The following is a 115,343-nucleotide window of genomic DNA, read 5'->3' as shown; positions in this document are numbered from 1 at the left end:
CGCACACCTGATGCATGGATTGAAGTGCTCGTTCATTTAACGCAATCGTTGCGGACTATTGGAACGTCAGAAAACCCTGGTGTATTTATCCACGAAACATCTTTAATCGATCAAAAAGCGATTCCACTTATTCCGTTTGAATGGGAATGGAAGCCACTATTCGAGCTGTACTATCGTTTACATGTACTGGATGCTGGCTGGACTTATGTTCAGACACATCTCGGCGGACAACCGTCTTCTTTTTTCTACGGAAAATGGTATGTACAAAATTGGATGACAGAGCAGCTTGGCAAATTGACTGATAGTGTAACGGCGATTGGTGCAAAGCCCAAACTTTTTGAGGCAGATGCTTTCCACGAACGCCTGAAGGAGCTTGTTCGTGCATTTACGCTTGGAAATAACGGACTATTCGCAGAGAGATTCCGTGTCTACCGTCTCTTTTGGCAGCATCTTTTTCCAAATCAAGCGGCAAGGAATGTTGAATTAGCGATTCTTCAACAGGATGAATCTGAGGAAGCTCAAATTTTGGTTGCTTTCTTCTATTTATTGCAGGGCAAGCATGACAAGCTAGAAGAGCTCGTCGGTCATGTATCAGTCGATAATATGGCTATTTGGTTGCCGCTTGCAGATCTTGCTGAAGGTGATGATGACCTTGAATCGCTTTCCATTATTATGACGGCCTTACTGCCCTTCATTGGCGACTATGTCAATCAAACCCTAACACTTGTCAATCGTCCCGCATTCGTTCGGAAAATTGATGGGTTATTTGAAGCAGCCGATTTTTCAGAGGAAGCGCGGGAAAGCCTGTTTGCGCATTATGGCGAATCCGGCATTGACGTCTTTGCAGATTTCCTTGTCGAGCGCGAACGTTTCGCTGAATGGGCAGCTCTTATGCATAGATATAGTGTTTCCTATGACGGCGCAGAGGCTGGCGGTTTAAAAATTGCCCTGTCAACAGATCCTGTAGCCGTTATGCCCCTACTTCATACGTATGCTATGAGCTTTATTAAAGAAAAAAACCGGCATAGTTATCGACGTGCCGTAAAACTATTTAAGAAGATGAAAGCTGGTTCTAAAAAGGGTGGAAAAACCGACTTTTGGAATCAATATATCGATACTGTGCGCGAAAAAAATCGTCGGCTTCGGGCATTGATGGAGGAAATGGAGAAAGGAAATCTGAACTTATGAATGAATCATTCACATTGAATCGCCTCTTTCGGATGGCGATTCGCCTAACAGATGATGGACTCTTTTCCATTTCGGCAAAAGATGACAAGCGATTTTCGGTAGATCCGGATCAATTGGTTTCTTATTTGTTTTTCAACAATGAACGTGCATTATTTGGACTGCTAACACAGACTGACGGTGGAGAAGTTTTGTTGCAGGCAGATCAGCTGCTACAAGCCTTTTCCACTTCACATCCCTATGCCACATTCCATGGACTTACTGCCGGGGATGATGCGCAGCTTACTACTATTCGTGAGGCTGCCGATGCCTGGCTTGATCCTGAATTATGGAATTATGCAGAAATAGACGGCACTAGCATTCGTTTTAATCATACGGCGGCCGGCTTATCGGAAGAGGCTGCGCTCATTATTAGCTATGCTGTACGTAGCAAGCTAGCCAATTCGGCCATCTCCCCCGATTTACTGCCTTCCTTACTGCCCCATTTACGGACGTATGGATGGCCCGGTGAATCTGTTTCAACAATTCCTGTTCACGTCGCTTTCCGCCTAACTGAACCAGCAGAAGATGCCGATACTGACTGGCTCCTGGAATCCGTTATCGTGAGTGAGCGCGGTACCCATTGGTTGCCTGCCGCCCGCAAAGCAAATGCGCCTGCACTGGAGGCGTTACCTGCTAAATGGAAGCCTTATGCCGATGAAATTATCAAAAAACAATCTGAGATGACATCCTTTCTCGGCTCTATTGCAATTGTATCGAATGACAGCTTTCTTTCGACACCGATGTCTGACATGGAAGTTCGGACGTTCATCAAGGAGGATCTTCCTCTCCTCCAATCATTCGGCTATCCCGTCATTTTACCCGCATGGTTGAAATCGGTAACAGAATCGAAGATGCAAGTTCGGACAAATGCAGGTATACAATCCTATAAATCAGCTACCGGTTTAGATGAAGTGTTAGCCTTCGATTGGAACTTTTCATTAGCTGGCACTGCTATAGACAATGATACTTTCCGAAGGCTTGTCGATGAAAATCGGGAATACATCCGGTCTGGCGACGAATGGTTCCACATTGATCCACTATGGTTGAGGAAGATCCGTGATTTAATGGATCGAGCGGATGCGGGAGAATGGACCGTCAAAGATTTACTATTTCAAGATGTCCCCGAAGAAATTGTTCCACTGGAAGAGGATGACGAAATCGATGATCCACTTTTCGCTTTTTCGATGCAGCAATCCCTTCGTGGCTACATGGATATGCTTTCTGAGAAAAAAGGACTGCCTTCTGCTGGTATCTCTGATAAGCTGCAAGCACAGCTCCGACCTTATCAGGAAGAAGGCTATGATTGGCTGATTTTCATGCGTGATAATCAATTTGGGGCTTGTCTCGCCGATGATATGGGGCTTGGAAAGACGATTCAGCTCATTACTTATTTACTCAATGTCCATGCAAGGGCAGAAACTACTACACCCTCGCTCATTGTTTGTCCGACCAGTGTTCTTGGGAATTGGCAAAAGGAAATTGAGCGCTTTGCGCCGTCATTGTCAGTTCATACACATTACGGACCGTCGCGCGCGAAGGACGAAGATTTTAAGGAGCTTATTGGTGAGCTAAAGCCAGATGTGATTTTGACAACCTATGGCACGGCTTCACAGGATGGCAAAATGCTGGCAGAAACTGAATTTGCGAGTATTACGCTAGATGAAGCACAAAATATTAAAAACATGCAGACGAAGCAATCCCGCGTCATTCGGAAGTTACGTGGCAAGCACCATATCGCTTTAACTGGTACGCCGATTGAAAACCGCTTATCAGAGCTTTGGGCTATTTTCGACTTTATCCATAGAGGATATTTTGGGAATTTCCGCAGATTTACGGATAACTTCATCATTCCCATCGAGCGTGATGATTCTGAGGTGGATAAACGGAAGCTACGTGCTAAAATTAGTCCGTTTTTATTACGTCGAACGAAGAGTGATCCCGATTTACAGCTTAATTTACCGAAAAAATTGGAGCAAAATGAGTATTGTCCGTTAACAACTGAGCAGGCCGCTTTATATGAAAGCTTCCTGGAAGAAACGAAATTCAAGTTGCAAACTTTAACGGGCTTTGAAAAAAAGGGACTTATTTTAAAAATGCTTAGTCGATTAAAGCAGCTTTGTAATCACCCGGCATTGTTCTTGAAGGAGCCACACGCGCCTGCTGAGCAAATGTTGAATCGCTCCGATAAGCTAGATCGAATTGTATCGATGGCAGCTGATATTGCAGGCAATAATGAGCAGTGCTTAATTTTCACACAATACATTGGCATGGGACAGCTCATCCGTCAATGCCTATCAGAGTTGCATGGTATTGATGTGCCGTTTTTAACGGGCAGTATGCCAAAAGGACAGCGTGACCGATTGGTCGAGGCTTTCCAGGAGGGTGAGTTCCCGATTTTCATTCTTTCATTGAAGGCGGGCGGTACTGGTCTGAATCTAACAGGTGCAAACCACGTGTTACATGCCGATCGCTGGTGGAACCCTGCTGTTGAAAATCAAGCGACGGACCGTGCTTATCGAATTGGTCAGACGAAGTTTGTGCATGTCCATAAATTCGTGACGATTGGAACGATTGAAGAAAAAATTGATAAAATGCTAGTGGAAAAGGCAGCGTTATCCGCTGATCTTATTCAGTCAAGTCAATGGCTAACGGAGTTATCCGATACAGAGCTAGATGATTTATTATCGTTTAAAAGCTAACAGAATCATTAGAAGACCTCGGGCGTATTCACAGCTTCGGGGTCTTTTTTCTATAGTCATACGCGCTCTGCAAGTGGGATTCTTTGTATGATCGCGATTCTTTTCTTGCGTTCTACTTCTTCAAAACGATTCAGTCGCTCATTTTGGTAGGCGACAATGCTAATGAGCTGGCCAATTTGTAATTCCATTCGTTTGACATCCTTTTCAAGTGTATGCATTTGTTAACTCCCTTCTGTCATGATTAGCCCGCGGGCAAAAGTGGTCTCTGCATGCGGGCCCATTAGCGATTATTTTAAATGGCTGTCCCAATCTGCCATTCATTTCAGTCATTATCTTTACCCATATAACCATGCAAGGACTCCCTGAATGGATCTTGCACGTTTTTTTGCATAGGCTATGGTGGGAGAAAGGACCCCAATCCTACCTGCTACCTAGCCTCCTTCTTCTCACATATCCATTTTTAATTGTTGCGGCTCCGGTTTACTTTCCGGCGAATCTCCTCCCGTCAGTCGATTTTTCCGGTTCATTATGTATCAGCGTTCCGGTCAAAAAATCGGTAATCCTTCTGTCTCACGATTTGGTAGGTTAAAATGCTCTTCCTCCTTCGTCCTCGCAACTGTTGATGCAGTTGCATGGCTTGTCACTTCAATTTCTCCATACAGATTGTCATTGCTGCGCCTTTTCGTTGCAATAAAACGAATATCCTCACCAATCACCTCTGTGACGTAGACTCGACTTTTGTCCTCACGTTCATAAGACCTCGATTGAATTCGACCACCGACGCCAATTAAAGATCCTTTGCCACAGTGTTTTGCTGTATTTTCTGCTCCTTTCCCCCACATTGTACAAAGGACAAAGTCAGTGTCGATTTCACCATTTTGATTTTTGAAGCTACGATTTACTGCAAGGACAAAGCTTGTTTGTACTCTTCCTTCAGACACTCTTCTTAGGATTAGATCTTTCGTAACACGCCCTACAAGTGCAACCTGATTCATTTAATTCACCTCCCTTGAGTTATTGGATTTATCTTACTTCTTTCTCCCGAGACGTGCAAAGTGCCATATTCGAGATTTGATCGCCTTTCATACCAATTTCGCATCATTTTCAGCACTTCAAAAAATTCCTTTTTATAGGAAAATACCTTACTTACTGTTTTTTCTACTCTTTTAATAGTCACTTCAAATTATAAGTTTGGCATGTTTCCATTTTTCATGTCGTTTTTTCCACTTATGGTATAATTAAAGGAAAATGATTGGGGCTGGTTTACGGTGAAATCGTTTAAAATGTTGTCTGTCGGCATTGTGAATGGTGATGGCGTACAGAACTTCCCGCTCATTGACGGTATTATTATCAATCAAGAAAACAGTCACCGTTTGTGGGTTCTAGAGATGTTCATCGATCAGGCATATCAATCGACTTTTGAAAAATGGATGGCGGATGAGGTGTTACTGGACGCAAAAGTGGTCATTTCTTATCCTGAGAATGATCCCGCCCCGTTCAGTGTTGCCGTTGAAGCTGTGAAGCAGATTGGTAGTAATATCTCTGTCTTGTTGAAGGGGCGGTTAAAACGGGCACGCTCGCAGTATGCGGAGCAGCTTTTGGAGGAATTGATTGCGGAAGGTTTGGCAGGCACTGACTTGCTCCGCCGTTTCGAGTCCGATATGCGCTCGCGTCCGCGGTTGAAGAGGGATATTGAGGAAGTAAATGAGTGAACAAAGGTGCAAACCGCCTATGTCCACGTCCCAAGTGTAAATAATTCACTTGGGGCTTTTTTTCGCCCTTCACATGGTTTCACTATAAAAAGGACATTCCTGTTTTTTTTGTGGAACTTGGCTACCCCGAAGAAACTCAGCTACCTTTTTCGAGAACTCGGTTAGCTTTTGGACAAACTGGACTACGAATTACGAAAACTCAGCTACTTCGGAGAAACTCGACTACCTTTTTCGAGAACTCGGTTAGCTTTTGGACAAACTGGACTACGAATTACGAAAACTCAGCTACTTCGGAGAAACTCAGCTACCTTTTTCGAGAACTCGGTTAGCTTTTGGACAAACTGGACTACGAATTACGAAAACTTAGCTACCTCGGGGAAACTCGACTACCTTTTTCGAGAACTCAGCTACCTTTTGGACAAACTGGACTACGAATTACGAAAACTCGGCTACCCCGGGGAAACTCAGCTACCTTTTTCGAGAACTCGGCTACCTTTTGGACAAACTGGACTACAAATTACGAAAACTCAGCTACCCCGGGGAAACTCGACTACCTTTTTCGAGAACTCGGTTACCTTTTGGACAAACTGGACTACAAATTACGAAAACTCAGCTACCTCGGGGAAACTCGACTACCTTTTTCGAGAACTCGGCTACCTTTTGGACAAACTGGACTACGAATTAGGAAAACTCGGCTACCTCGGGGAAACTCGACTACCTTTTTCGAGAACTCGGTTACCTTTTGGACAAACTGGACTACGAATTACGAAAACTCGGCTACCTCGGGGAAACTCGACTACCTCAAATGCCTTTGAATTTAAACGTGAAGGTTCCAACTTATTAACAGTACGAAAATTTTATGATTTTCTAGATAATGAATAAATTCTAGCGATAAGAATGCATTTTTGTTACACCATAATAAAAACCGCCTCAGCATTCGAGGCGGTTTTTATACGGCTTGCGGTTAGCGGTTGTTTCCATTCTTGTTGACTTTTTCGTCAATGATCACTTCATTGGGAACGTTCGTATTTTCGCCATTAATGATTTCATCAGTCGGATTCGTTGTGGTGCCATTGTCAATAACTCCATTACGAACACCGTTATTATCATTGATGACGCCGTTACGTACACCGTTCGTATCCCGATTGTTATCGAGACCATCCATATTCGGTCCCGTTTGCCCCTCGTTAACGTTAGGCGTCAGGTCCCTTGTACGGTCTTCCACGTTTTCCATTGGCGTTTCGTTGTTTTTGGGCACTGTCCCATTGTTTGCACAAGCGGTCAATACAAGTCCCGACATCAAAACGAGTGGTATCGCTTTTTTGAACATGAAATGATTTCCTCCTTTCCACAAGCCGTTTACCATACAAATCAGTATGATACTTGTAGCTTGACCCAAAAAGGAGGAACTATCCCCGTATCTTTTTTTACAAACCTAAATGATTCTTTAGCAATGTTTCAACGTAAACAGCTTCTGCCTTACAATGGTACTCATAATGCGTGTTTAGCTGCTCCTGCATTGCTTGAATAGCCGCAATCTGTTCTTGGGATGGTGGTTCACCAAGGAGACGCGCAATGATTTCATTGATACGCTGTGCAAGATCTTCATGAAAAGTTGGAGCATTTTTCATTTCATCTGGAATTTTCGTATACCATAGCGCTTTTGTCGTGATATATTCACGCCAATTGGCAATAAAATCATTAATGCTGAATTTTTCTTCAGACCATTCAATATCACTCATATATTGTTCGAAGGTCTGTGTAATCGACCTCGTAATACTGCTTTTTAAATTTGGAGAAAGATCTTTAAACATACTAGCTTGTACCCTCCTACTATAAAAGTACATTGTCATTTTTATAACGACCTGCACTGATATTGTAACTAATTTTCCATCTATTCGCAAATTTAGCCCTCTTTAGAAACGGCAGGACCTAATGCTAATGTGATTTCTGCTTCACAGGTAATTTCCCCGTCCACAGTTGCTGTTGCTTTCGCCTTAACGATTGTTCCCCGAAGTCTCGTGATTTCTACTTCAAGGCGCAATGTATCCCCTGGCGTTACTTGTCGTTTAAAGCGGCAATTGTCAATACCTGCAAAAAAACCGAGACGTCCTTTATTCTCTTCTTTTTGTAGCAGTGCAACTGCCCCTACTTGCGCCAGCGCTTCTACAATTAAAACGCCGGGCATCACTGGGTAACCAGGGAAATGTCCATTGAAAAACTCTTCGTTAATCGTTACATTTTTAATACCGACTGCACGTTTCCCTTCCTCGACCTCAAGTATTCGGTCTACCATGAGAAATGGGTAACGATGCGGCAAAATTGCTTGAATCTGCTCAGTTGTTAGCATAGTCATCCCCCTGATAGGTTATTTATGTAATTCATTATCAATCATGCCTTGGCGTCATTGCGTCCGGATTTTTTCGTGCGAGCTCGAAAAGTCTCCCTTAAAAAACCCGTGACATCCGCCGGAGGCTTTATCTGAGTTCAGCTGGAGTTTCGACTCCCACTGAACAGTAAAATTTTTTGCATTCATCCAGCCACTTATAGAAGTGCTGGTATTCTGCTGAATTCAGATAAAAGCGAAAGAGCCTTTACGACTCTTTTCCATTCAAAATATCCAGTATATGGGTCCATGTCTCTTTTTTGAGAACATCAGCGGGTTGGCCGTCCCCTATATAGCCGTAGCCAATAGTCGCACCCAATATAGCCACGCCTAGAAGTAGCAGCAAGACGAGTACGACACGTAGCCAAATTGGTAACAAGCGGATTTGCACCCAAAACTGATTTTTAGGTGTAGCTTGCTCACTTTCGCTGTTACGCTTACGCTGCCTTTGCTCATTGCGTAGTGGTTGTGTTCGGGTTGCCCGAGTCCGCGTCGGCGTCTCTAGCTCGTCTACCTTATTTCGTTTTTCATCTGTCATATTCAGTGCTCCCTACAGAAACTTCATCGTATACCGTTAATTAGCCCCATCATCTGATCTGCCAATGTCACCGTTCGTGCATTGAATTGATAAGAGCGTTGAACAGTAATAAGATCTGTCATTTCTTTCTCATAGTTTACATTGGACGCTTCAAGTTTCCCTGCTTCAATGCCTACTTGGTTTCGGGCTTCGCCTTGCAGATCAGTTAGCACTTGTTGCTCTGTAACACCTAGGTCAGCTAAATTTCCAGGCAAGCCAAAATTCGTAGCCGAAAGACGTTCCATCAAATTAGGGCGTTGCATGACTGTAATGCCCAGTTCAACCGTTTCCGCTGTACCATCAGCATGTGTCAATGTAAGCATTCCACTCGCGTTCATTGTAAAATTTGTGACATCATCTGTAAATGTAATTGGTAGACCTGCACTATTGGCAACAGGATAACCATCGGCGTTAACAAGCATACCTTGTCCATCTGCTATTGGGGAAATATAGAAATTCCCTTGTCGCGTATAAACTGTTTGTTCTCCGCCGTCTCCTGGCATAAGAATATTAAAGTATTGCTTCGGTTCCGTCAGCGCAAAATCGAGTTGACGTTCTGTCGACTGCAATGTACCCACTTTCCAGTTCATCTGTGCTTGTCCGAGAACTGCACCTGATCCATAGCGAATGCCCAGCGGTGATTGACGCGGTGCTGTGTCAGCTTTATCGTTATTGAATTGTTGATAGAGTAGCTCGTGAAATTTTGCATCGCTCGATTTATAGCCATGAGTAGCTGAATTCGACAGGTTATTCCCTATAATATCAAGCTGATGCTGTAATTGGTTTAACGTGTTTGTTGCTGTTGTCATTGTGCGTAGCATTTATGTCGACTCCCTTCAAAAAGCTTAACTTGAATCAGTAGAAGTCCGCCGCTTCTATATGGTGGCGGGATGAATGCCGGACTGCACTTCGATTCAGAAGGAGTTCAAAATCCCTTCTGATTCAAGTTATGCCTCCGGCGGATGTCACAGATTTTCAGGGGGAACTTTTCGAGCTCGCTCGAAAAAATCTGGACGCAATTACGCCAAGGCGTAATTGATTTAGTTTTTAGTTAACGCGACCGATTTCAGTGACTGCTTTTTCCATACTGCGATCATAGGCTTGCAGAATTTTTTGATTGGCTTCAAATGCACGGTAGGCTGTCATCATATCCGTCATCGTTTGTGCTGCATCCACGTTGGAGACTTCCAAATAGCCTTGTTGCATGGAATATGTCACACCCGCGACTGCATTGGCATTTTGAAGATTTTCGCCGCCTTCTGTCGCGAACATTCCGTTCCCTTGTTTGAGCAGTGTATCAGGGCGCTGTACGAATGCAATACCGAGTGTTGCCACGGCATTTTCTCCGTCCATAATCACGCCTTCCTGCGTGATTTGTATATCGTCATTTTGAAGGGCGATTCGTTGTCCGGTACTATCCAGTACGTAATGCCCCATTGCGTTCGTCAAAAAACCGCTTGGATCTAGTGTAAAGCTACCATTTTTCGTATAGTGCTCGCCGCCATTTGGATTTTCAAGACGAAAAAAGACAGCGCCTTGCGTTCCTGTTTCATCGTCAACGGGTAGAAGACCGTCAATGAGCGCCACGTCCGTCGTCAGTTCTGTTTCACGTAATTGACCTTGCGCAAACAATGGTAACGTCTCCTGCATATAAACACCTGTCGAAATCGCCCCAACTGGTGTCAAACCCTTCAACTGAATACCATCCTTCGTTGGAATACGTGCCGTATTAATGCTCGACATGTACATTTCCGGAAATGAACGAATAGATGATTGTTCTGCCTTAAAGCCTGGTGTATTCGCATTCGCTAAGTTATTCGCTAACATTTCAGTTCTACGCTGCTGTGCAATCATACCTGACCCAACTGTATAAAACCCACGGAACATGTGCCCGCCTCCTCATTTACTTTCGATTTTCTATTGTAACTCAGGGAACATTATTAATTAACGACCCGCAATTTTATCGATATTATCTAATAAGATGCCTGTCCCAATTGCAACACAATCGAGAGGATTATCTGAGATAAATACAGGTACTTTTAATTCCTCAGCGAGCAATTGGTCGATACCGTGTAGTAATGCTCCGCCACCTGTCAGAAACACACCGCGATCAATAATATCGGCAGACAGCTCTGGTGGTGTTTGTTCTAAAACTGTTTTAGCTGCTTGGACAATCATATAAATGGATTCTTTTAATGCTTCACCAATTTCATCAGAATGGACGGTAATGGTACGCGGAAGACCTGTCACCATATCACGTCCTCTAATATCCATCTGTTCTTTACGTGTGCCAATGAAAACTGTGCCCACGTCGAATTTAATATTCTCCGAAGTGCGTTCTCCGATGAGCAATTTATAATGTTTTTTAATATATTGTGTGATATCACTATCGAATGTATCCCCCGCTACATTGATGGACTGCGAAGTAACGATGTCTCCCATTGAAAGCACGGCTACATCCGTCGTTCCCCCACCGATATCAATTACCATATTACCGCTCGGCTGGAAAATATCCATTCCTGCACCGATTGCCGCAACTTTTGGTTCTTCTTCGAGATATATTTTTTTACCACCTGATTTTTCAGCTGCTTGACGAATCGCTTTCTGTTCAACACTTGTAACGTTAGTCGGGCAACAAATAAGAATTCGTGGCTTTGATAAGAATCCTTTTACATCTAGTTTATTGATAAAATGAGTTAACATCGCTTCTGTAATGTCAAAATCTGCAATCACGCCGTCTCTTAATGGACGAATTGCGATGATATTACCTGGCGTTCTGCCCACCATTTGTCTTGCTTCTTCTCCAACTGCTAGTACTTTGTTTGAGTTCTTATCGATGGCAACGACTGATGGCTCGTTAAGAACAATCCCTTTTCCTTTTACGTGAATCAAGACGTTGGCTGTACCGAGGTCGATCCCAATATCTTTTGCAAACATTATTTCCGTTTCCCCTTCCACCTGGATCATCGAATAATACCGTGTATGTATACTCTCCTAACTCAACATTTTACCATAGTTATCCGTTAATGAATATACTTTAGTACCACTTTCTTTCCAATCAATTACGCCTCGGCGTAATTGCGTCCAGATTTTGAATCGAGCTTGTGCCCGCAGGATGCGGGTATGCCACCGTTGCCGCAGGACGCGGCAGAACTTAGGTTGCCTTCCTTGGCTCCTTTCAAAATCTGTGACATCCGCCGGAGGCTTTATTTTCATTCAGCAAGATGCTGAATGAAAATAAATAAAGGGCGCCCCGCAATGTAGATTGCGAAACCGCCCTTCGTTCCTAACTACTTCCCACTTTCTTCATTTCTTTCATCCATTTAATCCTTGTCGCTTCGCCACCCCGTAAATGTCTGACAGACTTATGATAGGCAAGTATTTTGGCGACTTCTTCCGACAATGCCACATCGACATTTGGTAACCGTTCTGTCAAATCTTTGTGGACCGTGCTTTTCGAATAGCCCGTCGCTTTTGCCAGCGCCCGTACCGTTAGTCCTGTCTCCAGCAACATTTTTCCGAGGCGCACGCATCGCCTCCGTATTTGCTCGTGCACGCCCTCTTCCTTTCCTGTCAACTCCGAATCTTCCTTTATTCTATGCTGTTAAAGGCGAGGTTATGCGCAGAGGTGGAGGAGCGTGGGAGTGGAGTGTTGGAGCTGTGCAAGCATTACTGGAGAATCTCCAACCTGTCAAAAAAAAGCACCGGCTACTATTCACAATTCAACAAGCGTGAATTATGCAGTAACTGGCGCTGGTGGTTCAAATCAGAAAGCTAGGCGGGAACGTGGGTTAATGGCTACGCCATTTTCTTGTACTTCAAATTGCAAATGGATACCTGCTACTGTATTCCATTTATTCTCTGAAGTTGTGGCGAGTGACTGACCTTGGCTCACTTCATCACCTGGCTTGACCTGAATTGCTGTGACTGAACTGTAAATGGTCGTCAGTCCGTTTGCGTGGGATAGGATGATTGCGTCACCCATGAATGGGTCGTTCACAACTTCTTCTACTTTGCCGCTAAGTGCTGCGACCACTTCGAATGGCTTGCCTTGAATGGAAATCATTACGCCGGTATTGGTCACATATTCTTGGTCGAATACGAGCAGAGCGTTTTCACGTGTAGCAGCGTCCGCTTCTGGGTCGTAAAAATCTTGCACAATGACCACGTCATCATAGAGTTCTTCAGCAAATGGATACTTGAGCGTTTCACTTGCTGCGTTGGTCTCTACAATTGGCGAATCCTTTACGTCCTTACCTGCAACGTCTGCTAGCCCCGGGGAATCTTCCGTCATGAATGCATTATAACCCCAGATCATGCCGACGAAGACGATTGCGATACCGGAATAGACTATAGGCCAAAACCAACTTTTTGTCTTTGCACTTTTGTTCTTCTGAGAAGGGGCTTTCGGTTTTTCTTCTCGCATTGTCATCACCTCACTCGCTATTGTTTGCAAGTGAAGGAGTTTTTAAACATTTGGAATCAACTAATGTAAACTTTTTTATTTGAGCGCCACTGTAATAGTGTAAAAGAATGTCTTCCGCCTTCCACCCTTTCTGAGCATATGCCTCTGCCCCATACTGGCTCATTCCTACGCCATGCCCGTAACCTATTGTTGTCACATGCACAATTTGGTTCGTGACGTCGAAGGCGATATCGAAATCCGTCGATGCAAGTTCTAGTAAATCTCGCATTTCCCGTCCACTCATCTCGAAGTTGGAAGCGACAGCCTTTTGAACTCTGCCGGTTGGGTTTCTAACAAGCTGTAATGATTTAAAGCGCTCGGCACCCCATTTGCTCCCTATCTTATCGTCCCATTCAGTTAGCTCCATCTTCAGTTCTCTCTCCACTTTTGGCGCCACGTCCTCCTCCCCAGGACTTTCAACACTTCGTAAGTAGGGAATATCATTGCCACTGAAGTTTTCTGCGGTTTCAGTCTTGCCATTAGATGTAGAAAAAAACATGGCGGATATCATTTCTTCGCCATAGACAAGCGTATCTCCCGCTGTGTCTTCTACAGCTGCACGCACTTTTCGTTCGTTGTTCTTAAATTCTTTCTTCCAGCGTTCTTTACGCTGCACTTCATTGGAATAAACTTGGGCGGATACATCTGCCGCGATTGGTTTTTCACCGTAGTTTGTCGTGCGGAGTGCATAGGTCCGTGCTGCAATTGCCTGTGCCTTCAGTGCTTCCTGATGGAAAGTAACGGGCATTTCACCGGCAACTACTCCTACGACGTATTCTTCCAATGTAATGGACTTGTCCACACCCGCCACTGTGATCATAATCTGGCAAGTTTTCTCTTTGGTCTCTTCGACTTTGCTACTCATGTCCGGCGGTTGTTTCAACAAAACAGGGATAAAAAATAAGAGTATGATGAATAAGACGGTTAGTAGTTTGTCCATGATTAAGTATATGTGGGGGGACGGGTTTTATACATGGGATTTTTGGTGGTTTTTTCTTTCCTTAGTGTGTGGTTCGCATTTTTCTACGCTGCAGGGGAATAGCAAAAAGGCCGTAGCGAGTAGACTACAGCCTCTTTCATGTATTACATTCAATTTAAGCGAGTTGTGCTGTTTTTTCAGTTTGCATTTCCGGTGAAACACGGACAATATCCGCTCCGAGTGCTGCAAGTTTACCGTGGAAGTTGACGTAGCCGCGGTCCAGATGCGATAGCTCTGTGACACGTGTAACGCCTTCTGCTACAAGGCCGGCTAAAATAAGCGCTGCAGCTGCACGCAAATCTGTCGCCGCTACTTCTGCCCCTTGAAGTTCAGATGGACCCGTGAGAATAACGGATCTGCCTTCAATTTTAACGGCTCCATTCATACGTCGGAATTCTTCTACATGCATGAAACGATTTTCAAAAACAGTTTCAGTTAAAACACCTGTACCCGTTGCCGTCAGCATCAATGCCATCATTTGAGATTGCATATCCGTTGGGAAGCCAGGATGTGGCATTGTCTTCAAGTCAACAGACTTTAATGGCAGCTGTGCAGTGATACGTACACCTTCATCTAACTCTGTAATAACGACACCCATTTCACCTAATTTAGAGATTAGCGCAGCATTATGTTCAGGAACAGCGTTGTCAATAATGACGTCGCCACCTGTAATGGCTGCCGCCACCATGAATGTACCTGTTTCAATACGATCCGGTATAATATGATGCGTTGTGCCGTATAATTTCACTACACCTTCAATTCGGATTGTGTCCGTACCAGCCCCAACAACTTTTCCACCCATTTCATTGATAAAGTTCGCAAGGTCTACAATTTCAGGTTCCTTTGCCGCGTTTTCAATGATTGTTGTGCCTTTTGCCAAAGCGGCAGCTGTGATAATATTTTCGGTCGCCCCTACACTCGGAAAATCGAGATAAATTTTTGCGCCCTTCAAACCACCTTGAGCTCTCGCTTCAACATGTCCATGACCAAATGAAATTTCTGCTCCCATCGCTTCAAAGCCTTTTAAATGCTGATCGATTGGGCGTGAGCCGATTGCACAACCACCTGGAAGAGCAACTCTTGCGTAACCGTTACGCGCCAAAAGTGGTCCCATGACGAGAATCGATGCACGCATTTTGCGTACATATTCAAAATGTGCCTCATCAGACAGCGTGCCTGTTGAGTCGATGATCACTTCATCTTTTTCTGGGAAATGCTCCACTTTTGCATTTAAACTTTTGAGTACTTCATTAATCGTTCCAACGTCTGAAAGATTTGGTACATCACGTATTATATTTGGTCCTTCTGATGCGAGTAATGCAGCTGCAAGTATTGGTAATACTGCATTTTTAGCACCCTCCACTCGGACATTTCCTCTTAGAACACGTCCACCGTTAATAATAATTTTATCCAAAGTAAGTCCCTCCGACTCCTAAGTTGTAGCCATACATATTATAGACATTTATCGACATTTTCTTATTAGATATTTACCATGAAAACATATTCTATTTTACATTGCCCACGCATAATAAACAAGCGGCGTCAGGGCTATTTTCTGAACTAACTGCTAAGTAGTCTATACTATGTATAGTTTTGACGTTTTGTGTCATAACAACGAATGGTCAATTTCATGCCATCGCCCCGTATATGCATCATTTAATCAATCATGCCTCGGCGTGATTGTGTTGGGATTTTGAATTGTGCTTATCTAAGTGCCTTAATTTCTGCAAAAAACGCAGAAACACGGCAAATCGAACCCTTTGCTGTTCGATTCACAATTAGCTCCCCTCAAAATCCCTAACATCCGCCGGATGCTTAACTTGAATCAGCAGCGGACTTCTGCTGATTCAAGTTAAAAAGCTGTCATATACGCGGCGATAACATGGATTATTTTGCATTGTCGTTCAAAAAGCATAATTATTCAGGTGAAATTAAAAAATTACTCAAACATAAATGGGAGCCTTCCTGACCAATAGGATATCTCCAAAAAGAAATTTGATACGGACGAACCGATTGCTACGCTAAGTAAAATAAACAAAAGCTGCGCTTGCATCACGTGATTCTTTTTAATTATTTTTTCCGGCATAATCGCCTGTAGTGCAAAAAAGGAAATACCGATGAAAAAAATATGTGACACAATTGCGAGCAAAGGTTGAAATGCTAACATACCGGTCATACTTCAGCCTCCTGTAAACGCGATAAAAGGCGGACAGAAGAAACTTATTCCTCTGCCCGCCATCATCAACAACTCATTTTTTTCTTGTTTCGTATACATTGATACGAGTGATGGCACGTTTTAGTTCAAGTTCCGCCAATTTGTAATTACTTTCATCTTTTTCAGCGCTCAATGCATCTTCCGCACGTTTCGCTGCAGCTTGTGCACGAGCGATATCGATAGATGAAGCCATTTCTGCACTTTGTGCCAAGACAGTAACAACATCCGGACGGACTTCAAGGAAACCACCATGTACCGCTATATGTTCTGTCGCGTCATCCTTCTTCAGACGAAGTGCACCAATTTGAAGTGGTGCAACCATCGCAATGTGGCCGGGAAGGATCCCGATTTCGCCTGCTTCAGTAACTGCGATGACTACATTCGCTTCAGTTTCACAAACAGGGCCGTCGGGAGTGACGATATTGACTTTAATTGTCTTCATTTGTTTCCCCTCCTGGTCGCTTAATTCAAATTCGCCTTGGCGAATTTGGCGCAGATTTTATCGAGCAGGGCTCACTAACTCCCTTGAAAAATCTGTCGCATCCGCCGGAGGCTTTAATTTAAAATAGCGGGGTTACCTGCTATTTTAAATTAAACTTCTACGCCCATTGCTTTTGCTTTTTCGATAACTTCCTCGATACGCCCAACAAGTCGGAATGCATCTTCTGGAAGGTGATCGTAGCGACCTTCAAGGATTTCACTGAAGCCTTTAACAGTTTCAGCTACAGGCACATAAGAACCCTTCTGTCCTGTAAACTGCTCTGCTACGTGGAAGTTCTGTGACAAGAAGAATTGGATACGACGCGCGCGTCCTACTACCAATTTGTCTTCTTCGCCAAGCTCATCCATACCAAGGATTGCAATGATATCTTGAAGTTCGCGGTAACGCTGAAGCGTCTGTTGTACTTGACGTGCAACTTCGTAATGCTCTTCGCCAATGATGCTTGGGCTTAGTGCGCGTGAAGTTGAAGCAAGTGGGTCAACCGCTGGGTAGATACCCATTTCAGAAAGTTTACGCTCAAGGTTCGTCGTTGCGTCAAGGTGAGCAAACGTCGTTGCAGGAGCTGGATCCGTATAGTCATCCGCAGGAACGTAGATCGCTTGGATAGATGTAACAGAACCGACGTTTGTCGATGTGATACGCTCTTGAAGCTGACCCATTTCCGTTGCAAGTGTTGGCTGGTAACCGACCGCTGATGGCATACGACCAAGCAGTGCCGATACTTCAGATCCCGCTTGTGTGAAGCGGAAGATATTATCGATGAACAGAAGAACGTCCGCGCCTTTTTCGTCACGGAAATATTCTGCCATTGTCAAACCTGTTAGAGCAACACGCATACGTGCGCCAGGTGGCTCGTTCATTTGACCGAATACCATTGCCGTTTTGTTGATAACGCCAGAATCCGTCATTTCATAGAACAAGTCATTTCCTTCACGAGTACGTTCTCCAACACCAGCGAATACCGAAATACCACCGTGTTCTTGAGCGATGTTGTTGATCAATTCTTGGATAAGAACTGTTTTACCTACACCCGCACCACCGAAGAGGCCAATTTTACCACCTTTGATGTATGGAGCTAGTAAGTCAACAACTTTTATACCCGTTTCAAGAATTTCAACTTCTGTTGAAAGGTTTTCAAATACTGGAGCTAAACGGTGAATTGGGTCGCGACGGTCTGTTGCCGGAATTTCCTCACCAAGGTCAATAATTTCTCCAAGTACGTTAAATACGCGTCCTAGTGTTACGTCACCTACTGGAACTGAAATCGCAGAACCCATATCGTCTACGACTGAACCACGTTGTAGGCCATCTGTTGATGACATTGCAATTGTACGTACAGTATCGTCCCCAAGGTGAAGCGCGACCTCAAGTGTCAACGTTTCAGGCTCAGTGTTTGGACGAGTAATCTGGACCTTCAATGCGTTATAGATCTCAGGAAGTTGACCGTTTTCAAACTTAACGTCAACAACCGGACCCATTACTTGAAGTACATGTCCTTTATTCATACTTTTCCCTCCTGTCTTACTTTTGCCGTACTAATTCAGCTGTATATACTGAACTAAAGAATCCAATCAATCGCTGATTTCCGTTCCGGGCGGACGCTTTCCGCGGGCACGGCTTCAGCCGCTTCCCTCGCTACGCTCAGTCCAGGGTCTTCAGCTCGCGCTGTTCCCGCTGGAGTCGCCGCCCTCCACTCCAATCAGCTAAATAGTGTGGGAATCAAAAATTCAAATTATATATTATTCGAGAGCTGCGACGCCACCGACGATTTCTGTAATTTGTTGAGTAATCGCGGCTTGTCGTGCACGGTTGAATGAAAGTGTTAAAGAATCTATTAAGTCAGCTGCATTATCAGATGCAGTTTTCATCGCTGTCATACTTGAAGCATGTTCACTTGCCTTGCCATCAATCAGCGCACCGAAAATAAGGCTTTCTGCATATTGAGGGAGAAGCACTTCAAGAATTTTTTCGCCTGAAGGCTCAAACTCATAGGAAGTCGTTGCCGATGCCGATATGACGTCTGTGAGCGGAAGCAATTTCTTTTCCGTCACTTCACTTGAGATGGCGGAGACAAAGTGGTTGTAATACAAGTACACTTCATCGTACGCGCCTTCTGTGAACATGCCAACAGCTCGATTAGCGACTTCTTTTATTTCGTTGAATGAAGGGTGATCACTAATTCCTTCGAGGCTTTCGACAATATTGAAATCAAGACGTTGGAAAAATTCAAGACCTTTCCGTCCGATTGCAATAATCATCACTTCATCTTTCGACGCATGACGTTTTTCGATTGCATTTTTAACCGTGCGTAGGATATTGGCATTATAGCCACCTACCAGCCCACGATCCGAAGTAATTACGATGTAGCCCGTCTTTTTAACAGGACGAGATACGAGCATTGGATGACCTGAGTCACTTGTACCTGCAGCAATTGAGCCTACAACTTCTTGAATTTTCTCCATGTAAGGAACGAACGCTAGAGCGTTATTCTCTGCACGTGTCAATTTAGAAGCCGAAACCATTTGCATTGCTTTGGTAATTTGACTTGTTTTCTTCGTCGATTTAATACGGTTTTCTATATCGCGTAATGATGCCACTGACATTTCACCACCTTATCGTTTTTTAGATCAAGAATCGTTTTGGCGTTGTTGTCAAAACCGTTTCCTTACTTATTCTGCTGCGACAAAGAGTTGCTTGAACTCTGTAATTGCTGCTACCATTACGTCGTCTGCTGGAAGATCCTTTGTCTTGCGAATATGATCATATACGTCAGTGTGGTTCGTTTCAAGCCAGCTTAAAATTTCGCTTTCGAAACGTAAGATATCTTTTACTGGAACATCGTCAAGATGTCCACGCGTTAATGCGTAAAGCACGACAACCTGTTGTTCCACTTTGAATGGTTTGTTCAAATCTTGCTTCAAGATTTCAACTGTACGCACACCACGGTCTAACTTCGCTTGTGTTGCAGAGTCAAGGTTAGAACCGAACTGTGAGAATGCTTCCAGCTCACGGAATGCTGCAAGGTCAAGACGCAGTGTTCCCGCAACTTTCTTCATTGCTTTAATCTGTGCTGAACCACCTACGCGTGATACGGAAAGACCAGGGTTAATGGCCGGACGTACACCCGAGAAGAATAGGTCAGACTGAAGGAAAATTTGACCATCCGTAATCGAAATTACGTTTGTTGGAATATAAGCCGAGATATCCCCTGCTTGTGTTTCAACGAATGGTAATGCTGTAATTGAACCTGCACCAAGTGTATCGTTCAACTTCGCTGCACGCTCAAGAAGGCGGGAGTGAAGATAGAAGACGTCACCAGGATAAGCTTCACGACCCGGAGGACGACGAAGTAGCAAGGACAGTTCGCGGTATGCTGCTGCTTGTTTAGATAGGTCATCATAAACGATTAGCACGTGCTTACCGTCAAACATGAATTCCTCAGCCATTGTTATACCTGCATAAGGTGCAAGGAATAGTAGTGGAGCTGGTTGTGAAGCAGAAGCTGTTACAACGATTGTATAGTCAAGCGCACCGTTCTTACGTAATGTTTCAACAACACCACGAACAGTAGATTCTTTTTGACCAATTGCAACATAGATACAAATCATATCTTGGTCAGCTTGGTTCAAAATTGTATCGATGGCAACAGTTGTTTTACCTGTTTGACGGTCACCGATGATCAATTCACGCTGTCCACGACCGATTGGAACTAGTGCATCAATCGCTTTAATACCTGTTTGAAGTGGCTCATGAACGGATTTACGCGCCATTACCCCTTGTGCAGGACTTTCAATTGGACGTGATTTTGTTGTTGCAATCGGACCTAGTCCATCAACTGGTTGTCCTAGTGGATTGACAACGCGTCCAATCATTTCTTTACCAACTGGTACTTCCATAATACGACCTGTACGACGTACTTCATCGCCTTCTTTAATGTCTGTGTATGGGCCAAGGATAACGATACCTACATTGTTCGCTTCCAAGTTTTGCGCCATACCTAGAACACCTGTAGAGAACTCAAGAAGTTCTCCGGCCATGACGTTGTCGAGGCCATGAGCTAGTGCGATACCGTCACCGATTTTAATAACTGTACCTACTTCGCTCACTTTCAACTCAGATTGATAATTTTCAATCTGCTGTTTTATGAGAACGCTGATTTCTTCAGCTTTGATGCTCATGCATGTCACCCCTCAAATTTCAGTTTTATGATCCGATAAGATCCCGTTTCAGACGTTCAAGCTTCGCGCTTACGCTGCTGTCGTAAATCTGATTGCCAATTTGGAGACGTACGCCACCAATTAGCGCTGGATCGATGATGTTATCAATTTTCAAGGACTGTTTACCAACTTTTTGTGCGAACGCACTTGAAATGGATTGGCTGATTTCATCTGTAAGTGGCAGTGTAGAATACACTGTAGCTTCAGCGACACCCGCGGAATCATTTGCAAATGTGTTAAACTCATCGACAAAGTGAATCACTTCGTTCATGCGTTTCCCGTCAAGCAGGACGTACAACGTATTCAAAATGAGCTGATTTGCTCCCTTGAATAAGTCTGTAAGCAATTCTTTCTTTTTTGCCAATGGTAATTTCGGAGACTCAAGCAATTGCCCAAGTCCTTTATTGTCTTGGAAAACCTTTTTCAATTCTTGAAGTTCTTCTTGAATTGAAGTGAGTTGCCCATTTTGTTGTGCAAGTTCGAATAAGGCGAGTGCGTAGCGTTTTGCTGCAATCGATTGGCTCATCGACCCTCGCCTGCCTTCGCAATCGTCTCTTCAATCAATGCGCGGTTATCGTCTTCAGAAATTTCTTTCCCAAGAACTTTAGACGCTGCAAGGATGGAAAGTGATACGAATTCTTCGCGGACTGCTGCAACAGCTTTGTCCTTTTCTGTCGCAATCTCAAGCACTGCTGCTTCTTTCATGCGGTTTGCTTCTGCACGCGCAGTGACGATTAGTTCATCACGCTGTGTTTCACCTTGCTTACGAGCATTTTCAACAATCGATTGAGCATTTTCACGTGCTTCTTTTAGCAACTCGCGTTGTTCTTCAAGAAGTTTTTGTGATTCCAAACGACTTTTTTCAGCTGCATCGATTTCATTTGAAATCAATTGAGCCCGTTGATCCATGATGCCCATTAGTGGTCCCCATGCGAACTTTTTAAGAAGTAACATGAGTATCGTGAAGAACGCCACTGTAACGATAATATCGCCGAGGTTAAGACCATCTGGGTTATTTAATTTTGCCAATCCACTAGCAGCTCCACTATCTGCTGCCAATAAGGAGAAGGTATCCAAAAACACGATTGTTTCACTCCCTTCAAGAGCTTTTGTCTTTTAAAATATGGATATTTCATTCATTTACATAAAGGAATGGCGAAGGACTACATAGTATGTTCTTCGCCATTAGATATCGTTACTTTGTAGCGTATTACTTATTGGTTCATTACGATAAACGCGATAACTGCTGCGAAAATCGGAACAACTTCAACAAGTGCAACACCGACGAACATGTTTGTTTGAAGAATACCGCGTGCTTCTGGTTGACGTGCGATTCCTTCTTGAGTTTTTGAAACGACTAGACCTGCACCTAAACCTGCTCCAAGTGCTCCTAAACCGATTGCGATTGCTGCTGCTAATAGACCAACTGAACCTACCATTATTGTTTCCTCCTAAGAATTCCTGTTTTTTGTTTTGTCGCCCGGTTATCCGGGCATTATATGCTTAATGGTCTGTTGCCACTTTGTGTGACATGTAGACCATCGACAACATAACGAAGATAAATGATTGGATCCCCCCGACGAAAATCGAGAAGCCCATCCAAGCAAGAGACGGTACAACCGCTCCTACCAATCCAAACATGCCTGATGTTGCAAGTCCAGCTAGGAGTCCTAGCAAAACCTCACCGGCGTAGATGTTACCATAAAGACGCAGACCGAGTGTCAGCGTATTTGCAAATTCCTCAATGACTTTGAGCGGTGCAAGGAAAGGGAGTGGCTTAAGATAGCCTTTTCCGTATTCTTTCAAACCCGTCATCTTAATACCGTAATAGTGTGTAAGGGCTATGACCGTAGCTGCGAGTGTCAGTGTAACTACAGGGTCCGCAGTCGGTGATTTCCACCAAAGGTCCCCTTTCCAATAGATTGCCATTGGAAGTCCTAGTACGTTCGCTACAAAGAGGAACATGATAAGCGTGATTCCTAATACGTGGAATCGTCCACCTGTTTTCCAGTCCATATTACTCTTGATAATCCCTTTAACGAAATCCATAACCCATTCAAAGAAATTCTGCATTCCCGTCGGCTTTAGCTGCAAGCTACGTGTAGCGAAAATCGCGATGAGGAAAACAATTAGACATGTGATGAATAGCATTAGGACGTTTGATAGGTTGAATGTCATTTCAAATGCTGTTCCTTCGAAAGCCGTGCGTAACGGATTTCCATGTTCCATTTTCATTCACCTCCCTCTTGCATCCAGAATTAAGTCGAATTTTTTCGTATCGCTTCACATTCGTGAGAAAGCTTTATTGATGCCTTACATGGTATATGATCCTCTCCACTAGTAGGAGAACGTAAGGTATCGCAAAACCGATAACTGTACTGATCAGGTCGAAATGTTCTGGCATCGCGGTCGCAATTGCAGCCGCAGCAACACCAGATGCAAAACGCAACACAGTTCCAAGCGATAAACTATGCTTACCTTCCGCAAACTTCTGTTCAGTCTTCTCCATTTTTCGAAGAAGAATCCAAAAATTATACAATCCAAACAGTGAGCCGAGTATTAAACCTGCAAAAACTGTCTTGAAATCAGTAAATCCCCAACCTAAAACGAACAATGCTAGACAAAAAAAGAGAGCCTTCTTTTGCTTTTTATAAATTTCTTGCAAGGTTTGCATGGTAGGTTATTCTCCTGACTCGTATTTTAGGATTGTACGGTGCATTGTGGCTACTTGTTTATATGTAGTCACAAGCCAAACACACGGAAAAGCGAGGGTGGCTCTTGTTTCATAGTTTAGCCAAATACAGGCAAAACTTTGAAAAAGATAAAACCAATAAGTTGCGCGAGTAGCGTCGAACAGTAGGTAATTTGGCAAATAATACGATGAGCCTAACGTGTCTATGATTGACAACTAGGAGCATCCCTACATTTTCAACATAATCAGATAGGATGATAGAGATATCTTAACACTGTTAGATGTAATGTCGTTTCAATTATATATGAAACCCCTATCATTCTTATCCTTTGTAAGCATACAATAGGCGAAAATTGATGTCAATTGATTCCCGTGAAATTCTTCACAAAGTGTTCGTTTTGTCAAACATTCGACAAATTTGCAATGCAAACGTAATATATTCGGAAGCAATTTTCGGATTCAGGATAAATAAGGGATTCCCCTAAGACTGCTAGTTGTCGTTACTTTTGGGAACTGGGCTACCTATTGAGGAAACTCGGCTACCTCGGGAGAACTGGACTACCTATTTTGCAAAACCAGTTACCGATTTGCAGAACTGGGATACCTTCCGATAAAACTCGGCTACCCCTAGGGGAGAACTCGCCTTCTAAATTTCTATAGCAAAAAAAAACGACCGAGTTGCTCGGTCGTTTTTTTGTTTATTTTTCAATAGAATTTAGATACTCTTTCAATGCTTCAACGATTCGTTCAGAGGCATGTCCATCACCGTAAGGATTGGACGCTTTGGCCATTCTTGAATATTCCGCTTCATCAGTAAGGAGCGTATCTGTCAGTGTAAAGATTGTTTCTTCATCCGTTCCTGCCAGCTTCAGTGTTCCAGCTTCAATACCTTCTGGACGTTCAGTCGTATCACGCAGGACGATGACTGGCTTGCCAAGTGACGGCGCTTCTTCTTGAATACCACCTGAATCAGTCAAAATAATATGTGAGCGTGCAGCAAAGTTATGGAAGTCAACAACTTCAAGCGGCTCGATTAGATGGACGCGGTTATTGTTGCCAAGAAGCTCATCCGCCACTTCACGAACTGCTGGATTCATGTGAACTGGGTAAATTACCTGAATATCATCATATTTCGCAAGTAGTCGATTAATAGCACGGAACATATTGCGCATTGGTTCACCGAGGTTTTCACGACGGTGCGCTGTGAGCAGAATAAGTCTGTCAGTCCCAATCTTGTCAAGAACAGGATGCGAATATTCCTCAAGCACAGTTGTCTGAAGTGCATCAATCGCTGTATTGCCTGTGATATAAATACGATTTTCTGGTTTTCCTTCATTCACTAAATTGCGTGCCGACTTTTCTGTCGGTGAAAAATGAAGATCTGCGATAACGCCTGTTAGCTGTCGGTTCATTTCCTCTGGATATGGAGAATATTTGTCCCATGTACGAAGCCCTGCTTCCACATGCCCGACTGCAATACGATTGTAGAAAGCGGCTAGGCTTCCTATGAAAGTCGTTGATGTATCGCCGTGAACGAGCACGATATCCGGCTGTGCTTCTTTCATAATCCGATCGAGACCTTCCAATCCGCGCGTTGCCACGTCTACAAGCGTTTGTCGATCCTTCATGATATTCAAATCAAAATCAGGTGTGATGCCGAATGTTTCCAGTACTTGATCAAGCATTTCACGATGCTGCGCTGTAACTGTCACAATCGGTTCAATATCATCCGAATGCTTTTGTAGTTCCAGTACAAGCGGAGCCATTTTGATCGCTTCTGGCCTCGTACCAAAAATCGTCATCACTTTCCATTTCTTTTTCAAAATATCCACGCCTTCCCTATCATTTTGTACCGAATAGTCGATCTCCAGCATCGCCAAGTCCTGGTACGATGTAACCTTTTTCATCAAGTTTTTCATCAAGCGCCGCAATGTAAACGTCTACGTCTGGGTGCGCTTCCGTCAACGCCTTCACGCCTTCTGGTGCCGCAATTAGACACATAAACTTAATGTTTATTGCTCCACGACTTTTCAATGAATCAACCGCTGCAATAGCGGATCCGCCCGTCGCAAGCATCGGATCGACAAGGATAAAATCCCTTACCGATACGTCAGAAGGCAGCTTCACATAGTATTCGACTGGCTGCAATGTTTCAGGATCGCGGTACAATCCGATATGACCCACTTTTGCTGCTGGAATTAAGTTCAAAATACCGTCTACCATACCTATGCCAGCACGTAGAATTGGCACAATGCCCAGTTTCTTTCCTGCAAGCACTTTCGATTTAGCCATACAAACTGGCGTTTCGATTTCTACTTCTTGAAGCGGTAGCTCGCGTGTAATTTCATATGCCATGAGTGTTGCCACTTCATCAACAAGCTCCCGGAATTCTTTTGTTCCTGTGTTGTTATCACGTATGTACGTCAGTTTGTGTTGGATTAGTGGATGATCAAAAACATGTACTTTCGGCATATATATTCGCCCCTTTTCAAAATGTCCTGTTCATTATAACAGATATGAGCCGATTCGGGCACACCTAACACCCCATGTTGATCATCTTACTTTTCACTGAGTAGTCGGTCAATTTCAAGCAAAGGCTTTGGTTTATAATAGTAAAAACCTTGCCCTACTTTACAGCCTAACGCACGCAATATTTCCCCTTGCCACTCTTCTTCAATTCCCTCTGCGACCGTCGAAAAGTTCAATTTGGTAGCCAATTGGATAATCGTCTCAACAACAGCAAGTGTAGCTGGTTCACCAATTGCATTGATAAAACTACGGTCAATTTTTAATTCGCTTAAAGGGAGTTGTGGTAAATAGCTCAAAGATGAAAATCCAACACCAAAATCATCTACGGATAATTCAAAGCCCACCTCATGCAATTCCAGGAATATCAATTTCGCCTTGAGTACATCTGTTAAGCCAATACTCTCCGTCAATTCTAGCTTAATATGATTTGGTAAAAGGTCGTATGTCGCAATCTGCTTTTGCAGATCCTCTACAAATGTCGGCGCAAAGAAATGCTGGGCAGAAATATTGACGGCAATCTGATACATTTTTTTGCCAGCTTGGCTTCGCTGTTGTAGCCATTCCATTACTTTCGATAAAATATGAACTTCTAAGTCAATTATTCTACCGATATTTTCAGCAGCTGGAATGAATAAGGAAGGTGGCACTTATCCAAGTGTAGGTGAGAACCAACGAGCCAATGCTTCAAAAGAAATGACGCTACCGTCCTGCAAATCTACCTGCGGCTGAAGATAGACTTCAATTTCATTGGTCAATAACGCCTTCGATAGCTCATTGAAAACCTTCATTTCTTTTCTCGTTTCTTCATACTGCAAGTCCTTATAAAAGGAAATAGCATTCCCTGATTTTTTCTTCGCATCGGACAATGCCGTATCAGCGCGACGTAGTAAGCCCTCGCCACTAAGGCCTTCTTCCAATAGTGCAACCCCTATTTTCAAAGTGATAAACATTTCCTGACCCGCAATCATAAAAGGTTTAGCAACGAGCTGATTAAGTTCGATAATATAAACTCCATTGTCCCCCGGCAAAGGCTCATTGGTGAAAACAAGCGCTGAACTAGCAAAACGTCCAACAAAGTTAGGTCCCCCAATCCCCACTCGCTCAATGCGTCGGCTCAGCTGAATGAATAACTCATCAGCTGCTTCCCCTCCATACAAATCCACAATTTTGGTATATTCACCCGGCTCAATAATCGCAGCAAAATGATTCCGTCCATCCCGCAGATCTTTCTCAAATTTTCTCAAAAACGCATGACGATTTGGTAGTCCTGTTTCCGGGTTTGTGTAGGCAAGTCTATAATACTCAGCCTGCTGGCCATAAAAGATTTTTGTCGTTTGAATAATTGGGATAACTTTTTCCATAAATCCAATTTGCACTTCGGTCGGCTTCCTCGTTTTCTGACTAAATATCGTTACAAGTCCACTAACATCCCCATCGCTGTCCACTATCGGCATCGACAATTCGGAATAAAATCCGCTGAGATGACTCGTTTCTTGCCCTTCCCGTACAATCAACTCCCCTGGTACGTACACATTGATATATGCATCCTCAAGTAGCTCATCTATTAAATGCTGCGGCACATCATCTGCCGCTCCAATATACCAATTCCCTTCTTTCTCCTTGAACAAAATCGAACAGACTGCATCTTGCCAAAAGAAGGATTGGATGACATTCGCGATTTTTTGGATAAGGCTTGTCGGTTGCTCACTCTCATTAATACCTGCAAAAATACCCTCTTGAAGTTTGAGTAAAATTTCACCCTTTTTCCTCTCCGTCGTATCTAGGTAAAACGCTATTGTATATAAATTATCGCCACGTTCGTCGATAATCGGTTGAATCACTAGCTCATTCCAAAAGGGTGTACCATCCTTTTTATAGTTGAGTACTTCTGCCTTGGTCGATTGTCCATTCATAATTTCTTGAGCAGTTTTTCTAATTTGCACCATATCCGTGTCCTCACCATGCAAAAAACCCAAATTACTACCAATAATCTCTGAAGCAGTATAGCCTGTCATTTCAATATAAAACTCATTAGCGAAAACGACTACCAAACCTTTGAAGCCAATCCAATAAGATTCTTTTCTCTTTATTAGTCGCTTGAAGATTATCCATCGACTTTCCCCCCTCATGACTCAGTCTTTCAACTTAGGTATTATTACACAATCCACATCTATGAAAAATAAGCCGCCATCATATGATAGCGGCTTATTCTATTATATTACTTATGCGTAGAGTGGAAACTTATCTGTCAATGCTGTTACACGTTGACGCGCTTCTTTTTTCACGTCTTCGTCTTCATGGTTTTTAAGAAGTTTTGCAATAATTGATGCGATTTCTTTCATTTCTTCTTCTTTAAAGCCTCTAGTTGTTACCGCTGGTGTACCAATGCGAATACCTGATGTGACGAATGGGCTTTCTGTGTCGAATGGGATTGTGTTTTTATTGACTGTAATACCGATTTCGTCCAGTACATGCTCTGCAACTTTACCTGTGATGCCAAGTGAACGTAGGTTCAAGAGAACGAGGTGATTGTCTGTACCACCAGAAACAATATCGACGCCTTCTGCTACAAGTGCTTCGCCAAATGCTTTGGCATTCTTCTTCACTTGTTGAATATACGTTTTGAATTCAGGTTTTAGCGCTTCGCCGAATGCGACTGCTTTTGCTGCAATAACGTGCATCAATGGTCCACCTTGAACGCCCGGGAAGATAGATTTGTCGAGCTTACGGCCAAATTCTTCAGCGAATTCTTCGTTGACTAAAATCAACCCACCACGTGGTCCACGTAATGTTTTATGTGTTGTAGACGTTACGAAGTGTGCGTATGGCACTGGGTTTGGATGCTCACCTACCGCAACAAGTCCTGCGATGTGCGCCATATCAACAAATAGATATGCTCCCACTTCATCTGCAATTTCACGGAATTTTGCGAAGTCGATTTCGCGTGGGTATGCACTTGCACCCGCAACAATCATTTTCGGTTTGTGCTCAAGTGCTTTTTGACGAACGTCTTCATAATCGATGCGCTCATCTTCTTTGCCAACACCATAATCGACAAAATTATATAATTCGCCTGAGAAGTTGACTGGGCTACCGTGCGTCAAATGGCCACCGTGGGAAAGGTTCATACCTAAAACAGTATCACCTGGTTTAAGAACTGCGAAGTAAACAGCCATATTCGCTTGTGCGCCAGAGTGCGGCTGAACATTTGCATAGGCAGCACCGAAAATTTCTTTCAGACGATCACGTGCAATGTTTTCGACGACATCGACATGCTCACAGCCACCGTAATAACGTTTGCCTGGATAACCCTCTGCATATTTGTTTGTCAAATAAGATCCCTGTGCTTCCATAACTGCTTCTGTTACAAAGTTTTCCGAGGCAATTAGTTCGATGTTCGCATTTTGACGGTTTTTTTCCGCCATAATTGCTTCATATACCGCTGCATCTTCACGTTTCACATTTGTCAAATCCATTTTGTCATTCCCCTTCTCCATCTATTATATATATTGCACGCTCTCCACCAATAAGCTTCGGTCGTGTTGTAGCTACAGTAACGACTGCCTCTCCAATTTTACTAATTGACGTTCGGAGTGGGACAGCGACAGACTTCAAATGCATCCCAATTAGTGTTTGTCCAATGTCAATTCCCGCGGTCGCACGAATCGCTTCTACGACGACTGGCTCATCCATTTGACGATAGGCATATGTAGACATTGAGCCACCTGCGTGTTGCACTGGAATAACGGAGACAAGATCAAGATTGAACTTGTCCGCTGCTTGGCGCTCGATTGTCAACGCTCGATTAATATGTTCGCATCCCTGGAAGGCCAAGAATAGATTATATTTCTCTGCAAAATCTTTTAAGGGCTTGTACAGCGCCTCTCCGATTCCGAGTGCTCCTGACGTGCCAATGCGACTGCCCGCAATTTCCGAGGTTGAACAACCTACAACGAATAGCGTGCCCGAAACAGGGCTTGCCTGTTCAGCCATTTCTGCTAATAGTTGTTCAAGCTGAAGCTGCCATAAATGTGAAGCATCCACTGTTATTCACCAACCTTCTTATGCTATTTAGGTGTTCAAGCACGATTAAATATTACTTTTTTCATCAAATTATATTAGTTTTCTAATTCCATTATTTTTTCAATACGACGTTCGTGGCGTCCACCTTCGAACGATGTACTCAACCATGTTGCAACAATTTCTCTCGCATGGCCCACGCCAATGACGCGTTCACCCATTGCTAGGATATTTGTATCATTATGCTCTCTCGTTGCTTTCGCGCTGAAAACATCATGAACAAGCGCACAGCGAATACCTTTTACTTTGTTCGCTGCGATGGACATGCCAATTCCTGTTCCACAGATTAAAATGCCACGATCGAAGTTCCCCGAGGCTACTCCATTTGCAACAGGTGCTGCAAAGTCCGGAAAATCGACAGATTCATTTGAATCCGGTCCAAAATCTACAAACTCTACACCAAGTTCAGCTAACAAATTGATAATTTCACGACGAAGATTATTGCCGCCATGATCTGAAGAAATCGCGATTTTCACTTGCGTCCCTCTTTTCATAATTTACTCACAACTCATTCTACCATCTTCCTACAAAAAAAAACACAGTCGAAGTTCAAATATGCATCAGCATATTAAACTTCGACCGCTTTTCATTTTGTTAAATCAAATTGATTGATGACGTTATAAAGCTGCTCTGATTGCTTTTTCAATTCACCGGCCATTGCATCTGCCTGTTCAATCGAGCGTACTTGTTCCTCAGTAGCAGCTCCTACCTCTTGTGCACCTGCCGATGTTTCTTCTGCAATTGCCGCCACTTCTTGAGATTGACGTGCAGTTACTTCAATATTCGACAGCTGACGCTCTACAAATTTCGTGATGTCGACAACAGAGTCAGCCATACCATTTATTTTAGTTGCCATTTCTGCGACATTTTCACTTGTCTCATTGGCTCGATCAGCTTCAATCGCTGCTGTCTTCACCTGTTGCTCCATCTCTTTGACGACTTTTGTAACATCTGTTTGAATCGTTCCGACTAGACCCGAGATACCTTCTACAGCTCTTGCACTTTCATCCGCCAAGACGCGAACTTCTTCTGCAACAACTGCGAAGCCCTTGCCGTGCTCACCCGCACGCGCCGCTTCGATAGAGGCATTGAGCGCTAATAAATTCGTTTGTGCTGCAATATTGCCGACAAGCTGAACAATTTCTCCGATTTTCACTGCATTTTGATCAAGCTGCCTAATTGTGCCTAGTGATAGCTCACTTTGCGTCGACATTTCACGGATACCATCAACGAGTATACGGAACACTTCCGTCGTCCGTCTAAGCTCCTCTACCATTTCTTGCGAGCGAACTGATGAATCATCTGCTCGATTGCTCACCTCAACAGCTAGCAATCGAATGTCTTCCATCGCCTCCGCCGTTTCTTGGATGGCAACAGCTGACGCCTCTGCCCCTGTGGAAATTTCAATAATGGTCGATGCTACTGCATCTGCTTGCTTCGCAGCTGCCCCTGTTTCGGTAGATAGATTATCCACAGTACTCGCTGTTTGCTCAAAATTCGTTTCAATTTGTCCAACTATTGTGCGTAAATTGAGAACCATTTGTTGAAACGCTTCTGCCACAGAACGGATTTCATCGGACGAGCGTGGCAGTTCGATATCTGTTCCAATCTCCCCTTTAGCCACTCTGATAGCTGCTATTTCGAGTTTTTGTAAATGCTTTGTCAACATTGTACTGAAGGCAAATGCCAGAACACCCGACCAAAATACACCTGCTGCATACGTTGACAATTCAAACCAAAATGCATTAAAGTCCGGAAAAAATTGCGGTTGAATGATATTGATAAAGATTCCACTCATCGTATAAGTGACAACTGCCAAGACTGTTACAAAAAGAACGATTTTTTTACGTAATCCAAATTTCTTTCGGCCAGCTTCTTTCATACTTTTCCCTCCGTTAACTTCTGTTCTAATCTGTCCATCACGGCAGACAACTCACTAAATGTCTGTCGATAAATGTCAAGACTACCCCCATATGGGTCTTGTACATCCCCACCCGGTTCAAACTCCACAAAGCTCTTCAATGTAAACGTTTTCTCTCGCATTGTCGGATAACGATATAGAAGCTCAGCCTTATGCCCTTCTGTCATCGTCAACACGACATCTGCCGACTCCAAATCTTCTCCCGTGACGGCTCTTGACCACGGAGTGTAAGGCATGTCCGCTTCTTCAATAAGCGTTTTGGCATGTCGAGAAATTAGCTGCCCGTCTTGCGCGTTTATACCCGCCGAGCGAACTGTCAAATTTCCGAGTTCCTTGGAGCGAAGAATCGCTTCCGCCATCGGACTCCTGCACGTATTACCTGTGCAAATCAAATAAATATTCATAATCTATCACCTACTCCCTATAGAATAACCGAGTTTTACAAATAAAGAAATAGACAATTTCAACGAAAGCATGACATTACACCCATGACTAATAAAACCAAGCCTGCAAAACGTCTTATATTTTTGCCATCTCCTAAACCAATTCGCTCTTTAAATACAAGTGCTGTATAAGAAAGGATAAATGTGAATAGCCCTGACGCAAGGATAAAAAGAGTTTTATCAAAATGAAGCATACCAAATGAAACACTGACGGAAAATGTATCTAGACTGACTGCCAACGCTACAAAGGTGGGAGGGAGATGTTTTCCCGTAAAACCTGGCTCATCATCCTGCAACAACATATGTATACCTATTAAAGCGAGCAGTACACCCGATAATAGGCTGCTCCATTCTGCAAATAGATGCGATGAAAAATGCCCCGTCGCAAATCCTAGAAAAGGAAAGATCATATTGAGGAAAGATGTCCAAAGCGCCAACCTTAATCTACCTTTCCTCACCTGCAAGAAAGTGAAGATGACTACAACGTCGATGCTCGTAATACCTGCCGCGACTAATTCCACCACATTAAAACCTCCCCAGATAGAGCATCTATCCATCTTATGCGCTTTCTGGGGAGGTCATTCCTATTCAAGTTGAATCAGCCGGTGTCTCCGATTTCAGTAAGTAGCAAGATGAATGCCGGGTATGCTTTCAAATTCAGTGGGAGTCCACCCCCTGCTAACTAGTTGAACTTAGAGCGCCGGCAAGTGCCTTAATTTCTGCAATGTACGCAGAAATTAAGGCAAATCGAACCCTTTGCTGTTCGATTCGCAATTACGCCTTGGCGTAATTGATTTAGATTCGCATGTTACTTAGTTTGAGTACCGTTTTCCATCGGCGGCTTTTATTAGTCGATTCATAACCGCAGCACCTACTCCAGACAAATCTGTTTCAACCGCGAGGATGATATCCGCGTCCGTCAAGTCACATTGACGGATTGCCCTGTACAAGTGAGAGGCCATTGCCTCATTATTATTTCTTGGCCCGACTGCAAAATACCAGTCTGCGGCAGGAATATCTATATCATCCGGCCCGATGACCGCAACACGCTTCCCTTCTTCGCGAAGAGCGTCAACCGCTTCACGAATCGCTAGCACATCAGGTGCAATGACGAAAAGAGGTGCTTCCGGTGCGTAATGCATATACTTCATGCCCGGCGAACGCGGTGCTTCTTGTTCACCAGGACCTTTACTTCCCGCACGTACCGGACCAATAATCATCTCAATCATTTCTTGTGTTGTACCACCTGGTCGTAAAATGGTGGGCGGGTTTGTCGTCATATCTAACACAGTCGATTCAACACCAATCCCTGTCTGCCCTCCGTCCAAAATGAGTTGGATAAGCCCTTCGAGATCTTCAAAGACATGCACCGCTTCAGTTGGGCTCGGTTTACCGCTTCGATTGGCACTCGGTGCAGCAAGCGGTCCACCTAATGCCCTAAGGAGCCCCAATGCCACAGCATGATCCGGCATTCGAATCCCAACTGTTTCAACACCTGGTGTTACATTTGGCGCAATGACACCCGGAATTTTATCGAAAACAAGTGTAAGTGGTCCCGGCCAATAAGCATCCATTAGTTTTTCAGCATCTTCTGTGATATGTGTTGCATAATTGGCAACCTCAGCTTGACGACCAATATGAACGATGAGCGGATTATCGGACGGTCTCCCTTTCGCTTCGAAAATTTTCTGTACCGCTTGCTCATCAGTTGCAAGCGCGCCAAGTCCATAGACCGTCTCTGTCGGAAAAGCGACGACTCCACCATTTGTCAAAATATCCACAGCTTGTTGGTAATTTATTTTGTTATCCATATTATTATCCACAGATATTATACTAGTTTCCACAGTTCAAACCTCCTTTATCCACATGTTTTCAGTAGTTATCCACTGATATTGTGTGTAACTTAATCGAATAAGCCCTTTATCCACTCCCAAATGAAGAATGTTACTTGTTCTTCTTCCTTTTCCTGTTTATCGGGAAAACAAATTTTTGGGAATAACGCACACCACCAATTATCACCACGCCCGCTACCAATTGTTAATATATAAGCATCGTATATTGCTTGTGGGTGAATGACTAGCCCCGAGCGCTTCGCCGGGAACAATGCCTGTGTACGCTCCAGTGAAACAGCTTGGCCATTCGACAATGATTTTGCCGTTTCAAGAATGGTACTTTCAAGCTCTGCTAAGTTATCCACAAGTTCTTTTGTTGATACAGACGAAGCAATCGCTTTGTTAATAAGTGGTTCGATTTGTTGCTGGATATCCATTTTTATTTGCTGATCGACGGGTGCATTTGAGTGAGCGAGCATTCGGAAGCGAATAGTATCCTCTTCCGCCGCCCCCGCAGTGAATAATGTTAATACGGACTGAATCATAATGAGAACGATGATGAATTCGATAAAAGGCATCATCTTCTCGAATATAGTTGTCTTTCTTTTAATCTCATAGTCTGGTAACATGTCTATCCCCTCCTACACCGCATTATTGCCGGATGGAAGGTTGTTTATTCACGAGTCTCACAAAATATTATTCTGTCTTTACCGTTTATATCTTGGACAGTTTCCACAAGCGCTGTCGGAAATGCATCTTGGAATAACTTATGCACAGCCGGACCTTGCAAATAGCCGATTTCCACAGCAATTAGGAAGGGCTTGTTCATAAGTGCTGGTAGATTCTCCGCAAGTTTACGATAGAAGTAAAGCCCATCTTCTTCTGCGAATAAAGCATTATGCGGCTCGTGATTCAATACAGTATCCGACATCTGCGCCGCTTCCTCATGTGCAATATAGGGAGGATTCGATAGGACGATATCCCATTTTTCTTGTTCAATCGGTTCGAGCAAATCACCTAGTCGGAAATCAATGACTGCATCGTTTGCAATCGCATTGTGCTTAGCGATGGTCAATGCACCTTCACTGATATCCGTCGCAGTGACAATAGATTCTGGCCATTCTTTTTTGAAGGACACTGCGATTGCACCGCTACCCGTGCCAATATCTGCGACGGCAATCGATTTGTTCGGGAAAATTTTTCGACCGCGTTCGAGCGCTCCGTAAACAAGCTCTTCCGTTTCCGGACGTGGAATGAGGACATTGTCATCCACTTTGAATGTATAGCCATAAAAGCTTTCTTCTCCGATGACATATTGAACAGGTTTTCCTTCGAGTAGCTCAGCCGTTTTATCCCAAAAGGCTTGGTGCTGATCCTCAGTTAGTAATTCACGTACATCCGCAAATAAGTTCACCCTCGACTTTTTTGTGACGAATTCCATGAGCATTTGCGCCGTATGTGGTTCCAGTCCTTTTTCTTCTAATAAAGAAGAAGCCCGTTGAAGAGCTTCATAAATTTTTTCAGTCATGGCGATCCAAGCTTTCGAGGCGATACGCCTGTTCTTCCATAATGAGTGCGTCAATGACATCATCGAGCTTGCCTTCAATAATTTGGTCTAGCTTTTGAATCGTCAAGCCAATGCGATGATCCGTTACTCGGTTTTGCGGGAAGTTATACGTACGTATGCGCTCAGAACGGTCACCTGTTCCGACTGCCGATTTCCGGCTCGCAGCATATTCTGCTTGCGCTTCTTGCTGTGCCGCATCATAGACACGAGCTTTTAATACTTTCATCGCTTTTTCACGGTTTTTAATTTGTGATTTCTCATCTTGCATGGATACGGTGATTCCCGTCGGTAAGTGCGTAATACGAACAGCAGAGTCTGTCGTGTTAACATGCTGACCACCTGCACCGCTTGAACGGTACGTATCGATTTTCATATCTTCTCGGAGAATTTCAATATCAACATCTTCAGCTTCCGGTAAAACTGCGACTGTCGCAGTTGATGTATGCGTTCTTCCACCTGACTCAGTTTCCGGGACTCGCTGAACTCGGTGCGCACCATTCTCAAATTTGAGTTTTGAATAGGCACCGTTGCCGTTTATCGTGAAAATAATTTCTTTAAAGCCACCGAGTTCCGTTGGGGATGAATCGATTACTTCCGTTTTCCAATGGTTCATTTCCGCATAACGGCTGTACATGCGGAATAGGCTCCCGGCAAATAAGGCGGCTTCGTCGCCACCAGCCGCCCCGCGGATTTCCATAATGACGTTTTTGTTGTCATTCGGATCTTTTGGTACTAATAGGATTTTCAGCTGCGTCTCGAGTAACTCGATTTTCTCTTCGAGTTCGGACACTTCCATTTTCACAAGTTCTTTCATGTCATCATCAAGTGGATCATTGAGCATTTCTTTGGCATTTTTATGTTCCGCTTTTGCATTTTTATAGTCACGGTATGCCTCAACCGTTTCTTGTAAGCCAGACTGCTCTTTCGAGTAATCACGAAGTTTTGTAATATCGCTCACAACTGCGGGATCACTGAGCAATTCATTTAAATGATCGTAACGATCTTCTACTGCTTGAAGCCTTTCAAACATTGTGTGCACCTCTTTTTCAGGACTGTTTTGTACGTTCATTGTACGGGAAATCGCAGGGTAAATACAGTTATTTCTTTGTCGATTGGGATTCTGGACGGTTTATATGAAGTTCGCAACGTTTCGGAGGAACTAGACAACATTTTCGTAGAAGTTCACAACGTTTTGGGTGAACTAGACAACGTTTTCGTGGAAGTTAACAACGTTTGGATGGAACTAAACAACGTTTACGGAAGTTCACAACGTTTTGGGTAAACTAGACAACGTTTTCGTAGAAGTTCACAACGTTTTGGAGAAACTAGACAACGTTTACGGAAGTTCACAACGTTTTGGGTGAACTAGACAACGTTTTCGTGGAAGTTAACAACGTTTGGAGGAAACTTAACAACGTTCACGGAAGTTCACAACGTTTTGGGTAAACTAGACAACGTTTTCGTAGAAGTTCACAACGTTTTGGAGAAACTAGACAACGTTTACGGAAGTTCACAACGTTTTGGGTGAACTAGACAACGTTTTCGTGGAAGTTAACAACGTTTGGATGGAACTAAACAACGTTTACGGAAGTTCACAACGTTTTGGGTAAACTAGACAACGTTTTCGTAGAAGTTCACAACGTTTTGGGTGAACTAGACAACGTTTTCGTAGAAGTTCACAACGTTTACGGAAGTTAACGACGTTCTGGACAAACTTAACAACGCCCCATCCCTATAAATAAAACCCGCCCCTATTCCACGGACGGGTTTACGACTTATCCTTTTACTTCTGCCATGATTGAAACACCTTTAGGTACTTCGTGATGTTTCCGGCATCTTGGTTCGTATGCTTCTGCGGCGCCTACGAGAATGATGGGATCGTCATAGCCGGCGGGCACACCATTGATAAGGCGTTGCGTTCTGCTTGAGGGTGAGCCACACACTGTGCAGACAGCCTGCAGTTTTGTGACGTGTTCAGCAATCGCCATTAGGCGTGGCATTGGGCCGAATGGTTCGCCACGAAAGTCTTGATCGAGGCCAGCGACAATGACACGGAATCCGCGATTTGCTAGCTCCATTACGGTATCTACGATATGATCGTCGAAAAATTGGGCCTCGTCGACCGCGACGACATCATAGTCTTCTGTGATGAATTCTTCAATATGAACTGAGCTTGCAACCGGTATCGCAATGACCGTTGTCCCATTATGGCTCACGACAGCTTCTTCACTATAGCGATTGTCAATTTCGGGTTTAAATACTGCTATTTTCTGTTTGGCGAATTGGGCGCGTCTTACACGTCGGATCAATTCCTCTGATTTCCCCGAAAACATACTGCCACAAATTACTTCAATCCATCCACCTTGCATCGTTACATACATGGATAGTCTCCTTTCGATACTTCTTTATATGTCGTTTATCAATTACGTCTTGACGTAATTGCGTCCGGATTTTTTTCGAGCTTGGGGCCTACAGGAAGTAGGTCATGCAGCCGTTGCGAATCGAACAGCGAAGGGTTCGATTTGCCGTATTTCTGTGTTCTTTGCAGAAATTAAGGCACTGTTTCAGGACGTCGCGTACTTAGACTGCCTTCTTAAGCTTCCTTAAAAAATCCGTGACATCCGCCGGCGGCATTTATCTTCATTCAGCAGGGGTCTTCTGCTGAATGAAGATAAATAGTTCCTGGAAAGTCTATCATACCCGAAAACAAATTGAATTTAACGTCTGTTTTTTCTGGACTAATTGTGTTATGTAGATCGTTTTCGACAATAGAAATACCCGCCCGGCGCCTAGGCACCTGACGGGTATCGAGAAATTCTTACTCTTCGTCGCGAATTTCTTCTTTGAGGCCATATTTTTTGTTGAAGCGATCGACACGGCCGTCCGCTGCAGCAAATTTCTGACGTCCTGTGTAAAATGGGTGGCATTCCGAACAAACTTCCACTCGGATGTCTCCTTTTACAGAACCTGTAGTGAATGTATTTCCACATGAACAAGTAACTGTTGATGCATCATAAGCTGGATGAATTCCTGTTTTCATTACGCTCTCTCCTTTGCCCTGGACCATCTGGTACAGAGTTATAATATAAGACTGGTGCCTTACACGGTCCGTATGCTTCAACCGCATATGCAACAGATAGTATCTAACATACCTGAGTTATTATATCAAATTCTATTTTCAAGTGCAACTTTTATTACGAAATTAACTTCTGGAAATGTTGACATAAAAAATTCCGTCGAACCCGCCGCGGCGCTGCGGGATGCCTCCCGCCACAAGCCAGACAGCTTCGCCGTCAGTCTTATGGCTTCGGCTACCCCGTTAAGGCGCCTTCTCGGTGCTCCCAAACGCTTCGCTTTTCGGTCGCAAAAGCCGTTCTTCGTGACGGCTTTCGCTATTATTGTCGCTTATTCAAATTAACTACCTCACAGCAATCCCTTACCGTTACGCTGGGCTTTCATTTCTTCGTTGAGTTTGTCGAAAAATTCTTCGTTTGTTTTTGTAAGACGAAGCTTTTTTAGGAAGCGTTCTGAAAAGTCCGGTGCGTCGGAAAATGTTTTGCGGATTGCCCATAGCTTTTCCAGCTGATCAGCTGGAATGAGTAATTCTTCTTTCCGCGTACCTGAACGACGAATGTCGAGTGCTGGGAAAATACGTCGTTCTGCAAGATGACGATCTAAATGAAGCTCCATATTGCCCGTTCCTTTGAATTCCTCGTAAATAACCTCGTCCATGCGGGAGCCTGTGTCGATTAAAGCCGTTGCTAGAATCGTTAAGCTACCGCCTTCTTCCAGGTTACGTGCTGCTCCAAAAAATCGTTTTGGACGGTGGAAAGCTGCAGGGTCAATTCCCCCAGACAGCGTTCGGCCACTTGACGGAATGACGAGGTTATACGCACGCGCTAGCCGAGTGATTGAATCCATCAAAATAACAACATCACGTTTATGCTCTACTAATCGCATTGCCCGTTCGAGTACAAGTTCGGCTACTTTGACGTGATTTTCCGGTAATTCATCGAAGGTTGAACTGACAACATCGGCATTGACTGACCGTTCGATATCCGTTACTTCTTCCGGTCTTTCATCAATGAGAAGGACAATAAGCTCCGTATCGGGATGATTCGTTGTGATAGAATTGGCAATTTCTTTTAATAACAATGTTTTACCGGCTTTTGGTGGAGCAGCAATGAGGCCACGCTGACCAAAACCTACCGGTGAAACGAGATCCATAATACGCGTGGAAAGCTTCATAGGGTCTACTTCCAATTTTATATGACGGTCTGGATAAAGCGGCGTAAGGGCTGGGAAATGCACACGCTCTCGGGCAACTTCAGGGTCTTCACCGTTAACAGCCTCTACTTGTAGCAGACCGTAATAGCGTTCCGATTCCTTCGGAGGTCGAACTTTCCCCGACACTTTGTCACCATTCCGAAGATCGAAGCGACGAATTTGCGACGCTGATATATAAATATCTTCCGAACTCGGGGAGTAGTTAATCGGACGAAGGAAGCCATAGCCTTCTGATTGAATAATTTCAAGAACACCTTCCATGAAGAAAAAGCCTTCCTGTTCTGCTCTAGATTTTAATATAGCAAAAATCAATTCTTTTTTTGTAAGTTTAGCATAGTAGGCAACTTTGTATTGTTTAGCGAGGGCATATAACTCTTTTAGAGTCATATTCTCTAGCGTTGAGATTGTTAATATTGTCATCTTTTGGCACCACTCTTTACGTTAATGGGTATTTTTTTGAGGCAAAAGGAAGATGCCCGGCGCATGTCCGGGCGATGAGGTCTGATCAAATCAATCGCACCTTGGCGAGATTGCGTTGTGTACTTCAGTCTTGCATAACGAGTAGAGGTTTTTTCTCCATGCTATGTCGACCTTCAACAAATCGAATCGTACCCGATTTTGAACGCATGACAAGTGAGTGTGTCTCACTATAGCCACCCTTAAACTGTACGCCACGGAGAAGTTCTCCATCCGTTACGCCTGTTGCGGCGAAGATGGCGTCGTCCCCTTTGACGAGATCATCCATATATAATATCTTTTCAACATCAATGCCCATCTTTTCACAACGTTCTCGTTCTGCATCATTCATAGGCATGAGTCGTCCTTGCAGTTCACCGCCCAGACATTTTAGTCCAGCTGCTGCGATGACGCCTTCCGGTGCTCCACCAATTCCGAACATGATATCCACACCTGTTTCATCGAACGCAGTGTTGATAGCCGCTGCCACATCGCCGTCTGTGATGAGCTTAATACGCGCACCTGCTGCACGAATTTCTTCAATAATTTTAGCATGACGATCCCTTGCAAGAACAGTGGCAACAATATCCCCAATTTCTTTGTTTTTCGCCTTTGCAACGGCATGCAGGTTCTCTGTTACAGACGCATCTAAGCTAACTTTACCAACGGCTTCTGGACCGACCGCAATTTTATCCATGTACATATCTGGTGCGTGAAGCAAATTTCCTTTATCCGCAATAGCAATAACTGCAAGTGCGTTCCAGCCGCCAGCTGCAACGATATTTGTACCTTCAAGTGGATCCACTGCAACATCCACTTCAGGACCTTGGCCTGTTCCTAGCTCTTCACCAATATAAAGCATCGGTGCTTCGTCCATCTCCCCTTCACCAATCACAACAATTCCTTGCATTGGAATCGTATCAAATACGTTACGCATCGCTGTTGTTGCAGCATCATCTGCCTCGTTTTTCAAACCGCGTCCCATCCAGCGTGATGCCGAGACTGCCGCCGCTTCTGTGACACGAACTAATTCCATCGATAAACTGCGTTCCATTGGTTGTGTTCCCCCTGTTTTACGGTTTCTCCCGTAGGTTTTACCATTCGAAATAATTATAACACAAAGACTTAGACTGCTTAAGTGCTCATTCGTTGACGATTACTTCTTCTGGAATGGTTACTTTACGGATGTCCGCGCCGAGACCTTGAAGTTTGTCGATTAGCGAGCTGTAGCCACGTTCGATATGTTGAATTTCTTGTACTTCAGTTACTCCGTCAGCAATAAGCCCTGCAAGGACAAGCGCAGCACCGGCACGTAGATCTGATGCGCGTACTGTTGCAGCCTGTAGTGGCGTCGGTCCTGCAATTATCGCTGACCGTCCTTCAACACGACCGTCCGCATTCATCCTACGTAGCTCGTCGATATGCTTGAATCTTGCGGAGTAGACAGTATCCGTAATGACAGACGAACCAATTGCCTGTGACAGCAATACGGAAAACGGCTGCTGCAAGTCAGTGGGGAAACCTGGATAGACAAGTGTTTTCACATCAACTGCTTGCAAATTCCTCGACTTTGGGATGAAAATTTGTTCTGCTCCTTCAACGATGTTGACACCCATTTCGCGAAGCTTAGCTGTCAAGGCTTCTACGTGGAATGGGATGACATTGTCGATTGTCACACCATCTCCGGCAACAGCTGCCATAATCATAAATGTACCCGCTTCGATGCGATCAGGGATAATTGTATGTTTCGTACCGTGAAGTTTTTCTACTCCCTCAATTCGAATGACATTCGTCCCAGCACCTTTAATTTTCGCACCCATATTGGAGAGTAATGTTGCTACGTCGATAATCTCAGGTTCTTTGGCTGCATTTTCGATTGTTGTACGCCCTTTAGCAAGGACAGCTGCAAGCATAATATTAATGGTTGCGCCAACACTGACAACGTCCAAGTAGATTTTCGCACCACGGAGTTCTTCCGCACGCAAATAAATCGCTCCGTGTTCGTTCGTCACCTTTGCACCAAGTGCTTCGAAGCCTTTAATATGTTGATCGATAGGTCTTGGCCCTAAATGGCAGCCACCTGGAAGACCAATCACTGCATTTTTAAATCTACCAAGCATGGCCCCCATCAAATAGTAGGACGCACGGAGCTTCTTTACATTGCCATTTGGAAGTGGCATAGAGATCATTTCTGTTGGATCTACCGTCATTGTACCGTTAGTAAAGTCGACCTTTCCACCGATATCTTCCAATAACGCTTGAAGTGTCAACACATCGGAAATTTCCGGGAGTCCTTCAATCGTGACGGGTGAGTCCGCTAAAATGGACGCTGGAATAAGTGCAACTGCACTATTTTTTGCACCGCTAACTTTAATAGTCCCTTTTAATGGTTTACCGCCTGTAATTTTATAAACGTCCATATTATTCTCCTTCAGTACATCACTTGTTCTTTCTAGCTTCCCAGTCTGCTAGGAATGCTTCGATTCCCTTGTCAGTCAGTGGGTGGTTGAATAATTGTTTCAATACATTAAATGGTGTTGTTGCAATATGCGCACCGCTAAGGGCTGCATCTGTAATATGTTGAGGACCGCGAATTGAGGCGGCGATGATTTCTGTTTTTATATTATGGATTGTGAATATATCTGCGATTGTAGAAACTAAAGACATACCATCCTGTCCAATATCATCTAGTCTACCGAGGAATGGAGATACGTAAGTAGCACCTGCACGTGCGGCAAGGAGTGCTTGGTTGGCGCTGAAAATCAGTGTGACATTTGTTTGAATGCCTTCTCGAGCAAACACTGAGCAAGCTTTCAATCCTTCAGGCGTCATCGGTAATTTCACTGTAATATTAGGTGAGATTGCCGCCAGTTCACGCCCTTCTTTAATCATTCCTTCCGCATCCAGTGCAATGACTTCTGCGCTGACTGAACCGGGGACAAGCTTGGAGATTTCACGTAATCTATCGTGGAAAGGAACATCCTCTTTCGCGACAAGTGAAGGATTTGTAGTGACGCCAGATAGAATCCCCCAACTATGTGCTTCTTTAATTTCTTCAAAATTTGCTGTGTCAATGAAAAATTTCATCTGTACTCCCCCTTTTTTTGTCGTGAACCAGTACTTTTTAATGGTAAGCTCTGTACTGTTGATTTCCGCAGGAGTCGCCGCCTTGCGCTTCAATCAATGGAAATTGTTAAATTCAACCGTGAAATATAATAGAGCTTAATGGAAAAGGAGGAGAATGCACCCTACTGAATGCTTCTCCTCTTTCCTCTTACTATCGTATTATGCTTTTTGTGAGCTGCCAAATTCACGCATTTTTCCGCTAACTGTTTTCTTGATAGCGGCGCGCATTGGTGTTAAATATTTACGTGGATCGTATACTTCAGTATCCGCTGCAAGTGCTTCACGCACTGCTTTTGTACCTTCGATTTGGTTTTCTGTGTTGACGTTAATTTTTGCTGTTCCTAAAGAAATTGAACGTTGGATATCTTTCGTCGGGATACCTGTTCCACCGTGTAGAACAAGTGGAAGATCCGATTGACTTGAGATTTCTTTCATCTCTTTAAAGCCAAGATTCGGTTCACCTTTATAAGGTCCGTGAACAGAGCCAAGTGCAGGTGCTAGGCAATCGATACCTGTTTTTTCAACAAGTTCTTTACATTCTGCTGGGTCTGCATAAATAACGCCTTCTGCAATGATATCGTCTTCTTGTCCACCGACAACACCTAGCTCAGCTTCTACAGAAACTCCACGCTCGTGTGCATAGGCTACAACGCTTTTTGTAATTTCAATATTTTCGGCAAGTGATTTTGATGATGCATCAATCATGACAGATGTAAATCCAGCATCAATCGCTTCTTTACATTTGTCAAAGCTTGAACCATGGTCAAGATGAATCGCAACAGGAACTGTAATTTTCAGGTCATGAATAAGACCTTTCGTCATATTAACAACTGTTGTAAAGCCGCCCATATAACGTGCTGCTCCTTCAGAAACCCCTAAAATAACAGGTGATTGCTCGTCTTGTGCAGCTTGTAAAATCGCTTGTGTGTATTCAAGGTTGTTCAAGTTGAACTGACCGATTGCATACCCTTCTTTTTTCCCTTTAATCATCATATCTTTCATTGATTCCAATGCCATATAAATTCCTCCTCCGAAAAAATCGAACTGAAAATTGCATATTAATTTTATATACCTTTCTTATCATAACAAAAAAGGACAGTGTTTACCACTGTCCACTTTGTCAATTTTCAAAAATTGCATTGACAGCATCACGAACCTCGTAAATATCAAAAGGCTTTGTGAAATATTTTAAGGCACCAATTTGCAGTGCATCGTCAGTCATTTCAAGTTCACCATAGGCGGTCATCATTATGACTGGAACTTCGGGCCAGCCCTTTTTAATTCTCTTCAATACTTCCACACCGTCAATTCCTGGCATTTTCATATCGAGGAGGACGCAATCCGGCACTTCATCCTCTACGGCTTGAAGCGCCTCCATTCCATTTGCGGCGAGCCGCGTGACAAAACCCTCCCGGCGGAACACTTCGTCTAGCAGAAGACGGATGCCTGTTTGGTCATCAACAATCAATAAGTTTTTCAACATCTACCCCTTCTTCCTGCAATCGGTTTCACTTATAGTACTTATTTGACAAATTAAAGTTTTTCCCTTCTTTTTTTTGAAATTAATTGGATTACAACATAAATTGCGTCTGAATTTCGACACTTACTTTTTCAAATGGTTGGCCTTTTGCTTTCTATACCTTCCCTTCTTATAATGAAGTAGAGGTGATCATGATGAAAATATTAACGACACAAATCGGTGGACTTCTTCAGCGTATCGCTGCCAATGGCGAAGAATCAATTGAAGAGACAGCGAGACTTCTTGCACAGGCGACAATTGGCGAGGGCCGTGTAATTATTGCAGGATTTGGCGAAATGGGTGCTGTAACTGCAACTGCATTAACGAGTGTAGAGCCATTTAAGGGAGCCATCCGCTATGTAGAAGGGATGGACATTGAATCCGCAGATCGCGTTTGGTTATTGAGTCGTTCAGCAGAGGATGAACGTGCGTTGTCCCTAGCGCAAATGCTTGCAGAGCGCTTCATCCCATTCGCCGCACTAAGTGCTGATAAGCCTGCCGAAGAGAATATGCTCGAAGATTTGTCCTACACATATGTATCGACGGGTTTAACGCGTGGATTGTTACCGGGTGAAAACGGGGAACGCATTGTTCAACCTCATGCAATTGCGGCTTTATTTGTTTATGAAGCTGTTAAACTTGCGTATGATGAGATGATTTCTGACGAGGATTAATAGATTTAAAAAGCCACGCCTGAACGGAACTTTTCCGTTTCAGGCGTGGCTTTTTATTTTATTTATTAGTAAGTGCTGCTTCGATGAAATCTCGAATCAGTGGTTGTGGACGTGTTGGGCGTGATGCGAATTCTGGGTGGAATGATACACCGATGAAGAATGGGTGGTCTTCCAATTCGATGATTTCTACAAGCTCATCATTCGGGCTGATGCCAGAAAGTGTCATACCTGCCGCTTCAAATTGCTCACGATATTCATTATTAAATTCATAGCGATTACGGTGACGTTCGTAAATCAATTCTTCGCCGTAAGCAGCGCGTGCTTTCGTTCCTTCTTTTAACTTACATGGGTAACTACCCAACCTGAAATAATCTTCTACGTTCCCATTACTTTCAACAGGACTTTCGATAATCTGATGTTTTGTATCTTTATCGAATTCAGCTGAATGCGCATTTTCTAATCCCATAACGTTACGTGCATATTCAACTGCCGCTAATTGCATACCAAGGCTAATCCCGAAAAACGGAACTTTGTTTGTCCGTGCATACGTGATGGCTTCAATTTTCCCGTCAATGCCGCGTTCGCCGAAACCAGCTGGCACAAGGATTCCGTCTACATCCCCGAGTAATTCTGCTACATTTTGCGTTGTTACTTCTTCGGAATTGATCCACTTCATTTCAATATCTGCGCCAAAGTCGTAACCTGCGTGGCGAAGTGCTTCAACTGCAGAAATATAGGCATCTTGCAGTTCAACGTATTTACCAACCAGCCCAATGCGTACTGTTTTCGATAAGGATTTCACTTTATCGACGAGTGCTTCCATTTCTGTCATGTCAGGCTCTTTCGTTTGAAGGTCTAAGAAGTCTACGACGATTTGGTCCATCTTTTGTTCATGCAAACGAAGGGGAACTTCGTATAATGTTTCTGCGTCAAGCGCTTCGATCACTTCTTCTGATTTAATATTACAGAACAACGCAATTTTGTCCTTCATTTCTTGTGGCACTGGATATTCGCTGCGCACGACAATCATATTTGGCTGGATGCCCAGGCTGCGTAGCTCTTTAACGCTATGCTGCGTTGGTTTTGTTTTCATTTCACCAGCGGCATGTAGGTATGGAATTAGTGTGTTATGGATATACATGACATCATTTTTTCCGAGATCCGTTTTCATCTGGCGAAGTGCTTCTAGGTATGGCAAAGATTCAATATCGCCGACACTGCCACCAATTTCGGTAATGACAACATCTGCGTTCGTTTCTTTTCCAGCACGTTTGATGAGGCTTTTGATTTCATTGGTTATATGGGGGATAACTTGAACTGTCGCTCCATTGTATTCACCACGACGCTCTTTTTTCAGTACTGAGGAATAGACTTTTCCCATCGTCACGTTTGAGTACTTATTCAATTTAATGTCGATAAAGCGCTCGTAATGACCTAAATCCAGATCCGTTTCCGCCCCGTCTTCAGTGACAAATACTTCACCATGCTGTAAAGGACTCATCATTCTTGGATCGAGGTTAATGTAAGGATCGAATTTTTGCATCGTTACTTGAAGTCCACGACCTTTCAATAGCCTTCCAAGTGATGCTGCATTGATCCCTTTACCGAGCGATGATACGACGCCACCTGTTACAAAAATATATTTTGTCATGTCAAACTCCTCCATCTATTTCATCATTTTTAAAAGAAAAAATTAAAAAGCGCCCCGTCTGTAGAAATGAATCTACAGGAGGAGCGCATATGCACTAGTTCATGTGTCCTTTTTTAAGGAGCCCAGTAAAATCTTATAGTGTTAGACGAGTGAAGTCAAGTACTTATTCCTCAATTTCTTCATCATCTTCGTCTTCGTCGTCCTCTTCTTCATCGAGTTCGAGATCCTCATCGTCAGGGATGATTTCAAGGTCATCGTCAGGTTCGAGTAGATCCGCTTCGATTTCGACGATTTCTTCTTCCTCTTCCTCGTCGTCCTCTTCATCTTCGTCGTCTACAAGCTCATCGAATTCTTCGTCGAATAGCTCGTCTTCGTCGTCATCCTCTTCTTCTAGATCTTCATCCTCATCATCAACGACTACTTTTTTCTTTTTCTTTTTGCGTACTTTAACAACAGGAGCTGTTTCTTCTTCAATCTGATCCACGGGGTACCATTCACGAAGACCCCAACGGTTGTCATTGATAGCAAGGAATCTGCCGTCAATATTCATGTCTGTATAGAATTGTTGTAGCTTGTCCTTCATTTTTCTTTCGCTTATACCTGTAAGCTTACGGATTTCATCCATTAGCTGCTGAAGTGTAAGCGGCTCATGCTTTTCAGTCAAAATCGCATAGGCGATATTAATCATCGATTCTTCCAACAGTTGTTCTTTTGTCATTTCACGTATATTCAATAGACGCACGTCCTTTCTCTGCAGATCAATTACGCCCCGGCGTAATTGCGTCCGGAGGCTTTATCTTCATAATGAAGATAAACATATCTACCATTATATACAATGAAGACAGGAATATGCTACAATCTTTTACTTCTGCTCAAGCTTTTCAGTTCTTTTATGATAATCCCGCATAAATAAATGGCTGCTAAAAGGAAAGGAATGGCACCTAAGCCATCATCATATAGAACATAAATAAGGATAATAATTACTGTGACAATGGCTATGTGCGTAATCCCTTTCATAGTAAACAGCCCCTTTCCTTCAGTATATAGTATAAAAAATGAAGGTAAAGTATGTCACGTTTTTCGATTTGTTTTCGAGTACAATATAATCGTAAAAATCCACGGGGATTGCCCCGTGGATTTTATATCGTCTAGACTCCGAGCATCTAGGCAGGCGCCCTGCGCTTTTGTTTATTACATATTTCTGCGATATTGACCGCCGACTTCGTAGAGGGCGTTTGTGATTTGGCCGAGACTGGCTACTTTCACGGTTTCCATCAACTCGGCGAAGATGTTGCCGCCAGAGACAGCTACTGCTGTTAGTTTGTCTAACGCTTCCGCCGTTTGGTCGGCGTGTGTAGCTTGGAATGCGCGTAGATTGGTAATTTGTGTTTCTTTTTCTTGTTGAGTGGCGCGTGCCAATTCCATGTTATCGATATCATCCGCAGACGGTGGGTTTGGATTTAAGTAGGTATTGACGCCGATAATCGGCATCTCCCCCGTATGCTTAAGCATTTCGTAATGCATTGATTCTTCTTGAATTTTACCGCGTTGGTACTGTGTTTCCATCGACCCAAGAACACCACCGCGGTCATTGAGACGGTCAAACTCCTGAAGTACGGACTCTTCGACAAGATCTGTCAGTTCCTCGATGATAAATGTTCCTTGAAGCGGGTTTTCATTTTTCGCAAGGCCAAGCTCTTTTGTAATAATCATTTGGATAGCCATTGCACGACGAACGGATTCCTCCGTCGGTGTTGTGATAGCTTCGTCATAGGCGTTGGTATGCAAGGAGTTACAGTTATCCTGCAACGCCATTAGCGCCTGCAATGTTGTCCGAATATCATTAAAGTCAATTTCTTGTGCATGTAAGCTACGTCCTGATGTTTGTACATGATACTTCAACTTTTGACTGCGTTCGTTCGCACCGTATTTTTCGCGCATAGTCACTGCCCAGATACGGCGAGCGACTCGTCCGATGACCGTATATTCTGGATCGAGGCCGTTCGAGAAGAAGAACGATAGGTTCGGCGCAAAATCGTCAATCGCCATACCTCGACTTAAATAATACTCAATATACGTAAAGCCGTTCGCCAATGTAAAGGCAAGCTGTGAAATCGGGTTCGCACCTGCTTCAGCGATATGGTAGCCCGAAATCGATACAGAATAATAATTACGTACTTTTTGGTCGATGAAATACTGCTGAATGTCGCCCATCATGCGTAGCGCGAATTCTGTCGAGAAGATGCAAGTGTTTTGACCTTGGTCTTCTTTCAAAATATCGGCTTGTACAGTTCCACGCACAACTTGCAATGTTGCCTCGCGTAGTGCAGTGAATTCTTCCATTGTTAATGTACGCCCGAGCTCTTCCTCTTTGATGCGAACCTGCTGATCAATCGCCGTGTTCATGAACATCGCTAGAATAATCGGTGCTGGACCGTTGATGGTCATCGAAACAGAGGTTGACGGTGCACAGAGGTCGAAGCCGTCATAGAGCTTTTTCATATCTTCAAGTGTACAAATACTAACGCCTGACTCTCCGACTTTCCCATAAATGTCTGGACGCTCATCCGGGTCTTCCCCGTATAACGTTACAGAGTCGAAGGCTGTCGATAAGCGCTTAGCATCATCATCTTTCGACAAGTAATGGAAGCGACGATTCGTCCGTTCTGGCGTACCCTCTCCTGCAAATTGGCGTTTCGGGTCTTCTCCTTCGCGTTTGAACGGGAAAACACCAGCCGTATACGGATAAGAACCAGGCACATTTTCTTTATAAACCCAACGTAGGATTTCGCCGTAATCTTTGAATTTCGGGAGTGATACTTTCGGGATTTTCAAACCTGAAAGACTGGTAGTCGTTAACGCTGTACGCAGTTCTTTATCGCGAATTTTTGTGATGAATTCATCACCCGCATAAGCTTCTTTCAATTGCTCCCAATTCGCTAAAATCCGTTTCGACTCAGACGTCATCTCTTCATGTACGCCGTCTACAAGCGATTGAAGAGATGCAGTGAGTACGTCATTCGGTGCTTTTTCATTCACAGCCTCAATCGCACCTTCAAGTTGGAATAGGCGGCGCGCAAGGTCAACTTGTTGTTCAGATTTCTTATGATAATCACGCACTGTACTAGCAATTTCACGCAAGTAATGGTGACGATCATTTGGAATAATAACATTCTGTTTTTGTGTTTTAATGAATTGTCCATAGGATGTTTCCCAGTCCAATCCACATTTTTCATTCAACACGTTAACAAGCGCAGCGAATAATGCGTTCGTTCCTTTGTCGTTGAATTGGCTAGCGATTGTGCCGTAAACGGGCATATCTGCTACATCTTTATCCCATAGTAAATGACTGCGCTGATACTGCTTTTGTACTTGGCGAAGCGCATCTTCGGAGCCTTTTCTTTCGAATTTATTAATGACAATAAGGTCCGCGAAGTCAATCATGTCAATTTTCTCTAGCTGAGTTGGTGCACCAAATTCGCTTGTCATGACGTACATCGAAGCATCGGATACTTCTGTAATTTCCGCATCCCCTTGCCCAATTCCACTTGTTTCGACAATGATCAAGTCGAAACCAACTGTTTTGACAATATCGAGTACGTCTTTGATGGCACCAGAAAGTTCCGTGCGAGAACCGCGTGTTGCGAGACTGCGCATGAAGACACGATTATTGAAAATTGCATTCATGCGAATACGGTCACCAAGCAATGCCCCGCCCGTTTTTTGTTTTGTTGGGTCAATCGACAGGATAGCTACTTTCTTATCAGGTAGTTCTCGTAAAAAACGTCTGATTAACTCATCCGTCAGCGAGCTTTTCCCTGCACCACCCGTACCTGTAATTCCAAGAACTGGCGTGTTTTTAGTTAGTGCGCGCGCCTGTGTGATGAACGCATTCGCCTTCGCATCATTCTGATCATACATTTCTTCCGCATACGTAATAAGATTGGCGAGTACTTCCGGTGTTTCCGTCGTTACGGTTTCGAGTTGACCCAGTTCATTGTCAACTTCCGTCAGGAAATCACATTCCTCCAGCATCCGATTGATCATGCCCTGCAGCCCCATTGTACGACCATCTTCTGGTGAGAAGATCCAGGCAATACCATGGTCATGCAGGTCTTTGATTTCCTTCGGGATAATGACTCCGCCACCTCCGCCATAAATACGAATATGCGGTGCACCTTTTTCCTGTAGCAGATCATACATATACTTAAAATATTCGACGTGACCGCCTTGGTAAGATGAAATAGCAATCCCTTGTACGTCCTCTTGAATCGCAGCATTTACTACTTCCTCGACAGAACGATTATGCCCCAAATGAATCACTTCTGCGCCACTGGATTGTAATATGCGACGCATAATATTGATGGACGCGTCATGACCGTCAAAAAGGCTAGATGCTGTGACGAAACGGATATGATGTTTTGGTTTGTAAATTTCAACTGTAGCCATATTAGAACACCCCTTTTTTATTCTCCCACAAGTCCTTTGAAGAGCTGATCCGTCTGGATACGAATATAGTCTTCAATTGTATGATTTTTCTGCAATGCCCATCTGCGGAATGCCCACATTTGTCCTTGGACAACGATATGGTGTGCCGCTATATTTATATCTGCTTGCGCGATACGTAAATCGCCTGATTTCGCACAGGCGATTAGCAGATTTTCAAACAAAGCGACCATTTCCATTTCTTTTTTCAGTACATAAGTCAAAGCATCTTTTGGCAGTGATTTCGATTCTTGATACATCACTAGAAATTCATCGGACATATCATCGATTAAATGGAAATATTGGTCAATCGCTAGCCGTAGTCCATCAATCGTCCCTTCCTGCGTCGGCAAGGTCGATAGGCGGCTATGCACTTCATTGTAAATACTATCACAAACGAGATAAAGCACATCTTCCTTCGTTCGAATGTATTCGTAAAGCGTGCCAATACTAAAGCCTGCTTCTTTGGCAATTTCACGGGTCGTTGCACGATGGAATCCTTTTTCCTTGAACAATTTCACCGCACCTTGAATCATCTGTTCACGCCGTTTTTCGATGAGACTTTCATCCTTAACGGATGATTTTACTTTACGCTTTGTTTCCATAGCTGTTCCCCCCGATCATTTCGTTAGCATACGGGAGATGACAAGACGTTGGATTTCCTGCGTTCCTTCATAAATTTGCGTAATTTTCGCATCGCGCATGAAGCGTTCAACAGGATAGTCCTTCGTATAGCCGTAACCACCAAATACTTGGACGGCATCCGTTGTTACTTTCATCGCCGTATCTCCAGCCATTAGTTTCGCCATTGCGGACTCTTTGCCATATGGTAAATTATTTGATTCCAACCAAGCTGCTTGGTATGTCAGCAGTCTAGATGCCTCTGTCGCCGTCGCCATATCTGCTAGTTTGAAGCCAATGCCTTGATTGGCAGCGATTGGTTTACCGAACTGAACACGCTCTTTCGCATAATCAACCGATGCGTCAAGTGCTCCTTGTGCGATTCCGACTGCTTGTGCAGCGATACCATTACGCCCACCGTCCAGTGTTTTCATGGCAATAATAAAACCGTCTCCTTCTTCACCGAGCCTGTTTTCTTTCGGTACGCGACAGTTTTCAAACATGATTTCAGTTGTTGGTGATGAACGAATACCGAGTTTCTTTTCTTTTTTTCCAACAGAGAAGCCTGGGAAATCTTTTTCGACGATGAATGCAGTTGTTCCTTTGTGTTTTGATTCTGGATCAGTGACTGCAAAGACGATGTAAGTGTCGGCAATGCCGCCGTTTGTGATAAAGATTTTGGAACCATTCAAGACGTAGTCATCGCCATCGAGTTTCGCTGATGTGCGCATACCGCCAGCGTCTGATCCTGAGCTCGGCTCCGTTAAGCCGTACGCACCGATTTTTGTACCTTCTGCCATTGGGCGTAAGTATTTTTGCTTTTGTTCTTCTGTGCCGTATTTAAATACAGGCCAGCCTGCTAGTGATGTGTGGGCAGAAAGTGTGACGCCTGTTGACGCGCAAACACGTGATAGTTCTTCGACTGCGATGACGTAGGCAAGATAGTCACTGCCGATGCCGCCATACTCTTCCGGCCAAGGAATACCCGTCAAGCCGAGCTCTGCCATCTTTTTAAAGATGTCCATATCGAAACGTTCTTCTTCGTCGCGTTCTGCTGCTGTTGGTGCTACTTCATTTTCAGCAAAGTCACGGACCATTTTGCGGATCATTTCATGTTCTTCGGATAGTTTGAAATTCATTTTAGTTCCCCCTGTTTTTTATTGTAGAAAAAAATCCCATTGAATTCGTTGCGGCGCTAGGGGATGACTCCCGCCATAAGCCAAGCAGCTTCGCCGCTAGTCTTATGGCTTCGTCTACCCATTTTAAGGCGCCTTCACTAGTGATTAGATAAAATCATTAGTTTAATTTATATAGTTAAGTCATTTCATCAAATGCTTGCTAATGACGATGCGTTGGATTTCGCTTGTGCCTTCGTAAATTTCGGTTACTTTGGCGTCGCGGAAGTAGCGCTCGACTGGGTAATCTTCGGTGTAGCCGTAGCCGCCGAATACTTGGACTGCTTCAATAGAGCCTTCGACTGCCGCTTTCGATGCGAATAGTTTGGCCATGGATGCTTCTTTGCCACAAGGTAGTCCTTCTGAGCGAAGCTGTGCCGCACGGTAGACAAGCAATTTGGCTGCTTCGACCGCTGTTGCCATATCTGCCAACTTAAATCCTACACCTTGCTGCGCTGCGATCGGCTTGCCGAACTGCACGCGTTCTTTCGCATAGCCTGCCGCTGCTTCTAGCGCAGCTTCTGCGATACCAAGTGCCTGTGCCGCGATACCAATCCGGCCAACGTCCAGATTCGCCATCGCAATTTTAAACCCTTCGCCTTCTGCTCCAAGACGATTGCGAGCAGGTACTGTCATATTATCGAAGGATAGTTCAACTGTACGAGAGCCGTGAAGCCCCATTTTCTGCTCATCTTTTCCAATGATTAAGCCCGGCGTATCTTTATCGACAATAAACGCTGTAATTCCGTATGTTCCTTGTGCAGGGTCTGTAGATGCAAAAACAATGTAAACATCCGCTTCGCCACCATTTGTAATAAACATTTTAGAGCCGTTTAGCACATAGTGATCGTCTTTTTTCACAGCACGCGTTTTTAGTGAACCTGCATCTGAACCAGAAGACGCCTCTGTCAGACAGAACGCACCGAGATATTCGCCGCTCGCCAATTTCGGCAAATAACGATCTTTTTGTTCATCATTGCCAAAATACATAATCGGATTCGTTCCAACCGACGTATGAACAGAAAGAATGACACCCACAACTGCACTCACCTTTGATAGCTCATGGATTGCGCTAATATACGACACAAAATCCATGCCTGAACCGCCATATTTTTCTGGAACCGTAATGCCCATCAAACCAAGCTGACCCATCTTCTTTAAGATGTCTCGCGGAAATTCGCCCGCCTCCATTTGCGGAATGAACGGCTCAATTTCTGTCTTCGCAAAGCCGCGGACCATGTCACGCATCATCTGCTGTTCTTCGGTGAATGTTAAATTCATAATCGTTTCCCCTTTAGTTGTAGACGTAAAAACCTCGACCCGATTTCTTCCCTAACCAGCCTGCTTTGACATATTTTCTAAGCAATGGACACGGTCGATATTTAGAATCCCCAAATCCTTCATGTAACGTTTCCATAATGTATAAGCATGTGTCGAGTCCAATGAAATCTGCGAGTTGCAGAGGTCCCATTGGATGATTCATACCGAGTTTCATGACGTCATCAATCGCTTCAATGGACGCAACACCTTCGTACAATGTGTAGATGGCTTCGTTAATCATCGGCATTAATATGCGATTGGCAACGAATCCTGGGAAGTCATTGACTTCGACTGGTGTTTTTGACAACTTCACCGTCATATCCTCGACTGCTTTGTAGACTTCATCAGCCGTGGCAAGACCACGGATAATTTCAACAAGCTTCATGACAGGTACTGGATTCATAAAATGCATACCGATCACTTTTTCTGGTCGGCTTGTCGCCGCTGCAATTTCCGTGATTGGAAGAGAAGATGTATTGGATGCAAGAATGGCATGTGCAGGTGCGATACCATCGAGTTTAGCAAAAATCGAGCGTTTGATATCCATATTTTCAACAGCTGCTTCGATAACGATGTCAACGTCTGAAGCATCTTGTAGATCGAGTGATTTTGTGATGCGGCTAAGAACAGCTGCTTTTTCATCCTCCGTCATACGGCCCTTTTCGACATTACGTGACAGGTTCTTTGTAATGACTGCGAGTCCTTTGATAAAGGATTCTTCCTTAATATCGTTTAGTTTTACGTCGAAGCCCGCTTGTGCGCATACTTGAGCAATGCCGCCACCCATTTGCCCCGCTCCAATGACCATTACTTTTTTGATATTCATTGTGTCGATTCCTCCGGCTTTATTCAGATTTTGGTACCTCAATCATAATCGCGTCGCCTTGGCCTCCACCCGAACAAATGGATGCAATACCAATGCCGCCTCCACGTCGTTTCAGTTCATACGCCAATGTCAATATAATGCGTGCTCCGCTTGCCCCGATTGGATGGCCAAGTGCCACTGCCCCACCGTTGACGTTCACTTTTTCTGGATCAAGATCTGCAATTTGTGCACTTGCGAGTGCGACTGCTGCGAATGCTTCGTTTATTTCAAAAAGATCAATATCTTCTAGTTTCTTACCTGTCTTTTTCAATAGCTCGTTAATGACGAGGCCTGGTGTTTGCGGGAAGTTTTGTGGTTCAATGGCTACTTCCGTATGACCAATAATGATTGCTAACGGTGTTTTACCTTCTTGTTGTGCACGCTCTTCATTCATCAAGACAAGGGCACATGCTCCGTCATTGACGCCTGGTGCGTTTCCAGCTGTAATGGTGCCATCTTTCCCGAATGCCGGACGCAGTTTTGCCAGTGATTCCAGTGATGTGTCACGACGTGGTGCTTCATCTGTATCTACTGTCAACGGATTACCCTTGCGTTGCGGAATGTCTACGGCAATGATTTCTTCCGCGAACAAGCCGTTATCTATCGCTTGTAAAGCCCGTTCATGACTGCGTAGCGACCATTCGTCCTGTGCTTCTCTTGTCAATGATAATTCTTCTGCTGTTGAATTGCCGTATGTCCCCATATGAACGCGGTCTGGTGAGAATGAACAAGAAAGCCCGTCATAGATCATGCCGTCAACGAGTTGTGTATCCCCCATCTTCAAGCCAAAACGACCTTTTGGTAAATAGTACGGTGCATTGGACATCGATTCCATACCGCCTGCCACAATGACTTCCTCATCGCCAAGGCGGATAAGCTGGTCACCTAACGTGACACTACGCATGCCAGATGCACATACTTTGTTAATGGTTTCCGTTTTCACAGACCATGGAAGTCCTGCCTTTGTTGCCGCTTGTCTAGATGGGATTTGCCCTTGCGCCGCCTGCAATACCGTTCCGATAATGACTTCATCAACGTTATCTTCTTTTACACCTGCTCGGTTTAATGCTTCTTTAATCGCAATCCCGCCAAGATCACTTGCCGTTAAAGATTGTAATGCTCCGCCTAATTTTGCGAACGGGGTTCTTGCTCCGTCTAAAATGACTGTTCTTGCCATTGTATCGCCTCCGCATTCATTTTTGTTAGCGCTTTCATTTTTGGTTTATTACAGTGGCAGCGTCTGGTGCCGGACATCGAGTGACACCCGACTGAACGCTCGCTCAATTGAATTCTAAGAAAAGAGGGAGTGCTGACACTCCCATTTCTTTAATTCTACGATATTACTAATCGTTCTGCAATGTTTTATTGTAAAACAGGTTCTTCTTCTGTCTCTTCGATTGCTTGTGCATCTTCGCCGAAAATAGAGCGTTCAAGAAGCTCCGCAATGTCGTATGTGCCCACTTTATCTTCCACTTCAACGGCTTTTGTTCCGTCGGATAGCATCGTCAAGCAATATGGGCAACCGGATGAGATAATGCCTGGGCTGACTTCGAGCGCCTGCTCCGTTCGCGCCACGTTAATGCGGTGACCTGTATCTTCCTCCATCCACATGAGGCCTCCACCTGCACCACAGCACATTCCATCTTCGCGGTTACGTTTCATTTCAACGAGCGTAACACCCGGAATGGCCTTCAAAATTTCGCGTGGCGGATCGTAAACATCGTTGTAACGACCTAGATAACATGAATCATGGAACGTAATTGTTTCATTGATTGCATGCTGCGGCTTCAATTTCCCTTGGACAACAAGTTCATAAAGTAATTCCGTATGGTGAATAACTTCTGCTTTGAAGCCAAAATCAGGATATTCATTTTTAAAGATATTATAAGCATGTGGGTCAATCGTGACGAGCTTCGTCACACCCGCTTTTTCAAATTCCTCAATATTGGCAGTTGCGAGTTCTTGGAATAAAAACTCATTACCTAGACGACGTGGTGTGTCACCAGAGTTCTTCTCTTTATTGCCCAAAATAGCGAATTTGACGCCTGCCTCGTTCATGAGATGTACGAATGCCAAGGCAATTTTTTGTGAACGATTATCGAATGCGCCCATCGAGCCGACCCAGAATAGGTACTCGAATTCTTCATCTGCTTTTTTCAATTCTTTCACCGTCGGAATATGAAGGTCAGGACGTGCTTCACGCCATTTTTCTTTCTCTTTACGGTTAAGGCCCCACGGATTTCCTTGACGCTCGATATTTGTCATCGCACGCTGTGCATCCGGGTCCATTTTTCCTTCTGTCATAACAAGATAACGGCGAAGGTCGATAATTTTGTCGACATGCTCATTCATAACTGGACATTGGTCTTCACAGTTACGACAAGTTGTGCAAGCCCAGATTTCTTCTTCTGTAATGATATCGCCAATCAAAGACGGGCTGTAAATATCATCCATTGAAGCGCCTTCAAGACCAGCTGCAAATGCAATTTGGTTAGCTTTTGTGTTGTTAAACGCGAAAGTTGGTACCCATGGCTTTTGTTTCGTCACAAGTGCGCCGTGGCTCGTTAAGTTATCTCGTAATTTTGTAATCAAATCCATCGGAGATAACATTTTACCTGTTCCAGATGCCGGACACATATTCGTACAGCGTCCACATTCTACACAGGCATATAAATCAATCATTTGTAGTTGCGTAAAATCAGTGATTTTACCCACACCGAGAGCCGGCATGTCGTCTTCATTTTCCTCATCTTCTAGCGCTTCGAAATCAATTGCTTTCAGCTTGCCCGCATTATCCAAACGATGAAAGTAAACGTTTGCAGGACCTGCAATTAAGTGCGCGTGCTTCGATTGTGGAACATAGACAAGGAACGTTAATAAAATTAACAGATGAATCCACCAGCCGAAGTAAAAAATAGCAGCAGCTGCTGTTGTTGGCATGAAGCTAAAAATCGTGGCAATTGTCGATGCAACTGGCTCTGACCAGGATGCTTCGTGACCATGCCAAATCATTCCCATACCGTTTGCTAATAGTGTTGATAGCATAAGGCCGCCGATGAAGATAAGAACAAGACCTGATTTCCATCCGCGCTTCAAACGGACCAACTTTTCAACGTAGCGGCGATGGAATGCCCAAACAACTGCTACTAATATCGTAAGTGCTACGATTTCTTGGAAAAATGTAAAGGCTGGATAGATTGGACCGAATGGTAAATGCGATCCCGGTTTCAAGCCTTTCCAAATAAGATCGATTGCTCCAAATTGGACGAGTAAAAATCCGTAGAAGAACATGACGTGGATCGCTCCACTTTTCTTATCCTTCAATAACTTTTTCTGTCCGAAGACGTAAACCCATATTTTCTGAAGACGTTCTTTGATGTTGTTATCAAACTCTTCTTTTCTTCCAAGTTTGATAAATTGAATACGTGTTTTGATTAAGTATGTGAACAAAGCTAATGCGTATGCCGTCACTGCGAGAAACAAAATCCAGTTGGCAATCAGTAATGGGCTCATTTGTCCTCTCCCCTTTCTTGGTGTATGGATGTACAGATAGTGTAGTGGAAAATAACTTTTCTGTCGATACTCTATTTATTAGTTTAAAATATGAATGAGCATTCAGTCAACCTAAAGTTTTGAACATTTCATGGTATTGGGTGAATTATTGGAGATGAACTCGGATACCTTTTTGGCAAACTGAGCTACCCCTGGAGAACTCGGCTACCGATTTCGATAACTCGACTACCGATTTGAGGAACTGGGCTACCTTTTCGACAAACTGAGCTACCCCTGGAGAACTCAGCTACCGATTTCGATAACTCGACTACCGATTTGCGGAACTGGGCTACCTTTTCGACAAACTGAGCTACCCCGTGAGAACTCGGCTACCGATTTACGGAACTCGGATACCTTTTCGGCAAACTGGACTCCCCCGTACCTATCACTAGCTACTAAATTCAAAAAACCTGCAATGACGACGCAGGTTTCAACTCATAATCTGTATTTTATTCAGCAATGCTCCAAAATGGACTTCGGCTTCAGCTATTTTCTCTATCGGTATCGCCACAAGAATGGCAGTAGCCGGACCCGCAGATTTCGTTGAATCTAGCACGGTTTCGACTTGTGCCAATCTATCATCTGTCATGTGACGGACCTCTTCCAAAACGCCGCTTGAGCCGACTGGCCAGATTTGTTGGACAATGCCGTCCTCTAATGCTTCTCGAAGTAGCCGAAGTGACGCAACTTCTTTTTTACGCTCTAGCACTTCATTGCCAACAAGGGGGGTTCCATATATAAACCATCTAGTTTCGGCATTAGACGACCACCCTTTTTTCTTGCCAATCATTGTCACTGCAACCGCGGACTGTACGAGCTCCATATTCGTTTCCGTACTACCGCTAATCGGAGGAACTACCAGCCCCGCCTCTTCGAATAAATCCGTCACACCCGCCACGTATTTGTCCCAACTCGCACTGCCGCTAAAATTGTGGATCATCACAGTTACAGGTTCTGCATGACTCGCCCATTGTTCGAGCAAAGCGACACGCGCAGCAAAATAGGCCGTAACATGGTCTGGGGCGGCAACCATATCGCCTGGCTTTTCACCGATGCCACCTGAATTATCCGTTGTGACAATAAAACCATTACCAATCTCGATAGCATTTCTCACCGTAAAGCCCCCATGCGATCTACCACAACATGCTTAAGTGCTGGCAAAACGACAGCGGCCACTACTGCATTCAGCACAGTTGCAACAACTATTGATGGTAATATCCCAATGAAAAATGCTGGTGACACTAGGAAATAAAATGGGAGTGGCGCAAGCAAGCCATTGGCGATAACAAAGAATACCCATTTCATAACGGAGAAACCCGCTTGATGCATACTTGCAAAAATCAATATAATCACAAACATTTCAAGTGCGATAATCACATGGAATGGTCCTAATGGAAATCCCGCATACATCGCAGAAGCCGTATGACCTAACATAGATGCAATCCCCGAAAAAACAGGTGGTAAAAAGGCAGCCGACACAAGAGCTGGTACCGTATCAAGCGCCAGCGAACCGACAGCCGACGGAATTTTGATTAAACCACCAACCGCACACATCGCTACGAACAATGCCGTTAATGTCATCCTTCTTAATTTCATTTTCAGGACTCCTTTTTCTTATCCGTTCTAAACACTTTGGCACTACGGACATATTCATTGTCTGGTACATTCACCCGTGCATTGGCGATACGCGCAGCAACGAAAAGATAGTCGGAGAGTCGATTTAAATAGCGCTGCACGACTGGTGACACATCTTCTTCCGCCTTCATCAGTGTCACTGTTTGACGCTCCGCACGTCTCGCAATCGTTCGTGCAATATGGAGTGTTGCTGCAGCTGGTGATCCACCCGGTAATATGAATCGCTCAAGCTCCGGTGCCTCTTCCATCAGTTTGTCAATGCGCTGTTCCAACACTTCAATCGGCTCATCTGCTAATTTATAGTGGCGCTCTTTCATCACGTTTGCAAGGTCACCGCCACCGTCAAATAATTCATTTTGAATGGCTTCCAAATCTTCCAGCATATCTGCGAAAATAGTCGCATCCAGCTCTGTCATTGCCTTTCCGACGAATGAATTCAATTCGTCCATCGTGCCATACGCTTCTACTCGCAAACTATCCTTGTCAACACGTCCGCCTATTAAACTTGTTTGCCCTTTATCTCCTGTGCGTGTATAAATTTTCATACTACCTCTCCCCTTTTCTTTAAAGTTTGTGCAAGACCATACCAAATTCTAGTCACTTCATCTGCCTCCACCATCAACCGCTGATAGAGCCGTCCACAAGTATCGCGCAACTTTCTTTGCTGTGCATCTATCGGTACAATTCCCCGTCCGATGTCGGTCAAAACGACAATTACATCACGATCAGCAACTGCTGCCAACACATAGTCAACCGCATCTGCTTCCGACAAATCTGTTTCTGCAAGCCATTTCTCAATGCCCGCAACAACCATTACCTGACGCGCTTCCGAATATTTCGGTATAACACCTTCAAACCACTCGACTTCCCGTCCCGCCAACATCGTATTCACGTAGCCTCGTTTGCCGTTATGAGCACCGCCGATAATGATATGCACCGCTGCCCCTCCTTAAACGCTTTTTCACTTGCCCATTCCATCTGATAACCTGTGCCATGCGGAATCGACCATGACCAAAATTCTTTGTCTATTGGTGAAAACCTCGTCAACATGAGCCGAATCGGACCACCATGCGTCACAATCACCATATCATTTGAAACCCGCTTCAAAGCAGATAGTACACGCTGTTCAAGCACCAACAAACTTTCACCACCACGCGGTGCATTTTGATAAGGATCGTCAATCCACCGACGATAATCCATATCCTTTTCAAGGTCGTCATACGTTTTTCCTTCAAAATCCCCAAAATGACATTCACGCCAATTCGAATTTGCTTCATATATCGCTTCTGGGAAATAAAGGGCGGCTGTCTGCCTTGCACGTAGCAAATCGCTACCTACAACAACCTTTGCTGATATCTGACACCTAACGTCCGTCGCTATAATCGGTTCATCTGTCCAGCCAATATACTTACGCTGTTCATTACCAGCGGTCGGCATATGGCGAATTATATGAAGCACAAAACGGTCATCCATAACAACGCCTCCGTTCCTTCGATGAAAGCACCGCATAAGTCACCGCTGACGCCGCCAAAATGTTTGAGTGACCAGCTACGAAATATGACAAGGGCAACTACCAGTACAGTAAACAAACCAACTGGTAGGAGCAAACTATTCATCCATAAACCAACAGCTACCAACACCGCCGTACTAGCAACCAATGAACAACCAATCACCACATTGCCGGCCATCTTATCCTTAAAGAAATGAGCTATTCCTTTATCTTTCGCAAGAGGAACCGTTGTGAAATAAACGTTCAAAGCAGCTCTTGCTAAAAAAGGGATGACGATGAACACAGCTATATTCCCCACCCCCCGCGTTAGGATTTCATGGAACAAGGCAATTTTGACAATAATAAGCAACACCAGCACCATCGTCCCAAACGCACCAAGACGCGGATCATCCAGAATTTCTAATCGCTTCGCACGATCTTTATAGGAAAAAAATGCATCGCCCGTATCCGCCCAGCCATCCAAATGCAAGCCGCCAGTCAAAAGTATTCCAGCCAATAGCACGAGTACCGCAGCAAGAAGTGGACCTACATGTACGACGTCTAATAGGAGGACTGATACTACATACATCACTAATCCAATTACCGCTCCGACAAATGGCAGCGCCACATACATCGACGTCACTTCCTTGCGTCCAAGCGGTAGCTCTTTCGTCACTGGGATTGCTGTAAAAAACTGTAGTGCTAACAATATACCAGTCATCTTATTCCCTCGGTTCCGACAGAATGTTAGTCAATAGCGACCAATTGAGGTTTTCCTTCACATGAGCCGCCCACTCATCATAGATATCTACGCCGCGCGGTGCAGACATGACCGGACGATCCGCGTCTTCCTCTTCAATGCCGTGATCGACTTTATAAGGAATCACTCCTGCAACAGGAATTCCTGTATATGTTTCAATAAATTCAATGCCTTCTTGAAATAATGACACGTCCCCGTGAAATTTATTGATTATAATCGCTCTCACACGCGCACGATGCGCTGGAGAAAGTAGTTGAAGCGTACCGACAATCGATGCAATGGCGCCACCACGGTCAATATCCGCCACCAACACAGCAGGCACATCCGCAATTTCTGCCACACGCATATTGACGATTTCACGGTCATTGAGATTCACCTCTGCTGGGCTTCCTGCACCTTCAATAATGACTGTGTCATAGCTTTCCGCCAGCTTATTAAGTGATGTCTGTATGACTTCAATCGCACGATTAAAAAACTGTTCCCGATACGTCATTCCTGCTATCGGACCAAATTTTTCTCCAAAAAACAATACCTCGGATTTCATACCAGCTACCGGTTTCAACAAAATCGGATTCATCTCAATCCTTGGCACCGTTCTAGCAGCCAGCGCTTGAATAAATTGCGCACGGCTCATTTCCTCGCCATTATCTGTTGTCGCAGAAAACCTAGACATATTTTGTGATTTAAAGGGCGTCACACGTACGCCTTCATCGGATAAAATGCGGCATAACGCCGTACAAATCATTGTTTTCCCAGAATCAGATGCAGTGCCTAAGACCATTAGCCCATTCATGAGATCACTCCCTTTTCCAATAGGTCGCTACGCGATAATCCATCTCGATAGCCGTACCTGCTGTTGCTACGAGTTGTTGATGAATCTGTCCAATCCAGTACCTATAGCGATTTGTTTCTTCGTAGGTAGAAGCTAGCTCGTCCAACACTTCATTAGAGACAATGACGAGATGCGACACTTGAGTCAGTAGCGTATCAATCGTTTCATGAAGTTGCTGTGCTTTTTGTTCCATGCAACCGTCTTGATGAATGCAAGGCTTTCCTGTTTCCCAGCCATCGTATAATTCATTGGCCAGCCAAGTTGTCAGGCAATCCCATAAGACATAGTCACCTTGTTGAATGGCGGGCAATGCCTCCTCTAGCTTCGTTGGTTGCTCCAATGTCGTCCAGTTTTGAGGAGCACGGTCATGTCGATGTCGATCAATGCGCGACTGCATTTCCGGGTCCGTCGCTCGGCCCGAGGCGATATAGATTAAGCGTCCACCAGTTTGCCGTACTTCATCAACAAGTAATCGTTCTGCAAAAGCGCTTTTCCCGCTGCGAACACCACCACTTATAAACGTTAGTTTACCGCGAACCATCGCTTCAGCTCCTCTTGTAATGCAGCCATATCCGTCCCGTTTTTCATGCCTATTCTGAACCAACGACCATCCATGCCACGAAAATTTTCGGAGTGCCGCAGCACAATGCCCCGTTCTAATAAATCTAGGTAAAGCTTGTTAGCATCTTGGTTTATTTTAAAAGTTAGAAAGTTCGTCACGGAATCCGTCACCGTACAACCATAGCCTTTAAGAAATGACGTGAATTGTTCGCGTTGCTGATTACTATGCTGAATTGCTTGCTGTCTGAACGATTCTTCTGGCAAGCAAGCCGCCCCAATCCGGGCAGCCATACCATTAACATTCCAATGGGGTGCTAATCTCTTTATACCCTCAATGATAGATGGATGCGCCACGACATAGCCGAGTCGGATGCCCGGAATGGCGTACATTTTCGTCATCGAGCGGACGACGATGACGTGGGAATGGTTTTTTATGGACGCAATGAACGACAGCTTTTCATCGACAAAATCAATGAAGGCTTCGTCCAACACGACGTCACAGCCAACTTCAGCGCCGTGACGAATGATTGCACCCAAATCCTCTTGTGCAGGCATGACGCCTGTTGGATTATTCGGTGTGCATAAATAGAGTACGGGAGCTGTTGCCATCGCTTGTTTCACTTCGTCGACAGGTAGCTTGAAGCCGTCTAGTTCCGAAGCGATTACTCGGATGACTTCAACATTTTTTGCGCGTAATGTCGCTTCGTATTCAGAAAACGTTGGATGGACAACAATCGCCCGTTTGTCTCGATAACGCTCCGCGATAAGCGCCAGCAATTCTGCAGCCCCGTTGCCGACAAAAAGCTGTGACTTGTCAATGTCATGAAAATCAGCGACTGCGGTCAAAAACGGTTCTCCCACCGGATCTGGATAGGTCCCCATTTCCGCCAATAAATTCGGCCACATCACACGAACAGTTTGTGGTGGACCAGCTGGATTGACATTTTCACTAAAATCCAACACGCGAGCTGGCACATCAACGCCTAGCTTCGCGTATACATGGTGCGGGTTTGCGCCGTGTTCAGGCAATCGCATAGAAAAACACCCCTATCACCATCATCGTTAACCAAAAAACGAAGGAGACCATATGCATTTGTTTAATGGTCGATTTAATATGTGCTGCTGTTGGTGGCATCGTACCTGGACCGATTTCTGGTCGTTCAGATACTTTGCCTCGATATGTACTTTGACCACCTAGTGTAACGCCTAGCTGCCAAGCTGTTGCCGCTTCTAAAAAACCGCTATTCGGGCTAGGATGTCGTCTAGCATCTCGGTTCCACCCCACAAACCGCTTCATCATGCCTAACTTGCCTTCATTCGGCGAATAAAAAATAATAAGAAAGCCTGTCACTCGTGCTGGGATAAAGTTCAGGACATCATCTGCACGTGCAGAAAACTTGCCAAATTTCTCATAGCGTTCATCTTTATAACCAATCATCGAATCAAGTGTATTGACCGTTTTGTACAACCATAACCCCGGTGCACCGAGTAAAAATGCCCAAAATAACGGTGATGTAATGCCGTCTGCTGTATTTTCGGATACTGTTTCAATGGCTCCACGCGCAATTTCACTTTCCTTCAAGTTATCCGTATCTCGACCGACAATCCACGATAACTTTGTACGCGCTTCTGGTAAATCCTTTGCAACAAGTGGCTTATAAACACTTAATGCTGCATCGCGTAAACTTTTTTGTGCCAGCCCAACGGCGATGAGAACGCTTTCTACTAAGATACCTGCAAAAAGGTGGATTTGATAGGCGAATGCGACGATAACGAATACAGCGATGAAGACGATACCAACTGTGCCAAAGAGCGTTAGCGCCCCTTTTTCTGTGCGAAACCGCCCTTTATTCAACAAAGAAGTCAGTTTTGAAATGAAGTTCCCTATCCAGCGAATAGGATGTGGCCAGGTTGGTGGATCACCGATTATTCGGTCCAGCAAAAAACCAATCGCAATCGCTATAAAATGAGCTGGAATCACGTTGTCCACCCTTTCGCTTGTTTATAGGCACGGATTGCTCGAACTGTACACGTATAGACCCCATGACCAATCAATTTGCCAAGCGGTGTAATCGGTCCTGCATAGGACAGAAATTCGCCTTGCTGCGTTGCAGCTACAAGCAAGCTGTCCGTAGACGTACCCGTTGCAATGGTACCCGTTTGTGGGTCTTGGATTGCTTCCATTTGTAGCGCTTTGGCTTTTGCTTCTGTCGCAGTAATCATCGCTTGAATAAATGCCTCGTCAGATAATGTACCGTTGACAATAATCCATGTATTAATCGTACCGATGCGTTGCTCACGATCGCGGGTGAGTGCCTCCGACACGTCAACTGCATTACCAACTCCAGCCGTTACCGCGATTAAAATCGTACCGAAATCTCCTTTATACTGCTCCATTTCCACATGTTCTGTCATGACCGCCGTCATCATACCGACCGTGTCTGTTCCATGAAAACCTTGCTGTTCCAAATAGGCCGCCATTTCAACTTTGACATCATCACTATCGTAATTAGCGTCCACGTGGCGGTTAACAAATGCACGATACCAGCCAGTTCCTGCATTATGCACAGCAGACGACATCGTTTTCAATGGACCTGCTGTCCGTAAGGCGACATAGTCCGATGACACCGTAAAATCATCGAGTGTGACAGTAAATGGAATTACCTCATCTTTCGTATCGGGAAGAAGAGTAATTTGCGGCTTCGGTAGCTCTGGATGCGCTTGCGTCTTCACTCGTGCTTGATAGACTTGCTCAATTGCATATTCCTTCACTACGTCCTGCGGTGTTCCAATGGCGGCAATTTGCCCTTTATCCATCAACAACAAGCGGTCGCAATACAGCGACGCTAAATTAATGTCGTGGAATACTGACACGACGGTGAGCCCTTTTTCAACAGCTTGTCTGCGAATGATATCCAATAATTGTTGCTGATGAGCAATGTCGAGATGATTCGTCGGTTCATCTAACAATAAAACCGGTGCTTCCTGGGCAAGCGCTTGAGCTACGAAAACACGTTGCTGTTCCCCGCCTGATAATAATTCGATAGACGTATGCATGTAGCGCGTAATGGTCATATGCTGCATCGCTTCATCGACAGCCCGCTCATCGTCCGTGGACCAAGACGAAAAAAGTCCAGACTGGTGTGGATACCTGCCGAGCGAGACAGTTTCATGGACGGAATGCGAAAAGGCATGGGCATGGAGCTGTGGTAAAACAGCTACCTTTCTAGCAAATTCCTTTTGTGAATAATCGGACGCCTGTTGACCGTCAATGACAACAGAACCCTCCTGCTTCGGAAGAATACCCGAAATCAGCTTTAACAGCGTTGATTTCCCACTACCATTCGGTCCTAAAATACCTAAGACCTCACCTTTCTTAACCGAAAATGTGACAGACTTTACGATAGGGTCCTTGCCGTAGCCACCTGTTAAGTTATCCACTTGCAGCATGTCACATAGCCCCTCTCCTGCGTTGTTTATAAAATATCAATGCAAATACCGGCGCACCGATAAATGCCGTAATGACACCAACTGGTAATTCCGTTGGCGAAATAATCGTCCGTGCGATCAGATCACAAATAATAAGTAATGATGCACCGTTCAAAAACGATAATGTTAATAAATGACGGTGATCTGCCCCCCATAGGAGACGTGTCATATGCGGGACAACAAGTCCTACAAAGCCAATTGTACCAGAGACAGCGACTGCCGCACCGGTCAAAATAGATCCGCCGATTAAAATCATAAACTTCCGACGTCTGACATTGACGCCTAAATGATGCGCACGTTCTTCGCCAAACAGCATAGCATTTAATTCACGGCGACATAGCCACAACATCATGGAGCCAATAATAACAAACGGCAAGATCATCGTGACATAATTCCAGCCGCGCATGGACACGCTGCCAAGCAACCAGCCGATAATTTGGCGCAGTTCTTCCCCTGTCAGCGCAATCATCAGCGATAGTACTGAGCCTAAAAATGAACCGAAGATAATACCTGTCAGAATAATGGTTTCCATCGTCATCGAATGGTCGACAAGACGAGCAAAGCCCAATACAAGGAACATTGTCAGTGCCGCACCAACCATACTAAAAATGGGTAGCGTATAAGTGCCCAAAACCGGAATGGAAATACCGAAAAAAAGCGTCATCACAGCGCCGACAGAGGCGCCGGATGACACTCCGAGGGTGTATGGATCAGCGAGCGGATTTTTGAGTAGCCCTTGAAAAGCAGCTCCTGCAATCGCCAGCGACGCACCGACAAGTCCTGCCAATACGACGCGCGGCATACGAATCTTCCATAGGATGTTTGTAGCCTTCTCATCCACTCCCGAACTCCATAACGTACTAATCGGTATATTCACAGAACCGATTGATACACCGAGCCAGACCACCGCCAGGAGCGTGGCGATGGATACGATGTAGGCGACACTAGATTTATTCATCAAACGCCTCTGGATAGATGGCTTTTGCTATTTCTTCCAAGCCTTCTGCAAGACGTGGGCCTGTGCGACTTGTCTTGTTTTCATTCACTTGAACAACTGCTTGGTTTTTGATAGCCGTAATGGAATCAAAGCCATCACGTTTATAAACATCTTCGACAGCTGTATCGATATAGTCATACATCACAACGATGACATCAGGATTGCGGTTAACGATTTCTTCCGGATCCATTATGAACCAATCTTCTTGGTCTGCGGCAATATTTTCTGCTCCCACCATTTCAAGGATTTGATTCATAAACGTATTGTTACCTGGTGTATAAATTTCTGGAGCTGGGGTTGTTTCAACAAAGACTGTTTTTTCATTGTCGACTGACGCTAGTTTAGCTGTCACTTCTTCAACTTTCACTTTCATGTCAGCAACAATTTTTTCAGCTTCTGCTGTTTTACCTGTTGCTTGTCCGATTGTTACAATCGTCCCGTATGTTTCTTCGAAGTCCAGTGCATTTTTCACAACGAATACAGATACGCCTGCATCACGGAGTTGTTGTAGACCATTTTCGCCTGCACCTAGCCCCGACTCATGTGCAAAAACAATTTCCGGGTCCATGGCAATGATTTTTTCAACGTCAAATTGCATACTACCGATTTTCTCTTTGGCCAATGCTTCTTCTGGGTAATCATCATAATCATTGACACCAATAATTTCAGTTGCAAGTCCAAGTGCAAATAGTATTTCCGTATTGCTTGGAGTCATAGAAACGATTGTTGCAGGTGCTTTTTCAAATAGTATTTCATTGCCTACTGCATCCGTTAATGTTACTGGAAATGCTGCTTCAACAACGTCTTCTTGTGCTGTTGCATTTACTTCCGGCTTATCATCTGTTGCAGTTGTCCCACATGCAGCGAGTAAAAACACTGCTAGTATTGACGTCAGCCATAATCGCCATATTTTTTTCATAGTGTTTCCCTCCAGTACTGTTCTAAATAAAAATCCCCCGTATGAGTACGGAGGATTGTTTAGTAAAAATGCGGTCGCATAGATGCACCGATTTCCACCAAACCTATCCGCGTAGGCTATCGGGTTGTTCATAAAGGCAGGTCTCCTGGCTCGTGTTCACATCGCTTCGCAATGTACTCACACATACAGTGGCGGGACCGCGTCGGCATTGAACCGACTTCCCTTTTAACCTCGTCTTTGATGGCGAGGCACCTTTATGTTTAGCTATGTAATTTTGTACATCTTTTAGTATACTACAAGTTTTCGTGGTGTCGAGAGGGGTGTAGATTTTACGATTACTGAACCTCGTGTGGATAAGCCATTTTTACTCCATTGAATGTGCCAGTGACTGGACACAGGATGTGGAGTGGGTATTTTTTTTGCTTGCATTCAATCTGCATTCGCTTGCACTCGTTTAGTGTTTGCTTGCAAACTGTGACCTTTTCCCTAACTAAAAGCGCCACACCAAGATGAATTCATCTTAGTCTGGCGCTTAAACGGATTACATTTTCTCCGGTGCAGAAACACCAATCAGTTTCAATGCATTTGCAATGGTCGTGCGTGTTGCCGTAATAAGTGCAAGTCTTGCTTCTGACAAGTCGCGATTCTCGAGGTCCAATACTTTTTCTGCATTGTAGAAACTATGGAATGTTGCAGCCAATTCTTGGATATACGTTGCGAGGCGATGTGGTATACGCATTCTTGCAGCGTCACTGACCACTTTCGGGAAATCTCCAATTTTCTTTAGTAATTCCAATTCTTTTTCAGCTTGCAATAAAGAAACATTATCCACAGACGCAGAAAGTCCTGTTTCATTGGCTTGTCGCAAAATCGAAGAGATTCGTGCATGTGCATATTGTGCATAATACACCGGGTTTTCATTGGATTGAGAAATGGCTAAGTCCAGGTCGAAATCCATTTGCGAATCGCCTGAACGCATGGCGAAGAAATAACGAACTGCATCAAGACCAACATCTTCCACAAGTTCTCGTAAAGTAACTGCTTTCCCTGTACGCTTACTCATTTTGAACTTTTCGCCATCTTTATATAACTGCACCATTTGTGCTACGTTTACTTCCAACGTATCACGGTCATAGCCAAGTGCTTCAATTGCGGCTTTCATACGAGGAATATAGCCGTGGTGATCGGCACCCCAAATGTTAATCAGCTTATCGAAGCCACGGAATAATTTATCTTCATGATAGGCGATATCCGGCAATAAATACGTGTATGTGCCGTCGTTTTTAATAAGTACACGATCTTTATCGTCCCCGAATGTCGTAGAGCGGAACCATGTTGCGCCATCTTCTTCAAAAACGTGACCGTTTGCACGTAGCTTGTCGAGTGCTACATCGATTTTACCATTTTCATATAATGATGTTTCTGAGAACCAAACATCGAATGATACGCGGAAATCAGCCAAGTCTTTCTTCAGTTTTGCCAATTCAAAATCAAGTCCGTGCTTACGGAAATAGTCAAAACGTTCTTGTTCAGAAACATTGACGAATTTATCACCGAATTCTTTCGCAAGCTCTTCTCCAATTCCAATAATGTCTTTTCCATGGTAGCCGTCTTCTGGCATTTTTGTGTCCAAACCAAGCGCTTGGAAATAACGTGCTTCAATTGAGTAAGCAAGGTTATTGATTTGATTGCCGGCGTCGTTAATATAGTATTCACGCGCGACATCATAACCAGCAAAATCAAGGACATTACTCAAGGAATCGCCAAGTGATGCACCACGTGCGTGCCCTAAATGAAGATCGCCAGTCGGGTTAGCTGAAACAAACTCGACTTGAATTTTTTCATTTGCCCCAGAAGTTGAACGACCATAATTTTCACTTTGCTCAAGAACTGTCTTAACGATATCCCCTAAGTAATCCGTTGCCAATTTAATATTCATGAATCCAGGACCTGCAATATCAACGGATTCAATAGATGTCCCGGATGTATCTAACTGTTCAAGAATCGCTTCTGCAATAGCACGGGGTGGTTTTTTCGCCAATTTTGTGAGCTGCATCGCAATGTTTGTCGCGTAATCTCCATTGTCTTTACTTTTTGGTGTTTCCAGCATAATTTCCGGTATCGCTGCCTCTTCTACAAGCTCAGCCGCAATAACCGCTGCGCGCAATGCCGATTTTACTTCTTGTTGAATTTGTTCTACTGCGTTCATATTGTTCCCTCCGTATATGTAATGGTCAATTCGTATATGCCAAGTAAAGATCCTTCCGCATATAGCTCGTAGGCTACGTGGAAACGTCCGGCTTGTTCATTAAATTCAAGTAGAGTTGTTTTGACAAGTAAATTAAATGATGCCGGACCATTGCCATAATTCCCCAGCCGCTCACCGTTTGAAATGAAAGGCAACCGCATCGTCACTGCGCCACTACGGAATATCAGTGCGTCCTCCGCACCCATTTTGACCGTTGTCAAAACGAGTTGACCATTTTGTTGCTCTTCATATTTCAAGTAATAGATTCCTTTTTTTTCGATGAGCTGACCAACTAGGTTCATCTCATGACTCTCCTGATCCTGTCCGGGATGCCGGATTGACGAATGGAGCTGGATATCCACCTTGCGTACTCTATCCTGCGTTTCCACAAGCTCACCGTCCTTTTTAATATGCATCTATCCATTATATCCTTTTTGCAATAGATTTTTCAATCTATCCGTATGATGCATGTTTTTATGTTCACTCCGTTTAATCTCTTTCCATGCGTCACATACTACATGTAACAACATCGACGGGACGGGATTGTATGCAACGGGTAGTGTATTTAAAAAAGGTAAAGAGACGTAAGGCTATCAAGCGGCTATTACTCCTCTCCGTTACGATGCTAACGGCGGTACTAACCGTTTTCTTATTGCTACGATTATATGCTCAGGTTACGGGAGCCCCCTCTTTAAGTGTGCCAAAAGCTTCCGTCTTTCTCGATAAAAGCGGCAAGCAAATTGGCGATCGCTTCACAGTTGAACGGCGCTATTGGGTTGACCTTGACGAGATGTCGCCCTTTCTAATCGACGCAGTCATTGCGACGGAGGATAAAAATTTTTATAGCCACAACGGCTTTGATTACCGACGAATTGCTGGGGCATTGCTGAAGGACGCTAAGGCAGGACGCAAAGTCGAAGGGGCTAGCACAATTACTCAGCAATACGCCAAAAACTTATATTTAACGTTTGAAAAGACCTGGAAACGAAAATTCGATGAGGCACTCTATGCATACCGTATGGAAATATTTTACGACAAGGATGTCATTTTAGAAGGTTATATGAATACGGTTTATTTTGGACACGGCATGTATGGCGTTGAGGCAGCTAGTAAATTTTATTTCGGAAAGCCTGCGAAAGAATTAACGTTAGAAGAATCTGCCGTCATCGTAGCGATTGCCAAAGGTCCTTCAATTTATTCGCCTATTGAAAGTCCTGAAAATTCGCAGAAGCGGAAAGCACTTGTCCTTTCACTTATGGAAGCACAGGGATACATCACCGCACGTCAAGAAGAGCGGGCAAATCTTGAACAAATTACGTTGAAGACACGTGAGTGGGCAGATTCGAAGCGCGTCGCTCCCTATTTTTTGGATGAAGTGTGGCGGGAAGCGGAAAAAGTACTAACTACCAAAGGACGCTCCCCCGCTGAAGGTGGTTGGACCATCCGCACAACATTGGACCCGCATCATCAGCAAAGCGCGGAGGAAGTAATCGCTAAATGGATGCCGAAAAGTGATTTACAAATCGGATTCATATCCATCGAACCAGGCACGGGCTATATTACATCACTTGTTGGCGGAGTAGATTATTCGGAAAGTCCATTTAACCGAGTCACACAAGCGAAGCGACAGCCCGGCTCCGCCATTAAGCCTGTGTTATACGCTGCGGCACTTGAGGAAGGTTTCAATCCACTCACTTTTTTATCGACCGAAAAAACCATTTTTACGTATGACGAAGGACGTTCAACTTATGAACCGAGCAATGTGAATGGCAAGTTTGCAGGACATCCTATTTCTCTCGCACAGGCATTGGCTATTTCTGATAATATTTTTGCTGTTAAAACGCTCGAAGAAATTGGCTATAAAAATTTTAGTAAAATGGCAGAAAAACTAGGCGTTAACATCACACTTCCTGAATCACCCGCTGTCGCACTTGGCACATCGGATGTTACGCTGTCCGATATGACAAGTGCCTATAATCGAATTGCATCAGGCGGCACTGAAATTAAACCGATGACAATTCTATCCATTGCAGATTCTGAGGGCAAAACGGTGTACGAGCATCCGAAGCAAAGCAAGAAGCATGTTATTTCTGAACAGGACGCATCCGTTCTTACTCATTTAATGACAGGCATGTTCGATCCTGTTTTTAATGATTACACATCCTCTACCGGGCTTTCCATGCGTCAAAAACAGACACGCCCCTATGCTGCAAAATCAGGAACAACGATTTCCGATCAATACCTAATTGGCTTCACGCCCTCGCTAACAGCAGGTATTTGGACAGGGTTTGACGTTGGTAAACAATTAGCTGACGCGCAGGATAAGGCCGCTTCCAAGAAAATATGGATTGATTTCATGGAGACGGTGCATAGCGGCAAGCCGGCCGAGCCATTCATCCCCCCACAAGGAGTCAACGGCGTCATCGTCGATGTGGAAACGGGCGGCATTGCGGTCAATGAATGCGAAAAGCAACGGCTCGTTTACGTGAAGGAGAAGGATATGCCTCAAAAACTGTGTACGGATAAGACGTTGAGAGAGCAGCGATCCTCTGGCGAAGATGACGGTGGTAAACTCGAGCTATTTCCGTTTTCATTTTTTGAGTGAGTGGTTTTGTTGAACGCGGAGCAGATGAGCGTTGGTTACCATGGTTCGTTGGACATTCCCGTGAAATGGTTGGACACTTTGCCCTTCCACCCCAGGATATCGGATACTCCCCGAGCCATAGCGCAATTATCTATATCAAAAAAGCTTTCCTCTCTTGAATGACTTCAAGGGAAGAAAGCTTTTTTACCGTCCTGGGCACTTACGAATACGGTATCACGCTTGGGTTTGTTTGATACGCTACTCGTTAGAAAATATACCATTTCGGTTGTCCTAGCTTACAAGTACAAGCTATATTTTTAGTGTACTTCCTTTCAGGCTGACATTCAACCTCCGAAAGGAAACTATGCAGTAAAGTTCACATATTGTTCATAATCTAAGCGATTATACGACAAGATCTGCATGTAACTTCGCTTCACTACGCTCCCACATTTCCTTATTGTGGCTAGAAAGAAATTCAGCAAGAATTTTCTTCGATTTATCATCCATGTCCGCGACCATAATATGGCGCTTCATCGACTTATCCATTCGATTGACATGATCTGCCAGTACTTTGTAGCCACGGCGCTTTTCACGATTCACAACCATTTCACAAGCTGTGACACCTGCGTAAAAAGGTCCATCTTCTTTAAAATCAATCGTCACCCAAACCAACCAGTACGGTTTGCCGCCCGCCGAGTCCTCACGATTCAGCGTGAACTTGATGCCTCGCTCCGTATCACTTCTCGCGTGCATAGCGCCAATTTCAATCTTCGCAAGCCCTTCGTCCACGTCAATAATGACAGGTGACACATTTTCTAACGACAATGAGCCAATTCCGAACCCTTTATGTCCATCTGTCGGATCATCTTTTATAATTGTAAAACCCATTTTCTGTTTTGGTTTTTGTTCATTTGTCATTTGTTTGCCTCCCCAACTCTGATAATATATACACTATACCGAATATATGCAGAAAGGGGGAACTGGAATGCCTTATGTAACTGTCAAGATGTTGGAAGGTCGTACAGAGGAGCAAAAACGTGCACTCTGTGAAAAAGTAACGGCGGCTGTTGTTGAAACAACTGGCGCACCTATTGAAGCTGTTGTCGTATTCATCGAAGAAATGCCTAAAAATCATTATGCTGTCGCTGGAAAACGTTTTAGTGATCAGTAACGAAAAGCGCAAGCACCTTGATAGGGGCTTACGCTTTTTTCATTGTACCGAGCAGCGTTGCAGTTCGGCGATGAAGTCGAATGCATCCGTCATCTCCTGCCCAGTGAAGTTTAACTTACTTTTTACAATGTGAACTTTTGCTATCTGTTCATTCTTATCGAGGTGATCGAAATAGAGCAATGTCGATACTAGTTCAAGGAACCTCGAACTTTTGCCATTCATCATATCCACGCAAACCGCTAGTGTTTCATGCGGAGTTTGGGCTGTTTCAAGAAAACTCGTCCCTTCATCCGTCGTTGTATAGCTATACTGAACATACGAGCCCTTGTCCACACACTGTTCCGCGAGAAATCCCATCGCACATAGTTCCTCTATACGTAGCGTCAATTCCTCAGAATAAGGACCATACATATGCAGCTCGTATTTTTCTGCAAACGGGAAACTCATCTTTTTTGCGATATAAATCATTTTTTGTATCTTTTTTCTACCCTTCACTTCATTCGCAATTGAAATGAATTGCACAATCTTGGCATGCTCCTGTAGCAAGAAAACCACCCCTTCCTAAACTTCTAATATATGCAAAATTTGTCTATATAACGGATTTCGGTCTTTCCCTTCATTCAACAAGTCTTCTGGGAAATAGATTTTATGGTCGGTTCGTTTTTTACCCGAAATCGCATCCACGATATCCGATGACCGTGATAACTCGCTCAAGTCGCCATTCGGCATCTGTAAGTAGATCGGTAGACGCTCATTTTCTTCACCTGGGCGATAGAAATCATACGGTAAATCTGACGAAGAATCTGCAACAAGGTAATAAGCCGGATCAATGCCTGCTTGCTTAAACAATTGTTCCAGCTCACCAATTTTTCGGTATTCCGTCGCCGGATCGAACTCTGCGTATTGGAATAGTTTTCTGTTAATAAATCGGTAGCAGAGATCTGATAATATCGCGTCTTCTTCCTTCATCCAAATCTGAAAATAGGTCAATAAAATACTTTCGTCAAGTGCTATATAATCCTCAAGTTCGAATGTCCGATCAAAGAACGAGCGAAAATGGGTCGGTTCTTGTTTAAAAATATAACCATCATCATGTAGATGCTTTGCGCGATGTAAAATTTTCGTCAGAATGACTTCCGCGCTACGTGATACAGGATGAAAATACACTTGCCAATACATTTGATAACGGCTCATGATGTAATCTTCTACCGCGTGCATCCCACTATATTTAATAACTGCCTGTTCTTCTGCCGGTCGCATGACACGCAAAATACGCTCCATGTCAAAATGTCCGTATGATACACCCGTAAAATAAGCATCACGCTGTAAATAATCCATTCGATCCGCGTCAATCTGACTTGATATGAGGCTGATCACAAGCTTATCCGGATACGTTTTCCCAATAACATCAGCTACTTTTTGCGGGAATTCAGGAGCCACACGACGGAGTACTGCATTCACTTCCGTATCCCCTAGCAAAATAGCTTGTGTAAATTGTTCATGATCGAGATTGAATACCTTTTCAAATGCATGTGAAAACGGACCATGTCCAAGATCATGTAACAGCGCTGCACATAGCGTGACAAGTCGTTCTTCATTGTTCCATTCGGGTCTATGACTAAAACCGTCATCAATAATGCGCCTAACGATTTCATAGACACCTAGTGAATGATGGAACCGACTATGTTCTGCGCCGTGGAACACAAGATAAGTCGTCCCGAGCTGCCTAATCCGACGAAGACGTTGGAATTCGCTTGTGCCAATCACATCCCATATTACTCTGTCACGCACATGGATATAGCGGTGCACCGGGTCTTTGAAAACTTTTTCTTCAATCAGTTTTTCATCTTTGTAATCCATCATGCACCTCCAATCAATTACGCCTCGACGTAATTCGGTTCAACTCATTCTCTTTAGTATAATCAATCAATCACTTAGTTGGAAGACGGAAAAGGAATCATTTGAGTAAAAGTAAGATAGAATGCTTTTTTCATTATGAATAAAATAGAGCAACCCTGTCCACACTGATTGTAGAAAGAAACTATGAACATATGGTAGGAGGCACGGAAATGGTGAAAGTTAGACAGGATGCTTGGATTGAAGAAAACGATATTTTATTGGCTGAGACGGTGCTGCGGCATGTTCGCGAGGGTAGCACACAGCTAAGCGCCTTCGAAGAAGTTGGCGATGCGCTCAACCGGACAGCTGCCGCTTGTGGATTCAGGTGGAACGCCGTCGTCAGGCAGGACTATGAAAAAGAGCTGATTGATGCAAAAAAAGAACGCAAGCAAGCCATTCGTGTCCTTGGCAAGGACTTCAAACGACGTGGCCAGCAATTGTATAGTCCTTCTCAAGGAACTCAAGAAGATCAAATGACGCCTGTTCCCTTATCGGCATTATCGCTCGATACAGTTATTGCGTACCTTGTTCGAATGCATCACACAGGAATCGGCGATAGCGAGTCACTTCGTTGGAGACAAACCGCCAAAATCGCCATTGATAAGTCAGAAAAGCTTGAAAAAGAAATCGAAAAGCTCCAGCATGAAAACAAAACACTTCGTTCTGATTACGAGCAATTCGTTCAAATTATGAATCGCGCACGCCGCCTCGTAACACTCGAAGACGAAACGGATCGCACTGCCCCCGTCTTTACGATGGAGCAAAATGGTAATCTAGTCACGAAAGAACCGCCAATCAATCATTGATTGGCGGTTTTTCTTATAGCATGAGGAATGACTTTGTTTAGTTTAGTGAGAACGTTGTTTACTTTCGGGAATACGTTGTTTAGTTTGGCGGGAACGTTGCTTACTTTGACGAATACGTTGCTTAGTTACCCGATTTCATTGTTTAGTTCAGCAAACGTTGCATAGTTTCAGGAATACGTTGTTTACTTCGGCGGGAACGTTGCTTACTTTAACGAATACGTTGCTTAGTTACCCGATTTCATTGTTTAGTTCAGCAAACGTTGCATAGTTTCAGGAATACGTTGTTTACTTCGGCGGGAACGTTGCTTACTTTGACGAATACATTGCTTAGTTATCCGATTTCGTTGTTTAGTTCAATAAAAACAGCTACCCCCTTATTCAGGAGATAGCCGATTTTCATTCACTCACCAACATCTTTTTATTTCGTTCAACAACACGATTTAAATAGAATGTGTACAGTTCCATTTCCTCCGGTTTGAAGCCACCCACTTCGACTTCTTTTGCAAGTTCGCGCAACAACAGTTGCAGGCGAATGACGACATCATTGACGGTAAGTGGTATACCCAACAATTCCGCGAGAGATGCCATCACTTCTGGTTTAATTACCGGGTAGCTGAATTTTGTCTCTGCGCCTTGCAAACCGATGTCATATAAATCACGAATCAATTCTGCTCGTTCAGCTCCACTTCCCTCGACGCATAAGTAGACTTGTACGGCGATGCCTTGACGCAGTCTACGTTGTGAAATACCGGCAAATTTTCGCCCCTCGATGCTGAGATCATATGAGCCTGGACAATAAGATCCGACAATTTCATAAGCCTCGATGCGGTCACCCGCTTCCGGAAAGAGTTTACGAACAAATGCTAACATCACTTCATAGCCCGCCGGAATGTCGATCGCTCCATCCCGTTCTGATAACACGACGGATATATTCAAGACTCCGTTGTCGAGCACGACCGCGAGACCGCCCGAATTCCGAACAATGACATTGTAACCTGCGTTTTCAAGCATCGGAATCGCTTCTTCGATATGCGGAAGACGATGATCCTGAATACCAAGAACGACAGTTTTATCATGCACCCATGTGCGCACAGTTGGACTACTCATTTGTTGTCCGACGAGCTGACATAGGGTGTCATCCGCAGCGAAGGACTCTAATGCAGAACGAGTACGCCCCGTCATAGATTCATCCACAAAACGCCATTGTGGGATTTTTAATAATGATTCATAGTGTGCCATTTGAAATTCTCCTACTTATAGACTTTGTGCCGCCGTTATGAGAGCAAGCTTGTATACATCGTCTGCTGAACAACCGCGTGACAGATCATTGACCGGTGCATTCAGTCCTTGTAAAATCGGTCCAATTGCTTCGTAGCCGCCAAGACGCTCTGTTAATTTGTAACCGATATTACCGGCTTCAAGTGATGGGAAGACGAAGACATTTGCATTCCCTTGAATAATAGAACCAGGCGCTTTTTTAGCTGAAATTTCTGGCACATACGCCGCGTCAAATTGAAATTCACCATCAAGTGGTAGATCCGGTGCAAGCTCTTGAGCAATGGCTACCGCTTCCGCAACTTTTTCCGTTTCTGGCGTAACAGCGGAGCCTTTTGTTGAGAAGCTCAACATCGCCACACGTGGATCAATACCGAATGATTGCGCCGTTTTCGCACTAGCAACTGCAATTTCTGCTAGCTCTTGCGCTGTCGGTGCAACTGTAATGGCACAATCTGCAAAAACAAGACGTTCCTCGCCCTTCATCATAATAAATGCACCGCTTGTCCTTGAAATACCCGGCTTCGTCTTAATAATTTGCAGTGCCGGACGTACCGTGTCCGCTGTCGAATGGACAGCACCGCTGACAAGCCCATCTGCACGCCCTGTGAAAATTAGCATCGTACCAAAGTAATTGACGTCTTTCAATTGCTCACGTGCCTGCTCTAAAGTTGCTTTCCCATTGCGACGCTCGACGAACTTTTCAGCAAGCTCTTCGAAATAAGAAGCCTTCTTTGGATCAATAATGGTTACACCTGTAATATCTATTGCCGCTGCATTTGCTGCCTGTGTCACTCCGCTTTCATCGCCAAGCAAAATGGGTTTCACAAGTCCCTCAGCCTGAAGGCGCGATGCAGCTTCTAGCACACGTGCATCTGTTCCTTCGGGTAAAATAATTGTTTTTTCATTGCCACGTAAGCTATCTTGAATATTTGTAAAAAGATTTGTCATCTCTATCACCTTTCTCCGCTATCTTATACACTTAGCATACACGACTTTAGTCAGTGATAACAGCCGGACACTTCATGTCAAATTCGTGACAACGACACATATCAAAAGCGTTTTCTCACTCAACTATGCTACACTCGATTCAGAAGTAAATTCATGATGAAGGAGTTTGAATTCATATGATCGAAGCAGCACAAACACTTGATGGTTGGTATGTATTACATGATTTACGCACGATGGACTGGGCGTCATGGAAACTAATTTCATCAGAGCAACGCCAAGCAGCAGTGGAGGAATTTCTTGTTTATCTTGAAAAGCTCCAAAAAGTAGATGATGAAAAAACAGGCGCACATGCTTTTTATACAGTAATTGGTCAAAAGGCTGATTTCATGCTAATGACGTTACGTCCAACGATGGACGAAATTCAGGCTCTCGAAACAGAATTTAACAAGCTGGCAATCGCCGACTTTACAATTCCAGCGTACTCTTATGTGTCAGTTGTCGAATTGTCGAATTACCTTGCAGGCGAATCCACTGAAGATCCTTACCAAAATCCATTCGTTCGCGGACGTCTCTATCCTGAACTACAACGCAGTCAGTATATCTGCTTCTATCCAATGGATAAAAAGCGTGATGGTGATGTTAACTGGTACACGCTTGATATGGACAAACGTAAAGAACTGATGCGGGCACACGGTTTAATCGGCCGTAGCTATGCAGGTAAAGTGAAACAAATCATTTCTGGTTCTGTTGGTTTCGATGACTACGAATGGGCTGTCACATTGTTCTCGGATGATGTGCTACAGTTTAAAAAATTAATTTATGAAATGCGATTTGACGAAGTGAGTGCTCGATATGCAGAGTTCGGCTCATTCTTCGTTGGTACGATTTTAGATGGCGATAAAAAAGCTGCATTTTTCAATATTTAAGTTACTTCCTAATCAAACCGTTCAACTGGCATCGTTCAGTTGGACGGTTTTTTCTGTCAGCGGTCATGAATGCCGCATCCATTGCATATGATTCCCCCAAGGGGGTTGTTCCGTGGCGGTGGTAAAATATAACGAGGCCCAATTAGATATGCTTGCACGGCTCATGCGGGCAGAAGCGGAGGGTGATGGTCAATTAGGAATGCTTTTGGTCGGTAATGTTGGTGTAAATCGCGTACTTGCAGATTGTCTAGATTTTAGAGACATTCGTAATTTGGAAGAGATGGTATTCCAGCGTCCCGGCGGTTTTGAAGCGACGACAAAAAGTTATTTTTATCAACGGGCACGAGAGATGGATAGAAAACTTGCGAGGCGGGTTATTAACGGGGAACGCTTCACCCCTGGCGAGCGATCTTTATGGTTTTTCATGCCAACCGGCGATTGCCCCGCACAATGGTATGGTCAATGGAATACCGGTAGATTTAAGTCACATTGTTTCTTTTCACCAACAGTATCGGACTGCCCTACTGTCTAACGCTACCTAAATTACAATCTGAAAGGATGAAGAAATGGTCCAATATTATTGGAACCCTACCTATCAAAATCAACATATCACTCCGCCACCAGTCACAATTCCGAACGGCGGAAGACCCCCTAGTCCCGGCATGTCTGTCGGGCCACTCCCAGGGCCACCCGCGCGCGAGCAGTCATACATCGAAAACATTTTACGGTTAAATATCGGTCAGCCTGGTGTCTTTAATTTTTCATTTGAACATGCACTAGAATCTGGCGTGAACACAAAACGCATTGTTGGAACCGTCGTAGCTGCCGGTCGCGACCACGTCATCCTAAACGAAACAGCAACCGGCCATGAATTCCTATTCCCTATGATTTATTTTGATTACGCAGAGTTTACGGGTAAAATAAACTACTTTCCTCAAACTTAAATAAAAAATCTTCCGTTAGCCAAGTTTGGCGCACGGAAGATTTTTTGTATTTAAGCCGTATATTTAACAGCCGCAATAATCAACATAATCCAGCCTGCGATGAATGCAACGCCGCCAATTGGTGTGATGGCACCGAGTATACCGATTCCCGATAGACTTAATACGTACAAGCTACCCGAGAAAATGATAATCCCAGCAAGCAACAAGTAGCCCGCCCACGTTAACTGTGTGGATGCACCAAACAGTGATGAGCTCATAAGGATTCCGACAGCAAGCAGTCCAATCGCATGGAACATTTGATACTGAACAGCTGTTTCCCAAACAGCTAAATAATGTGCAGAGAGCTTTTCTTTTAGTGCGTGTGCACCAAATGCACCAAATGCGACAGCAATTGCCGCGTTGATAGCACCTGCGATAATGAAAAATGGCATTGTTTTTCCTACTTTCTTGTTATGAATCAAAAATCAAATAACGAGCCGCCATTTGCATCTTCTTCCTCAAGCGGCTTTCCTTCTAATGAAGATATAGACTGCACATCAGGTGCTATCAGCATTTTAGGGGCAATTTTCTCTTCTTGCCTAACACTACTATCCCCGTTAAGCGCCACTTCACACAATGACCTTACAGCCGCCAAGGCTTCACGCATCGCACGCTCATCATTCGTGCGCTTTGCGACACTCAATTGACGTTCCATTTCTGAGATGATGCGGTCATATGAAATCACCGTTTCATATCCCCTTTCTTCTGTGTAAATTTCAAACACTCCATGCCAGATGACCGCTTCACAACGACCGATGGCAATTCCCGTGTTTTGAACTCGTATGCTTTACAGCCACGCGGATTTCGCTGATCCCATGTCACAAAAAAATGCTGGCATTGAAAACAATTCACAGCCATTCCGGTCACCTCTATTCATGTTCACTTTATCATGTGAAGCGTACGATTTAAAGCACCCCGCCTGTCTTACTCCAATCAATCGCCCCTTCACCCCACGACTCTAAAATTTCATTTGTTGCCGAGTACGGCCGACTACCTAAAAATCCGCGGCTTGCACTAAGCGGACTTGGATGAACCGATTCAATTACCACATGACGTGTTACATCAATCAGCTTTTTCTTCTCCTGTGCAGGTCGCCCCCATAATATGAACACAATCGGCTGATCACGCTCTGACAACTTCCGAATCACTTCATCCGTGAATGCCTCCCACCCCTGTTTACGATGCGAATGGGCTTCGCCTTGCCGCACAGTCAATACCGTATTTAGCATGAGGACACCTTGCCGCGCCCATCCAGTTAACGTTCCGCTTTCCGGAATCACACAACCAATATCTGATGATAGCTCTTTAAACATATTGCGCAAACTCGGTGGAATCTTCACGCCCGGTTGTACAGAAAAGCTCAAACCATGCGCTTGGTTTGGGCCATGATACGGATCTTGTCCTAAAATGACGACCTTTACTTCATTGAAAGGCGTACATTGAAATGCCGTCCATAAATCATCCATTTGTGGATAAATCGTTTGCTCTGCATATTCTTTTTTGAGAAATTCACGTAGCTTCAGATAATAAGGTTTGGCAAATTCCTCTTTCAAAACTGCATCCCAATCATTCCCGTAAATCTCTTTATTCATTATCAATCTCTTCCTTAAATTCAATTGTCACATCATACCCTGCGAACGAAAACATTTCCCGTAGCGTCTTCTCGGCATTTTGTTGCGCCATCGTCAACACACCTTGTCCTGCCGTTTCTTCCAATATCAATTCCTTCGCCTCCGCTGCAAGCTCGTATGCCTCTTCGATATTCGCCTTATCACGGAAAAGCCCTTCGTAAGAGTACACTTCCACTTTATCAAAATAAATTTCTGCTCCTCCTAAAAAGGTTGCAGGCGGCAATGTCAACTTAGCCGTTTTATTCTCCTCGTCAATGACGACATCTTTTTCTGTCAAATTAGACATATTGACACCCGCCTTTACGGATCCGGGAATAACAACTAACAGCTGGCGTTTCGTGCCTGGCAAATTAAGTCCGATACTCTGTCCAAACAATGTATTATCTTGTCGTTCAATGATGACTTTCGTATAAGCCTCAGCTGTGGCTAGCTCATTCAATTCTTGGATTTGCTCCAAAAACACACCCTTCTGCTCTGTATAGGTGCTCCCTTGTTTGAGAATAAAAAATGTAATAATCGGTAAGGAGACAACGAGCAGTATAATCAGTAAAGCTATGACTAAAAATGATTTTTTCCATACTGAAAAGAATAGTTTTCCAACACGCCAAAAGCCAAATTGACGGCCATTCACTTCATCTACTGTCACTGCCGATTCCTTTTTAGCAGCTTGTAATTCTTTCAACAGCTGCTCTTTATCATCCGTTTTTTGCCCTTTTTTCATATCATCCCTCTTTTCCTCTTTTTCCGACAATATCTTATACGTTTAGACTATAGGAAAGTTGCAGTGCAAACAACTAGAAAGACATGGTACGATTGTTTGAGGAGGGATGTACATGGCTGATATACAACTACGTGAAAAAATAAAAAAAATAACTGCTGCCGCAAAACAGGGCGATTCTATATCTGAACGTTCTAAAAATATAGGACTCATCATTTTTCTGCTTCTTTTCGGATGTGGAATAATCGTTCTTTTTGCATTAACCATCGGACTTATGATGAATGGCCATTTCATAATTGCCACAATCGTTTTCCTAATCACAGCACTCCTGACATATTCCATTATTAAAATGATGACTGCTGGGGACATTCCTTCTTTGTAATTTCGGATTTATTTGATAAGATGACATTCATAGTTCATTCCAAACAAAAGGAGACGTTCACATGATGACGTTGAAAAAAACTTTAACAATCGCAGGATCCGATACATCAGGCGGCGCTGGTATTCAAGCCGATTTAAAAACATTCCAAGAGCATGGAACATATGGCATGACAGCTGTTACTGTCGTCGTCACGATGGACCCAGACAATAATTGGTCTCATGGTGTTTATTCTTTGCCAGTCGATGTTTTGAAGGCGCAAATTAAAACAGCCCTTTCGACAGGCGTCGATGCTATTAAAACAGGCATGCTTAGCACAGAAGAAATCATTGAAATTGCGGGCAACGCTATTGCCGAATCCGGCCTCGATCACGTTGTCATTGACCCCGTTATGGTTTGCAAAGGGGAAGACGAAGTACTAAACCCTGGCACAGTTGACGCAATGGTCAAATTCCTTCTGCCTAAAGCAGAAATCGTCACACCTAACTTGTTTGAAGCAGGACAGCTTGCCGGAACAAAAACACCTAAAACAATTGAGGATATGAAAACAGTCGCTACAAAAATCCATTCACTCGGTGCCCGTAACGTTGTCATCAAAGGAGGCAAACAGCTTGTTCATGCTAAAGCTGTCGATCTTTTCTATGATGGATCAACATTTACACTTCTTGAAGCAGTGAAAACAGAGACACATTACAATCACGGAGCTGGCTGTACGTTTGCGGCAGCCATCACAGCAAATCTCGCAAATGGTTTAGCAGTAAAAGAGGCCGTGTTAGAAGCGAAAAAGTTCGTCTCCGCCGCAATTGCCAACGGGTGGAAACTAAACGAATACGTCGGACCTGTCATGCACGGCGCGAAAAACCGTGTGGGTGCACCAGAAATTACGACGACTGAAGTGTAATACAATAGGGGAACGCCAAGAGATTTTGCAATATCCTCTTGGCGTTTTTTTGTTGACGGCTTTTCAGCTTCGTTGGACAGTTACTCGATTTCGCTGTACACTCCACCGATTTCCTTGCCCCCAGATAACCGTTGTTACTCCATCTCCAAGCCGCGTCAATCGCATTCAATACTTCTTTTCTATATACTAATAAAGAAGCACAGTTACAGTGTTAAGGAGGATTACTCATGGAATTAGTAAAAGCAGATCATTTACAGGAACTCATTACTTCCTTCGCCAATAAAGATGTCTACATCCATCTTGAAACAACAAACGGCTCCTATGCCTCTCATTTCAATGAAGGATTTTTTAATGTGGGTGCATTTATTCGTAATGTCATTGTGAAGTTCGAATTGGGCAAGGTAGCCGGCGATTCACCACATCGCATTGGCTTAAAATTGCCATCCGGTTGGATTTATGCACAAGGAATCACACATTATAAACTTGACGAACATGGGCGACTATTAATGGCAGGCCTTGATCCGGAAGGAAAGCTTGCGGTCGCGCTTGAAATAAGCGAGACGCCGTTCACATATTAAGGAGGCCTTTTTGATGATAAAAAAAGAACGTCACGTACTTGTTGTATTCCCCCATCCAGACGATGAAGCATTCGGCGTATCGGGTACAATCGCATCGTATCGAGAGATGGGCGTGCCCGTCACCTATGCATGTTTAACACTGGGTGAAATGGGCCGTAATTTCGGTAATCCGCCATTCGCTAACCGTGAAACGTTACCACAAATTCGTAAGGGCGAACTTCAAAAAGCCTGTGAGGCAATGGGATTCGATGATTTGCGCATGATGGGCTTGCGCGACAAGACGATTGAATTTGAAGATGATGAAAAAATGATTCAACTCATGACTAATTTAATCGAGGAGACGAATCCTTCACTCATCATTTCGTTCTATCCCGGCTTGTCCGTCCATCCCGACCATGATGCATCTGCACGCGCTGTGGTTCGAGCGGTGAGACGAATTGCTGAAAACGAACGTCCGAACCTCTATACAATCGCTTTTGCAAACAATACAGTTGAAATCCTTGGCGAACCTGATGTCATTCACGATGTGTCAGCAGTTTCCGATAAAAAGATTGCTACGCTGAATGCCCATGCATCGCAAACGGTTTGGATGATGAAGGAAATGGAAAAGAAATTAGCAGCACAAGACCCCGATGCATTAAAATGGCTCAATACTGAGCGTTTCTATACGTACAATTGGCAAAAGGATTTTGAGTAACAGCCACCCATTTAGAAATATATATCTTATTAAAGAAGTTCAGTAGGATTTTGTCCATCTGAACTTCTTTTATTTATCAACAAACCCGATTCCCTATATTACTTTTTCATAACGAAAGTGTATATTTTATGAATTAATAGTACATTTAACGTATACATATTCATCCCCCACATATAACTTTTCTGCATATATACAATCCACAGAATTTTAAAACGCTAATAAGTTATTTCCAACGAATAGACCCCGGACAATAACTAATGAAAACCCACTATTTTAAAGCGTTTTCATTACTAATAATTCTATTAACTCATCGTACTAATGCTAGTATTTCACTATTCATCCATAAACTTTTCGGCTCAACTTTTTAAAAATAAATTTTGTGAAAGATGATTTTCACTTGTTTCTTCATGTACCTAAGACTAGATTCTCCATTTTTGAAACTTTTTTCATAATAAGGAATAGACCGAAAAATAGAAATAGGATATACTCTATTTACAAAGGAAAATAAACAGGTTATTATGTATAAATATTCACTTTATACAAACCGACTTGTTATACATTGGGGGATGCATATGAAAAAGTTTTCTTTAGCTTCATGGTTTTATTTTTTAATTCCATCTATCCTCGGGATTGTTCTATTTATGATTCCGATAAAATTGGGGGGCGAGTGGAAAGTTCCAGTTGCCATGTTCGCAAACATTTTGGCGAAAGAACTTGAACCCGCAATGCCTATGGCGGCCATGATCATTATCGTTATCGCCGCACTTGGCTCTACATTGTTTTTATTTGTTAGGACAGAGCATGCCAAACCGTCATTTATGACAAGTTTATTCAAAGTAACACCATTCTGGGTAGTTACTCGTATTATCGGGGCTACATTTGCAGTCATGGTAACATTCAAAATTGGACCTGAAGCAATTTGGAATGAAAACACAGGGGGGCTTCTTCTTTCACCAGGTGGATTGGTCTCATTTCTATACACAGTTTTCTTATTTGCCGGATTACTTTTACCACTACTCTTGAATTTCGGGTTGCTTGAATTTTTTGGAACAATGATGGTAAAAGTCATGCGTCCATTATTTAAATTGCCCGGTCGTTCATCGATTGATGCGCTGACATCATGGATTGGGGACGGAACAATCGGTGTATTGCTAACAAGTAAACAGTATGAAGAAGGCTATTATACAAAAAAAGAGGCCGCAATCGTTGGAACGACATTTTCGGTCGTATCCATTACATTTTCCATCATCATCATTGAATATGTCGGACTCGGGAATTACTTCCTACCTTTCTATGCAACAGTCGTTTTTGCAGGTCTCGTGCTCGCTTTCATTATGCCTCGTATTTATCCGTTAGTTGGAAAAAAAGAGGAGTATATTGATGGTAGGCCGTTTACTGGAGATGAGGAAAAATTACCTGAAGGGTATAACGCTCTTTCTCATGGCCTAGAAAATGCATTGAAGAAAGCGGATGCAAACCGTTCTTTTTTCAAAACGTTCACTGAAGGTTTTAAAAATGTCCTTGATATGTGGATTGGCGTTATTCCCATTGTCATGGCTTTCGGTACAGTTGCACTTATTCTTGCGGAGTACACAAGCATCTTCACAATTTTAGGAAAACCGTTTGAACCCATTCTATCCGTCCTCGGCATCCCACAAGCGGCAGACGCTGCGCAACTTATGGTTGTCGGATTCACGGACATGTTCCTACCTGTTATTTTGGCAGAGGGTCTTATCACATCTGAATTGACATTGTTCGTCGTTGCAACAGTATCCGTGACACAATTGATTTTCATGGCTGAAGTTGGTGGGCTCTTACTCGGATCAAAAATTCCGGTTAACTTCCTAGATTTGGTCGTTATCTTCCTATTGCGTACACTGATTTCACTGCCTATCATTGCAGGGATTGCCCATTTACTGTTTTGATGAAATGTTTCGATGAAATATAAAAGACTTCGCGATTCGTTGCGAAGTCTTTTTCGTGTTAGCTATTCAATTTTACTTTCAGCTTCGAAAGCATATCGACAGTCATTTTGTCTAAATCGTAATCAGCTTTGAATCCCCATTCCGTTATAGCCGCCGTTGGATCGATTGAATCTGGCCAACTATTCGCAATAGCTTGGCGCACCGGATCAACATCGTAAGCCATTTCAAATGATGGCATTTGCTTGCGTATTGAAGCCGCAATTTGTGAAGGCTCAAAACTCATCGCCGTCACGTTAAATGCATTACGGTGGATTAATTTCGATGAATCCGCCTCCATTAGACCTACAATTGCCTGCAAAGCATCAGGCATATACATCATATCCATATATGTACCTTCCTCAATATATGATGTGTACTTCCCTGATTCAAGCGCCTTATAATAAATGTCCACCGCATAATCCGTTGTACCACCGCCTGGTTGTGCTACATATGAAATAAGACCGGGGAATCGAACACCACGTGTATCGAGTCCAAACTTATGGAAATAATAATCGCATAATAGTTCCCCAGCCACTTTATTGACACCATACATCGTCGTTGGACGTTGCAGTGTATCCTGCGGCGTATCTATTTTCGGAGTCGAGGGACCAAATGCACCGATTGAACTTGGGGTGAAAAATTGCAAATCTAGTTCACGTGATACCTCAAGCGCATTCATCAGACCGCCCATATTAAGATTCCATGCAAATAATGGCTCTTCCTCTGCTTTCGCAGACAATAGTGCCGCCATATGCATCATCGTATCAGCACCAAAATCTTTTGCAAGCGTATACATTTTAGCGGCATCTGTTACATCCAGTACTTCAAATGGCCCCTCCGTCATAGCATCCGTGCATCGAATATCTGTCGCTAAAACATTATCCATGCCATATTCTGAACGAAGCTTTGTAATCAATTCTGAACCGATTTGACCCAGTGCCCCTGTTACGATAATTTTCTTCATTTTCAATTGCTCCTCGCCTGTGAACGTTTGTATTTTTGGAGAGTACACCATTTCGTTAATTTTATAATTTCATTGATTCTATCAATCAAATTCATTATAGAACGTTCTCAGGGAAAAGACAATGCATTTTAAAATATAAGTGAATGTCTGACAAATCACTAACTATAATAAAAATCCCCTCTTATCGACAGAAATTTTCTGTTCATAGGAGTATGTGCTTCATTCAGTTTTTTATTAACAAAGCCCGTACTAAAAAATAAACCCGGACAGCCTATTAGCCATCCGGGATTCGTAATTCATTATGAAATAACACCGAGCTCTTTACCCACTTTTTCGTAAACAGCAAGTGCTTCATCGAGCATTTCTTTCGTGTGAGCTGCGATTGGCATATTGCGGACGCGCCCTTTTCCTTTAGCAACTGTTGGGAAAATAATTGATTTTGCATAGACGCCTTCTTCTGCAAGACGACTTGAAAATTGTTGTGTAAGCTTTTCTTCACCAATAATGCATGGTGTAATCGGCGTTTCAGAAGCACCAATGTTAAAGCCAAGCTTAGCAAGTCCTTCTTTCAAGTAATTACCGTTGTCCCATAGCTTGTCATGCAGCACTGTAGATTCTGTAATTTTGTCGAGTGCGCCCATAATCGCCGCAACGTCACCTGCTGGCAATGCAGTCGAGAATAGGAATGGACGAGAACGAACTTTCAACCAGTCAATCAATTGCTGTGAGCCCGCAACGTATCCACCTACAACACCGATTGCCTTTGACAATGTGCCAATTTGGAAGTCGATTTCTTTTTCAAGACCGAAATGCTTCACAGTCCCTTTTCCTTTACCTGTTACACCCGAACCATGCGCATCATCCACGTACGTGATCAAATCGAATTCCTTCGCGATTTTCACGACTTCTGGGAGGTTGGCGATATTGCCGTCCATCGAAAACACACCATCCGTAATATACATCACTTTTTCATATAAGCCGGACTCTGTTGCTTCCTTCGCTTTCGCACGTAAATCGTCCATATCTTGGTGCTTCAAGCGAATGATTTTCGCGCCCGATAAACGGCAGCCGTCGATGATGGAAGCATGATTTAATTCATCCGACAGAATTGCATCTTTTTTACTCATAACAGCTGAAATTGCCGCCATATTACAGTTGAAGCCGGATTGATAAGAAATTGCAGCTTCTGTCCCTTTAAATTCCGCAAGCTTTTTTTCAAGCTCAATATGAATATCAAGCGTCCCGTTAATTGTGCGAACTGCTCCTGCACCAACACCGTATTTAGTCGTTGCTGCGATTGCTAACTTTTTCAAATCTTCGTCTGTCGCCAATCCAAGATAGTTATTAGAAGACAAGTTAATCAAATCTTTACCTTTAATTTTAATAATTGGGCCATTTGGACCTTCGACAGGTTCAATTTCATTGTATAACCCTTGGTCGCGGAGATCCTTTAAGTTTTCCTGTAAAAAAGTATCGAGTATTTTGGACAAAACAATCTTCCTTTCAAACGAATGATGCTTTCATTTTATCACACGATTGGCCCAATCGTGGAATAATGACTATTCCCGTTATGGCAATTCCAATAATATCTTCGATTTCAATTCAAATATCGCATGCTTAATAGCTGAATCCATTGTTACTTTCATTCTATTTTCAGCCTGTGCATAGGCCTGCATATAACCCGTCGCATCCAAAATCTTTTCTGTATACGTCTCCCGAATCAAATCAATTTCCCGTTCCGCCTCGGCATCTTTTACACACATAGAGACAAGATCAAGCAATTCATCCCCCGGACGTTCTACATCATAGACATGCGGCTGCGTTGCATCAAGCAGACAAATTGATAACTCAGGGATTTGGACGAGGTCGACCCCTAACGGATCTAAACCACACCAGCCGTACAGAACATCGAAGCCCCGCCTTTCCGCTTCGGTACCAATTGCCTTCATTAGCGTTGATTTCCCTGTACCAGGAAGTCCCTTAATGAGTATTCTTCGTTCTAAACGTTTCGTAATGGAGGGGATAAAATCCTGTGCCCCGCCAGATGTCAACGAGCCGATAAGCCGATGCGAAACAGTCGTTGCCTTATTCAAGCGAATCGTACCAAACAACTCTTCCTTCAACGACAGAATTAGGTTTTCATGTTGCTCCCACATCATTCGCTGTATATTGACAGCTTCCCATTCATCATGAATTCCTTTCGCATCAGCGAGTGATTTCAACGCTTTTTTTAGTGCCTCCTCTGCCTCTTCCAACTCCTCAACTATCAAACCGTTCCAGTCACGCAACTGGTCTTCATCATAGACATCATAAAAGCTAATTACACGATGTCGCCCTCCTATTTCTGCGGGCTCAAGTGCAACAGGATGCGAGGCTTGGATGAAAAATAAATTAGGTCCCTTCACAAAGATAGCATCGGTTTTTTCAGGTTGCACAGGATCCATGAATTTATCGACATCATAGCCGCGTTTCACATAATTCGTAGCCAGTTCATGCAAGACTGTTGATAGCATATTTGTCGGTGGACATTTCAAAAAAAATGTCTCCACAGCTGATGCTATCAATGTATCGTATTTATGAGAAATCCCACAACCCGTATAGGCTGTCCCCATATATTGAGTAATTGTTCCGTACATGTCGACCATCCTTTCTTTACATACGATTAGCCTATGCACGAACAACAAAAAAAAGCACGGCATCGTTGCCCGTGCTTTGAAAAACTATTACAGCAGAACTTTTTCATCCTGCTCTCCAATTATTTTCATCAAAACCCTACGATTTTGCGGCAATGTGTAATGAATCATTTGCCCCAAAAATAATGCGATTAACACCGTACCAACCCCAATCGGACCACCAAATAACCAGCCCACAAGAGCGACGATCACTTCGATAGTTGTTCGCACTTTCTTAATGCTCATCCCTGTCTTTTTAACAAATAACAACATGAGACTATCTCGAGGCCCCGCCCCAATATTAGGCGATATATACATACCAGCCCCATAGCCCATAACAATCACACCGAATATAAAAATAATCAGTTGTGCTCCGAATGTCGTAAAGTCAGGCAGTAGCCAGTTAAAAATATCGATAAAAATACCAAGTAACAGCATATTGAGCCACGTACCGATTTTCGGCCATTCTTTCAAAACTGCGGCTGTCGCGAGGATAATTACAAACCCAGTAATGATTCCCCATGTACCTATCGTCAAACCAAAATGCTTATACAGCCCAACATGCAGTACATCCCATGGACCAATTCCTACCTCTTGGCCTTTAATAGTCATCGAAACCCCAAGAGCCATCACTAATAGTCCTGCAAAATAAAAAATCCATCTCCACATTAAAACTTTTCGCATTCGAATCCTTCTCTCTACACGTCAAAGAACATTCATGCACGGTCCCCATGAATGCCAAGTTTTCAATCCTCTTATTATAACATGCTATGATCCACTATATAGATTAACTGTATTTTACAACATCACAAAAAGCTGCTTCTGTTATATTTGCCAATTCTTTAGGGGCTACCCTCATCTGCAAGCCCACTTTCCCTGCACTGACAATCATTGATTCCAAGCTTTCTGCTGACTGGTCAATGAATGTCGGATATTTCTTTTTCATACCAATAGCCGAACAACCTCCGCGCACATAGCCTGTTTCTTTCATCAAATCCTTCAAAGGCAGCATATCCAGCTTCTTTACTCCTGCAGCTTTTGCTGCTTTCTTCAAATCCAACTCAAGCACCACCGGCACTAAAAAAACAAATAACTCTCGGGGACCTGCAATTGTCACTAATGTTTTATAGACGCTCGCCACAGTCTGTCCCGTTTTCCCTGCGACTGACACACCATCTAGTAAGCCATCTGTCGCATCGTATTCCATCAGGTCATAGTGAATGCCTGCTCCTTCTACTATTCTGACTGCGTTGGTCTTTGCTGCCCGACTCTGCTTTGCCATCTCTCTTCTTCCCTCCAATAGAAGAAAAGGCCACCAATGAGGTGACCTTCCAACGCATTACGCTACTCTAGAAAACTGTGGTTCCTCTAAACTATAACCTTTTTGCTTCGCCTCAGCTTGAATCGAATAGGTTGAAATAGCTTGTTCGAAACGCTTTCTCATCATAAACGCTTCCCTATCCACACCTACCGGCACTTCAAAAGAAACGATATTTCCCGTTTCAGCTTCACGTCTTGCCATAGTTGCCTCAAATTCAGATTGCGCCAATTTTTGTAATGCAATTTGCGTTTCTGTTTGTATAATTTTTGCAGACGCCGTAGCTGCAAGCTGATAATCTGCAGTTGTTGGTTCCGGCACAGAAACTGCATCCGTCCGCACATCCCGCCAAAGATCAATTGTCTCTTCAAGCGTCTTACCGATTGGAAGTTCGACTTGCTTCATCTGTCCTGCGCCAAGTTCCTGTAATTCCTGATGCTCCGGTTGAACGACTTCCAGCTCGTCCTTCCCCATCAATAAAGCCTCAAGTTCTTCCAGTGTTTTTTGGTTTTGTCCATTATATTGCACATTACGATCATATGCATTTTCAGCATTTTTACGCCGAATCGCATCATAACGTTGCAATTGATCACTTGCCGTCGCGAATGTCATTACAGCATTCATGTACCTTCACCTCCGTAGTGCTATTCTCCGAAATATACTAGTCTAACTATTATACCGGAATTCTCCTTCCAAATAAACCCTACGAAAGTTCTAAAATCTGATTATTAAAATTCTATGCCTTTTACTGCTTCTACACCTTCATCATAATAATGTTTTTCAGGCTCTACCACTGAAACTAAGTCAGCGATTTCCTTGATTTCAGTCAGAGCATCTCTTCCTGTAATGACGAGGTGAACATGTGGTGGTCTATTTTTAATCATATCGATGATTTCATTCAGCGGAAGAACGTCATCGATCGGAAACTTATCGATTGCTAAAGCGTTATTCAATTCATCTAAAATCACAACATCATACTCGCCACTCATGACAGCATCTCTCGCTTGTGGCCATGCTTTCTTGAGCGCTTCCCGATGCTCTTCAGGTGTTTTTGTCCATGTAAAACCAATGCCGAGTTGTACCATTTCCACACCGAGTTTTTTCAACGCAATTTGCTCTCCGTAGGACCGTTGTGGTGATTTAATAAATTGATAAATCTTAACACTTAGTCCTCTTCCTGTGCTACGCAAAGCCAATCCTAATGCAGCTGTTGTTTTTCCTTTACCATGACCCGTGTACACAAGTGTAAGTCCTTTTTGATTTTTACTCATTGTGTGCCTCCTCTAATTTTTTGGTAGGTTAAGCAAACTTCAATCCATTTTTCAACCATCCCTACACATGTTGCAAAATGGAATTGCGTATAACCAGCAACCACATTATCTGTTACATAACCATCTGTCTTTGTACCACGCATCCCAGTTGTCTCATAAGCATGTTGAAATGATTCCACAGGACGGAATGTAGAGTAGTGAAATTCATGTCCTCTTGCTTTTTGGTGCTCATTGAGTAAAAAGTTGTCTTGATGCCCACTAATTTCTCGATAGCCAATTGCTTGTAAAGTAGTATGCATTTTTATATTCCCCGGAATATAGCCGACCATGTCAAATGTTTCTTCAGCCGCCGTTTCGACTGAATGCGTCAAATACATAAATCCGCCACCTTCAGCAAATGTCGGAACTCCTTCTTCAAATGCCACTCTTAATGCCTGCTTGATCGCCTCATTTTGACTAAGCGAACTGACAAACTCTTCGGGGAGTCCACCGCCAATATAAAGTCCGTCAATATTATCGGGTAATGTTTCATCTGCTAACGGCGAAAAGTAAACGAGCTCCGCACCAGTCGACTCTAAAATCTCCAAATTCTCAATATAATACGAATTAAATGCGGCATCCTTCGCCACAGCAATTCGCACAATAGGTTCTTTTTTACTTTCAAAAAACGAAGTCGCTTTCTTCACGTTTAAAGGCTGCGCCAACGAAATCTCCAATAACTTATCCACATCGATCGTTTCAAGCACCAATTGACCTAAGCGTTTGAAAAAAGGATCAAGATCTCCCCTTTCAATCGATGGGACAAGTCCGAGACTTCTTTCAGGTATTTCAATCCCTTGTTCTCGCTTCAAATAGCCGATAACGGGTATTCGACATTCTTGTTCAATTGCTGTTTTCACAATTTCAAAATGTCTGTCACTCCCTACCCGATTGGCAATGATGCCAACGATGTTAGGCTCACTTGACAGTGTTTGAAATCCTTTCACAATCGCCGCCGCACTTCGCGCCACACTTGCACAATTCACGACGAGCAAGACAGGACTCTTAGTCATTACACTAATCTCTGCCGTGCTTCCTTTATCATTTGTAGGGTCTCTTCCATCATAGAGTCCCATAACCCCTTCCATGATGGAAATATCCGCACCTTCACTTCCATGATTAAAAATATCAAGAACCGTCTCTTCTCCAAACATCCAGCTATCTAGATTCCGTGAAATACGTTTGGTCACCGCAGTATGGTAAGAGGGATCGATATAATCCGGTCCACACTTAAATCCTTGGACCACGAATCCCCTTTGTTTCAAAGCGGACATCAAACCAATTGTTACAGTCGTTTTCCCAACTCCACTACCCGTTCCCGCTATTACGAGCCTTCGTTCAGTCATCGAAACTTCCCCCACCCTCTGTCATAACCATTACAACATGATACCGTTCTTAATAAACTTCTTCTCTATCGCCTCTATCATAGCTGTCGTAATAAGCTGTTCAATACCTTTTCGCATGTCATCTTTGTATTCGCGATGACCTAGTTGATTTTCCTGCTGGTTGGCAGCAATGACTACCACATCTCTTGCCGAATGAACCGATTGCAGGTTTAGCTGCTGACAAACTTTCACCTTCGCCTCTATAACTGTCATATAACAATCAAACAACGCTTTGTCTTGTAAATGTCCATCTACAAACAATAGTAGATGAACACCATCCAAGCTTTTATACTTATGAACATCCACTTCAATCGCTACCACAATCATTAGTTGAATACCCATCAGTCGTTGCTCGATCAGAACAACATCCTCTATATTCCCAGTCGTTGCAATAGCCGCTGCTTGCTCAGACGGAATACCATAATTACCCAACCATGCAGACGGCGATTTTTCACCGACTGAATGGCTGGCTACTAAACAAAAATGCTGCAACCACTGCACTCCTTCTCCTACATCCGCATTTGATAGCGTGCGTAAAGGTTGTTCGAAGCGTAGATGAACCGAACTTTCATTTCGTTCGACTTGAAAGCTATCTAACAACGGCGTCGGGTCTGCACTGTATGAATGGGTTGGCGTCAAATGAAGCTGAGGTTTCGGAACAAGCGGGTGTGCTTGCGTCTTAACTTCAACTTCATACACTTTTTTCAACTGCTCTTCCTTACGTAACGTATTCACGTCACCAACCTCTAAAAATGAACCTTCGTAAAGCAGCGCAACCCGGTCTGCATACAGCGATGCCACGTTCAAATCATGCAAAATCGCAAATATGGTCAATCCCTTCGTCTGTTGCCACTCTTTCAGCAAATCCAACATTTGAAAAGTATGCTTAATATCCAGGTGGTTTGTCGGTTCATCCAATAGTAAAATCTCAGGCTCCTGTGCCAATGCTTTTGCCAACAAAACCCGTTGTTTTTCTCCCCCGCTCAACAAGCGAAATTGCGTCTTGCGATAACGTTCGACTTTAGAAATCTCCATCACCGCATCAATCACTTCACGATCATAGGCCGATAACGTTTTCAACATGCCCTTTTGGTGCGGATATCGTCCAAGGCTAATGATTTCCTCGACAGTGTAATCGAACGTCATTTGAACTTCCTGAGAAAGTACTGCTACTTTTTTCGCCTTCTCCAACTTCGTTAATTTCGACATCGCTTTCCCATCAATGAAAATATCACCTGAAATGACGGGCAATTGCCCTGTAATTAATTTAAAAAGGGTCGTCTTTCCACTACCGTTCGGGCCAAGTAATGCAAAAAACTCTCCTTGTTTTATGTCTAAACTAATGTCTTTGACAATTGGTTTCTTCCCATAGCCGCCTGCGAGTCGATCGACTTTAATCATCCTCGTTCACCTCTTCCGATTCTTTCCCTAATCAGCAGAAAAGCAAAAACAGGCGCGCCAATCAATGCGGTGATGACACCAATTGGCAATTCCCTCGGCGCAATAATTGTCCTGGCCAACAAATCTGCCAATATAAGAAAAGAACCTCCGAACAACATCGACAATGGCAGAAGATGTCGGTGATTCGGCCCTGTCAGTAAACGAACTAGATGTGGGATAACAAGACCAACAAACCCGATTGAACCCGACACCGCTACCGCTGCCCCCGTCAACAATGAGGCACCAATCAAAATCATGGTTTTACCTCTTTTAACATTGACACCAATATGATCTGCCGCTTCCTCACCAAGTGCAAGCGCATTCAATTCACGATAATGCATGAGTAAAATAATCGTCCCAATAATCATAAATGGCACAACAAGCTGAACGTGGCTCCATCCTCTCATCCCTACACTGCCATAAAGCCAATACATAATTTGCGTCATCGAATCCTTATCACCTAAGGAAATGAGCAGTGATGTAATTGAACCGATAAATGAGCCAACGATAATTCCTGCCAAGACAATCGTTTCAATCGCAAGACTCCTGCTGCTCAAACGAACTAATCCAAAAACAATCATAAGCGTAATAAATCCACTAACAATTGAGACGACTGGTAATGTAAAACTCCCAAGACCAATAATCGTGAATTGAAAAAATAGAACAAATACCGCCCCTAAGGCAGCACCTGACGAAACACCGATTGTATAGGGATCCGCTAACGGGTTACGTAAAAGCCCTTGAAATGCGGCACCCGCTAACGAAAGCGAAGCGCCGACACAAAGGGCCAGTAAAACCCGTGGCAGTCGAATATTCCAAATGATCAACTCTTCATTACGCGGAATATTTTCAAGCCAACCAATACCAAATGATTTATCCAACACAATATGCAAAATAGTCATGATCGGAAACTGTACGCTGCTGATGAATAGACCAAGTAACAGCGTACACAGCACAAACCCAATACTTAGTAAGTAAAGCCAGCCAATCTTACTCCCCAAAAACTTCCGGATAAATGATCTTTGCAAGCGTCTCTACTCCTTCAATCAAACGAGGTCCTGGGCGAGTGACCGTATCACTATCTACATCAAATACTTGTTCATTTTTTATCGCAGTTACTTCTGCCCAACCATCGCGTGCTAAAACTTGTTCAGCTGGATTGTCAATATAGTAACCATATGTCGTAATAATGACATCCGGGTTCAACTGTACAATCTCTTCTTCTGTCATCTTCACCCAACCATCTTGATCTTCAGCAGCATTTGTTGCGTTAATTGCTTCCAACATTTCATGCATGAATGTATTTTGCCCTGTTGTAAAAATGTCTGGAGCAGGGGCAACTTCTACCCATACTTTCTTTTTATCTGTAATCCCTTTTACTTTGTCTTCAACTGCTGCACGTCGGTCTTTCATGTCGTCAATGATTTCATCTGCTTTTTCAGACGTTCCCGTTGCCTGCGCAATCATACCCATCGTTTTATAAACATCATCAAAAGTTGAAGCACTGCCCGTCACAACGACTGTAATGCCTGCTTCCTCATATTGCTTCAGAATATTGCCATGCGTATCGTGATGGTACGTCGTGACAAAAACAATATCAGGTAAGAGCGAAAGAATAAGCTCCGCATCCATATCCTGGCCACCCACTTTTTGTACGCTTAACGCTTCTTCGGGATAGTTACAGTAATCGGAAACACCTATCATGCGTTCGCCTACACCAAGTGCATACAAAATTTCTGTATTGCTCGTTTGAATCGACACAATCGATTGTGGTTCGCTCTCTATTGTCACTTCTCGGCCTGCATCGTCCGTAATGGTAACTGGAAACGCTTCGATGACTTCTCCAGTAACCTTAGCTGCCCCTTCATCAGTACCCTCACCTTGCACTGTACCAGTCGAACCATTATCTGTGCCACACGCTGTCAAAATAGCAAGCATAAAAACAAACACAAAACTTAAAAAAACCCATCTTTGAAATAAATCCTTCAATATAATCTCTCCTCTTTTTGACATCAAAAAAAGCGCTCTTCTTTAGAAGAAGGCGCACAGAGAAAAGCGTTATCAACAAATCTCTTACAACAAAAAAAGAGATTCATCTGGGAAAACTCCATCATGAAGCCATACCCAAATAAGATGATAAAACACTTTAAACATCCCTTCCTCGAGGAAGCTTAAAATCAAAATAGGCAGGTCTCCTGACTTACGTCTCATCGGCAAACTAATTCCTTCCCATGCAATATGCACAGTGGATTTTCTTTAGTCGCCATAAACGCTTACAGTGACGGGATCGTGTTGGATTCACACCAACTTCCCTCTTCGTTTTAAACAGTTATTTTTCAACCATTCAAAAAACCTATTTCTCAATTATTCTTTTTTTAATGTTATGTATTCCGTACCAAGTATATAGAAGATTTGGCGGTAAGTAAACTACGTTTCAAAAGTATTCATACACTTAGCTCCTTACTTTTCATTTTAAAGAGGTGCTCTCCAGTCGATTTACAACTGAAAGAACACCCATTTTTATCATTCGTAACGCTATTTATTTTTCAAATAATTTTTTCAGCGCATCTGCCATTGCTGTATCTTCTGGTTCTTCCTGCTTATTCATGTATTTTTGAACGTCGCGTTTATCAGCTTTCTTGCCACCCGAGTTTGCACGGCGTTTTTCGAATGCCGACAGCTTTTCACGATGACCACATTTGCAGACGAAAATCCTGCCATCGCCTTCCCCACGCAATTCCAATTTCTTTTTACAAACTGGGCATCTTGCGTTCGTTAATGTCGATACATTTTTACGATGACCGCAATCACGATCCTGACAAACAAGCATTTTGCCACGCTTGCCATTGACTTCTAGTAAAAGTTTTCCACAATCTGGACATGTTTTCCCCGTGACGTTATCATGCTTGAACTTTTTGTCATCCGTTTTAATTTCTGTTACAGTACGCTTCGAAAAAGCAATCATATCCTTCATGAAGGCAGCTTTTTTCATCTGACCGTTGGCGATTTTCGTCAGCCCTTGCTCCCACTCTGCCGTCAATGCCGGTGATTTTAAATCCTCCGGAACAAGTTCAAGCAGCTGACGTCCTTTTGACGTCGTGTAAATATCGTTACCCTTTTTCTCCATCACAAACGAATTGAATAATCGTTCAATGACATCCGCACGTGTCGCAACTGTTCCCAGTCCGCCCGTTTCACCAATCGTCTTGATCAGCTCTTTAGATTCACCTTGCATAAACTGTGCAGGATTTTCCATCGCCGCAAGCAATGTTCCTTCGTTAAAACGAGCAGGTGGTTTCGTTTTTCCATCCGTCATCACAATGGCACGAATACTCACCTCATCACCTTTTTTAAATGAAGGAAGTGTATCTGTATCGACTTCTTCCTCATCCGTCGAATAAACCTTTTTCCAACCTTCATCTGTAATCGTGCGGCCCTTTGCCTTGAACATTTCTCCACCAACTGCAAATTCCGCTGTGACCTGATCAAAACGGAACGAACCAAAGAACACGGCCAGAAAGCGTTTAACAATTAAATCATAGAGACGCTGTTCTTTATCTGATAAATTTTGTAGAATTGGCGTTTCCTCTGTCGGAATGATTGCATGGTGATCCGACACACGCTTATCGTCGATAACACCCTTCTGTGGTTTAACCGCTCCTGAACGCAGTAGCGTGTTAACCGCTTTGCGATATGGCCCAATATCCACAGCTTTAATACGCTCTTTCAGCGTACTCTCCATATCCGATGTCAAATGCTTCGAATCCGTACGCGGGTACGTTACGGCTTTATGGCGCTCATATAAATTTTGTAACGTTGATAGCGTCTCTTTCGCAGACCATGACCACCGACGATGTGCTTCTTTTTGCAGCTCCGTTAAATCAAATAAATGCGGTGCGGGTTGGGACTTAGGCGTCATTTTTACGTCTGTTACCTTTCCTGCATGAACCCCATCCAACTTGCCCATCAACTTCTCAACCGTTTCCTTGTCGAATGATTGCGTTTGGCCCGCTTTATCATGCCAGGTAAATTTCGCAGTTTCTGTTAGTGCCTGCAACCCATAAAATGATTTCGGCTTAAAATCACGAATCTGCTTCTCACGCTCCGCAATCATGGCAAGCGTCGGTGTCTGTACGCGTCCTGTCGATAATTGGGCATTGTATTTCACCGTCAGTGCGCGCGTCGCATTAATGCCGACCACCCAGTCCGCTTCCGCACGGGCAACCGCCGCCTCATACAAGTTTTCATAAGCACGACCGTCTTTCAAATTATTAAAGCCATCTTTAATTGCTTTATCCGTAACCGAAGAAATCCACAACCGTTTCACAGGCTTACGAACTTTCGCCTGCTCCAAAATCCAGCGTGCCACAAGCTCTCCTTCACGTCCCGCATCCGTTGCAATAATGACATCTTTAACATCATTACGCTTCAACTGTGCTTTTACCGCATTAAATTGCTTCGACGTTTGACGAATCGGCACAAGCTTAAAAGGCTCTGGAATAATTGGTAAATGCTCGAGCTTCCACTCCTTAAATTCATTGCCATACCCTTCTGGATCTGCATGTGTTACAAGATGGCCTAGCGCCCATGTAACAATATAATTGCTTCCCTCAAGAAATCCATTTCCTTTTTTATTGCAGCCGAGCACCCGCGCAATATCGCGTGCTACGGACGGCTTTTCAGCTAATATAAGTGATTTAGACATCGGTAAATCCCCTTTCTTCCTATGACAATTATATAGGAAAACCAGGTTATTTGCTCGTCACCGGACCTTCTGTCAAACGACAAAAAGCATAAGCCCTCCCGTTAGCGAACACTGGAAGGCTCATGCAGACATTATTATTGAATAATAAGTAGTAACATCACCCTCTCAACTCATATTTCTTCATTCAGTGGGTTTTCCTACATAACTGACCTAACTTATAGCTTGTTGTACAACACCCTTAATATAGCATAATTATAGCAGATTAAATATTACAAAAAAATATTATATATTATGCTGATTTCCTTCATTTAAAGACCCTAAATCAAGACAACCTTTGTCAAAATACAAAGGTTCGATAAAAAACAACAATTTAAGCCTGTTTTATTCATAAAATGCGTAGGTACACCACCCTGTTTCTTTTCTCTTTCCTCTTGACTAGGTCGTATTACACCTATATTATGATAATTATAGGGAATATTTAGAACTAAAGTTAATAATTTATCCCTGTTTTTCTTCCTCCGATTTATCGAAGAAAGTAGGAGTGTTCCTTTGCATATCGGTACAAGATTGAAAGAGCTACGCAACTTAAAAGGTATGACACAGGCTACATTAAGTCATGGGATCACATCTGCCCCTCATTACAGTAATATTGAGGGTGGTCATTTTGCACCTTCAGAGGACATATTGCTATTATTAGCAAAGCGATTGTCCGTACCTTCAGCCTACTTAACCAATGGACATGTGAAGGATAAAAAGTTTGCAATTCTATTGAAGAAATATGAGAGTATTTTGAATGAAGATCGTTTGGAAGAGGCATTGTCTTTTCGTGAAGCCCATGAGAAAAGCTTCACATATATTCAGTCATTACATCAGGAATTACATTTTAAATTATTACGTTGCTTTAATCTTTTTAAAACTAGAGAACTTAAAGCCTTCGGGCAATGCTATACAGAAAAAATTGCACCTTACGTAGACCAAGATACATTACATAATCTAAGCCCTCATATTCAAGAATTATATAATTATATTTCAGGATTATACTATTATATGAAGGCTGAGTATCAGCCTTGTATCCCATTTTTTATTAACGTTTTAAAATCAAATGAAAATCCCCTGATTGAGGCACGACTTAATTTTAATATCGCATTGGCTAATTTCCGTCTTCACCATTATGCTTCTGCATTGGAATTTGTTAAAGAGTCAAAGAGGTTATACTTGGATTTACATGATTGGTACAAGACAGCCGACTGCTATAATCTAATGGCTGTACTTTATAAATCAATAAATAATCTGGAGCTTGCAGAATTTTATATTCATAAAGGTTTACATATTTTAAATAATGAGCCCGGGGAAATTTATTTAAAACTTTTACACAATCTTACACTTATCTATACAGTGAGAAAACAGTACGATGAAGCACTAGAGTTAATCCAAAAATGTCTTTTATTAAAGCAAAGCCACAATCCCGGTGCTCTATTTATTTCTTATCGAGCTAAACTTACTATCTTACTTAAAATTGGTGATACTGAAACGATACTAAATGTCATTGAATCAGCACGAGATGTTTGTAAATCTACGCTAGATAAAATACATTTACAAGTTATTGAAGGTCAACTATGTTTATTACAAAGCCGCGACTCCGATTATGTAAAATTGATACAAGAGTGCGTTGACTATTATTTCGAAAATAAGAAATGGAAGTCTTTAAAAGATATTTCAGTGGAGTTAGCGGAGTATTATGCCCAAAAGAAACAATATAAAAAAGCCTATGAGCTTACTAAATTATGTTTACTTGCTACAAAAAATAGTTAAAGGGAGATGTTTTAAAATGAAAAAACTTTTTATTGTTATGCTATTGTTAATCGGGCTTGTTGCTAATGGACCCAACACTAATATTGCTGATGAAGAGGAGGTTGGGCTTCCTCACGCAGTAGCACCTGATTGGATGTAAGCACTACTCGCGCAAACCAAAACCCCGCTCTCACACTATTTTCTACTCAGTGTGAGAGCGGGGTTTATTCATATCTTATTTTTCTTCATCTAATACATCTTTTGATAAACCTTGACTCATTTCAGCATATTTCACGAAAACTCTTGCAAGCTCTCGCAAACGATTATGCACATCATCATCGATAATCGTGTTGTCTTTATCGAAATGGCTCATATGCGTGTAGACGTAGTTCGGAGTTACGAGGCAACGGAAGTAGTCTAAAATGGGCTTTAGCTGGTTTTCGACAACGAGATGATGTTGATATGTACCGCCATTTGCAACGATAGATACGGGTTTGTAGCGCATCGTGTGCGGATGTAGCATGTCGAACGCATTTTTCAACACACCTGGAATCGACCCCTGGAATATCGGCGATGCCAATATATAGCCATCTGCATCTTCAAATTTTTTAACGAGCCTTTGCATATCATCGTTATATTCAGCCAAAGGGCGACCATCGACAATTTGATGCGTATAATCTGCAAAATTTAAGTACTCTAATTCATAGCCGCAACCCGTTTCTTCAATATAACCTTTGACCGTTTCGAGAACAGCACCTGTTTTGCTACCGATAATGGTCCCGTCCACAAACAAAACTTTCAATGACAATCCTCCTAATAACTAATAATCCTACTCCATCGTACCAAAAATAATGGTTGCCGACCCATACATCGGCTCAGACAACCACTTCTTATTGGAACTCATTTTGCTGAAAGAGGTGCTTCACCTGGAATCATCGGTTTCCCCATTCTGTCCTCTCCCATAAACTGTTCTTCTATCTCCTCATACCGAATCGTCATTTCCCCGTTTTCTTCCTCAAGTCTTTCTTTTACGCGTTCAATTATTTTCGCGGGGGAGGTTAGGGAAATTACAGCATCGCCCGCGGAAGCCTTGCGTTCAATTTCCGGCGTGAAAAATTCAATCATACCGTCTGCCCTAAGAATATAAAGAAGGATTGATTTATCATCCCGTTCGCGTAAGTATTGTGTGTAGCTGTACTGCTTGGTCAGTAATGTTTTTCGAATAACATGCCCTGCACTCATCCGCTCTTCCAACTCATAGATTGAAATGGCAGGTGAAAACAGCATTTGACCCCCAGTAATTGTAAACGACTCCACATCATTATCCACCTGAAATGCAGTCTGGAATAAATAGTCACCTCCAATATCCGGCGCAAAATCCGCACAAATATGTGCATTATATATATCAGCTTTCGTCATCGCAAGAATGTAGCGATACGGCGTTAAATCGATATGGTATTCGACTTGTTCAGAAAGAATATCTCCCACAAAACTGTTCAATCCCAGTTTCCTAGCATATGACAAGCCTGCCCATGATTGGTCGATTAGTAACACTTCATTTCCCGTGTCTTTTACCGATTGTGCCAGTTCAGCTGCAAAACGAGTGCCACCTACAATCAGTACACCCGATTCATCCGTCGTCGTAAGATTTAACTTTTTGGCCAGAAAACCAATTGTGAAACCATGCAGGACAACCGTCGAGAATACAAGCGCGAACGTTAAGGCTGTTAATAGTTCGGCATCCTTATAGCCATTTTCAAGTAGAATTGTCGCAAAATAGCCGGATACCGTAAGGGCAACAATCCCCCGTGGAGCAATCCATCCAATGAGATGCTTTTCACGATTATTCAGCTCTGTCCCCATTGTTGAAATCCAAATCGACAATGGTCTCACAATAAACAGCATTGCTAAGACATACAAAATGATATGTGGATTAAAAATTTCAATTAGCACTTTTGGATTAAGTGATGCCGTCAACATGACAAAAATCCCCGAAATCAGCAGAACAGATATATTTTCCTTAAAATGACGGATGTCATTCAACGTCGTCAAACGCATATTGGCCATCGTCATCCCCATTGCCGTAACTGCAAGCAGCCCGGTTTCATGCATAATTTCATCTGCAAAAACGAAGGTGAAAATGACGAGTGCAAAAAGTACTGGCGCTTTTAAAAATTCAGGGATGCCACCTTTTTCAAATGCATTGCCAACGATGCGCGCAACACCCCACCCCAAAACAACTGCAAAAGCAGATGCGGCAAAGAATAACAGCAACGCCGTCAATGTCGCTTCCTTGTTCAAAAATTTAATGAACTCGAAAGCAAATACCGCTAGAAGCGCACCGAATGGATCGACAACAATCCCTTCCCATTTCAAAATGGCTGCCGGGCGCGGCTTCAGCTTCGCCTGCCTTAGTAACGGCAAAATAACAGTCGGACCCGTCACAATAAACAAACCACCAATAATAAAAGCAACTGCCCATGATAGACCCGCTAAATAATGCGCTGCAAGAGACCCCGCAATCCACGCAATGAATGCACCGACTGTAACAATACGCGCAACTGGTTTACTAAACCCTCTAATTTCTTTAAAATCGAGATTCAAACTGCCCTCGAACAAAATAATCGCGACCGCGAACGTAATAATCGGACTAAAAAGCTCCCCCATACTCTCTTGCGGGTTAATCAAACCAAAGATTGGCCCTACCAATAACCCCGCTACTGACATCACAACAATTGCCGGCATCCGGAACCGCCATGCCACCCATTGCGATAATATCCCTATGAGCACAACTAGCATTAAATCAAACAATAGTGAATCAAACATTAGCATCACCCTACCCTTCAATTATACCTCCGCGTAATTACATTCGAACTTTATGGCGTCCACCAGAGGCTTTTCATTCATTTGGTGGGGTTTAATCCCGTTGAATAAATTTAAATAATGTTAGTTTACCATAAAGGCTGTTTCAATCCACCTGATTTAGATAGATTGTCGAGGATTCATTACTGAATACGCATATGTACGATTCCCATAACATACCGTAGAGGGATGGGTTTATCAATGTTGCATGAAAGGGTGATTCCAATAGACGGACAAGAAAAGAAAAGAATCGCTATCTACCTCTCCCAATCAGAAGGAAAAGGGACATACCCAGCACGCAGGGCAGCTATGATTGCACATAATTTGGCTGATGAAGCAGATATCATATTTTTATGCGGAGCAGACTCACCTTCAGCTCCCGATGGATTTAGAACACTATCAATCGCGAACAGCACAGCCTTTTTACAAGCAATTACAGCAATGAAACCCGACCTTTTAATTCGCGATAGCGGCTCCACTTTCCGCGAGGAAGTAGAACAAATTCGGGAGCTCGTCCCTTCCATCATCCATTTCGATGATTTCGGTGACGGTGGTAATTCGGCTGACCTTGTATTCCAAACATTGTATGCTGACTCCAATGATAAAGTGCCTGACCATTATGTCGTTGGAATCGAGAGCTACATGGCTGATGATGAGATCGTTTCACTGAAACAAATCGGGCTTCGGAAAGAAAGACCGGGTCCTCTCCCTCATCTCGTGATTTCATTCGGCGATGAAGATGCTGGTAATTTGACGTATCGTGCCCTGCGTCATATGATGCAGCTCCAAATTCCTCTGAAAGTGACTGTTATCATCGGTAAACAGTATGCACATGATACAAGCACACTACGCATGATGGCCCTTGGCAGACGTAACACAATTATAGTGGAGCACCCACATCATTTTTCCGAAATATATGCAGATGCAGACGTCGTTCTATGCGCTTCCGGTTATATGCCCTATGAGGTAGCGGTGATGGGTATTCCTTGCGTCGTTCTGGCACAAAATGATTTTGAGCTTGGACTCGCTTTTCCGAAAGAACAGCATGGGTTCATTCATCTTGGTCTCGGTCGGAAAATAAAACAATCCAGCTTGCTAAACGCTGTCATGGAACCACTGCTACACGAACCACTACGAAAAAAAGCCATTGCACGACAAACTGCGCTCGGCATTGGTGATGGTAAGGATGCCGTCTGCGAAGCAATTCGCTACTACCTCGAGTACCCGAAGCGACCCGCAGGAAAAGAAACGTTAAATATGCTACACTAGGGGAAAATTGCGAGGTGTTTCCCTATGAATAAACGGCAAGTAGAAAATGCGATTGTTGAACTTAAAATGGATTATATCAATCTACAAGGTGATATTGAGAAACTAGAATCGACAGGGAACAATAGTTTCGTCAAAAAAGCGGAGATACGTCTTGCTACTATGGAAGAAAAATTAGCAGAATTGAATAAGCAGCTTGCGGAATTTGAATAAATCAAATACGCCTTGGCGTATTTGCGTCCGGATTTTGAATTGAGCTTGCTCAATTAACTCCTCTCAAAATCTGTGACATCCGCCGGAGGCTCAACTTCATTCAGCAGGTATTTGGATCCTGCTGAATAAAGTTGAAGGCTATCCTGAGGATAGCCTTTTGTTGTTATATAAGTGAATTATGCAACCCCAGGGAAACTGGGCTACCTATTCGAAGAACTGAGCTACCTTACAATCTCCAAACAGAAAGCACAGCCTCAAGTCGGCTGTGCTTTTACGCAATCACGTATTCACGTACTGCATTATCTTCCATCATTAGCTCTTTCAAATATTTCTTAGCGCGGAATAAACGGGACTTTACCGTTCCAATGGATACTTTCATCGCTTCAGCAATTTCAATAAGCGAATATTGATGGACATAGAAATACTCGATGGTTTTTCTATAAATAGCGTCGAGCTCACCGATTTTTTGTTGAACAAGTGATTGAATATCATTTTGCTCCAGCATTTCCGCCGGTGTTAAACTATCACTCGGTACAAGATCAAGAATTGGCACATCGAGTGTATCTGGTTGATTCAGAACATGCTTACTTCTTCTCACATCTTTGCGATAACGATCGCGGAACGTATTCATGCAAATTGTCGTCAGCCATGCTTTCATATGATCGACACTGTCCATTCGCTCGCTATAGCGAACAACCTTCAACCAGACATCCTGCATCAGATCCTCTGCCTCTTCTTTATTACGTGTTAATTTAAGGCATAGATGATATATGTATCGACCATATTCTTCATACAACTCGTTAAGATTTATTTTCATAGGGTAACGCCTCCGTCTTCTATCTGTTGTCCCTATTATCGCCAATCTCAACATTTCAAACCATTGTATTCTCTTTCAGTTTACTTACAAACTTGTAAGGCTAGGTGAACATTGCGTATCTACAAGAAAATCCCTGTAACTAGATAATGAGCTAGCGACAGGGATTCCTATTTTATTCATCTTCCCGAATTGTAATCGTCATTCGGATAATTCGACTTCGTTCCATTTTCTCGATTTCAAAAAGCAGATGGCCATATGTGAATCGCTCACCCGGCTCAGGTACATGGCCCAACTCTTGTAAAACCAACCCACCGAGCGTATCATGATCGGTCGGCAATTCGATACCGAGCAGCTCCATCGCTTCAATAATCTCGAGCCGTCCATGACAAACTAACTTATTCACCGTTTGTTCATAGACTAATACTTCTTCATCAATATCCGTTTCATCCTCAATATCCTGACCAATCATCTCTTCGATAATATCTTCATGTGTCACAATACCAAGCGTCCCGCCATATTCGTCCAACACAATTGCCATATGTTTTTTCTTTGCAAGCATCAGCTTGAACACTTTCTCGACACTGGCAGACTGCACAACATATAGTGGATTGCGGTCAATTAGCTCACCTAGTTGTTTATCAGGATTCATAGACCATTCAATGAACATTTTGGAATAAAACATACCCACAATTGTATCCATATTGTCTTCATATACTGGATAGCGTGTATAGAAATGTTCTAATATTGTTCCCCGCACTTCTTCATATGTTGCCTGTATTGATATGCCGACAATGTCCGTTCGATGCGTTTCAAGGACATCAGATACATCCTTTCCAGGAAAATCGAGCACTTCCTTCAAACGATCTGACTCCTCCTGTTTAAACGTTCCCTCTATAGAAGCAATGTCCACCATCGACTTTACATCATCCTTCGTCAGCTTCGCTTCCGTCACAGCACCCTTCGAAATGATGCGAATGAAAATATTTGTGAATAAAGACAGAGTAGCAGTCAGTGGTGTTAGAACTTTTACGAATAGCGTGATTGGCGGTGCAACGATATAAGCAACATTGTCAGCAAATGTCGCAGCAATGGTTTTCGGCAGCACTTCACCAAAAACGATAATAATGACCGTTAGGACCCCTGTCCAAATACCGACACTCAAACCTTTGTCAATGGCAATCATCGTCACGATTGTCGGCATCATAATATTGGCAATATTATTACCGATTAAAATGGCTGTAATCATACGGTCCGGTTTCGAAATCAGTTGCTGTAGCCGAATTGCTTGCCCATCTCCCTGATCTGCGCGAAACTGGACCTTCATCCTGTTCACTGCTGTGAGCGCCGTTTCACTTCCAGATAGGAAAAACGACATGAATAAAAAGAATCCTAGTGCAATAAACAAAAGCGCTTCCTCCAATATTAGTTTCCGATTATTAGCTAGTTAAGATAGCATACCATAATATTCATATTTACGTCCGACTTACTTCCTCTATTTCTGCCTGTTCTGCTATACTATTTCTATTAGCGATATTATTTCGAAAAGAGGGATTGCATTGACACACTTAGAGACACTTGACGGTTATTTTACAGAGCAGCGAGATGAACACCTTGAACAACTAAAGGAATTCCTTCGTATTCCAAGTATCAGCTCTTTATCCGAACATAAGGGTGATATGCAAAAGGCGGCAGAGTGGCTAAAGGATTCGTTCGAAAAAGCGGGGCTCGAAAATTTGTCGATTGACGAAACGGATGGGCATCCGGTTGTGTATGGTGATTGGCTTCATGCAGAGGATAAACCGACGATTTTAGTTTATGGTCATTACGATGTACAGCCCGTTGACCCGTTACATCTATGGGAAAGCGCTCCATTTGAACCTGAGGTGCGGGATAATAAATTATTTGCTCGCGGTGCGAGTGATGATAAGGGACAAGTGTTCATGCATGTGAAAGCGGTTGAAGCGCTGATGCAGAAGACAGGCAGCTTACCGGTTAACGTTAAGTTTTTCATCGAGGGAGAAGAAGAGGTCGGCAGTCCCAATTTAGAGAAATATATTAAAGCGAATAAGGACAAGTTGGCGGCCGACATCATTGTTATTTCGGATACGGGTATGCAAGGTCCGGGACACCCCGCGGTTTGTTATGGTTTGCGCGGATTATGCGGTGTACAAATCGATGTGCAAGGCGCGAAAAGTGATTTGCATTCTGGCTTGTATGGCGGTGGCGTAGCCAATCCGATTCATGCACTAGCAGAGGTATTGGCCTCGTTCCGCGATAAAGAGGGAACGATTGCGATTGAAGGGTTTTACGACCAAGTTCGTCCACTGGCCGACGAGGAACGCGAGGCTTACAAAGCGCTAGGTTTCAATGAAGACGCATTGAAAGAAGAGATCGGCGTAACAGAGTTGTTCGGAGAAAAAGGATTTACCCATTTGGAGCGTACTTGGACCCGTCCAACACTTGAAGTGAATGGCGTATTCGGTGGATTTTCAGGCGAAGGTATTAAAACTGTATTGCCCGCAGAAGCTGGCGCAAAAATCACTTGTCGCCTCGTTCCAGACCAAGATCCAGACGACATCATTGACAAGTTGAAAGCGCATATCGAACAGCATAAACCGGCAGGTGTAACGGTGACAGTGAGTGAGTTCGACAAAGGAAAGCCGTTCATTACACCGTTTGACCACCCCGCTATTCAAGCTGCGGGTCGCTCGTATGAAAAAGTGTATCATGTGCCGACTGCATATATCCGTGGTGGCGGATCGATTCCGATTGTTGCGGCTTTCGATGAAATCTTACAGCTACCTGTTGTCCTAATGGGCTTTGGGCTTGCATCGGAAAACTTCCATGCCCCTAATGAGCATTTCCATTTAGAAAACTTCGATCAAGGACTACGCGTCATCGGTGATTATTATTATGAAATTGCTAACTTTTCGAAGGATGAATTGAAGAAATAAACACGATGCCGGATTCTCGTTAAGGGAGTCCGGTTTTTTGTTACATTTTGCATTCATGCTATGATAACCGAGAGAATTCACATGTACTCTGTCTTTCGTTTGCCGCTACATCCTCCGAGTGTCACTCTACTGTCAACTATCAGAATACATTTCGATTACTTTTCATGGTATAGTAATAACAATCAAAAAATTAGTGATAAGGATTGATTTATTTTATGAATAAAAAACCGCTTGCATGGATTGTAGACAGCACTGCCTATGTTTCTGAGGAACTCAAACAACATCCTGACTTTTTTTCAGTTCCTTTGAATATACATTTCGGTGAAAAACAGTTTGTCGATGGTGTCGACCTAAATCCTGAACAATTATACGCTAAAATAAAAAATGCAGAAGATTTTCCAAAAACGTCTCAGCCTTCCGCTGGCGAGTTTTCCGAGCGTTTTAAAGTGATTGCAGAGCAGTATGAACAAGCCATCGCCATTCATGTATCGAGCAAATTAAGTGGTACACTCACCTCATCGACTGCCGGGGCTGAACTTGCTGAATTTCCTGTAACCTTTATCGACTCCATGGCCCTATCCTATGGAATTACAGGGTTAATCGAAAGAGGCATGGAACTGTATGATAACGGAGCAAGCGTCTCAGACATTAAAGCTGAGCTCGAAAAAATGGCAGGGACGTTGCAGAACTTCATTTTGATCGGCCAGCTAGACCAATTATATAAAGGTGGTAGGATGAGTGGTGTGCAATTTTTCCTTGGCAGCTTGTTAAAGGTAAAACCGATTGTTCAAATTTCGAGTGAAGGCGAATTGCTGGCGATTGATAAAGTACGTTCCGAGAAAAAGGCGCTACAATATTTGGTCGATAAAGTAGTCGCTAGCAAACATACGAACAAAAAGAGTGTTTATCTTATGCATGGTAATGTCTTAGATCAAGCTACCCACTTAAAAAATCTAATCACCGAGCAAGTACCCGATTTAGATGTTAAGATCGGGGATATTAGTTCTGTTTTGGCTGTTCATGCGGGAGAGGGTACGCTTGCTGTTTTGTGGTTTGATTGATTGATCAATCACGCCTCGGCGTGATTGCGTCCGGATTTTTTCGAGCTTGCTCGAAAAGCTACCCTAAAAAATCCGTGACATCCGCCGGAGGCTTTATCTGAATTCAGCAGGTATTAGGACTCCCACTGAACGAAAAGCTTTTCGCATTCATTCCTCCACTTGTTGAAGCGGGGTCTTCTCTAGCAAAAGCTTCACTTTCAGTATAAATACATTTGCGGAATTCAGATAAAGGCAGTCCGTCTATATGAGACAGACTGCCTTTTGTTATGAAAATTGATCGTCGATTTTGAAAAAGATGTACTTGGCGTTGGGTGAGAACATATAAGAATCTTTATAGTCCCACAGGCGATGCTGCGCGTCGAATGTATGTGCATTGACAAACGGAACAGAGCCTACTTTGCTTGTGACAATGGTAGAG

At 43.5% G+C, this 115,343-nt stretch carries 118 protein-coding genes and 2 riboswitches (2 of these 120 only partly in view); of the genes, 21 read left to right on the top strand and 97 right to left on the bottom strand.

Annotated features, from left to right (window positions below):
• Both MKZ10_RS05210 and MKZ10_RS05205 read left to right on the top strand, forming a co-directional pair.
• Nucleotides 1-1,188 carry the 3' portion of an SWIM zinc finger family protein gene (locus MKZ10_RS05210; protein ID WP_342508514.1) on the top strand. The gene continues 381 nt to the left of window position 1, outside the view, so the window shows 1,188 of its 1,569 coding nt (coding positions 382-1,569); the start codon falls outside the window, past its left edge; it ends in the stop codon at nt 1,186-1,188.
• Nucleotides 1,185-3,926, top strand: a complete 2,742-nt coding sequence (locus MKZ10_RS05205; protein ID WP_342508512.1) for a DEAD/DEAH box helicase — start codon at nt 1,185-1,187, stop codon at nt 3,924-3,926. The genes MKZ10_RS05210 and MKZ10_RS05205 overlap by 4 nt, the downstream gene beginning before the upstream one ends.
• A 56-nt stretch (nt 3,927-3,982) precedes the next feature.
• Here MKZ10_RS05205 and MKZ10_RS05200 read toward each other — a convergent pair whose 3' ends face one another.
• Nucleotides 3,983-4,144 carry a hypothetical protein gene (locus MKZ10_RS05200; RefSeq protein WP_342508510.1) on the bottom strand — a complete coding sequence of 54 codons (162 nt, stop codon included), beginning with the start codon at nt 4,142-4,144 and terminating at the stop codon, nt 3,983-3,985.
• A gap of 327 nt (nt 4,145-4,471) precedes the next feature.
• A complete protein-coding gene (gene ssb / locus MKZ10_RS05195) occupies nt 4,472-4,921 on the bottom strand; it encodes a single-stranded DNA-binding protein (protein ID WP_342508508.1) in 450 nt (149 codons plus the stop codon).
• Nucleotides 4,922-5,194: 273 nt separating this feature from the next.
• Between ssb and MKZ10_RS05190 the strand changes: the two genes are divergently transcribed.
• On the top strand, nt 5,195-5,638 hold the full coding sequence (locus MKZ10_RS05190; RefSeq protein WP_342508507.1) for a YwpF family protein: 444 nt from the start codon (nt 5,195-5,197) through the stop codon (nt 5,636-5,638).
• A 964-nt stretch (nt 5,639-6,602) separates the two neighbouring features.
• Here MKZ10_RS05190 and MKZ10_RS05185 read toward each other — a convergent pair.
• The 43 genes from MKZ10_RS05185 to MKZ10_RS04975 form a co-directional block, all read right to left on the bottom strand.
• Complete coding sequence (locus tag MKZ10_RS05185) at nt 6,603-6,968, bottom strand: hypothetical protein (RefSeq protein ID WP_342508506.1); 366 nt, start codon at nt 6,966-6,968, stop codon at nt 6,603-6,605.
• Between the two features lie 97 nt (nt 6,969-7,065).
• Nucleotides 7,066-7,452 carry a hypothetical protein gene (locus MKZ10_RS05180; RefSeq protein WP_342508504.1) on the bottom strand — a complete coding sequence of 129 codons (387 nt, stop codon included), beginning with the start codon at nt 7,450-7,452 and terminating at the stop codon, nt 7,066-7,068.
• Nucleotides 7,453-7,544: 92 nt separating this feature from the next.
• Nucleotides 7,545-7,988 (bottom strand): 3-hydroxyacyl-ACP dehydratase FabZ, encoded by a 444-nt coding sequence (gene fabZ, locus MKZ10_RS05175; protein WP_342508502.1) that lies wholly within the window; start codon nt 7,986-7,988, stop codon nt 7,545-7,547.
• A 244-nt stretch (nt 7,989-8,232) separates the two neighbouring features.
• Nucleotides 8,233-8,562: a DNA-directed RNA polymerase subunit beta gene (locus MKZ10_RS05170; protein ID WP_342508499.1), complete on the bottom strand. Its 330-nt coding sequence runs from the start codon at nt 8,560-8,562 to the stop codon at nt 8,233-8,235.
• A 23-nt stretch (nt 8,563-8,585) separates the two neighbouring features.
• A complete protein-coding gene (locus MKZ10_RS05165; RefSeq protein WP_342508497.1) occupies nt 8,586-9,422 on the bottom strand; it encodes a flagellar hook-basal body protein in 837 nt (278 codons plus the stop codon).
• Between the two features lie 226 nt (nt 9,423-9,648).
• On the bottom strand, nt 9,649-10,488 hold the full coding sequence (locus MKZ10_RS05160; protein WP_342508495.1) for a flagellar hook-basal body protein: 840 nt from the start codon (nt 10,486-10,488) through the stop codon (nt 9,649-9,651).
• Nucleotides 10,489-10,545: 57 nt separating this feature from the next.
• A complete protein-coding gene (locus MKZ10_RS05155; RefSeq protein ID WP_342508493.1) occupies nt 10,546-11,538 on the bottom strand; it encodes a rod shape-determining protein in 993 nt (330 codons plus the stop codon).
• A gap of 349 nt (nt 11,539-11,887) precedes the next feature.
• On the bottom strand, nt 11,888-12,157 hold the full coding sequence (locus tag MKZ10_RS05150; protein ID WP_342510027.1) for a sporulation transcriptional regulator SpoIIID: 270 nt from the start codon (nt 12,155-12,157) through the stop codon (nt 11,888-11,890).
• A 210-nt stretch (nt 12,158-12,367) separates the two neighbouring features.
• Nucleotides 12,368-13,027, bottom strand: coding sequence for a peptidoglycan DD-metalloendopeptidase family protein (locus tag MKZ10_RS05145; protein WP_342508490.1), 660 nt, complete (start codon nt 13,025-13,027; stop codon nt 12,368-12,370).
• Between the two features lie 10 nt (nt 13,028-13,037).
• Entirely contained in the window at nt 13,038-14,006 is a 969-nt protein-coding gene (spoIID, locus tag MKZ10_RS05140) for a stage II sporulation protein D (protein ID WP_342508488.1), read from the bottom strand.
• Between the two features lie 154 nt (nt 14,007-14,160).
• On the bottom strand, nt 14,161-15,459 hold the full coding sequence (gene murA, locus MKZ10_RS05135; protein WP_342508486.1) for a UDP-N-acetylglucosamine 1-carboxyvinyltransferase: 1,299 nt from the start codon (nt 15,457-15,459) through the stop codon (nt 14,161-14,163).
• Between the two features lie 525 nt (nt 15,460-15,984).
• Nucleotides 15,985-16,221 (bottom strand): DUF1146 family protein, encoded by a 237-nt coding sequence (locus MKZ10_RS05130; RefSeq protein ID WP_342508484.1) that lies wholly within the window; start codon nt 16,219-16,221, stop codon nt 15,985-15,987.
• Nucleotides 16,222-16,294: 73 nt separating this feature from the next.
• Nucleotides 16,295-16,702: a F0F1 ATP synthase subunit epsilon gene (locus MKZ10_RS05125; RefSeq protein ID WP_342508483.1), complete on the bottom strand. Its 408-nt coding sequence runs from the start codon at nt 16,700-16,702 to the stop codon at nt 16,295-16,297.
• A 149-nt stretch (nt 16,703-16,851) separates the two neighbouring features.
• Nucleotides 16,852-18,267, bottom strand: coding sequence for a F0F1 ATP synthase subunit beta (gene atpD / locus MKZ10_RS05120; protein ID WP_342508482.1), 1,416 nt, complete (start codon nt 18,265-18,267; stop codon nt 16,852-16,854).
• 234 nt (nt 18,268-18,501) lie between these two features.
• Nucleotides 18,502-19,359 (bottom strand): ATP synthase F1 subunit gamma, encoded by an 858-nt coding sequence (gene atpG, locus MKZ10_RS05115; protein WP_342508480.1) that lies wholly within the window; start codon nt 19,357-19,359, stop codon nt 18,502-18,504.
• A gap of 72 nt (nt 19,360-19,431) precedes the next feature.
• Complete coding sequence (gene atpA / locus MKZ10_RS05110; RefSeq protein WP_342508478.1) at nt 19,432-20,940, bottom strand: F0F1 ATP synthase subunit alpha; 1,509 nt, start codon at nt 20,938-20,940, stop codon at nt 19,432-19,434.
• 25 nt (nt 20,941-20,965) lie between these two features.
• Nucleotides 20,966-21,505 (bottom strand): F0F1 ATP synthase subunit delta, encoded by a 540-nt coding sequence (locus MKZ10_RS05105; RefSeq protein ID WP_342508476.1) that lies wholly within the window; start codon nt 21,503-21,505, stop codon nt 20,966-20,968.
• Complete coding sequence (atpF, locus tag MKZ10_RS05100; protein WP_342510025.1) at nt 21,502-22,008, bottom strand: F0F1 ATP synthase subunit B; 507 nt, start codon at nt 22,006-22,008, stop codon at nt 21,502-21,504. The genes MKZ10_RS05105 and atpF overlap by 4 nt, the downstream gene beginning before the upstream one ends.
• A 185-nt stretch (nt 22,009-22,193) precedes the next feature.
• Nucleotides 22,194-22,418: a F0F1 ATP synthase subunit C gene (gene atpE, locus MKZ10_RS05095; RefSeq protein WP_342508474.1), complete on the bottom strand. Its 225-nt coding sequence runs from the start codon at nt 22,416-22,418 to the stop codon at nt 22,194-22,196.
• A gap of 64 nt (nt 22,419-22,482) precedes the next feature.
• Nucleotides 22,483-23,208, bottom strand: coding sequence for a F0F1 ATP synthase subunit A (gene atpB, locus MKZ10_RS05090; RefSeq protein ID WP_342510023.1), 726 nt, complete (start codon nt 23,206-23,208; stop codon nt 22,483-22,485).
• 73 nt (nt 23,209-23,281) lie between these two features.
• On the bottom strand, nt 23,282-23,653 hold the full coding sequence (locus tag MKZ10_RS05085; protein ID WP_342508472.1) for an ATP synthase subunit I: 372 nt from the start codon (nt 23,651-23,653) through the stop codon (nt 23,282-23,284).
• A 716-nt stretch (nt 23,654-24,369) separates the two neighbouring features.
• Nucleotides 24,370-25,494 (bottom strand): UDP-N-acetylglucosamine 2-epimerase (non-hydrolyzing), encoded by a 1,125-nt coding sequence (wecB, locus tag MKZ10_RS05080; protein WP_342510021.1) that lies wholly within the window; start codon nt 25,492-25,494, stop codon nt 24,370-24,372.
• Nucleotides 25,495-25,513: 19 nt separating this feature from the next.
• On the bottom strand, nt 25,514-26,143 hold the full coding sequence (gene upp / locus MKZ10_RS05075; protein WP_342508470.1) for a uracil phosphoribosyltransferase: 630 nt from the start codon (nt 26,141-26,143) through the stop codon (nt 25,514-25,516).
• Between the two features lie 86 nt (nt 26,144-26,229).
• A complete protein-coding gene (locus MKZ10_RS05070) occupies nt 26,230-26,847 on the bottom strand; it encodes an EAL domain-containing protein (protein WP_342508468.1) in 618 nt (205 codons plus the stop codon).
• A complete protein-coding gene (locus MKZ10_RS05065) occupies nt 26,848-28,329 on the bottom strand; it encodes a PAS domain-containing protein (RefSeq protein ID WP_342508466.1) in 1,482 nt (493 codons plus the stop codon). It abuts the gene before it with no gap.
• A 93-nt stretch (nt 28,330-28,422) separates the two neighbouring features.
• The gene (gene glyA / locus MKZ10_RS05060; RefSeq protein ID WP_342508464.1) at nt 28,423-29,676 is read right to left on the bottom strand and encodes a serine hydroxymethyltransferase; all 1,254 of its coding nucleotides are present in this window, start codon (nt 29,674-29,676) and stop codon (nt 28,423-28,425) included.
• A 4-nt stretch (nt 29,677-29,680) separates the two neighbouring features.
• Entirely contained in the window at nt 29,681-30,244 is a 564-nt protein-coding gene (locus tag MKZ10_RS05055) for a TIGR01440 family protein (RefSeq protein WP_342508462.1), read from the bottom strand.
• A 74-nt stretch (nt 30,245-30,318) separates the two neighbouring features.
• Nucleotides 30,319-30,756, bottom strand: coding sequence for a ribose 5-phosphate isomerase B (rpiB, locus tag MKZ10_RS05050; RefSeq protein WP_342508461.1), 438 nt, complete (start codon nt 30,754-30,756; stop codon nt 30,319-30,321).
• Nucleotides 30,757-30,866: 110 nt separating this feature from the next.
• Entirely contained in the window at nt 30,867-32,162 is a 1,296-nt protein-coding gene (locus tag MKZ10_RS05045) for a methyl-accepting chemotaxis protein (RefSeq protein WP_342508459.1), read from the bottom strand.
• Nucleotides 32,159-32,605, bottom strand: coding sequence for a low molecular weight protein arginine phosphatase (locus MKZ10_RS05040; protein WP_342508457.1), 447 nt, complete (start codon nt 32,603-32,605; stop codon nt 32,159-32,161). The genes MKZ10_RS05045 and MKZ10_RS05040 overlap by 4 nt, the downstream gene beginning before the upstream one ends.
• A 59-nt stretch (nt 32,606-32,664) precedes the next feature.
• The gene (locus MKZ10_RS05035; protein WP_342508455.1) at nt 32,665-33,168 is read right to left on the bottom strand and encodes a manganese efflux pump; all 504 of its coding nucleotides are present in this window, start codon (nt 33,166-33,168) and stop codon (nt 32,665-32,667) included.
• A gap of 288 nt (nt 33,169-33,456) precedes the next feature.
• Entirely contained in the window at nt 33,457-34,488 is a 1,032-nt protein-coding gene (locus MKZ10_RS05030; RefSeq protein ID WP_342508453.1) for an L-threonylcarbamoyladenylate synthase, read from the bottom strand.
• Nucleotides 34,489-34,547: 59 nt separating this feature from the next.
• The gene (locus tag MKZ10_RS05025; RefSeq protein ID WP_342508450.1) at nt 34,548-35,105 is read right to left on the bottom strand and encodes a stage II sporulation protein R; all 558 of its coding nucleotides are present in this window, start codon (nt 35,103-35,105) and stop codon (nt 34,548-34,550) included.
• 44 nt (nt 35,106-35,149) lie between these two features.
• Nucleotides 35,150-36,004, bottom strand: coding sequence for a peptide chain release factor N(5)-glutamine methyltransferase (prmC, locus tag MKZ10_RS05020; RefSeq protein ID WP_342508448.1), 855 nt, complete (start codon nt 36,002-36,004; stop codon nt 35,150-35,152).
• Complete coding sequence (gene prfA, locus MKZ10_RS05015; RefSeq protein ID WP_342508447.1) at nt 35,997-37,073, bottom strand: peptide chain release factor 1; 1,077 nt, start codon at nt 37,071-37,073, stop codon at nt 35,997-35,999. The genes prmC and prfA overlap by 8 nt, the downstream gene beginning before the upstream one ends.
• A gap of 745 nt (nt 37,074-37,818) precedes the next feature.
• On the bottom strand, nt 37,819-38,424 hold the full coding sequence (locus MKZ10_RS05010; RefSeq protein WP_342508446.1) for a thymidine kinase: 606 nt from the start codon (nt 38,422-38,424) through the stop codon (nt 37,819-37,821).
• A 437-nt stretch (nt 38,425-38,861) separates the two neighbouring features.
• Nucleotides 38,862-39,083 carry a 50S ribosomal protein L31 gene (gene rpmE, locus MKZ10_RS05005; protein ID WP_342508444.1) on the bottom strand — a complete coding sequence of 74 codons (222 nt, stop codon included), beginning with the start codon at nt 39,081-39,083 and terminating at the stop codon, nt 38,862-38,864.
• A gap of 383 nt (nt 39,084-39,466) precedes the next feature.
• Complete coding sequence (gene rho, locus MKZ10_RS05000) at nt 39,467-40,750, bottom strand: transcription termination factor Rho (protein ID WP_342508442.1); 1,284 nt, start codon at nt 40,748-40,750, stop codon at nt 39,467-39,469.
• Between the two features lie 124 nt (nt 40,751-40,874).
• Complete coding sequence (gene glpX, locus MKZ10_RS04995) at nt 40,875-41,840, bottom strand: class II fructose-bisphosphatase (RefSeq protein WP_342508441.1); 966 nt, start codon at nt 41,838-41,840, stop codon at nt 40,875-40,877.
• An 88-nt stretch (nt 41,841-41,928) separates the two neighbouring features.
• Nucleotides 41,929-43,206, bottom strand: a complete 1,278-nt coding sequence (locus MKZ10_RS04990; RefSeq protein ID WP_342508440.1) for a UDP-N-acetylglucosamine 1-carboxyvinyltransferase — start codon at nt 43,204-43,206, stop codon at nt 41,929-41,931.
• A 19-nt stretch (nt 43,207-43,225) separates the two neighbouring features.
• Nucleotides 43,226-43,873, bottom strand: a complete 648-nt coding sequence (gene fsa, locus MKZ10_RS04985; RefSeq protein ID WP_342508438.1) for a fructose-6-phosphate aldolase — start codon at nt 43,871-43,873, stop codon at nt 43,226-43,228.
• 198 nt (nt 43,874-44,071) lie between these two features.
• Nucleotides 44,072-44,929, bottom strand: coding sequence for a class II fructose-bisphosphate aldolase (locus MKZ10_RS04980; protein ID WP_342508436.1), 858 nt, complete (start codon nt 44,927-44,929; stop codon nt 44,072-44,074).
• Nucleotides 44,930-45,032: 103 nt separating this feature from the next.
• On the bottom strand, nt 45,033-45,392 hold the full coding sequence (locus MKZ10_RS04975; RefSeq protein WP_342510019.1) for a response regulator: 360 nt from the start codon (nt 45,390-45,392) through the stop codon (nt 45,033-45,035).
• Between the two features lie 191 nt (nt 45,393-45,583).
• Between MKZ10_RS04975 and MKZ10_RS04970 the strand changes: the two genes are divergently transcribed.
• On the top strand, nt 45,584-46,105 hold the full coding sequence (locus MKZ10_RS04970; protein WP_342508434.1) for a DUF2529 family protein: 522 nt from the start codon (nt 45,584-45,586) through the stop codon (nt 46,103-46,105).
• A gap of 58 nt (nt 46,106-46,163) precedes the next feature.
• Here the strand turns inward: MKZ10_RS04970 and MKZ10_RS04965 are convergent, their stop codons facing one another.
• From MKZ10_RS04965 to MKZ10_RS04845, 25 genes are all read right to left on the bottom strand, one after another.
• Nucleotides 46,164-47,756 carry a CTP synthase gene (locus MKZ10_RS04965; RefSeq protein WP_342508432.1) on the bottom strand — a complete coding sequence of 531 codons (1,593 nt, stop codon included), beginning with the start codon at nt 47,754-47,756 and terminating at the stop codon, nt 46,164-46,166.
• Nucleotides 47,757-47,919: 163 nt separating this feature from the next.
• Nucleotides 47,920-48,489, bottom strand: coding sequence for a DNA-directed RNA polymerase subunit delta (gene rpoE, locus MKZ10_RS04960; protein ID WP_342508430.1), 570 nt, complete (start codon nt 48,487-48,489; stop codon nt 47,920-47,922).
• Between the two features lie 119 nt (nt 48,490-48,608).
• Nucleotides 48,609-48,773, bottom strand: a complete 165-nt coding sequence (locus MKZ10_RS04955) for a hypothetical protein (protein ID WP_342508427.1) — start codon at nt 48,771-48,773, stop codon at nt 48,609-48,611.
• Between the two features lie 174 nt (nt 48,774-48,947).
• The gene (icmF, locus tag MKZ10_RS04950) at nt 48,948-52,205 is read right to left on the bottom strand and encodes a fused isobutyryl-CoA mutase/GTPase IcmF (protein WP_342508425.1); all 3,258 of its coding nucleotides are present in this window, start codon (nt 52,203-52,205) and stop codon (nt 48,948-48,950) included.
• A gap of 17 nt (nt 52,206-52,222) precedes the next feature.
• On the bottom strand, nt 52,223-52,846 hold the full coding sequence (locus MKZ10_RS04945) for a TetR/AcrR family transcriptional regulator (protein WP_342508423.1): 624 nt from the start codon (nt 52,844-52,846) through the stop codon (nt 52,223-52,225).
• 15 nt (nt 52,847-52,861) lie between these two features.
• Nucleotides 52,862-54,001 carry an acyl-CoA dehydrogenase gene (locus tag MKZ10_RS04940; protein ID WP_342508421.1) on the bottom strand — a complete coding sequence of 380 codons (1,140 nt, stop codon included), beginning with the start codon at nt 53,999-54,001 and terminating at the stop codon, nt 52,862-52,864.
• A gap of 180 nt (nt 54,002-54,181) precedes the next feature.
• On the bottom strand, nt 54,182-55,318 hold the full coding sequence (locus tag MKZ10_RS04935; RefSeq protein ID WP_342508419.1) for an acyl-CoA dehydrogenase: 1,137 nt from the start codon (nt 55,316-55,318) through the stop codon (nt 54,182-54,184).
• A 13-nt stretch (nt 55,319-55,331) separates the two neighbouring features.
• A complete protein-coding gene (locus MKZ10_RS04930) occupies nt 55,332-56,183 on the bottom strand; it encodes a 3-hydroxybutyryl-CoA dehydrogenase (protein WP_342508417.1) in 852 nt (283 codons plus the stop codon).
• A gap of 19 nt (nt 56,184-56,202) precedes the next feature.
• The gene (locus tag MKZ10_RS04925; protein WP_342508415.1) at nt 56,203-57,399 is read right to left on the bottom strand and encodes an acetyl-CoA C-acetyltransferase; all 1,197 of its coding nucleotides are present in this window, start codon (nt 57,397-57,399) and stop codon (nt 56,203-56,205) included.
• Nucleotides 57,400-57,584: 185 nt separating this feature from the next.
• Entirely contained in the window at nt 57,585-59,735 is a 2,151-nt protein-coding gene (locus tag MKZ10_RS04920) for a (Fe-S)-binding protein (RefSeq protein WP_342508413.1), read from the bottom strand.
• A gap of 469 nt (nt 59,736-60,204) precedes the next feature.
• Nucleotides 60,205-60,888, bottom strand: a complete 684-nt coding sequence (locus MKZ10_RS04915; RefSeq protein ID WP_342508411.1) for a hypothetical protein — start codon at nt 60,886-60,888, stop codon at nt 60,205-60,207.
• Nucleotides 60,885-61,370 carry an ECF transporter S component gene (locus tag MKZ10_RS04910; protein WP_342508409.1) on the bottom strand — a complete coding sequence of 162 codons (486 nt, stop codon included), beginning with the start codon at nt 61,368-61,370 and terminating at the stop codon, nt 60,885-60,887. The genes MKZ10_RS04915 and MKZ10_RS04910 overlap by 4 nt, the downstream gene beginning before the upstream one ends.
• Nucleotides 61,371-61,372: 2 nt before the next feature.
• Nucleotides 61,373-61,954 (bottom strand): cob(I)yrinic acid a,c-diamide adenosyltransferase, encoded by a 582-nt coding sequence (locus MKZ10_RS04905; protein ID WP_342508407.1) that lies wholly within the window; start codon nt 61,952-61,954, stop codon nt 61,373-61,375.
• The gene (locus MKZ10_RS04900) at nt 61,951-62,346 is read right to left on the bottom strand and encodes a bifunctional adenosylcobinamide kinase/adenosylcobinamide-phosphate guanylyltransferase (protein WP_342508405.1); all 396 of its coding nucleotides are present in this window, start codon (nt 62,344-62,346) and stop codon (nt 61,951-61,953) included. Before MKZ10_RS04900 ends, MKZ10_RS04905 begins: the two co-directional genes overlap by 4 nt.
• Nucleotides 62,298-62,882: a histidine phosphatase family protein gene (locus MKZ10_RS04895; protein WP_342508402.1), complete on the bottom strand. Its 585-nt coding sequence runs from the start codon at nt 62,880-62,882 to the stop codon at nt 62,298-62,300. The genes MKZ10_RS04900 and MKZ10_RS04895 overlap by 49 nt, the downstream gene beginning before the upstream one ends.
• Nucleotides 62,855-63,619 carry an adenosylcobinamide-GDP ribazoletransferase gene (gene cobS, locus MKZ10_RS04890; protein ID WP_342508400.1) on the bottom strand — a complete coding sequence of 255 codons (765 nt, stop codon included), beginning with the start codon at nt 63,617-63,619 and terminating at the stop codon, nt 62,855-62,857. The genes MKZ10_RS04895 and cobS overlap by 28 nt, the downstream gene beginning before the upstream one ends.
• Before the next feature lies 1 nt (nt 63,620).
• Nucleotides 63,621-64,451, bottom strand: coding sequence for a cobyric acid synthase (locus MKZ10_RS04885; protein WP_342508398.1), 831 nt, complete (start codon nt 64,449-64,451; stop codon nt 63,621-63,623).
• A gap of 4 nt (nt 64,452-64,455) precedes the next feature.
• Nucleotides 64,456-65,031 carry a bifunctional adenosylcobinamide kinase/adenosylcobinamide-phosphate guanylyltransferase gene (locus tag MKZ10_RS04880; protein WP_342508397.1) on the bottom strand — a complete coding sequence of 192 codons (576 nt, stop codon included), beginning with the start codon at nt 65,029-65,031 and terminating at the stop codon, nt 64,456-64,458.
• On the bottom strand, nt 65,013-66,086 hold the full coding sequence (locus MKZ10_RS04875) for an aminotransferase class I/II-fold pyridoxal phosphate-dependent enzyme (protein WP_342508395.1): 1,074 nt from the start codon (nt 66,084-66,086) through the stop codon (nt 65,013-65,015). The genes MKZ10_RS04880 and MKZ10_RS04875 overlap by 19 nt, the downstream gene beginning before the upstream one ends.
• Nucleotides 66,073-67,029: an adenosylcobinamide-phosphate synthase CbiB gene (gene cbiB / locus MKZ10_RS04870; RefSeq protein WP_342510017.1), complete on the bottom strand. Its 957-nt coding sequence runs from the start codon at nt 67,027-67,029 to the stop codon at nt 66,073-66,075. Before cbiB ends, MKZ10_RS04875 begins: the two co-directional genes overlap by 14 nt.
• A complete protein-coding gene (locus tag MKZ10_RS04865) occupies nt 67,029-68,501 on the bottom strand; it encodes an adenosylcobinamide amidohydrolase (RefSeq protein ID WP_342508393.1) in 1,473 nt (490 codons plus the stop codon). The genes cbiB and MKZ10_RS04865 overlap by 1 nt, the downstream gene beginning before the upstream one ends.
• Nucleotide 68,502: 1 nt before the next feature.
• Entirely contained in the window at nt 68,503-69,498 is a 996-nt protein-coding gene (locus MKZ10_RS04860) for an iron ABC transporter permease (RefSeq protein ID WP_342508391.1), read from the bottom strand.
• Complete coding sequence (locus tag MKZ10_RS04855) at nt 69,491-70,456, bottom strand: ABC transporter substrate-binding protein (protein ID WP_342508389.1); 966 nt, start codon at nt 70,454-70,456, stop codon at nt 69,491-69,493. The genes MKZ10_RS04860 and MKZ10_RS04855 overlap by 8 nt, the downstream gene beginning before the upstream one ends.
• A gap of 117 nt (nt 70,457-70,573) precedes the next feature.
• Nucleotides 70,574-70,727, bottom strand: a riboswitch (cobalamin riboswitch).
• Nucleotides 70,728-70,997: 270 nt separating this feature from the next.
• On the bottom strand, nt 70,998-72,665 hold the full coding sequence (gene argS / locus MKZ10_RS04850; protein ID WP_342508387.1) for an arginine--tRNA ligase: 1,668 nt from the start codon (nt 72,663-72,665) through the stop codon (nt 70,998-71,000).
• Entirely contained in the window at nt 72,662-73,120 is a 459-nt protein-coding gene (locus MKZ10_RS04845) for a DUF1934 domain-containing protein (RefSeq protein WP_342508385.1), read from the bottom strand. The genes argS and MKZ10_RS04845 overlap by 4 nt, the downstream gene beginning before the upstream one ends.
• Before the next feature lie 131 nt (nt 73,121-73,251).
• On the opposite strand from MKZ10_RS04845, the gene MKZ10_RS04840 reads away from it, so the two are divergent.
• Nucleotides 73,252-75,309, top strand: coding sequence for a PBP1A family penicillin-binding protein (locus tag MKZ10_RS04840; RefSeq protein ID WP_342508383.1), 2,058 nt, complete (start codon nt 73,252-73,254; stop codon nt 75,307-75,309).
• A gap of 381 nt (nt 75,310-75,690) precedes the next feature.
• On the opposite strand, the gene MKZ10_RS04835 is transcribed toward MKZ10_RS04840, so the two are convergent.
• A complete protein-coding gene (locus MKZ10_RS04835; RefSeq protein ID WP_342508381.1) occupies nt 75,691-76,206 on the bottom strand; it encodes a YwhD family protein in 516 nt (171 codons plus the stop codon).
• A gap of 67 nt (nt 76,207-76,273) precedes the next feature.
• Here MKZ10_RS04835 and MKZ10_RS04830 point away from each other — a divergent pair, with 67 nt between their 5' ends.
• A complete protein-coding gene (locus MKZ10_RS04830; protein WP_342508380.1) occupies nt 76,274-76,459 on the top strand; it encodes a 2-hydroxymuconate tautomerase in 186 nt (61 codons plus the stop codon).
• 39 nt (nt 76,460-76,498) lie between these two features.
• On the opposite strand, the gene MKZ10_RS04825 is transcribed toward MKZ10_RS04830, so the two are convergent.
• On the bottom strand, nt 76,499-77,005 hold the full coding sequence (locus MKZ10_RS04825; RefSeq protein WP_342508378.1) for a YwgA family protein: 507 nt from the start codon (nt 77,003-77,005) through the stop codon (nt 76,499-76,501).
• Between the two features lie 15 nt (nt 77,006-77,020).
• A complete protein-coding gene (locus tag MKZ10_RS04820; RefSeq protein ID WP_342510014.1) occupies nt 77,021-78,319 on the bottom strand; it encodes an HD domain-containing protein in 1,299 nt (432 codons plus the stop codon).
• Between the two features lie 209 nt (nt 78,320-78,528).
• On the opposite strand from MKZ10_RS04820, the gene MKZ10_RS04815 reads away from it, so the two are divergent.
• A complete protein-coding gene (locus tag MKZ10_RS04815) occupies nt 78,529-79,164 on the top strand; it encodes an RsfA family transcriptional regulator (RefSeq protein WP_342508376.1) in 636 nt (211 codons plus the stop codon).
• Nucleotides 79,165-79,560: 396 nt separating this feature from the next.
• Here MKZ10_RS04815 and MKZ10_RS04810 read toward each other — a convergent pair whose 3' ends face one another.
• A complete protein-coding gene (locus MKZ10_RS04810; RefSeq protein ID WP_342508374.1) occupies nt 79,561-80,403 on the bottom strand; it encodes a lipoate--protein ligase family protein in 843 nt (280 codons plus the stop codon).
• A gap of 15 nt (nt 80,404-80,418) precedes the next feature.
• Nucleotides 80,419-81,390 (bottom strand): phosphate acetyltransferase, encoded by a 972-nt coding sequence (pta, locus tag MKZ10_RS04805; protein ID WP_342508372.1) that lies wholly within the window; start codon nt 81,388-81,390, stop codon nt 80,419-80,421.
• 176 nt (nt 81,391-81,566) lie between these two features.
• On the opposite strand from pta, the gene hemQ reads away from it, so the two are divergent.
• The 3 genes from hemQ (at nt 81,567) to MKZ10_RS04790 (ending at nt 83,260) form a co-directional block, all read left to right on the top strand.
• Nucleotides 81,567-82,316 carry a hydrogen peroxide-dependent heme synthase gene (gene hemQ, locus MKZ10_RS04800; RefSeq protein WP_342508370.1) on the top strand — a complete coding sequence of 250 codons (750 nt, stop codon included), beginning with the start codon at nt 81,567-81,569 and terminating at the stop codon, nt 82,314-82,316.
• Nucleotides 82,317-82,428: 112 nt separating this feature from the next.
• Nucleotides 82,429-82,848, top strand: coding sequence for a cell wall hydrolase (locus tag MKZ10_RS04795; protein WP_342508368.1), 420 nt, complete (start codon nt 82,429-82,431; stop codon nt 82,846-82,848).
• A gap of 34 nt (nt 82,849-82,882) precedes the next feature.
• Entirely contained in the window at nt 82,883-83,260 is a 378-nt protein-coding gene (locus MKZ10_RS04790; RefSeq protein ID WP_342508366.1) for a spore coat protein GerQ, read from the top strand.
• 50 nt (nt 83,261-83,310) lie between these two features.
• On the opposite strand, the gene MKZ10_RS04785 is transcribed toward MKZ10_RS04790, so the two are convergent.
• From MKZ10_RS04785 to MKZ10_RS04765, 5 genes are read right to left on the bottom strand one after another with little or no spacing between them, the layout of a single operon-like run.
• Nucleotides 83,311-83,691 carry a DUF423 domain-containing protein gene (locus MKZ10_RS04785; RefSeq protein ID WP_342508364.1) on the bottom strand — a complete coding sequence of 127 codons (381 nt, stop codon included), beginning with the start codon at nt 83,689-83,691 and terminating at the stop codon, nt 83,311-83,313.
• A 26-nt stretch (nt 83,692-83,717) separates the two neighbouring features.
• Nucleotides 83,718-83,984 carry a YwdI family protein gene (locus MKZ10_RS04780; protein WP_342508362.1) on the bottom strand — a complete coding sequence of 89 codons (267 nt, stop codon included), beginning with the start codon at nt 83,982-83,984 and terminating at the stop codon, nt 83,718-83,720.
• Complete coding sequence (locus MKZ10_RS04775; RefSeq protein ID WP_342508360.1) at nt 83,981-84,157, bottom strand: uracil-DNA glycosylase; 177 nt, start codon at nt 84,155-84,157, stop codon at nt 83,981-83,983. Before MKZ10_RS04775 ends, MKZ10_RS04780 begins: the two co-directional genes overlap by 4 nt.
• 47 nt (nt 84,158-84,204) lie before the next feature.
• Nucleotides 84,205-84,891 carry a uracil-DNA glycosylase gene (locus MKZ10_RS04770; protein WP_342508358.1) on the bottom strand — a complete coding sequence of 229 codons (687 nt, stop codon included), beginning with the start codon at nt 84,889-84,891 and terminating at the stop codon, nt 84,205-84,207.
• Complete coding sequence (locus MKZ10_RS04765) at nt 84,884-85,651, bottom strand: DUF4230 domain-containing protein (RefSeq protein WP_342508356.1); 768 nt, start codon at nt 85,649-85,651, stop codon at nt 84,884-84,886. The genes MKZ10_RS04770 and MKZ10_RS04765 overlap by 8 nt, the downstream gene beginning before the upstream one ends.
• 112 nt (nt 85,652-85,763) lie before the next feature.
• Between MKZ10_RS04765 and MKZ10_RS04760 the strand changes: the two genes are divergently transcribed.
• From MKZ10_RS04760 to MKZ10_RS04740, 5 genes are all read left to right on the top strand, one after another.
• A complete protein-coding gene (locus MKZ10_RS04760) occupies nt 85,764-86,030 on the top strand; it encodes a hypothetical protein (protein WP_342508355.1) in 267 nt (88 codons plus the stop codon).
• Between the two features lie 64 nt (nt 86,031-86,094).
• Entirely contained in the window at nt 86,095-86,928 is an 834-nt protein-coding gene (gene thiD / locus MKZ10_RS04755; RefSeq protein WP_342510012.1) for a bifunctional hydroxymethylpyrimidine kinase/phosphomethylpyrimidine kinase, read from the top strand.
• 227 nt (nt 86,929-87,155) lie between these two features.
• Nucleotides 87,156-87,506, top strand: coding sequence for a YojF family protein (locus MKZ10_RS04750; RefSeq protein WP_342508353.1), 351 nt, complete (start codon nt 87,156-87,158; stop codon nt 87,504-87,506).
• A gap of 10 nt (nt 87,507-87,516) precedes the next feature.
• A complete protein-coding gene (gene bshB2, locus MKZ10_RS04745; RefSeq protein WP_342508350.1) occupies nt 87,517-88,203 on the top strand; it encodes a bacillithiol biosynthesis deacetylase BshB2 in 687 nt (228 codons plus the stop codon).
• Nucleotides 88,204-88,775: 572 nt separating this feature from the next.
• Nucleotides 88,776-90,128, top strand: a complete 1,353-nt coding sequence (locus tag MKZ10_RS04740; protein WP_342508348.1) for a YjiH family protein — start codon at nt 88,776-88,778, stop codon at nt 90,126-90,128.
• A gap of 58 nt (nt 90,129-90,186) precedes the next feature.
• On the opposite strand, the gene MKZ10_RS04735 is transcribed toward MKZ10_RS04740, so the two are convergent.
• The 12 genes from MKZ10_RS04735 to MKZ10_RS04680 form a co-directional block, all read right to left on the bottom strand.
• A complete protein-coding gene (locus MKZ10_RS04735) occupies nt 90,187-91,131 on the bottom strand; it encodes an L-threonine 3-dehydrogenase (RefSeq protein ID WP_342508346.1) in 945 nt (314 codons plus the stop codon).
• Between the two features lie 299 nt (nt 91,132-91,430).
• Nucleotides 91,431-92,621: a glycine C-acetyltransferase gene (locus MKZ10_RS04730; protein WP_342508344.1), complete on the bottom strand. Its 1,191-nt coding sequence runs from the start codon at nt 92,619-92,621 to the stop codon at nt 91,431-91,433.
• A gap of 78 nt (nt 92,622-92,699) precedes the next feature.
• Complete coding sequence (locus tag MKZ10_RS04725) at nt 92,700-93,767, bottom strand: hypothetical protein (protein WP_342508342.1); 1,068 nt, start codon at nt 93,765-93,767, stop codon at nt 92,700-92,702.
• An 87-nt stretch (nt 93,768-93,854) separates the two neighbouring features.
• Nucleotides 93,855-94,487: a YitT family protein gene (locus tag MKZ10_RS04720; RefSeq protein WP_342508341.1), complete on the bottom strand. Its 633-nt coding sequence runs from the start codon at nt 94,485-94,487 to the stop codon at nt 93,855-93,857.
• Between the two features lie 103 nt (nt 94,488-94,590).
• A complete protein-coding gene (ybaK, locus tag MKZ10_RS04715) occupies nt 94,591-95,085 on the bottom strand; it encodes a Cys-tRNA(Pro) deacylase (RefSeq protein ID WP_342508339.1) in 495 nt (164 codons plus the stop codon).
• Between the two features lie 57 nt (nt 95,086-95,142).
• Entirely contained in the window at nt 95,143-95,745 is a 603-nt protein-coding gene (locus MKZ10_RS04710; protein ID WP_342508338.1) for a hypothetical protein, read from the bottom strand.
• Nucleotides 95,746-95,849: 104 nt separating this feature from the next.
• On the bottom strand, nt 95,850-96,392 hold the full coding sequence (locus MKZ10_RS04705) for a cob(I)yrinic acid a,c-diamide adenosyltransferase (RefSeq protein ID WP_342508336.1): 543 nt from the start codon (nt 96,390-96,392) through the stop codon (nt 95,850-95,852).
• Nucleotides 96,389-97,777, bottom strand: coding sequence for a cobyrinate a,c-diamide synthase (locus MKZ10_RS04700; protein WP_342508335.1), 1,389 nt, complete (start codon nt 97,775-97,777; stop codon nt 96,389-96,391). Before MKZ10_RS04700 ends, MKZ10_RS04705 begins: the two co-directional genes overlap by 4 nt.
• Nucleotides 97,778-97,807: 30 nt before the next feature.
• Nucleotides 97,808-99,217 carry an ATP-binding cassette domain-containing protein gene (locus tag MKZ10_RS04695; protein ID WP_342508333.1) on the bottom strand — a complete coding sequence of 470 codons (1,410 nt, stop codon included), beginning with the start codon at nt 99,215-99,217 and terminating at the stop codon, nt 97,808-97,810.
• Entirely contained in the window at nt 99,214-100,284 is a 1,071-nt protein-coding gene (locus MKZ10_RS04690) for an iron ABC transporter permease (RefSeq protein WP_342508331.1), read from the bottom strand. The genes MKZ10_RS04695 and MKZ10_RS04690 overlap by 4 nt, the downstream gene beginning before the upstream one ends.
• Nucleotides 100,247-101,245: an ABC transporter substrate-binding protein gene (locus MKZ10_RS04685; RefSeq protein WP_342508329.1), complete on the bottom strand. Its 999-nt coding sequence runs from the start codon at nt 101,243-101,245 to the stop codon at nt 100,247-100,249. The genes MKZ10_RS04690 and MKZ10_RS04685 overlap by 38 nt, the downstream gene beginning before the upstream one ends.
• A gap of 178 nt (nt 101,246-101,423) precedes the next feature.
• Nucleotides 101,424-101,628, bottom strand: a riboswitch (cobalamin riboswitch).
• A gap of 167 nt (nt 101,629-101,795) precedes the next feature.
• Nucleotides 101,796-103,961, bottom strand: coding sequence for a DNA topoisomerase III (locus tag MKZ10_RS04680; protein WP_342508327.1), 2,166 nt, complete (start codon nt 103,959-103,961; stop codon nt 101,796-101,798).
• A 549-nt stretch (nt 103,962-104,510) separates the two neighbouring features.
• Here MKZ10_RS04680 and MKZ10_RS04675 point away from each other — a divergent pair.
• Together MKZ10_RS04675 and MKZ10_RS04670 are read left to right on the top strand one after the other, a co-directional pair.
• Entirely contained in the window at nt 104,511-105,773 is a 1,263-nt protein-coding gene (locus tag MKZ10_RS04675) for a helix-turn-helix domain-containing protein (protein WP_342508325.1), read from the top strand.
• Nucleotides 105,774-105,789: 16 nt separating this feature from the next.
• The gene (locus tag MKZ10_RS04670) at nt 105,790-105,912 is read left to right on the top strand and encodes a hypothetical protein (protein WP_342508323.1); all 123 of its coding nucleotides are present in this window, start codon (nt 105,790-105,792) and stop codon (nt 105,910-105,912) included.
• A 75-nt stretch (nt 105,913-105,987) separates the two neighbouring features.
• Here the strand turns inward: MKZ10_RS04670 and MKZ10_RS04665 are convergent, their stop codons facing one another.
• Nucleotides 105,988-106,554: an NAD(P)H-dependent oxidoreductase gene (locus tag MKZ10_RS04665; RefSeq protein ID WP_342508321.1), complete on the bottom strand. Its 567-nt coding sequence runs from the start codon at nt 106,552-106,554 to the stop codon at nt 105,988-105,990.
• 98 nt (nt 106,555-106,652) lie between these two features.
• Nucleotides 106,653-108,578, bottom strand: coding sequence for a sodium:proton antiporter (locus tag MKZ10_RS04660; protein WP_342508319.1), 1,926 nt, complete (start codon nt 108,576-108,578; stop codon nt 106,653-106,655).
• A 237-nt stretch (nt 108,579-108,815) separates the two neighbouring features.
• Between MKZ10_RS04660 and MKZ10_RS04655 the strand changes: the two genes are divergently transcribed.
• Together MKZ10_RS04655 and MKZ10_RS04650 are read left to right on the top strand one after the other, a co-directional pair.
• Nucleotides 108,816-109,883 (top strand): CMP-N-acetylneuraminic acid synthetase, encoded by a 1,068-nt coding sequence (locus tag MKZ10_RS04655; RefSeq protein WP_342508317.1) that lies wholly within the window; start codon nt 108,816-108,818, stop codon nt 109,881-109,883.
• A gap of 24 nt (nt 109,884-109,907) precedes the next feature.
• A complete protein-coding gene (locus MKZ10_RS04650) occupies nt 109,908-110,093 on the top strand; it encodes an SE1832 family protein (RefSeq protein WP_342508315.1) in 186 nt (61 codons plus the stop codon).
• Nucleotides 110,094-110,364: 271 nt separating this feature from the next.
• On the opposite strand, the gene MKZ10_RS04645 is transcribed toward MKZ10_RS04650, so the two are convergent.
• Nucleotides 110,365-110,910, bottom strand: coding sequence for an RNA polymerase sigma factor (locus MKZ10_RS04645; protein WP_342508313.1), 546 nt, complete (start codon nt 110,908-110,910; stop codon nt 110,365-110,367).
• Between the two features lie 172 nt (nt 110,911-111,082).
• Nucleotides 111,083-112,315: a CNNM domain-containing protein gene (locus tag MKZ10_RS04640; protein ID WP_342508311.1), complete on the bottom strand. Its 1,233-nt coding sequence runs from the start codon at nt 112,313-112,315 to the stop codon at nt 111,083-111,085.
• Nucleotides 112,316-112,466: 151 nt separating this feature from the next.
• Here MKZ10_RS04640 and MKZ10_RS04635 point away from each other — a divergent pair, with 151 nt between their 5' ends.
• Nucleotides 112,467-113,864, top strand: coding sequence for a dipeptidase (locus tag MKZ10_RS04635; protein ID WP_342508309.1), 1,398 nt, complete (start codon nt 112,467-112,469; stop codon nt 113,862-113,864).
• 215 nt (nt 113,865-114,079) lie between these two features.
• Nucleotides 114,080-114,925, top strand: coding sequence for a DegV family protein (locus MKZ10_RS04630; RefSeq protein WP_342508307.1), 846 nt, complete (start codon nt 114,080-114,082; stop codon nt 114,923-114,925).
• Nucleotides 114,926-115,189: 264 nt separating this feature from the next.
• Here the strand turns inward: MKZ10_RS04630 and MKZ10_RS04625 are convergent, their stop codons facing one another.
• Nucleotides 115,190-115,343, bottom strand: the 3' end of a protein-coding gene (locus MKZ10_RS04625) for an amidase domain-containing protein (protein WP_342508305.1). It continues 332 nt past the right edge of the window; the window shows 154 of its 486 coding nt (coding positions 333-486); its start codon lies beyond the right edge, outside the window; the stop codon is at nt 115,190-115,192.

The organism is Sporosarcina sp. FSL K6-2383, assembly GCF_038618305.1.
GTDB lineage: Bacteria > Bacillota > Bacilli > Bacillales_A > Planococcaceae > Sporosarcina.
Note: the sequence above shows the minus strand (reverse complement) of the source record. Positions and strands in the feature narration are given on the sequence as shown.

Bases quoted from the DNA above. Each gene is read 5' to 3' on its own strand.
- rho (WP_342508442.1), bottom strand. From the start codon at position 40,750: ATGACAATATTAACAATCTCAACGCTAGAGAATATGACTCTAAAAGAG.
- glpX (WP_342508441.1), bottom strand. From the start codon at position 41,840: ATGGAACGCAGTTTATCGATGGAATTAGTTCGTGTCACAGAAGCGGCG.
- MKZ10_RS04855 (WP_342508389.1), bottom strand. From the start codon at position 70,456: ATGAAAAAAATATGGCGATTATGGCTGACGTCAATACTAGCAGTGTTT.
- MKZ10_RS04865 (WP_342508393.1), bottom strand. From the start codon at position 68,501: ATGCTGCAAGTGGATAACTTAACAGGTGGCTACGGCAAGGACCCTATC.
- fsa (WP_342508438.1), bottom strand. From the start codon at position 43,873: ATGAAATTTTTCATTGACACAGCAAATTTTGAAGAAATTAAAGAAGCA.
- atpD (WP_342508482.1), bottom strand. From the start codon at position 18,267: ATGAATAAAGGACATGTACTTCAAGTAATGGGTCCGGTTGTTGACGTT.
- MKZ10_RS05045 (WP_342508459.1), bottom strand. From the start codon at position 32,162: ATGAAAGAAGCTGGCCGAAAGAAATTTGGATTACGTAAAAAAATCGTT.
- MKZ10_RS05170 (WP_342508499.1), bottom strand. From the start codon at position 8,562: ATGACAGATGAAAAACGAAATAAGGTAGACGAGCTAGAGACGCCGACG.
- MKZ10_RS05145 (WP_342508490.1), bottom strand. From the start codon at position 13,027: ATGCGAGAAGAAAAACCGAAAGCCCCTTCTCAGAAGAACAAAAGTGCA.
- MKZ10_RS04790 (WP_342508366.1), top strand. From the start codon at position 82,883: ATGGTCCAATATTATTGGAACCCTACCTATCAAAATCAACATATCACT.
- MKZ10_RS04930 (WP_342508417.1), bottom strand. From the start codon at position 56,183: ATGAATATCAAAAAAGTAATGGTCATTGGAGCGGGGCAAATGGGTGGC.
- MKZ10_RS04700 (WP_342508335.1), bottom strand. From the start codon at position 97,777: ATGACTGAACGAAGGCTCGTAATAGCGGGAACGGGTAGTGGAGTTGGG.
- MKZ10_RS05025 (WP_342508450.1), bottom strand. From the start codon at position 35,105: ATGTTACCAGACTATGAGATTAAAAGAAAGACAACTATATTCGAGAAG.
- MKZ10_RS04775 (WP_342508360.1), bottom strand. From the start codon at position 84,157: ATGGCTGTGAATTGTTTTCAATGCCAGCATTTTTTTGTGACATGGGAT.
- MKZ10_RS05200 (WP_342508510.1), bottom strand. From the start codon at position 4,144: ATGCATACACTTGAAAAGGATGTCAAACGAATGGAATTACAAATTGGC.
- argS (WP_342508387.1), bottom strand. From the start codon at position 72,665: ATGAACGCAGTAGAACAAATTCAACAAGAAGTAAAATCGGCATTGCGC.
- ssb (WP_342508508.1), bottom strand. From the start codon at position 4,921: ATGAATCAGGTTGCACTTGTAGGGCGTGTTACGAAAGATCTAATCCTA.
- atpB (WP_342510023.1), bottom strand. From the start codon at position 23,208: ATGGAACATGGAAATCCGTTACGCACGGCTTTCGAAGGAACAGCATTT.
- MKZ10_RS05085 (WP_342508472.1), bottom strand. From the start codon at position 23,653: ATGCAAACCTTGCAAGAAATTTATAAAAAGCAAAAGAAGGCTCTCTTT.
- MKZ10_RS04905 (WP_342508407.1), bottom strand. From the start codon at position 61,954: ATGAAAATTTATACACGCACAGGAGATAAAGGGCAAACAAGTTTAATA.
- MKZ10_RS04630 (WP_342508307.1), top strand. From the start codon at position 114,080: ATGAATAAAAAACCGCTTGCATGGATTGTAGACAGCACTGCCTATGTT.
- MKZ10_RS04920 (WP_342508413.1), bottom strand. From the start codon at position 59,735: ATGAGCCCATTACTGATTGCCAACTGGATTTTGTTTCTCGCAGTGACG.
- MKZ10_RS04680 (WP_342508327.1), bottom strand. From the start codon at position 103,961: ATGTCTAAATCACTTATATTAGCTGAAAAGCCGTCCGTAGCACGCGAT.
- MKZ10_RS04735 (WP_342508346.1), bottom strand. From the start codon at position 91,131: ATGAAGAAAATTATCGTAACAGGGGCACTGGGTCAAATCGGTTCAGAA.
- MKZ10_RS04760 (WP_342508355.1), top strand. From the start codon at position 85,764: ATGGCTGATATACAACTACGTGAAAAAATAAAAAAAATAACTGCTGCC.
- spoIID (WP_342508488.1), bottom strand. From the start codon at position 14,006: ATGGACAAACTACTAACCGTCTTATTCATCATACTCTTATTTTTTATC.
- MKZ10_RS05185 (WP_342508506.1), bottom strand. From the start codon at position 6,968: ATGTTCAAAAAAGCGATACCACTCGTTTTGATGTCGGGACTTGTATTG.
- ybaK (WP_342508339.1), bottom strand. From the start codon at position 95,085: ATGGCAAAGCAGAGTCGGGCAGCAAAGACCAACGCAGTCAGAATAGTA.
- MKZ10_RS04765 (WP_342508356.1), bottom strand. From the start codon at position 85,651: ATGAAAAAAGGGCAAAAAACGGATGATAAAGAGCAGCTGTTGAAAGAA.
- MKZ10_RS04835 (WP_342508381.1), bottom strand. From the start codon at position 76,206: ATGACAAATGAACAAAAACCAAAACAGAAAATGGGTTTTACAATTATA.
- MKZ10_RS05180 (WP_342508504.1), bottom strand. From the start codon at position 7,452: ATGTTTAAAGATCTTTCTCCAAATTTAAAAAGCAGTATTACGAGGTCG.
- MKZ10_RS05160 (WP_342508495.1), bottom strand. From the start codon at position 10,488: ATGTTCCGTGGGTTTTATACAGTTGGGTCAGGTATGATTGCACAGCAG.
- MKZ10_RS04650 (WP_342508315.1), top strand. From the start codon at position 109,908: ATGAATAAACGGCAAGTAGAAAATGCGATTGTTGAACTTAAAATGGAT.
- MKZ10_RS05010 (WP_342508446.1), bottom strand. From the start codon at position 38,424: ATGTATGTAACGATGCAAGGTGGATGGATTGAAGTAATTTGTGGCAGT.
- MKZ10_RS04990 (WP_342508440.1), bottom strand. From the start codon at position 43,206: ATGGACGTTTATAAAATTACAGGCGGTAAACCATTAAAAGGGACTATT.
- MKZ10_RS04945 (WP_342508423.1), bottom strand. From the start codon at position 52,846: ATGGAAACAAAGCGTAAAGTAAAATCATCCGTTAAGGATGAAAGTCTC.
- MKZ10_RS05105 (WP_342508476.1), bottom strand. From the start codon at position 21,505: ATGAGCCAATCGATTGCAGCAAAACGCTACGCACTCGCCTTATTCGAA.
- MKZ10_RS05065 (WP_342508466.1), bottom strand. From the start codon at position 28,329: ATGAGGGGGGAAAGTCGATGGATAATCTTCAAGCGACTAATAAAGAGA.
- pta (WP_342508372.1), bottom strand. From the start codon at position 81,390: ATGACAAATCTTTTTACAAATATTCAAGATAGCTTACGTGGCAATGAA.
- atpE (WP_342508474.1), bottom strand. From the start codon at position 22,418: ATGGTAGGTTCAGTTGGTCTATTAGCAGCAGCAATCGCAATCGGTTTA.
- MKZ10_RS04810 (WP_342508374.1), bottom strand. From the start codon at position 80,403: ATGGCACACTATGAATCATTATTAAAAATCCCACAATGGCGTTTTGTG.
- upp (WP_342508470.1), bottom strand. From the start codon at position 26,143: ATGCCGAAAGTACATGTTTTTGATCATCCACTAATCCAACACAAACTG.
- MKZ10_RS05155 (WP_342508493.1), bottom strand. From the start codon at position 11,538: ATGTTTGCAAAAGATATTGGGATCGACCTCGGTACAGCCAACGTCTTG.
- MKZ10_RS04695 (WP_342508333.1), bottom strand. From the start codon at position 99,217: ATGATTAAAGTCGATCGACTCGCAGGCGGCTATGGGAAGAAACCAATT.
- MKZ10_RS05205 (WP_342508512.1), top strand. From the start codon at position 1,185: ATGAATGAATCATTCACATTGAATCGCCTCTTTCGGATGGCGATTCGC.
- MKZ10_RS04770 (WP_342508358.1), bottom strand. From the start codon at position 84,891: ATGAATAAAGAGATTTACGGGAATGATTGGGATGCAGTTTTGAAAGAG.
- MKZ10_RS04750 (WP_342508353.1), top strand. From the start codon at position 87,156: ATGGAATTAGTAAAAGCAGATCATTTACAGGAACTCATTACTTCCTTC.
- MKZ10_RS04720 (WP_342508341.1), bottom strand. From the start codon at position 94,487: ATGCGAAAAGTTTTAATGTGGAGATGGATTTTTTATTTTGCAGGACTA.
- prmC (WP_342508448.1), bottom strand. From the start codon at position 36,004: ATGACTGAAAAAATTTATGAAGCTCTTCAACGGGCTTCTTCTTTATTA.
- MKZ10_RS04895 (WP_342508402.1), bottom strand. From the start codon at position 62,882: ATGGATGACCGTTTTGTGCTTCATATAATTCGCCATATGCCGACCGCT.
- MKZ10_RS04910 (WP_342508409.1), bottom strand. From the start codon at position 61,370: ATGAAATTAAGAAGGATGACATTAACGGCATTGTTCGTAGCGATGTGT.
- MKZ10_RS04940 (WP_342508421.1), bottom strand. From the start codon at position 54,001: ATGAATTTCAAACTATCCGAAGAACATGAAATGATCCGCAAAATGGTC.
- MKZ10_RS04935 (WP_342508419.1), bottom strand. From the start codon at position 55,318: ATGAATTTAACATTCACCGAAGAACAGCAGATGATGCGTGACATGGTC.
- MKZ10_RS04725 (WP_342508342.1), bottom strand. From the start codon at position 93,767: ATGTACGGAACAATTACTCAATATATGGGGACAGCCTATACGGGTTGT.
- MKZ10_RS04645 (WP_342508313.1), bottom strand. From the start codon at position 110,910: ATGAAAATAAATCTTAACGAGTTGTATGAAGAATATGGTCGATACATA.
- atpA (WP_342508478.1), bottom strand. From the start codon at position 20,940: ATGAGCATCAAAGCTGAAGAAATCAGCGTTCTCATAAAACAGCAGATT.
- MKZ10_RS04820 (WP_342510014.1), bottom strand. From the start codon at position 78,319: ATGGATTACAAAGATGAAAAACTGATTGAAGAAAAAGTTTTCAAAGAC.
- MKZ10_RS04875 (WP_342508395.1), bottom strand. From the start codon at position 66,086: ATGCGATTGCCTGAACACGGCGCAAACCCGCACCATGTATACGCGAAG.
- MKZ10_RS04845 (WP_342508385.1), bottom strand. From the start codon at position 73,120: ATGCATATTAAAAAGGACGGTGAGCTTGTGGAAACGCAGGATAGAGTA.
- MKZ10_RS05040 (WP_342508457.1), bottom strand. From the start codon at position 32,605: ATGAATATTTATTTGATTTGCACAGGTAATACGTGCAGGAGTCCGATG.
- glyA (WP_342508464.1), bottom strand. From the start codon at position 29,676: ATGGATTTGACAAATGTGAAACGTGAAGATGCAGCGGTATATGAAGCA.
- MKZ10_RS04815 (WP_342508376.1), top strand. From the start codon at position 78,529: ATGGTGAAAGTTAGACAGGATGCTTGGATTGAAGAAAACGATATTTTA.
- MKZ10_RS04980 (WP_342508436.1), bottom strand. From the start codon at position 44,929: ATGGCATTGGAATCAATGAAAGATATGATGATTAAAGGGAAAAAAGAA.
- hemQ (WP_342508370.1), top strand. From the start codon at position 81,567: ATGATCGAAGCAGCACAAACACTTGATGGTTGGTATGTATTACATGAT.
- MKZ10_RS04785 (WP_342508364.1), bottom strand. From the start codon at position 83,691: ATGCCATTTTTCATTATCGCAGGTGCTATCAACGCGGCAATTGCTGTC.
- MKZ10_RS05165 (WP_342508497.1), bottom strand. From the start codon at position 9,422: ATGCTACGCACAATGACAACAGCAACAAACACGTTAAACCAATTACAG.
- MKZ10_RS04880 (WP_342508397.1), bottom strand. From the start codon at position 65,031: ATGGTTCGCGGTAAACTAACGTTTATAAGTGGTGGTGTTCGCAGCGGG.
- MKZ10_RS04955 (WP_342508427.1), bottom strand. From the start codon at position 48,773: ATGAAAGGGATTACGCACATAGCCATTGTCACAGTAATTATTATCCTT.
- MKZ10_RS05125 (WP_342508483.1), bottom strand. From the start codon at position 16,702: ATGAAGACAATTAAAGTCAATATCGTCACTCCCGACGGCCCTGTTTGT.
- MKZ10_RS04970 (WP_342508434.1), top strand. From the start codon at position 45,584: ATGATGAAAATATTAACGACACAAATCGGTGGACTTCTTCAGCGTATC.
- rpmE (WP_342508444.1), bottom strand. From the start codon at position 39,083: ATGAAAACAGGAATTCATCCAGCTTATGATGCATCAACAGTTACTTGT.
- MKZ10_RS05130 (WP_342508484.1), bottom strand. From the start codon at position 16,221: ATGACCGGTATGTTAGCATTTCAACCTTTGCTCGCAATTGTGTCACAT.
- MKZ10_RS04740 (WP_342508348.1), top strand. From the start codon at position 88,776: ATGAAAAAGTTTTCTTTAGCTTCATGGTTTTATTTTTTAATTCCATCT.
- MKZ10_RS04830 (WP_342508380.1), top strand. From the start codon at position 76,274: ATGCCTTATGTAACTGTCAAGATGTTGGAAGGTCGTACAGAGGAGCAA.
- MKZ10_RS04655 (WP_342508317.1), top strand. From the start codon at position 108,816: ATGTTGCATGAAAGGGTGATTCCAATAGACGGACAAGAAAAGAAAAGA.
- MKZ10_RS04705 (WP_342508336.1), bottom strand. From the start codon at position 96,392: ATGAGTAAAAATCAAAAAGGACTTACACTTGTGTACACGGGTCATGGT.
- MKZ10_RS04660 (WP_342508319.1), bottom strand. From the start codon at position 108,578: ATGTTTGATTCACTATTGTTTGATTTAATGCTAGTTGTGCTCATAGGG.
- MKZ10_RS04860 (WP_342508391.1), bottom strand. From the start codon at position 69,498: ATGAATAAATCTAGTGTCGCCTACATCGTATCCATCGCCACGCTCCTG.
- MKZ10_RS04965 (WP_342508432.1), bottom strand. From the start codon at position 47,756: ATGACAAAATATATTTTTGTAACAGGTGGCGTCGTATCATCGCTCGGT.
- MKZ10_RS04670 (WP_342508323.1), top strand. From the start codon at position 105,790: ATGAAAAAACTTTTTATTGTTATGCTATTGTTAATCGGGCTTGTTGCT.
- cobS (WP_342508400.1), bottom strand. From the start codon at position 63,619: ATGACTGGTATATTGTTAGCACTACAGTTTTTTACAGCAATCCCAGTG.
- prfA (WP_342508447.1), bottom strand. From the start codon at position 37,073: ATGTTTGAAAGGCTTCAAGCAGTAGAAGATCGTTACGATCATTTAAAT.
- MKZ10_RS04840 (WP_342508383.1), top strand. From the start codon at position 73,252: ATGCAACGGGTAGTGTATTTAAAAAAGGTAAAGAGACGTAAGGCTATC.
- MKZ10_RS04710 (WP_342508338.1), bottom strand. From the start codon at position 95,745: ATGAATGCTGTAATGACATTCGCGACGGCAAGTGATCAATTGCAACGT.
- fabZ (WP_342508502.1), bottom strand. From the start codon at position 7,988: ATGCTAACAACTGAGCAGATTCAAGCAATTTTGCCGCATCGTTACCCA.
- icmF (WP_342508425.1), bottom strand. From the start codon at position 52,205: ATGGCTACAGTTGAAATTTACAAACCAAAACATCATATCCGTTTCGTC.
- thiD (WP_342510012.1), top strand. From the start codon at position 86,095: ATGACGTTGAAAAAAACTTTAACAATCGCAGGATCCGATACATCAGGC.
- MKZ10_RS04925 (WP_342508415.1), bottom strand. From the start codon at position 57,399: ATGGCAAGAACAGTCATTTTAGACGGAGCAAGAACCCCGTTCGCAAAA.
- MKZ10_RS04885 (WP_342508398.1), bottom strand. From the start codon at position 64,451: ATGAATGGGCTAATGGTCTTAGGCACTGCATCTGATTCTGGGAAAACA.